This is a genomic window from Dyella monticola (genome assembly GCF_003363155.1).
In the GTDB taxonomy this organism is placed as follows: Bacteria; Pseudomonadota; Gammaproteobacteria; order Xanthomonadales; family Rhodanobacteraceae; genus Dyella_B; species Dyella_B monticola.
Map to the genome: position 1 here is coordinate 112,543 of NZ_QRBE01000005.1, position 115,343 is coordinate 227,885.

Consider the following 115,343-nt stretch of genomic DNA (forward strand, 5'->3'; position numbering starts at 1 on the left):
CTGGCGGCCGAAGCGCTGCCCGACGGCAAGAACTATTACCGCCAGCAGATCCGCGAATACACCACGCTCGATCTTGATCCAGACACCATCCACCAGCTTGGTTTGCAGCAAGTGGCGAAGATCCATGCCCAGATGCTCGATGTCATGCATCAGACGGGCTTCAAGGGTAGCTTTGCCGATTTTCTGCATTTCCTGCGCACCGACCCGCAGTTCTACGCCAAGACTCCGCAGGAGCTGCTCGATAAAACCGCCTGGGTAGCCAAGGAAGTGGACGGCCAGCTCGCGCGCTTCTTTGGCCACTTGCCGCGCAAGCGTTTCACCATCGAGCCGGTGCCGGCGGATATCGCGCCGTACTACACCTCCGGCCGCGGCGGTCCGGACGTCTATTTGGTGAATACCTTTGATTTGCCGTCGCGCCCGCTCTTCAACATGCCGGCGCTGACCCTGCATGAATCCTATCCAGGACACGCGCTGCAATTGGAACTGGCCGAAGAACAGCATAACCAGCCGGCGTTCCGCCGCAACAGCTACATCTCCGCATACGGTGAAGGCTGGGCGCTGTATTCGGAATACCTGGGCAACGAAATGGGCATCTATCAGACGCCCTATCAGCGCTTCGGGTTTTTGACGTACCAGATGTGGCGCGCCTGTCGCCTGGTGGTCGACACCGGCATCCATCATCTGGGCTGGACCCGCCAGCAGGCAATCGATTACATGACCGAGAACACCGCGCTGTCGGACCGTGAAATCGCCAATGAGGTGGATCGTTACATCAGCTGGCCGGGGCAGGCGCTGTCCTACGAGCTGGGCTATTTGAAGATCGTCGAGCTACGCCAGAAAGCCCAGCAAGCGCTCGGGCCGAAGTTTGATTTACGGGCCTTCCATGACACCGTGCTGGCGATCGGTTCGGTGCCATTGCCGGTGCTGGCGCAGCGGATCGATCGATTTATTGCCGAAGGCGGCCCGGAGCCGGATTACGGGCCCGGAAGCGCCGCGCCATAACGCTTAGCCCGTCGCCTGTTGAACGCCGGGGCGCCGGGGAATGGGCGATTGGCAAAAACTTCACCTATGAAGTAATATACCCATGAACTTTATTGGGAGAGTCAGCCATGACAGCCCATGCCCTGCACCGGCCAGCACCCGCCGACGCGCTGAGCGGCCCCGCCCTGCGCGCGTTCTTCAACCTGGCCGAACGCTGGGGTTTGCGCATCGCCGAACAGCGCACATTGCTCGGCGATCCGCCGGAATCCACGTTCTACAAATGGAAGCGCCATCAGGACGGTGCACTGGGGCGCGATACGCTGGAGCGCATCAGTTATCTGCTTGGCATCTACAAGGCGTTGCAGATTCTGTTCCCGAACCCCGACCAGGCCGACGCGTGGTTGCACAAACCCAATCAGTCGCCGCTGTTCGGCGGCCAATCGGCGCTGGATCGCATGCTGTCGGGCAACGTGAGCGATCTGTACGTCGTACGGCAATATCTGGACGCACAGCGCGGTTGGAACTGACGCGCCTGTCGCAGTCGGCGAGAGCCTGCTCCTGCATCATTCATGTCGAACACGGAAGAAGAATGCAGCGGTGATGTGCCGCCGACTACGCCATGCCTATCGACACGCCTCCTCTTCGACGCATCCGCTGGACCCATGCTTATCGCATCGTACCGAGTCGCTTTCCGCCGGCCGGTCTGTTCGATCGCATTGCCGACCCGGCCGATCTGGACGCGATATTCGCGATCGAAGCACTGACCAATCCGCGTCTGCGCGAAGAAGCCGATGCGTTGCATCGGGTCCCGAACGACCGTCGCATCAGCGGCCCCGGCTCCACGCCGGTGATGGCGGCCTTCACGCATCTCAATCCGGAAGGCAGCCGCTTTTCCGACGGCACCTGGGGCGTGTTTTACGCGGCGCGCCATGTAATCACGGCGGTGGAAGAAACCGTGTATCACCGCCAGCGTTTTCTTGCGGCAACCTCCGAGCCGGCGTGCGATGTGGAAATGCGCTGCTATCGCACCAGCGTCGACTGCAAATTGCACGATATCCGTGGCGGCTGGGCCCACGCGCACGATCCGGACAGCTATAGCGACAGCGTCAAACTCGCTCGCACGCTGCGCGAGGAAGGCTCCAGCGGCATCGTCTATGACAGCGTGCGCCATCGCGGTGGCGAATGCCTGGCCGCGTTTTATCCGGATGTCGTTGCGCCCTGCGTGCAGGCGCAACATCTGATTTATCGCTGGGACGGGCAGCGCATCGCGCAGGTGCTGGAAGTCAGTGAGTTGAAGCGACACTGATGCACCCGTGACACGCACGCGGGGATTATGATCGTCGCCTGCCGCAACGACCGCCACGGAGCGTCATGAAAATCCTTTTATCGCTGCTGCTTGCCCTCACTGCATGGGTTGCATATGCGGGTGAGTCGCCCCATTCGTACTGGGAACCGGCCATCGCCGCGTTCGAGGCCGCCGATCGCACCAATCCGCCGCCGCCGCACGCGGTGCTGTTCATTGGCAGTTCGTCGATTGAGCATTGGAAATCGGTGGCGGCGGATTTCCCGGACGTGCAGGTGATCAATCGCGGTTTTGGTGGTTCGGTGCTGAGCGATTCCACCTATTTCGCCGATCGCATCATCAAGCCGTACCATCCGCGCGCCATTGTTTTGTATGCCGGCGACAACGACATTTACGACGGCCACTCGGCGCAGCAGCTGCGCGATGATTTCGCGGCGTTCGTGCACAAGGTGCGCACGTTCGATCCCGGTGTGGCGATCGCCTTCGTTTCGATCAAGCCCAGTATGGCGCGCAAAAACCTGTTGCCGCAGATCAGGCAGGCGAACGAACGCGTGCGTGCCTATGCCGCCACGCAAACGAATGTGACCTACATCGACGTGTTCACGCCGATGCTCGGGGCCGATGGCCAGCCGCAGTGGAAGTGGTTCGTCGCGGACGGGCTGCACATGAATCGCACCGGTTACGCGCTATGGATCAACCTGCTCAAACCATGGGTGGATACGCACGGGCGACGCGTGCCACGCTGAACTATCAAAAAGACACTCATGAAGCCAGGTGCCCAGCATTTGCGTGACCTCGCACGACTGCGCCGTGTTCGCGACCGCATCGATCGCGAGTACGCGCAGCCGCTGGACGTCGAAGCCCTTGCGCGTGGCGTGAACATGTCGGCGGGACACCTCAGCCGCCAGTTCCGGCTCGCCTATGGCGAATCGCCCTACGCCTACCTGATGACCCGGCGCATCGAGCGCGCGATGGCCTTGCTGCGCTGTGGTGAACTCAGCGTCACCGACGTGTGTTTCACGGTCGGCTGCGCGTCGCTGGGTACCTTCACCACGCGTTTCACCGAACTGGTAGGCATGTCGCCGGGCGTCTATCGGCGCACGGAAGCGCTTGCGGCCGAGGGCATCCCATCGTGTGTCGCCAAGCAGATCACCCGACCGATCAGGAATCGAGAAGCGCCGGCCGACGAGCCGCAACTAGACTGATCGAACACTCTCAACGGGACTGTTCCATGGACATCAGCATTCACTCCACTTTTCTGCCGCACACCGACCCGGATGCAGCCCTCGCCTTCTATCGCGAGATTCTCGGGTTCGAGGTTCGCAACGACGTGGCGTATGGCGGCATGCGCTGGATTACGGTCGGCCCTGCCAACCAGCCTGGCATGTCCATCGTGCTGCATCCGCCGGGCGTCAATCCCGGCCTCACCGATGACGAGCGCCGCACCATCGCCGAAATGATGGCCAAGGGCACCTACGCCATGATCATCCTGGCCACCAAGGATCTTGACGGTACGTTCGAACGCATTCAGGCCAGCGGCGCGGAAGTGGTGCAGGAACCGACCATGCAGCCGTATGGCATTCGCGATTGCGCGTTTCGCGATCCCGCCGGCAACCACATCCGCATCAACGAAGTGAGTTGATGCGGTCGATGGCGATCCCGCGGATCAGGTGTCCGCGTTGGTCGCAAACCCTTCGCGCGTGCCGCGATGGAACACGCGATCGCTGTCCAGCACGTCGGCGGCCGCATGCCCGGTCGATGGCTTGAGCCTGGCGTAGATCGGCGTGAAATCCGGACGCGTGGCGTCGAAGAGCTGTTCGAAGCTGTCGATCACGAAATACGTCTGCTGGTAGGTATCGATGCGATAGCGCGTGTCCATCACGCGCTCCAGGCCAAAGCCGATGCGGTTGGGCGCGGCTGAATCCAGGCAATAGATGGATTCGCCCTTGGAGCTGACAATGCCCGCGCCATAGATGCGCATGCCTTCACTGGTATGGATCAGGCCGAATTCCACCGTGTACCAGTACAGGCGCGTGAGGTTCATCAGCGCGTCGGGGCCGATGCCGAAGGCCTTCATGCCGCCGCGGCCGTAGGCTTGCATGTAGTCGGCGAAGATCGGATTGAGCAGCAGCGGCACATGGCCAAACAGGTCGTGGAACAGGTCCGGCTCGCTGAGGTAATCGAGTTGTTCCGGCTTGCGGATCCACCAGCTCACCGGAAAGCGGCGATGGGCCAGGTGATCGAAGAACACCTCGTCGGGCAGCAGGCCTTCCACCGCTACCAGTTCCCAGCCGGTGGTCTTGCCCAACACCTTGTTCAGGTCGGCAAATTTCGGGATGCCGCCATCGCCCAGGCCGAAACGCTCCACGCCTTCGAGGAATTCCCGGCAGGCACGACCAGGCAGCAGTTCGCGCTGGCGCTTGTAGAGGGTGTCCCATACCTCGTGGTCGGTGCGGCTGTAGTCCGTCCATGGCTGCTCCACTACGCCAGTGGCGTAGACCGGCACATAGCCACGGTCGGTCTGCTGGTGTTCGACGCGGCGGGGGGTCGTTTCCATGGGGGCTCCGTGGTGTGTAAGGACAAACACCTACTTGGTGTAAGCAAAATCATAGACTCGCCAAGGCACAAAATGATTGCTTTATTGTTGACTTTGGGGTCATAACTGCAATATTTGGTCGTATATAGGCTCATCTCGTGGTAAATCGTGCAATGACCGAGCTCGATCGCACCGACCTTCGCATCCTTGCTGTCCTACAAGCCGAAGGGCGGATCACCAATACCGAACTGGCCGAACGGGTGAACCTGTCCCCTTCCGCCTGCCTGCGCCGGCTGCAGCGGCTGGAGAGCGAGGGCGTGCTTGCCGGCTACAGCGCGCAGGTGGACCCGGAGGCGGTGGGCCTCGGACTGCAGGCGTTCGTGCGTGTGCAGCTGACCCGGCACGAGAGCGATGTGATCGAGCGTTTCGTGGAACGGGTGAACGGCTGGGACGAGGTGGTCGCCTGCTATGCCCTCACCGGCGACATGGACTACCTGATGCATGTCTACGTGGCCGACCTGCAGCATTTTTCGCGCTTCCTGCTGGACCGACTGCTGAACGCCTCGGGCGTGGCCGACGTCAACTCCAGCTTCGTGCTGCGCACGGTAAAACGTTCCGCCGCCCTGCCGCTCAGCCAACTCGAACGATGACACCAACGACTGCCGACACACGGTCATTAACGTTAAACTAATGGGCTGATGAGTATCGACGCCGTTTCCACCCCTGAACGTAATGCACCGCGCCCACTGCGCTATCTGTGGCGCGTGCCGCTGCTGTTGGTGCACGTGGTGCTGGGCATCCTGCTGTGCGGATGCATCCTCACCTGGAACCGCAAAGCGGTGATGAAGGACGGCCGTGAGCCGTTCACCCATCGCATGATCCGCCTGTGGTCCACCGGGCTGATGCGCATTTTCGGGCTGCGCTCCGTGCGTGTCGGACAGCCCTTGCAGGATGCGGTGCTGTTCGTGGCCAATCACACCTCCTGGATCGACATCGAACTGCTGCACAGCCAGCGCGCTGCCTGCTTCGTGGCCAAGGCGGAGATTGCCAGCTGGCCGCTGGTCGGTTGGCTGGCGGCGAGCGGCGGCACGATCTTTCACCGGCGCGGCAGCAACCATTCGCTCGCCGCGGTGATGCAGGTGATGGTCGATCGCATGCGCAGCGGTCGCTCGGTGGCGGTATTTCCCGAAGGCGGCACCGGCCACAACGGTGTGCTGAAAGTGTTTCATGCGCGCATCTTCCAGGCCGCGCTCGATGCCCAGGTGCCGGTGCAGCCAGTGGCCTTGCGCTTTGTTCGCGATGGCCGCAGGCAGATCGACGCCGGCTTCCGCGAGAACGAAAGCTTCATGCAGAACGTCCTGCGCATGCTCGGTGGTCCGGCCATGGATGCCGAGGTGCATTTCCTGGAACCGGTAGCGGCCAGCCCCGAGGGCCGGCGCCGCATGGCCGATCTATCGCGCGAACGCATCGCCGCCGCGCTCGAGGATCGTCCAGCATGACCTTGCCGCAAGGACGCGACTTTCATCCGCCCTGGCCGCTGACCAGCGGGCACATTCAAACCATGCTGTCCTCCAGTGGCGTGCGGCGCCAGTTCTTGCCGCGGCGTGCCTATCGCGTGCTGGACAGTGCGCAGACGGTCATGGTGGATGGTGGCGAAGGCATTCGCCTCAGCGGTTCGTTCACCGCGCAAAACGTGCAGCCTGCCGCGCGCGGCCTGGCGGTCTTGTTCCACGGGTGGGAAGGCAGCGTCGATTCCACCTACGTGCTGCAAACCGGCAGCCGTCTGCTCGAAGACGGATGGGACATTTTCCGCCTCAACTTTCGCGATCACGGTGAAAGCTACGGGCTCAACGAATCGCTGTTCCACTCCTGCCGGATTGATGAAGTGGTGCATGCGCTGGGCGACATCGCACGGCGTTGGCCTTCGCCTACCATGGCGCTGGCGGGATTTTCGTTGGGCGGCAATTTCGCCTTGCGCGCAGCGATGCAGGCGCCGACGCATGGCATTCCGTTGAAGTATGTGCTGGCGGTATGCCCGATCATCGATCCCAGCGAAGGCCTTTTTTCGCTGGAAGAATCCGCGCCTTGGTTTTACCAGGCGTACTTCATGAACAAGTGGCGGCGTTCCTTGCGCGCCAAGCAGAAAGCGTTCCCGGAAATCCAGTATTTCGAGCTGCAGGAGCTCAAGCAGAATCTGCGCGGCCTGACCGAAGCGCTGGTCCTGCGCCATACCGATTTCGGCTCGCTGGAAGCGTATTTGGACGGCTATTCCGTAGCGGGCAATGCGCTGCACGCCATGCAGATTCCAGCCACCATTCTCACCGCACGCGATGATCCGGTGATTCCGGTCACCGCGTTTGAAAGGCTTCAAGTACCCAGCAATGTGGAGCTGGATATCGCTACCTACGGCGGCCACTGCGGCTTCATCCGCGGCTGGGACATGACCAGCTTCTGCGACGAATACATCGCGGCACGCTTCAATGCGATCGCTGCAGGGAAGTCTCCGTATCCCTAGGGCGTGACTTTGTGCACGGTGACTTCCTGCAGTCGGAGCGCGTAGCAGCGTGGGCATAAGCTCCGCGCGCATCTCCAACACTGCCGCCGGGAGTCGTCATGAAACGTCGCACCGCCATTTTGCCCGTCTTGTTGTCACTGACCATGTCCGCGACATGCCTCGCTGCCAATCCACCACAGGATGGCGATGTGGTGAAAGCGGGTGGTCACCCAGGCTGCGAACATGTCGACGCAAAAGCGTGTGTCGAGCAGGCCGTCGCGGCTATGGGCGGCAGGTCACGGCTCGAAGGCATCCACGGCCTTTACTACGACGCCGTCGGACATGCCGTGCTGGCGGAGCAGTCGTATCGGCAGCAGCCCTTCATCACCTCCTACGAACGTGACAAGGTCACCATCGATTTCGACAAGCAGCGATCGGTGAGTGACGAGCAGCTCACCTGGCCGGAATCCGATCCGCATACCGAGAGCGTCGAACTCACCCTGATCGCGACGCCTCAGGGTGCCGTATTTCATGGCAAGCACGGCGATATACCGGTTTCGCTGGCCGATCGGGATGCGACCGGCGACATGCTGGCGCTAGGACCGGAGCGTTTGCTGCTCAACGCGGCGGCGGCCGGCGACCTGCATTACGCCCCATCGCAATGGCTGCGCGCCACGCCGCACAGCGTGGTTGAGTTCACCTGGCAGGGCACGCCCGTGCGCGTGCTGCTCAATGCCTACAATCATCTGCCGGATGCGCTGGAGCGCACGAGTGTCTTCAATGACTTCTGGTTCGCCTGGGGCGACGTCGAGCAACGCATCTATTTCGACAACTGGCATCTGGTGCAGGGCGTGCTCTTTCCCACCAACCGCATCGACCAGCGCAATGGGCTGTGGTTTGCCTCTACCCAATTACTCAATCCCGTATTCAATGTCGGCGTGGACGACAAGGCGTTCACGATGGATCCCGCCGTGGTTGCCAAGAGTGCGCAGGCCAAGGGTTGGAACCGCGTGTTCAGCGACCGGCAGCGCGTGCAGCTGGCGCCGGGCATCGAGCTCTATCAGAACGCGTGGAACACCACGCTGATCAAGCAGGACGATGGCGTGCTGGTGCTGGAGGCGCCGATCTCGCCCGGTTACGTGAAAGGCATCCTCGCCAAGGTGCACAGCGAATATCCGGGCGTACCGGTCAAAGCCGTGCTCAGTACCTCCGATTCGTGGCCGCATATCGCCGGCGTCAGGCAGGCCGTCGCCGAGGGCGTGCCGGTCTATGTGCTCGATCTCAATCGACCGCTGCTCGATCGCCTGGTGCATGCGCCGCACAGCCTGCAACCGGACGATCTACAAATTCATCCCATGCCGGCGCATTGGATGACTGTGGGTGATCGCCTGGTGCTGGGCCAAGGTGCCAATCAAGTAGTGCTCTATCCCTTGCGTGGCGCTTCGACCGAACGCCAGTACATGGTGTACTTCCCACAGCAAAAACTGCTGTACGCCAGCGATACGCTGGCGCTGAACCCCGATCACACCCTGTACGACCCGGAACTGATGTACGAAGTGGCGCAAGCCGTGGCGCGCGAACATCTTCAGGTGGATACGGTTTATGCCATGCACGAAGGGCCCACGCCATGGACCACGGTCCAGCAACAGCTTGCCAAGGCGGTGTCGATGGCCAGTCCCAAAGCCGCAGGCTGACGATGGAACATCTGTCACGATCGGATCATTGCCCGCACGTTACAGTCGTGCAGGACAGGCGCCGACTTGCGTCGACGCAGCCCTGCCCCAAACTGTGAGGCTTTCATGGCATCACGGAGATCTCCATGCAGCTACGCAGCGACAACTTCCAGCACGGCACACCCATTCCTCCAGACCTCGCGTTCGGCAAGCCGGGTCATCCGGTGGCGCTGTCGGAAAACCTAAGTCCGCATCTGGCATGGAAGGGGGCGCCGGACGGCACGCGGTCGTTCGTGCTCACCTGCATCGACACCGATGTGCCCAGCAAGCCCGACGACGTCAACAAGGAAGGCCGCCTGGTGCCCGCCGATTTGCCACGCGTGGAATTCGTGCATTGGCTGATGGCGAACATTCCCTCCGAGTGCGGTGAACTGGCCGAAGGCGCGTGCAGCGAAGAGATCACGCCGCGAGGAAAAAAGCAGCCCTACGGACCGCCCGGTAGCGTGCAAGGTGTCAACTCCTACACCGATTGGTTCAGTGGCGACGTGCAGATGGATGGCACCTACCTGGGTTATGACGGTCCGTGTCCGCCGTGGAACGATTCGCTGGTGCATCACTACCATTTCCGCGTCTACGCGCTGGATGCGCCACGCTTGCCGCTGGATCAGGGTTTTTCGCTGGAAGAACTGCGCGCCGCGATGGCCGGGCACGTGCTTGCGCAGGCGGAGCTCACCGGCACATACAGTCTCAACCCCAGCGTGCCGGCCTGAGACCGAACGGTTCCCTCCCCTGCGTGCAGAGGAGGGCTAGGGTGGGGTGACGCGAGCTGCGCTCGCGTTTGCTCCCAGTTCGGTAAAGTGATTGAACATTAGGGAGTCATCACGCGAGGTTGCTTCACCCCACCCCAGCCCTCCCCTACTGCACGTAGGGGAGGAGGCGAAACCTCTAGATCGAAATTCAAGGCAAATCCAGCCTTCTGCACCGAACGCACAGCAGCAATCTTCACGCCAACACAGCACGCTCTATGGCACATGGAATCAAGGGCTGCGACAGGATGCCCGTCGATTCCCGAGGAGCGCCGCCATGCTGCACTACGCCCTGGTCTTCCTGGTCATCGCCGTCATCGCCGCCCTGCTCGGTTTTACCGGCGTTGCCGGTACCGCCGCGTGGATTGCGAAAGTGTTGTTCGTGCTGTTTCTGATCCTTGCCGTGATCGCGTTTTTCCGGCGGACTGGCTGAATGGCACGACTCTTTCGTTCAGCCAGTGACACGGCAAACCGCTAGAGTGAACCTCTCAAGCCAATGGAGAACGTCATGAACAAAGAAGTCCAGGCGCACGACAACAACCTGCACGAGAACCGCGTGCATGAGCGCATCGACCAAGGTGCCGAACGCATCAAGCAGGCAACCTCTGACGCCGTGGCCAGCAGCAAGGACAAATTCGATCGCGCGGCCGACCGCGTCGAAGAGCGCGTGCACAGCGCCACCGACAAGGCCGCGCACGCCGCCAATCGTGCCAGCGACAAAGTCAACGAAGCCGCCGAGCGCAGCCGTGCCGCGTACGACCAGGCGCGGGATCGCGCCGACGAATGGCTGGAGGAAGTGCGCGAATATGTGCGTGAAAAACCCGTCCAGGCAGTGGCCATTGCGCTCGGCGCCGGATGGCTGCTTGGTCGTATCCTTCGTCGCTGAGTTTGAGCATAGGCACGGAGGCGGGCAATGCACGATTCCGTGCACGAAAACGAACCATCGGCAGAGCAGCCGGCGCCAACCGGTCAAGCGCCCACGAGCGGGCTGCTGGATGATCTGACGCGCCTGGCGCGCGCGGTGCGCGACCTGTTCGGTGCGCAGTTGCACCTGCTGGCCGCCGAGCTAGGGCTGGCGCGCAGCGCCGTTTCCTGGCTGCTGGCTGCCGCCCTGGCCGCCACCATCGCAGGCGTGGGTCTGGGTCTTACGCTGCTGGGCCTAATCGGTTTGCTGCTGGCCAAATGGCTCGGCTCCTGGATCCTCGCCTTCGTGGTGCTCGCGGTACTGGAAGTCGTATGGCTGCTGGGAGCGATCGTGTTGTTCCGTCGCTGCATGCATTGGATGAGCTTGCCGGGTACGCGCCAGGAGTGGCGTGCGATCATGCAGGACACGTTGCACCGCGCCGAGCACGACATCCACACAGACGAGGGGGAAGTCTGATATGAGCCTATTCAAGCAGTTGGAGAAAGTGCGCCACGCGCGTGAACGCGTGGCCCGGCATCGCGGCGAAATGGCCGCACCGGCCGCGGCGCTGCTGGAGCGCGGCTATCGCCATCCGCTCACCACCGTAGGCGCGGCCGCCGGCGCCGGGCTTGTGCTCGGCAGTCTTGGGGTCAGCCCGTTGCGCGTGCCGGGATTGGTTTCGACAGTGGGTGCGGGGCTTGCGGAAATCGTGGCGCACGGCACGCGCCTCATCGCTGAAATGGGCATGGACGGCGGCTACGACGGCAGCGACAGCGACGCGCCATGACCGCCGTCGAACCCACGGCGTTGCCGGCGGTGACATCGACAGATAGCCCGGTGCACGGTACACCCATGCCACCGCCGGCAAGCCTGACGCATGAGATGAAAGCCACCACCCGCGGCGTCAACCGCCTGCGCGGCCATCTGCGCAGCATCCGCATGTCGTTCACCGCGTTGCTGGTGCTCGCGCTGCTCTACACCGTCACCCTCGTTAAAGGTCTGATCATTCCGTTGGTGCTGGCGGCGTTCATCGGCTTGGCGCTCAATCCCATCGTGGCGCGCGGCACGCGTCATCACATACCGCGCTGGCTTGGCGCGAGTGTGCTGATGCTCACGCTGATGGCAGGCATCGGCACCGGTATCAGCATGCTCACGCAGCCCGCCTTGGGGTGGCTGCACAGTGCGCCATCGCAGATTCGCAGTTTCATTCCCAAGCTCGAACACATCACGCGGCCGCTCGAAGCCGCCGGCCGTGCAACGCAAACCTTGGTCAACGGTCATCCCGCGCGGCCGGATGCGGCACAAAATGCCGGCGATGTCGCGATCAGCGTGTGGGATGTACTGGCCAACGCGCCGAAGGTGCTGGCGGCAGTGCTCACCGTGGTGCTGCTGGTGTACTTCTTCCTCGTATACGGCGACCTGATCTTGCGCCGGCTGGTGGAGATCGCGCCTAACTTTGGCTACAAGCGCCACGCCGTCAGCATTGTGCGGGGCATCCAGACCGAAGTGTCGCGCTACATCCTCACCACCGTGGTCATCAACGTATCGTTGGGCGTCATTACGGCCGGCATGCTTTATCTGTTGCACATGCCCGATCCGGTGCTGTGGGGCGCGGTGGCGATGACCGCCAATTTCATCCCTTATGTCGGTGCCATCGTTACCACGGCCACGCTGCTGTTCGTCGGCTTGATTCACTACGACGCATTGGGGAACGCCTTGTTGCCCGCGTTCTGTTTCACCTGCCTGACGGCGTTCGAAGGCAACCTGATCACGCCGATGATTCTGGGGCGTCGCATGCGCGTCAGTCCGATCGCCATTCTCATCTGGCTGCTGATCTGGGGCTGGCTGTGGGGCGTGCCGGGCGCGTTGCTGGCCGTACCCATGCTCACCAGCGCGAAGCTGATTGCAGAGCGTGTACGTGGGTGGGAGTGGTTTGCGCGGATGGTGCAGCGCTGATCGACTTCGCCCCGTCATTCCTCGCCCTTCAGAGCCGAGCACATCCATGTGCTCTTCCCGCGTACCGGCGCAGGCCGGAATGCAGTTTCAAGATGTCGTGCGAAGCACTCAAGGCTGACGTTTGAGCAAGATAGAAGACTAGAGTGCTTGCGCCACCTGCGAGCAATGACTGTCGCCGCAGGCTTGCCACCCGCCGCCAAGCGCCTTGTACAACGCCACCGCGCGTGTATCGATCGCACTCTCCGACTGCGCCAGCGCATCTTCCGCCGATAATTGCACGCGTTCGGCATCCAGCAATTCCAGATAGCCGGTCGCACCCTCCTGGTAACGCACGCGCGCCAGATCGGCGGCGCGCCGGCTCTCCTGCGCTTGCGCGATCAACTGCTCGATGCGCGCGTGTTCGGCGTTGTAATTGACCACCGCGTTATCCACGTCTTCCATCGCCAGCAGCACGGTTCGCTGGTAATTGGCCTGCGCTGCATCGGCGCGCGCCTGGCTGGCATGCAGGTTCGAACGCACGCGTTCAACGTTCAAGCCGTTCCAGGTAATGTTCGGCATGAACGACCACGCGCGCGATGCCAGGCCGCCGAAATCGTTGCTGCGGCCGGCCAGGAAACCCACGAAACCGCCGAGCGTGATGTGCGGGAAAAAGTCCGCCTTGGCTACGCCGATACGCGCGGTAGCCGCCGCGTACTCGCGTTCGGCGATGCGCACGTCAGGCCGGCGCGACAACGCATCGCCGGCATCGCCGATCGGCAGCGCTGTGGCCATCGGCTTGAACGTGGCCGGTGAAACATCGACATCCAGCTCACCCGGCCGCTCGCCCAACAACACCGCCAGGCGATAGGTGTATCCGCGAACCTGCGCATCCAGCACCGGCAACTGCGCTTTCGCCGCGCTGAGCTGTGCGCTGGCGCTGGCCACGTCCTGTTCGGAGGCGGTGCCGATCTGTGCCCTGGCGCTGATCAACTTCAGCGTGTCGGTTTGATTGGCAATGTTGCGTTGGGCAATCGCGAGTCGCTGCTGGGTGCCGCGCAATTCAAAATAATTGCGCGCCACCTCCGCAAACAAGCTCACCTGCGCATCGCGCAAGGAAGCCTCGCTCGCATCCGCATCCGCGCGCGCCGCTTCCACGGAGCGGCGGACGCCGCCGAAGACATCGACTTCCCACGACGCATCGAAGCCGGCCTGATAAGTATCGATCGGAATACGCTGCGTCGTGAAACCAGGCTGTTGTTCGACGGCGCGGCTATAGGAAGCACCGGCACCGACGGTGGGAATCTGGTCCGACCTCGCCGTGCCCAACAGCGCGCGCGATTCGGCCAGGCGTGCCTGTGCGATCGTCAAATCGAGGCTGCCCCTGGCTGCGCGCTCGATCAGCGCATCGAGCGCGGGATCATTGAACTGCTTCCACCATGCGGCCTGGAACTGTGTATTGCTTTCCCATTGCGCGTCGATGCCCTGCACGTTCGCCGGTGGTGTGTGAGGCGTCTGGTAATCCGGCCCCACGCTGGCACATCCGGCCAGCGCGAGTGCGGCAAACAAAGCGGTATTACGGAGAAAACGTACCATCTCAATGGCCCTCCAGAGCGGGCAAGTTGGATGCGTGCTGCTTCTTGCGCGCGTCGCGGCGTTCCACCACGGCGCGGATCAGCACGTAGAACAGCGGGGTATAGATCAAGCCGAAGATGGTCACGCCCAACATGCCGGAGAACACCGCCACGCCCATGGCGTGACGCATTTCCGCGCCGGCGCCGTGCGAGGTCACCAGCGGCACCACACCCATGATGAAGGCGATTGATGTCATCAAGATCGGGCGCAAACGCAGCCTTGCCGCTTCCAGCACCGCGTCGTGGCGAGACATGCCTTCATGCTGGCGCTCGCGCGCGAACTCCACGATCAGGATCGCGTTCTTGCACGCCAGCCCCACCAGGACGATCAAGCCGATCTGCGTGAAGATGTTGTCGTCACCACCGGACAGCCACACACCGGCAATCGCAGACAGCAACACCATCGGCACGATCAGGATCACCGCCAAAGGCAGCGACCAGCTTTCGTACAGCGAAGACAACACCAGGAACACCAGCAGCACACACAACGGGAACACCAGCACGGCGGTGTTGCCGGCGAGAATCTGCTGATAGGTGAGATCGGTCCATTCGTAGCTCATGCCATTGGGCAGATTTTCCTGCGCCAGCTTTTCCATCGCCGCCTGGGCCTGCCCGGAGCTGAAGCCTGGTGCAGGGCCGCCGTTGATTTCGGCCGTGATGTAACCGTTGTAATGCTGCACGCGTTCCAATCCAGCCGTGCGCTGCACGGTTACGAACGAACCCAGCGGCACCATGTCGCCATTGGCACTGCGCGTCTTCAGCTGAAGGATGTTTTGCGGCTCGTGACGAAATGCAGGCTCGGCCGAAACGTTCACCTGATAGACGCGGCCAAAACGATTGAAGTCGTTCACGTACAGCGAGCCCAGGTAGGCTTGCAAGGTTTCGTCGACGTCGCTCAGATCCACGCCTTCGGCTTTGGCTTTTTCGCGGTCCACATTCGCATCGATCTGCGGCACGCTTACCTGATAACTGGAAAACAAGCCGGCCAACGCAGGCACTTTTTGACTCTGCGCGATCAGGTTTTGCGTCTGCTTGTACAGCTCATCGAAACCGAGCTGCCCACGATCCTCGACCTGAATGCGGAAACCACCGATGGTGCCCAGGCCTTGTACGGGCGGCGGCGGGAACGTGGCGATGTACGCGTCCTGGATGGTGGCGAACTTCTGGTTCAAGGCGGCGGCAATCGCGCCGGCGGAGAGCGACGGATCGCGACGCTCATCGAACGGCTTCAGCGTCTCGAACACGATGCCCGCGTTGGTGGCATTGGTGAAGCCATTGATCGACAGGCCCGGGAACGCTACCGCGCTTTGCACACCCGGTTGCTTCAAGGCCATTTCGGACATGCGACGGATCACGTCTTCCGTGCGGTCCAGCGACGAGGCATCCGGCAACTGCGCGAACGACACCAGGTACTGCTTGTCCTGCTGCGGCACAAAGCCCATCGGTACGTGTGAGAACCCCAGCCATGCCATGCCGATCAAGCCGGCATACACCACCAGCGCCGCCGAGCCCTTGCCGACAATGCGCTTCACGCCGCCGACATAACGATCCGCACTGCGATGGAAGAAGCGGTTGAACGGGCGGAAGAACCAGCCCAACGCCTTGTCCATCAGCAGCGACAGGCGATCTTTCGGCGCGTCATGCCCTTTCAGCAACACGGCGGCCAGCGCGGGGCTGAGGCTTAGCGAGTTGAAGGCCGAGATCACCGTGGAAATCGCGATCGTCAGCGCGAACTGGCGATAGAACTGGCCGGTCAGGCCGCTGATGAATGCGGTCGGTATGAACACCGCGCACAACACCAACGCGGTCGCGATGATGGGGCCGGTGACTTCGTTCATTGCACGCCGTGTTGCTTCTTTTGGCGCGTAGCCGAGCTCGATATTGCGCTCGACGTTTTCAACGACCACGATCGCGTCGTCCACCACGATGCCGATCGCCAATACCAAACCGAACAGCGACAGCGCATTGAGCGAAAAGCCGACCAGATACATGATCGCGAACGTGCCGATCAGCGAGACCGGCACGGCCACCAACGGGATGATCGATGCGCGCCAGGTCTGCAGGAACAGGATCACCACCAGCACGACCAGGATGATCGCCTCGATCAAGGTATGCGCGACGGCTTCGATCGAGCCGCGCACGAACACGGTCGGGTCGTAGACGATGTGGTATTCGATGCCCTGCGGGAATTCCTTCTTCAGCTCCTCCATCGTCGCGCGCACTTCGTCGGAGATCTGAATCGCATTCGCCCCGGGACGCGCGAAGATCGGAATCGCCACCGCCGGCTGGTTATCCAGCAAGCTGCGTAACGCGTACTGGTTCGAACCGAGCTCGATGCGAGCGACATCGCGCAGATGCACCACGCTGCCATCCGGATCGGTGCGCACGATGATGTTGCCGAATTCGTCCGTGGTGCTCAGCCGTCCTTGCGTGTGGACGTTGAGCTGAAAGTCGGTGTTGCCCGGTACCGGCGGCGCATTCAGCGCGCCGGCGGCCACCGCGACGTTCTGCTCCTGGATCGCATGCACGACATCGCCGGTGGTGAGTTTGCGTTGCGCGAGCTTGTCCGGGTTGAGCCAGACACGCATGCTGTATTCGCCGGCACCGAACAACTGCACATCGCCTACACCATCCAGGCGCGCAAGGATGTCCTTGATGTGCAGGCGCGCGTAGTTGGACAGATACAGCATGTCGTAACGCTTATCCGGCGAAGTAAGGTGCACGACCATGGTGAGGTCGGGCGAGCTTTTCTGCGTGGTGACACCCAGGCGCTGCACTTCTTCGGGCAACCTCGGCAACGCCTGCGACACGCGGTTTTGCACTTCCACCTGGGCGTTGTTGAGATCGGTGCCCAATGCAAAGGTCACGGTGAGCGTCAGCTGTCCGTCGCTGGTCGATTGCGAGGACGAATACAGCATGCCTTCCACGCCGTTGATTTGTTCTTCCAGTGGCGTGGCGACGGTTTCGCCGATTACTTCCGGGCTGGCGCCCGGATAGGTGGCGTGCACCACCACGGTGGGCGGCACCACTTCGGGGTATTCGCTGATCGGCAGCTTGAACACCGCGATGCTGCCGGCGATCACGAAGATCAGCGAAAGCACCGCGGCCATGATCGGCCGGTCGACGAAAAACTGTGCGATGTTTTTCATGTCATTTCTCGAATACGTTTCCAATTGCTGCTCCCTCCCCTACGTGCAGTAGGGGAGGGTTGGGGTGAGGCCATCTGGCGATGAACGCAAGCCGTACGGCGCCCCGGCCCGGCCCTGCCAGGCAGGGCCGGGAGCCACTTTCAACCCTGCGAATGCTTCTGCGCGTTCGGTGCATCGGTCTGCGCTGTCCGCGCATCACTGCCATCCGGATTCGTCGCAGCCGCATCGACCAGCGCCTTCTCCTGCGCATCGAGGCGGGAATCCATCGCGACCTGTTGCGGATTCACTTCCACGCCTGGACGCACATGTTGCAGACCATTGATCACCACTACATCGCCCGCACTCAGACCGTCATCGATCACGCGCATGCCATGGAACAGCGGACCGGGTTCCACTTTGCGGTACTGCACCTTGTGTTGGGCATCGACCACGTACACGAACTGATTGCTCAAGTCCGTGCCCAGCGCGCGATCATCGATCAACACGCGCGGGTGCGGCTGACCGCTTTGCAGTCGCACGTGCGCATACAAGCCGGGTGTCAGCAAGCCGTCTTCATCGTCGAACACGGCGCGCAGACGCATCGTGCCGGAGGTGGCACGTACCTGGTTGTCGACGAAATCGACGCGCCCGGTGTGCGGATAGCCCTGCTCATCGGTCAGACCCATGGCCACTTCGATACGCGGTGCGTGGCCGTTCTGGACCGCACTGCGGCGCAGGCGAGCCAGCTTCAGCCAGGTTTGCTCATCCACATCGAAATACATGTAGACCGGATCGACCGACACCACGCTGGTGAGCACGTCCGCGCTCGATACCAAGTTGCCCGACTGGATATGCGCATTGCTAACGCGGCCATCGATCGGTGCGCGCACTTGCGTCCAGTCCAGATTGAGCTTGGCCGTGGCCAGTGCCGCCGTGGAGGCTTCCAGCGTTGCCTTGGCACTTTGCTCGGCGGTGTTCTGGCTATCGGCGTCTTCCTGCGAAATCGCGTGCTGGGCGAGCAGGCGGCGTGCGCGATCCGCATTGGCCTGGGCCAGCGCAAGCTGCGCTTTCGCTTGCGCGACGTTGGCTGTCAGCCGGTCGACTTCCGCCTGGAACGGCCGCGGATCGATCACGAACAACACATCGCCCTTGTGCACTTGCGTGCCTTCTTTAAATTGCACGGCGTTCACATAGCCGCTTACGCGCGGACGCACGTCGACGGCATCGACGGCCTGCAACTGTCCGGTGAAGTCGGCGCTGTCGCTGATCGGACGCACCATGACCGAAGCCACGGTCACCTCCGGCGCACCACCTTGCGCACCGGCTGACTGGGCATGGGCACCGCCCTGGCGACCCAGCAGCGCCCAACTGCCAGCAATGGCTGCTATGACCAGGCCGGCCAGGATTGCTTTCTTCAACATCACTCGCTCCCGTTTTTGTCAGATGCCGGAAAGGCGCCTTCCTGCGCTTTCCAAGGCGTCGAGCCGCGCGGATGCCCGGGCTCGGATATGGCGAAATCAGGTACCTAAGTGGCCTAACTTCGCGACAGACCATCCCGGTCTGTCCTGACAGGGCAATCAACGCGCCATGTCAGACTTCTCTTGCCGCAATGCAGCAGAATTTGCGACGGAACGAATAATGGGTATACCGTACAGTTTAGAAAATCCGGTTCTTGCGCAAGCCACTCGTGACCCCAAATCACGAATGACCGCATAATGATCAGCAGAACGTATTCTGGATGGTGCTATGGAAGATTTTTCCGCTATTTCCGCCTTCGTCCGGGTGGTGGACGCAAAAAGCTTTGCCTCTGCTGCCGCGCAGCTAGGCATGACCCCTTCCGGGGTCAGCCGGGCCGTCTCCCGGCTGGAGGAGCGCCTCGGCGTGCGCCTGCTGTTCCGCTCCACCCGGGCCCTGCGTCTAACCGACGATGGCGCCTCGTTCTATACACGTTGCAGGGAGATCCTGGCCGATCTGGCCGAAGCGACGGAATCCCTGGGCTATGCGCACCGCAAGCCGCAGGGCAAGCTGCGGGTGGGTATGTCGGCCTCGGTGGGGCGCGCCGCCATCGTGCCGCAGCTGTCCGAATTCGAGCGCCGCTACCCCGACATCCGGCTCGAGCTGATGATGTGCGATTACCCCTACGACTTGAACGAGGAAGGCGTGGACTGCGCCATCCGCATGGGCGAGCTGGAGGATTCCAGCCTGATCGCCCGCAAGATCGGCTATCTGCGCAACGTGCTGCTGGCCTCGCCGGACTATCTGGAACGCCACGGCGCGCCGACCAGCGTCGAGGATCTGAAGAACCATCGCTGCATCAACTACGTCTACGCCAACGGCAAGCCGCGGCTATGGCTGTTCGATACGCCAACCGGCCAGCTCGAGCTGGATGTGAATGCGCATTTGCTGATCAACGATGGTGAATCGGTGATCCAGGCGGCGATGGCGGGGCTGGGCATCATCCAGGCGCCGCATGTGCTGGCGGCGTGTGCCCTGGACATGGGCAGGCTTGAACCTATCCTCCCCAACACCGTATCCACGGGCAAAAATGTGTGGATCGTTTATCCGCAGAAGAAGCATTTGTCGGCGCGCGTGCAGGCCTTCATCGAATGGTCGCGTGAGTTGTTCGAGCGTCCGTTCGAGTCGATGTGCCCGGTGGCGCCGGTAGTGGAAGCGCTCAGGCCGCCGTTGCCGCCGGTGGTGAAGGAGAAACTGGTGCGTGCGCAATAGCCATGATGCAAGGCCAAACCTCACCGTCGCCCCGGCGAACGCCGGGGCCTAGTGACTTGGATATCTGCACGTCGCTGGGCCCCAGCATCCGCGCCGGGGAGGATAGACGAACGGGGTCAGGCCCCAGCCGGAATCAACAACAACAGCGCAGCGCCCAGCGCAATGCGATACACCGCAAACCACGTAAACCGATGCGTGCGGATGTAGCCCAACAACCACTTCACCGCCACGAATGCCACCACCAGCGACACCAGGAAGCCGATGATCAGCGCGCTCCAGTCTTCGTGAGCGGCACCGCCGCCCTTGAGCACTTTCAATAGCTCATAACCGGTCGCTGCATACATGGTGGGAATGCCTACCAAAAACGAAAACTCCGTAGCAGCTGGACGATTGCTGGTGCCTGCGAGCATTGCGGTAAAGATCGTCGCTCCCGAACGCGATGTACCTGGAAACACCCCGGCAACGATCTGTGCGATGCCCACCAGGATCGCCACGCGCCAGGTCACTTCACGGCGATCCACCTGTCGGGCGGCAATCGCTTCGGCACCGAGTATCCAAAAACCGCCGATCAACAACGCCCATGCAATCGGCGTCACCGTCTCAGGCAGCTTGAACCCATAGTGCGTCACCACCACCCCGAGCACACACGTGATCGCAAACGCAACCGACAGCTTGAACAGATACGTGCGGTTGGCCGGTTCTTGCCATTGCGTGAGCAACTCCCAGATGCGCTTCCGATAGATCAGCGTGATGGCCAGGATCGCACCGGCCTGGATGCCCACGTTGAACAGATCGGACCGATCGCCCAGTCCAAAGCGCTCGGCGATCAGCAGATGTCCGGTGCTGGAGATCGGCAGGAATTCGGTGATGCCTTCGATGATGCCCAGCAGGACGACATGGATGAAATCGTGCACGCGCAAGAACTCCTTTTGGGATGCAAGGCGGGCGTTTGGCCGACGCCCAGACGGTATAGCCTAAGGCTTTGCGCTTGCTTAGCCGATCGGACAGCAGCTCAATTTCATACGCACTAAATTGGTGCAAATACATCCCCAATTTCGTGCAAAAGAGCCCGCGCAATGCGCGGGTTTTTATGTAATCATTTGAAGCTTAAACTGTTTTGCAGTTGGTACGGTGCTTGCCTAAGAAGCACGCGCGACCCCTTCTACACATCATCGAGGTTTTACATGTCCGCCAAGAAAGTGCTCGACCTGATCAAGGAAAAAGAGGTCGAGTTCGTCGACCTGCGTTTCGCCGACATGCTCGGCAAGCACCACCACGTCACCTTCCCGGCGCATGCCATCGACGAGTCGACCTTCGAAGACGGCAAGATGTTCGACGGCTCCTCGATCTCCGGCTGGAAGGGCATCAATGAATCGGACATGGTGCTGCTGCCCGACGCGGACACGGCTTACCTCGATCCGTTCAGCGCCCACACCCAGCTCGTCCTGCACTGCGATGTGCTCGAACCGAGCACCATGCAGGCCTACGGCCGTGATCCGCGCTCCATCGCCAAGCGCGCCGAGGCGTATCTGAAGTCCACCGGCCTGGCTGACACAGCGTACTTCGGTCCGGAGCCGGAATTCTTCATCTTCGATTCCGTGCGCTGGCAGAACGACATGGGCCGCGTGTTCTATGAAATCGAATCGCAGGAAGCGGCGTGGAGCTCGCGCTTCAAGTACGACGAAGGCAACAGTGGCCATCGTCCGGGTGTGAAGGGTGGTTACTTTCCGGTGAGCCCGGTGGATTCGCTGGGCGATCTGCGAGCGGACATGTGCAAGGTGCTCGAATCGCTCGGCCAGGTGGTCGAAGTGCATCACCACGAAGTGGCCAATGCCGGTCAGTGCGAAATCGGCGTCAAGTTCAACACGCTGGTGACGAAGGCCGATGAACTGATGACGCTCAAGTACGTCATCAAGAACGTGGCGCATCAGAACGGCAAGACCGTGACCTTCATGCCCAAGCCGATCGTCGGCGACAACGGCAGCGGCATGCATGTGCACCAGTCGCTGAGCAAGGACGGCAAGAACCTGTTCTCCGGCGATCTTTACGGCGGCCTCTCACAGCTCGCGCTGTGGTACATCGGCGGCATCTTCAAGCACGCCAAGGCCATCAACGCGTTCGCCAACTCCACCACCAACAGCTACAAGCGTCTGGTGCCGGGCTTCGAAGCGCCGGTGATGCTGGCCTACTCCGCGCGCAACCGTTCGGCGAGCTGCCGCATTCCGTTCGTGTCCAACCCGAAGGGTCGTCGCATCGAACTGCGTTTCCCCGACCCGATCCAGTCCGGCTACCTCACCTTTACTGCGCTGATGATGGCGGGCCTGGACGGCATCTTGAACAAGATTGACCCGGGTGCGCCGGCCGACAAGGATCTCTACGATCTGCCGCCGGAAGAAGAGAAGAACATCCCGCAGGTGTGCTCCAGCCTCGACGCGGCGTTGGAAGCGCTGGATAAGGACCGTGAGTTCCTCAAGGCCGGCGGCGTGTTCACCGATGACTTCATCGATGCTTACATCGAACTGAAGATGCAGGAAGTGACGCGCTATCGCGCCAGCACGCATCCGCTGGAATTCCAGATGTACTACGCGATCTGATCGCGACTGCAGTTGATGCAAAAACAACGGGCGCTTCGGCGCCCGTTGTCGTTTTCGACCATGGCCATGAACGCCGCGGCCTGCCGTTGCCTGTGTCCCCGCTTATAGCTGACAGGGTTATTGGACTATATGCATAAGGATTCGAGGCTTAGCTTCGCCACGCATCTTCCCTGCAGAAATATCGATAACTACCTGATTTTCAGAGTGGTCCTATGTACCACCCGGCGTCCGATTGCTAACCTTATTCGCTCGAAATCTTGCGAGCGGCCGTGTGGATACGTGCTGCTTGGCGTATAGATCGAGCGATCGTCACCCAAGGCATTCCTAAACGCGATTCAGTTGAACTGAGGCGCGTTATCGGGCCGTGCCTCGAAATCCTGAGACTTCAACCAACCTCCGCGAGAAATCGGCGGGCTGCTTAGTCGTCGCCCGATCCACGGAAAACCCGAGCAATCACCTTTCGCGAACCTGTGCTTCGAGAACAAAGATGATCACCATGTATGCAGTGATATGGATGATGCTCGACCTGTTATGGATGATGGCAGGCGCATGGTTTGCCTACGTCTGCGCAAGTGGTCCGTCGGCGCCATGGCAGGAGTGGGAAACGATGTTGGTCGGCGCGGGCAGCCCGTTGCTGCTGGCTGCGTTTGCGATGACCGGCGTATACGCGCGCAAGCGCCGCAAGAAGTCGGACGGCGTCACCCACCGCATCGTGCCGCTATCCATTCTCGCGTGGGTGATTGCCAGTCGCGCGACCGTGTCGATGAAGATGCATCATCCGCATGTGTTTGCATGGCTGGACCTGTGGCTGGTGGCGACGACGATCCTGACGGTGGTCTCGCGCTTGATCTTGGGCAAGTGGATGGATCGCATCGGCCATGACCGTTCACGTCCGCAACGCGTCGTGATTGCCGGCGACGCGGCATATCTCTCCACATGGTTGCAGACCGGTCGGGTCAAACCTGATGAATATGCGGTGGTGGCTGCCCTCGCGGCGGATGCAACCTCGCCGTTGAACGCGAATATTCCTGTGCTGGGCGATTTCGAAAATCTGGTCGCCAAGGCCAAGAATCACGATTTCGACGAGCTATGGCTGGCGCTTCCCATGTCCCGGCAAACGGAAATCAGCCGTTATGTGATGGCGTTGCAGCATCACTTCATCAATATCCGCCTGTTCGCGGACGCGCAAAACATTCCCTTGTTCAATCCCGCTGCGACCACCTTTGCAGGCACCGCTTTTATCGATCTGGTGACTTCATCATCGGACCAGAAAGACGCGTGGTCCAAGTCGCTGTTCGACCGACTGTTTGCCCTGATGGTTCTGCTGGCGCTGCTGCCAATGCTCGCCCTGATCGCAATTCTGATCAAAGGGAGTTCGCGCGGGCCGGTATTCTTCCGGCAGCGACGCAAAGGCGTGGATGGAAGAGAGTTCACCATTCTCAAATTCCGGTCGATGTATGTGCATCGGGAGAAGCCAGGCCAGCTGACTCAAGCCAGCAAGAATGACCATCGTGTCACGTCGATTGGCCGCCTTCTGCGCAAGACCAGCCTGGATGAATTACCGCAATTCATCAACGTGCTGTTCGGACAGATGTCGGTGGTCGGTCCACGCCCGCATGCGGTCGAGCACGATGACTTGTACATGCGGCTCATCGACGGCTACATGTACCGCTACCGGATCAAGCCGGGGATCACCGGCTGGGCGCAGATCAACGGAGCACGAGGCGAAACCGCAAAGGTGGAGCTGATGGCGCGTCGCGTCGCACTGGACCTTTTCTATATCCAACATTGGTCGTTCTGGTTGGACGTAAAGATCGTCGTGATGACGATCTTCAAAGGCTTCGTCGCCAAGAACGCGCATTAAAAGCAGAAGTCATTTATGAATGTTCTACCCCTTACATGTCTGAAGCAGTCGGGACGCCGGTGGATGGCCCTGGCCGGAACGCTATGGCTTGGCGGCTGCGCGATCGCGCCCGGCATGCATGCGCCCTCGACGCATGAGGCACCGTCGATCACGCTGATCACGCCTGCGTTGATCGCGGCGCAGGAGCCGAAAGAGGATCCGCAGATTGCAGCACTGCTGTCTACCTTCTCGGTCACAAACGGGGAATATCGAATTGGGCCCGCGGATATTCTGGCCATCGGCGTGGTGCAACATCCCGAATTGGTACCACCGGACGCGCCGCCTGCGCGCGATGGAACGGATCAGCCGTTTGGCTTCGTGGTCGATGCGACCGGTTATTTGAATTATCCGTATGTGGGTGGTGTAGAAGCCGCGGGCAAGACGGTCGAGCAGGTGCGCGCAGAACTTACCCGACGGTTAGTGCAATACATTCGCGAGCCGCAAGTCGCGGTTCGCGTAATCGGCTTTCGAAGCAAGCGCGTCTATGTGGATGGGGCGGTGCGTCTGGCCGGCAGTCAGGACATCACCGATGTACCAATGACGCTCGCCCTGGCGCTGGCCCGTTCCGGTGGTATTGCGACCAGTAGCGATGCGAGCAAGATCACCATTACGCGCGGCGGACATGTTTATCCCGTCGATCTTCACGCGCTGGTTCGCGTGGGACATGGCGCCGAAGGTATTCATCTGCGCGACGGCGATCGCGTACACGTCGCCGAATCGGCCGACAATCCCGTTTTCGTCGCGGGTGAAGTGGGTCAAGCGCATGCAGTGCCGATGCATGATGGGGCTTTGACCCTGGGTGACGCGCTGGCCCTATCGGGTTCGGTTAGCCAGATCGGCAGCAATCCGCGCGGCATCTACGTGGTGCGTGTGCAAGACATTCATGCCGCGCCGCAGGTGTATCGCCTGGATGCGTCGTCGCCAACCGGGCTTGCCCTGGCCGGACGCTTTCAACTGCAGGCACGCGACCTCGTTTATGTGCAAACAGCCGGCCTGATGCGCTGGAACCGCATCACGAGCCTGCTGCTATCGAGCACGCTTTCGACCTACAACCTGCAGCGCGCGGCGAGCGGCCAATGATCCGCGGCATCCTCTTCCTCTGCGTTGGCAACCTATGTCGCAGTCCGATGGCTGAAGGGCTTTTGCGCCAATGCATGCCGGAGCTCAACATAGCTTCGGCGGGTTTGCAGGCAAAAGTGGGCATGCCACCCGAACCGCATGCGGTGGACGTGATGCACGCACACGGCGTGGATATCAGCCGCCACCGCTCGCGCCCGCTAAACCGTTCGATGCTTTCCACCTATGACATGGTGCTGGTCATGGACAACCGGCTCAAGCATGAGGTGCTGTCCCGCTATCCCCACCTGCGCGGCAGAGTGCACGTCCTCGCAGAAGACGGCATCGCCGATCCTTATCAACAGTCCTACGACGTTTTCGTCGACTGCTATACCCGCATAGCTACGGCCGTCAACGCGTGGCAGCCCCGATTGCGTGCACTAGCCGGGGCATTCGCAAGAGACGTTTCATGATGACGAAAAGCCTGACCGCGGCAGCGCGCGAAACCACGCGTGACACGATTGACCTGGTCGCCGTGCTCGACATGCTGTGGCGATCCTGGACATTGATCGCCAAGACCGCCGGGGCGGTCTTCGCCATGGGCCTGCTGTATGCGTGGCTCGGCACACCTGTGTATGAATCGCGCCTGTTGGTGCAGATCCAGAGCAACAGCGATAGCAACGCTACGCAATTGCTGGGAAGCCTGTCGGCCTTCCTGGGTGTGAAATCCAGCGACGAGGCCGAAATGCAGATTTTGGGTTCGCGCAGGGTCATTGGCGCAGCGGTAGAAACGACGCGTTACTACATTCAGGCCGAGCCCGCACGTTTTCCGCTGCTCGGCCGGTGGATCGCTGACGGGCAAACCACGCTTTCGAGGCCCGGTCTGTTCGGCCTGGGCGGTTACGCGTGGGGTAACGAATCGATCGACATCGTGCAGTTTGATACGCCTCGGGTTTTCGAGGGCGACAAGTTCACCTTGATTGCACTTGGCGGCGGTCGCTACAGCGTGAGCTCGTCGGACATGGCCAAGGCGTACACCGGACAGATCGGTGCATTGGCGCACATTCAGACCGATGCAGGGAACGTGTTGCTCAATGTCAGCGCCATCCACGCCAATCCCGGAACGCGCTTCAAGCTTTATCGCTATTCGCGCCAGCAGACGATTTCCGATCTGCAGCAGCGCCTGGTCATCGTCGACAAAGCCAAAGATGCCGGTGTCATCTCCGTGGCGTTGCAAAGTGCTCACCCGCAACGCGCGGCCGCTCTAGTCAAAGCTCTCGGTGCGGCCTACGTCAGCCAGGGCGGCGAGCAAAAAGCACAAGAAGCCGAGCAGTCGCTGGCATTTCTCGAGCAGCAACTGCCGGACATGAAACAAAATCTGCGCAACGCAGAAGATGCCCTGCTCGCTTATCGCAACAGGCATGGAGCCATCGATCTGGGCGAGGAAGCCAAGCTCAGCATGGGCCAGGTCATTGCTCTGCAAACGCGAATCAGCCTGCTCCAACAAGAACGGCAGGCCAAGCTGCAACAGCTCACGCCCAAGCATCCGGAGGTCATTTCCCTCGACCTGCAGATCGCTACCCTGCAAAAACAGGTTGATAGAGTCGACGCACGCATCAGGCAGCTGCCTGATGCCGAGCAGGATGTAGTCCGGCTTGCGCGTGACGTAAAAGTCAATAGTGACTTATACGTCGCCATGCTCAATAGCATGCAGCAGCTACGCCTCGTGCGCGCAGGCAACGTCGCCAGCGTGCGTGTCGTCGATGACGCCGAGCTGCCTGAGCAATCCATCTGGCCGAAGCCGGCCATCGTCATCGGCGGCGCGCTGGTGCTGGGCATCCTACTGGGCCTTTGCATCGCGCTGGCGCGTAGCCTCTGGCGCGGCTCGGTCACCGATCCGCACGACATCGAGCAGCGCCTCGATGTGCCCGTCCACGCAACCATTCCGCACAGCAAAAGTCAGGCCCGCAACGATCGGCTCGGCTGGAGACGCTTGCCTGGCGGCAAGACGAACCGTTTGCCGATGACGATTACGCATCCGCATGAGCCCGCGGTGGAAGGCTTGCGTGGATTGAATATCGCCTTGCAATTGCGGGGTCTGGAGGCACGTAACGGTATCGTGCTGATCACCAGTGCAACGCAGGACGTCGGCAAATCGTTCGTCGCCGCCAATCTGGCCGTATTGTTGGCGAAAGCGGGCAAGCGCGTGCTGTTGATTGACGGCGACCTGCGCAAAGGCAGCATGCATCGCACCTTCAATGTGGAAGACGCCAACGGCCTTACCGCGGTATTGCGTGGGCAGGCAAGCTTGGCCGAGGCCGTGCAATCAACCAGCGTGGCCGGACTATCGCTACTGACCACGGGTGTCAAAGTTTCCGATTCCGCAGAGCTCCTGCAGAGCGCTGGCTTGAAAAAATGTCTGCACGATGCGGCGGCCGGTTACGACATCGTGCTAATCGATACCGCGCCGCTGCTACCGGTGGCCGATACCCTGTGGCTCGTGCAGCAGGCGGGCTCGATCTATGTCGTCGCGCGTTATGGGGTTACCAGCGAAGGTGAATTGATCGAGGCGACCTCGCGGCTGGCGCGTGTCGGCGTCGAGTGTGATGGCCTGGTGCTCAATGGCGTGCGGTCCAGTCTGCAAGGTGGGCGCTATGGCCAGTATGGCGGTGGCAGTTACGGCACCGTGGAAACCGCATAACGCCATGTCCAGTATTGCGCCAGCACATGTATCACCTTCACCACTGCGTGTTGCGATCGTCGTAGAAGCCGCAGGCGGCGGCGTTGCCATGCACCTGGCGGACCTGATCACTGGATTACGTGTTTGCGCAAATGTGCAAATCCACTTGATCGCACCGCTGGGCGAACGCTTCGACAGCGGCATTCTGTCGGACGCACTTGCCCATTGTGCTTCGTTTCACCGTCTACCGTTTCGTCGCGCAGTCGGCTCGCATGATCTGCCGTCGGTACTGGCGTTGCGCCGATTGCTGTATCGACTCCAGCCCCACGTGGTGCACAGCCACAGCTCCAAAGCGGGCGCGCTTGCCCGGCTATGCCGCGGACCATGGAAGCAGGTCTATACCCCACACGCGGTGTATACGCTCAATCCGGCGCTGTCCGGAGCGAAGCGCCGCTTTTACGGCGGCGTCGAGCGCGTGCTCGGCAATGCACGTTCGGACGCAGTGATCGCGGTATCCCGCGACGAAGCAAAGCATCTTGTCGAGCTTGGCATCGCGCCTAAACGCGTCCGCACGGTCGTCAATGGCGTCACGAAACCGAATCTGCTATCGCGTCAAACGGCGCGCGCCGTACTGGGTGCCGCAGAGCACGCATTCATCGTGGGCTTCGTCGGCCGTTTCGATGCGCAAAAAGGCGTCGACCGATTGGTGCGCATCGCGCGTGAACTATCCAGGCGTTATGGCGACAACGTACAGGTGGTCGCGATGGGCTCAGGCAACTTTGATCAGGCCGCAGGCGCAGAGGCGCAGAATCTGCCGGAAAACCTGCATATCGTCGGCCGCGTCGAGAATGCTCGCCGCTACTTCTCGGCCTTTGACGTATTTGCATTGCCAAGTCGTTACGAAGGCTTTCCATACGTCTGCATCGAGGCGCTCGCAGCGCACATACCGATCGTGGCGACGCAAGTTGCCGGCGTGTCCGAGTTGGTCGAGGGCCACCGTGTCGGCCTGACCGTCGCCAACCACGATGATCCGGCGGCATTCACCCAGGCCATCGCACAGCTCGTCGAGCAGCCGACGCTGTACCAAACCATGCGTGCGCACTGTGCCAGCGCTTTCGATCACTTCTCCGCCGACACAATGATTGACCGCACACTCGCCATCTACGTTGACCTGCTTGCTGAGCGTGCAGCATGAGCCAGGCCATCCATGTTGCGTTATTGCACGCCTATAGCTCGCGCAATTCGGGCGATGGCCTGCTCGTGGACCTGTCTGTCGAGCTGTTGCGCGATGCGTTCGGCCCGGCGACGCGAGTCTCGATCATCGCGGCCGATCCGGCGTCGTTTCCGAATCACCCCGATGTGCATCCGGCGCCGGTGCTTGCCGCCGCGGGCATGCCACGCATCGCTGCCGCGGCTGCCGCCGTATGGCCGGTGTCGCTCAACCCCGCAGTGAAGTCCATGCGCAATCTGCTGCGGCACGTGGACCTGATCGTGGGCGTCGGTGGCGGATACTTGCGTGCACGCACCGCAGTCGAAGCCCTCAAGCTGGAAGCCGGTCACTTGCTGCAGATGCGCGTCGCGCGCGCGGCACGCAAGCCGACGGTCTATCTGCCGCAAAGCATCGGACCGACCGCGCATTGCCCGCTGCTGGCGCGACAGCTACGCGCACGGTTGGCGTCGTTCGATGCCGTCTTTGTGCGCGATGGGCGCTCTGCCGACTTTCTGGCCGGCAATGGAAATACGCGGCGTGCACCGGATCTGGCCGTGCTGGAATGTGCGCGTCGTGAGGGCATGCTCCCTGAGCGTAACCGTGTCATCCATAGTGTGCCCCAGCATATTGCGCTGGTGCTGCGCAGGCCTCCGGCGTGGAGCGGCACGCAACGCCTGCGCTATCACGCATCGACGCTTGCGCTTATCGAGCGCTTGCACCGCGTGTGCCGGCTGACGTTTGCGCTGCAGAGTAGCGGCCGTGGCAATGACGATGGGGCTTATTACCGAACGCTCGGTATCGAGGCATCGCAGAGCTTGAAATCCGTGCTCGCCAACGACACGCCCGATGCCGTGGTATCCGTGCGTTTGCATGGCGCGCTCGAGTCGATCCTGCAGGGTGTGCCTGCCTATCATCTGAGCTATGAGCGCAAAGGATTCGGCGCTTATGCAGACCTCGGCGTCAGCGACTGGGTGGCCAATGCGGCGGACTTCGATGCCGACAAGGTCGCCGACACGTTGATGATGCCGGGCGCGTTCAGACGGTTTTGGAACGCCGCCGATGAGCGCCTCTCACACCTGGGAGACCAGCGCGCGCAGATGGTGTCGGCTTTGCGTGCCGCAGTCGATGCACCGGTGCGACGATGAATGCGATAGGGCTGAGGCTCGCCCTTCGCGTGGGTGCACTCGCGTTGAAATTCGCGCTGACGATGATCATTGCTCGCACGCTCGGCTTCGATGCCGTGGCCGCTTATGGATTCGCGGTGGCGGCATCGGTGGTGGCCTCCAAGGTGCTTGGCCTCGGTTTCAGTACCGAACTCAATCGCCAATTGTCCGATGACACACCCGCCGACGCGATCCGCACCGCAAAGCGGCTGTTTGCGCTGTATGGCACTGTTTACGCGTTGCTGTGCCTGCTGATGGCTGCCTCGGGGCTGGTATCGGGGCCATGGCGCGTCTCCGCATTACCTACCACGCCACTGTGGCTGATTGCACTGGTCGCTTGCGCTGAGCATGCGGCACTGGAGGTCAACAGCTACGTCTACGCGCTGCATCGGACGCACGCTGCCACGTGGCTTTTGTTTGTCCGTACCGGTGCGTGGGCAGGCGTGGCGATCGCCGCACTCATGTTGCATGCCATCGGATCCATCGAAGCGTTGTTCGCCATCTGGCTCGTCACCAATGTGGGGGTTGTTGTGGCCGGATGGACGCTCATGAATCGTGTTGCGCGCGGCCTTCCCCCCTCGCGTGCCAGAGTGATCGCGCCTGCCGGACTGGCCAAGGTGTGGGTAGATGGCGTGCCGTTCTTTGTCGCATTGCTGCTCCTTTCGATACTGCAATATCTGGAGCGCTTTGTTGCGGCGGGTGTCCTCACGGCGAACGAACTTGGCCGTTACGTGTTCGTCTGGTCGATCGCCAATGCCATTCAGACGGTCGCGGCAGCAACGGTCGTCTTCGCTGCCGGGCCGCGCCTGGTGCGCGCTGCAGCCGGAAGCGACGATGCATTCCGACGCGAACTGCTGCATGCCGCAGCGGCCTCGCTGCTGCTCAGCGGCGCAGCGGCCATCGGCCTTTTTGCGCTGCGTGTACCGATCTTCCAGCTTGCGCACGGAGGCGGCGGTGCATGGCAGACAAACGAACTCTCACTGCTAGGGCTGTCGTTTGTGTTGCGTGCACTCACCGACGTGCTGTGGGCGGCCGCGGTGGCGCAGCGCAAAGGACGGCCGGTGGCGATCTCGATGGCACTGCTGGCACTGATCTGCCTGCCCGTGTCGATCATGCTGGTCCGCAGCTTGGACGGATTGGGTGCGGCATGCGCTCACCTCGTCGCAAGTGTCGCGGTGGCCGTCACCATGGTATGGATCATCGCATCACGAGCCTCGCCGGCCTTGCGCCTGCCACGGGGAGCCGCCGATGCTGCGTAAGTTGATGGTGAGTGGACCGCTGCTCAGCCGCGGCCTGTGCGATGCGATCGCGGCGATGATGGCTCTGCTGTATTTGGCCATCTATGCAAACGCGCGCGCGCTGCTTCCCGATTTCATCTTCCGTGATGCCGACAAGATCCAGACGCAGATCGGCGGTGGCAGCGCCTATAGCGGCACGTCGTTCGATGTTGCCGGGCGTTTCTACGCTGCGCTCGGCACCACGGGCACGAATGCATTCGTGGCGACGCTGGGCGTGCTGTTCATTTGGGCCACACTGCGCCAGACCCGTCATGCCGGTGCGTTGTTCGCCAACCTGGCGTTGATAGTGCCGTGCCTGTTCTTCAATCTGTTCGTAGCCAGCAAGGATACCCTCGTCGTTCTGATGACGCTGGTGCTATGGCTGGTGGCGCGCCGTTACGGAACGGTGCGTACGTTCGTCGTAGCGGTCGCGCTCTACCTGGGGTACGCCGCGATGATTCGCAGCTACTTCATACTGATCGCGATCAGTGCTTGCTGTGCATGGTGGTTCCGTCGCGCAACGCTGCCGCGGCGGATCATCGCATCCCTGTTGCTGATGGTCGCGCTCGCCCTCTTACCCGATACGGTCTACTACGCGCTACAGCATCCGCGTGACGCCGCCGTCGACTATTTGATGTACGGGTCGCCGTTCGGTGCGCGTACCAGTTTCCATAATCCGTTTGCGCCGGACTCATTGCTGCACTTCGTTGGCAACTACCTGTATTCGGTACCCCGGCTCAACCTGCCGGTGCTGTTCTCGCCGGATACAAAAGGGATAGCGATGCAGTGTTTTATTGCGCTCATGCTGGCCCCTGCGTGGGCACCTCTACCGCGCGCGTCGATACCTATGTCGGCGCTGCCCGGCCGAGAAGTTCTTGCCTGCATCGTACTCGGACAGGTGGCGATATCGATGCTATTTGAGCCGGACTTAGGCAGCTATACGCGACATCTATCCAGCTTGTCCCTGTTCGCTGCCGCCCTATGGGCGCAACGTGTCGTGCGCACTCACCCACCGGGGGCTGCGGTGGACGAGCGAGACGCACGTGCATCACGCAGCGCACGTTCGATGACGTCGAAAGCGGGTTTGGCCGTACGGTCCGCGCGCAGGAGACCGTAATGGCGCTGGGCGGTATCGGAGGCATCGGGTGTATCGGCCCACTCGTAAATGGAGATCAGCGAAGCCGATTGTGCGTCAACGCTTTGCATCAACATCGCCACGCGTTTGGCCTGTCTGTCGGCACCGTTCAAGCCAGCCGATGTCGCGCCGTCTTCGGTAATCGCAATCGGCAGACCGTAGCGCTTGCGCAGGGCCTGCGACGCTGCGCGAATCTGATCGGCCGTCATGCCGTAGGCGTGATACGAAATGGCGTCAAGGCAACGGGGAAGTTGCCCGGCAAGTGGCTGCAGCAGACGTCCGGCGGCCGATCCGCCCAGCGGCACCCGCGCGAAGGCAAAGCCCAGCACCGGCACGGAGGGTTTTCGCACGGCCAAGCGTTCGCACGCCGCATGCATGAAGGGGGCGAACGTTTCCTCGACGTCGCCCGTGGGCCAGTATTTGGACTGGTCCGGTTCGTTCCACAATTCGATGGCCAGCAGCTGCGATCCGTACTGGCGATCAAGCTGTGCGACCAAACCGGCCATGTCATCGCCCGCCTGGGCAAGCGTAGCCGCACGCGCGGCGCGAGACACGGCGCGGGGCGCAAGCGATCCAAGCGAACGCACGGTCAGCAGCACCGGCAATCCCGCCGCATGCGCAGCAGTGATCGCCTGGTCAAGCGCGCGGCGGTAATCGGCGCGGCCCATGCGGTCGGTCCACACACCCATGCGCACGAATGCAAACCCTGCGTTATGGATCTTCCGCGCATCGTTCGCGTTGAACGACTGCAGCTTCACCTGTACACCGACCAGCGGCGTCGCGCCTTCCTGCGACGCCAGCCAGTAAGCGCGATCGGCACCATACACAGGTGCGCACAGCAGCCACAGCGCGATCGCCAACGAGTGAACAATGTGATGACGCATGTGGTGATCAACCTTTTCAAGAGGTGGCTTCACGTCATCGCAGATACGGATCGATGCAAGACGAAGAGCGGTGAGTGTACGCCGCAACGCAGGCACACGGCCGGTGTAAGACGGATGCCGATAGCGAAGGAGCGCAGGTGAAGATTCTGGTTTGTGGCGGTGCGGGCTATATCGGCTCGCACATGGTGCGTTATTTGCTCGCGCATGGGCATCACGTGGTGGTCTTCGACAACCTGTCCACAGGTCACGCCCTGGCGGTGGGAAAGGCTCGGCTGGTAGTAGGTGATCTACGCGACCGGCAGGCCCTGCGGAGGCTGTACCTGCAGCGCTACGATGCGGTCATTCACTTTTGCGCGCACTCGATCGTTCCGCATTCCGTGGCCGATCCTTACGCCTATTACGAAAATAATGTTGCCGGCACATTGAGCCTGCTGCAGGCCATGCGCGAGGCGGGTGTCGCAAAAATGGTGTTTTCCTCCACGGCGGCCGTATTTGGCCATCCGTCGTCACCGCTGTTGGACGAGCACCATCCAACCGTCCCCATCAACCCGTATGGCGCCAGCAAGTTGATGGTCGAGGGGGTTCTCGCCGACGCTTCCCGCGCTTATGGGCTACGCTCGGTGGCGCTGCGCTATTTCAATGCCGCAGGCGCGGACCCTTCGGGCGACATTGGCGAATCCCATCAGCCGGAAACGCACTTGATTCCCAACATCCTGCGCGCGGGATTGGGGCAAGGCGGCAGGTTGAAAATTTTCGGCAACGATTACGACACGCGTGATGGCACCTGCGTGCGCGACTACATCCATGTCAACGATCTTGCTCGCGCGCACCTGAAGGCCGTCGAGTTTCTGCATGACCATGAAGGCGCCCATGTATTCAATCTCGGCAACGGCAAAGGCTTTACGGTGCGCGAAGTCATCGACGCAGCACGTGCCGTCACCGGCGTGAATATTCCCTATGAATACGCGCCGCGCCGGGCCGGCGATCCTGCTGTGCTGATCGCATCGAGCAACAAAGCCCGTGAGTTCCTAGACTGGGTTCCAGCCGTAACGGACATTGGCGACATCGTGGAGACGGCCTGGCGCTGGCATCGTGCGGCGAAATATTGAAGTTTGCATGGGTGACGCGTGTGCGTGGAATTTTAGTGTTTATTCGAACATCGAGCGCTGTGCGATAAGCGCGTGGAAACGATGACGACAACACACCTGCGTCGCAACGCATGGTCGAACGCAGCTTCGTGCACGACGGTTCCGTTCATTTGACATTGACGGCGTCGGCGATGGTGATGCTGTGTATGGCCAATACGCGGCCACCAGAATTGCGACCCGTCTGATTTCCTCTGTATCGATTCGTCCCTACCCTGGCGTGCGCTTTTATGACTCGCTGGTCCATACCTTGCTCGATTAAGACACGGCTGATTGTTTTTCAATGTGCGTTGCAAAGCGCCCGCGTGAAAGTCCTTTTTCGAATTCATCCAATAAGAATGAATGGATTTTCGTAATTAAGCATGTTGTTGTTATGAAGTCTTCCTTTCGCATGAAGCCCCTAAAAATCGGGTGGGCAAGTGTTTCGTTGCTTACCTTGATACGCGCCGGTCATGCCGGTGAATCTGCCGTTCCTGGCCAATTGGTGGTGCCTGGCGTTTCTTCGGGCGTCTTGCTCCAGCACTATCAGGGAGTGCTTGCGCCCGATGCGAATGCGCCCGTGGGTGCCCGTGGCGAGCATAAGCCCACGATGGCCCAGCGGGCCGAGCAAGGCAGGACGCTGCGCGTCATGGTCAAGCACTTTGTGTTGAGCGAGCCGCTGCCCGGGCCGGCAGCCGCGAAGGCACAGCAGATCTTTACGGCCTTCGAAGGGCGGCAGCTTGGTTCTGCGGACGTGGTGCGTGTGCGCAACCTGTTGAACGCGATGTTGTCGCGCGAGATGGATGCACTGACTTATGCCCGCTTGCCACAACAAGACATCAGCGACGGTATCGTCCATTTCGAGATCGAACGCGGGCGCATCGGCAGGCTCGAGCTCAACAACCGGTCGCGGGTATCCAATTCGGTCGTCAGCCACTACCTGCCCAGCAATGATGTTGGCGAACGACGCAATCTCGATGCGCTTGCGCAAATGAACCGCAGGTTGTCGGCCTTGCCGGGTATTGGGCAGGCGGCCGTTTCCCTCGCGCCTGGCGATGAGCCTGGGACGACCAATGTCACCGCGAACATCACGCCTGCGTCGCCCATTGAGGGTGTTTTGCTGGCCAATAACTCGGGTGCGCCAAGCTCGGGCGCCAATATGGTGGGTGCACAAGTGGCACTGAACAGTCCCCTAGGCATCGGCGACCGCCTGCAAAGCACGCTGTTCTATGCACCGCCTGGTGCACAAAACGCGGTGGGACAAGGTGGTCATACCTCGTTTGCCGCATTGTCCTACGACGCACCGGTTGGTTATCGAGGCACGCGTGGCGGCGTTCAGTACAACCGTGTCGACTACACACAAGGCGGCCCCGGCGACTTACGCGAACTATTCGACGGACACGGTAGTGCCGACGGTATACGCACCTACGTCAGTCATCCGCTGCTTGCGCGCGACGACGCTAATGTGACGATGGGTGCCAGCCTTGAGCACAAGAACCTGAAGGATTCCTTTTTTGGTGTGATGTCACGCCGCCGCTTGTGGACGGGAGGCGCCAGTGTTTCCGGTTTCAAAGCGGGACAGCTGGCGGCACGGCCGAACGTTGTCCGATTCGATGCTGAGCTGAAGGCTGGCCAAGTCCAAGTGCTCGATGTGGGCATCAATGATGATGCCGCCGGCGACCTGTCGCGGTCGTTGATCTCCAGGCGCTTCGCCAAGCTCAGCGTGGGCGGGGAATACCTTCAGCTGATCCGCCCCGGTTTGACCTTCTCGCTCAAGGGTAATGCGCAATTTTCGCTGCCCCGGCATCACCTCGATCCTTCTGAGCAGATGAGTTTGGGTGGAGCTCAAGGTGTGCGCGGCTATGACAGCGGCTTGTCGACCGTCGACCAGGGCGCGCTGATGTCGACCACGTTGACTCAGGCGTTGGAACCGATACCGGGCTTGTCAATGAGCGTGTTCTATGACCGTGGCAACGGTCAGATCAGCCGTTCGAATATCGCTGCGGGCGGATGCGGCTGCACGATTCCGGACAACCTGATGACTGTGCAAGCGGCCGGCGTGGGGCTGGACTACCACTATGGCAGCAAGTTCTCGGTAAGCGTGGTGTACGCCCGGCAAATAGGAGCCGTGCCTGAAAACCAGTATCAGCGTCGCCGTGCCCAAACCTGGGTAAACGCGAAGCTGGCATTTTGAGCATGTCAGCGGTTTTGCCGATGTCGTTTTTCTAAATACGTCATGCAGTCAAAGCCGCCCGACAAGCAGGTAAACCGCATGAAAGACCATCGCTGCGATGTCGCCCCAGCAACGACAGCGCGCATGGCGATTTTGTCGAGCTCAACAGCCCTACCGTTTTTTTCAAAGCAAGGAAGAAAGATGAACCATCGCAGCAGCATCGCCAGACACGCCGCACGCAATAAGGTATTGCTGCGCCTGAAACCGATGACGGCATTGATCATGTTGGCCACGGCCGGGCAAGCCGCGGCGGTGACTACCGGCAGCACGGCCGTCGGCCAAGCGACCATCACTCAAAACGGGACGATCACCACGATCAACCAGACGAGCGACCGCGCGATCATCAATTGGAACAACTTCGACACACGTGCCGGCGAAAGCGTCAACTTCATTCAACCGTCGATGACCTCGGCGACGCTGAACCGTGTGGTCTCCGGGGCCGCCACCCAGATCAACGGCAGCTTGACCGCCAATGGCCAGCTGTACGTGGTGAACCCGAACGGCATTGCGGTGGGCAAGAGCGGCAGCATCACCGCGACCGGCGTGGTGCTTTCGGGCGTGGACGTGTCCGACGCCGAGTTCATGATGGAAAAGAAACGCTACATCACGTTCAACGGAAACAGCGCGGCCACCGCTGCGGTAACCAATGCGGGTACGATCATGGCCGCGACGGGTGGCGTGACCTTCCTTGGCGGTCGGGTCGTGAACGAAGCGGGTGGTGTGGTCAACGCATACGGCGGTGACGTGTCGCTGCTCGCCGCCGGTCAGGGGATGCAGGAGCCATCGACGGGAGACTTCGTAGCGATGGCCGCGGGGCCAGCCAATGCATTGGCCGCTAATTACGGCGCGTTGACGAGCAGCGGCGGCGGCGTTTATCTCACCGCCGTCCCGTCGACCGCCACGGATGGCTACGCGATCTCCAATACGGGGACGATTGACGCCTACCGCGCGGTCATCTACTCGACAGCGGGTAGCGTTTGGCTAGCTGGCCAAGTGAAGGGACATTCCAACATCACCCTCTCCAGCGCTGGCGTGCTCAATGGGCAGGGCAGCACGCTGAGCTCGGACGGTTACATGACGATTTCTGCAAACAACAGTTTGGCGTTGGGGCAGGTCGATGCAGGCGTCTTGATGGTCAGCAGTGGTGGGCGCCTGACCCTAAACAATCCGCTCAACGTTGCCAGCGACATCGATGTAAGTACAAGCGACGCGCTGAAAGCCAATGGCGCCATCACTTCCACGTATGGCAATGTCACGCTGAGATCGGGTGTCCAGACAACGGTGGATTCGGTGAGCGCACGCGGTGCTGTCGTGCTGCAGAGCAACGGCGGCATCACGGTCAATGGGCCATTGGCCGGTGGTTCCATCGACGTGGGGGCGGCCACGAATGCGGTGCTGTTGGGCGACGTGGTCGCACAGGGTGCGGTGCGGTTGGGGAGCGGCAACAATTTGACCGTAGGCCAGCTGGGCGTGGGTGGCTCCGTGAGCGGTAAGACTGTTTCCCTGGGCGCCAACAATGCGATGAATGTCTGGGGCGGTGTCAACGCGACAGAGCGCGCGTACATCAGAAACTACGGCGACGATGGCACGGTATTCATCAATCAGGGCATTCACGCACCGTATTACGAGGTGACCAACAAGGGTCAAACCTACACGATGTGCGGGTGTTCGCTTGACTACACGCCTGTCTATGGCGCCGATGGATACGACCAGAACGGCTACAACCGCAGTGGCTTCAACAGCAGCGGTTATAACGCAGCGGGGCTGGACCGTTTCGGCCGTCCCAATCCCAATACCGACGTAACCCCAACCCCGACCGATAGCCGCCTTGGCACGGGCACGATCGCCAGTGGTGCCGGGACCATTACGCAGAATGGCGTGGATACAACGATCCGCCAGTCGTCCGACCGGATGATCGTGAACTGGGACAAATTCGGTATATCGCAAGGCGCATCGGTGACGATTGATCAGCCCAGCCGCCGATCGGCCATCTTGAATCGCGTGACGGGAACGGATACCACGCTGATCGACGGTTCATTGACCGCCAACGGCCAAGTATTCGTGATCAACCCCTACGGCGTCGTTGTTGGCGGAACGGGCGTGATCAACGGCAATGGCGTGGTGCTGTCGGCACTGAGCATCGGCGAGGATGACTTCAATGACGCCAACGGCCGTCATGACTTTGCCCTGCAAAACGATACGGGTCTCACCTCCGTGACCAATAATGGGACGATCAACGGCGGCGAAGCGGGCGTCCAGTTGTTGGGCCTGCGCGCATTCAACAACAGTACCGGCATCATCACCTCAAACGGTGGACAGATCGCCCTGGTTGCTGCGAATGCCGCCCATGTCAATACTGATGCCACGGGTGGCATGAGCACGACGGCGGATGCGCCTCGCGCTGTCGCGCTCGTCAGTAACGATGGCGTGCTTGCAAACAGCAACGGCTCCATCAGCCTTCAGGCGATGGGTGGACTTGGAGGCAATCGCATGCTCGTCAATACCGGAACGATAGAGGGCGGGGCGGTGGACATCCAGGGCTTGGGCAGCGGCGACGTGCGTGTAGATGGCGCGATTGCGGCCGATCGAGTTCACGTGCTTGGTAACTATCTTCAAGTGAATAGCCGCATCGCTGCCAACGATGTGGTCGATATCACGGGAGGCAGGACGCTTAGTGTGAATCGTGACATGATCGACACGCCGCAGCTTTACATCGACGGCAAGCTGTGGAACTAAACGACGTTTGCATTGGCGTCATCCGACAACGGGCGCCTCGGCGCCCGTTGTTGTTTGTGCACGCCACGCAAGCCATCTTCACATCCTTATGTGGGGGAAGGCGCGCTGTCTAAAGCGTCGCCGCTGCCGTCATCCATGCAATAGCTCTTGCCGCTTTACCCCGATAATCCCGATTTCATGGCAGGGTTGCTCCCTGCATCCACTAAAAAAAGGCGCAGCGAGCATGAGGACGGTTGTGAGCGGCAAGCGAATCGCACTAGGGCTCTTCATATCCATGGCGTGCGGCGCGCAAAGCCTTTTCGCGGCACCCTCGTCTGCGCAGGCAACCGAAGCACAGGCCGCGATACACCGCCCGTTCGACCAGCCCCAGCCACATGCCGGCCCTGGCCCCAGCGCGCAAACCATCAAGGCCTGGCAAGACCGCAAGTTCGGCATGTTCATCCACTTCGGCCTGTATTCCATTGCAGGCGGCATGTGGAGCGGCAAGCGTGTGGACAACGGCTACAGCGAGCAGATTCTCGCCAATGCACCGATTTCGCCCAAGGATTATGAAGCGCTCGCCAAGCAATTTGATCCCACGAAATTCGATCCCGATGCCATCGTGGCGCTGGCCAAGGCCGCGGGCATGAAATTCATCGTGATCACCGCCAAGCATCACGATGGATTCAATCTGTTCCACACCGCACAAACCCGTTACAACACGGTGGATGACACGCCTTATCATAAGGACATCGTCAAGGAACTGGCCGATGCCTGCGCGCGCGCGGGTCTCAAGTTCGGTGTGTATTACTCCACCATCGATTGGCACCACCCCGGCGGCAATACGTACATCGAAGGCAATAGCAATCCGATTACGTCCGCGCAGGAAGCGTTCAATGTCGCGCAGATCAAGGAGCTGTTGAGTCACTACGGCCCCATTTCGGAAATCTGGTTCGACATGGGCAAACCCACGCCCGCGCAAAGCGAGGATTTTGCACATACCGTGCACACCTTGCAGCCGCAAACGATGATCTCTGGCAGGGCATGGAATTACTACGGCGATTTCGCGGTGATGGGCGACAATGCCGAGCCGGATGTCGGCATGGAGTTGCCATGGCAAGCGCCGGCATCCATGTTCCCGGATACCTGGGGTTATCGTTCATGGCAAAGCAGAAGCGATCCGCAGGGCAAAATCCGCGAGAACATCACGCGTCTGGTCCGCGTGGTCAGCCAGGGCGGCAATTACATACTCAACATCGGGCCGGAAGGCGACGGTTCGGTCGTACCGTATGAAGCGCAGGTGTTGCGCGGTATCGGTGCGTGGTTGAAACGCAACGGCGAGGCGATCTACGGCACGCGCAAGCAACCCTTCGCGCCGGTGGATTTCGGCTACGCCACGGTTGGCGCGCATGCGATCTATTTATTCGTGACCAAGTTGCCGCCCGATCACCGCTTGCATGTACCCGGCCTGGCCGACACCGCATTCGGTCGCGCTTACCGCCTCGGTTCCCCCGCATCGACGGTGGATGTGCAGCGCGATGGCGAGGATATAACCGTTGCGGTGGACGGTTTAGCCAACTGGCCCACGGCCACCGCGCAGAACAGCGATAGCGACACCTTCATGCCGGTTGTCGTGCTGCCGCTGAAAGGCCCGTTGCACGTTCGTCCGCGCATGCTGGCCGCCCAAGCCGATGGCGCTTTTCATTTACAGCCCGCACAAGCCGAGCATTACCTCAACTACAACGGTGAAGGCTACGAAGCGCCGGCCACCCTCTACAAGCTCAGCTGGCAGCTCGACGCACGGGCGACGGATTATGTGCTCACCGTGCACTACACGCCCTCGTCCCAACCCGCGCAGCTGGATGTTTGGGTCGATGGCGTGCGCTATCCGTTGTCACTCGATGGTACGGGGCAGCCAGCCGCCAGCCAGGTAGTGCACATCCATCGCAACCGCAACGCGCACCCGTACGCCATGCAGCTGGAACTCACGCCTGCCGCGCCGTTCGTGCAGGGCACGCCGCTGCCGGTGACGGTGCAGTCGGTGGAGCTGTCACCGGCCCGATAGGGTTGCCCGTCAGTTTGTCCTAGGGCGTCGTGCCAGGGTCATAAGCTGACCATGCGGGTCGGCGCGCACTAGGCGCAACGTCACGCTTGGATCGATCTAAATCCCACCAGGCCGCGTGGCACAAACATTGCTCCCTGATCCTGTTTGGAGTCACGCGGTCAATCGCCCAGCGTCGCGTGCTTTGCCCATGAAGTGGTGTGCAGGGGAACGATGGAGCTGTCCGATCGCTGTTCCAACCCGGACGTGCCAAAAGCGCTGATCGCCATGCTGGCGCTCGGTCATTGCATGGCGTTCATCGATCGCAACCTGCCTGCGGTGGCTGCGCCGTTGCTGAAGGCGGACCTCGGTTTGACCGACACGCAACTTGGCGTGCTCGATGGTCCGGCCTTTGTGCTGCTGTATGTGGCCGGCATGCTGGCGACTTGGCCGCTGGCGCGTTCGCGTCATCGTTTTGCGGTGCTCGCCGGATGTGTCGCGGCCTGGGCGGCCGGAACAATCGTGTTCGCGTTCGGCCATTCGTTCATGGCCTTGGTGGGCGCGCGTGCATTGACGGGTCTGGGGCAAGCCGCGTATGTGCCGCTGGCACTGACGCTGATCGTGGAATGCGTGGCGACACGCTGGCGCGCGCGCTCCATCGCCATCTTCACGGCGGGGGCGGCCGTGGGCCGCAGTCTTTCCATGGTGTTGGGCGGCGCGACGCTGGCGCTATTGGCACGCTGGATGCCCGGCACCGGTTTCGCACATTGGCGCCTGCTGTGTGTCGTGATGGCCGCGCCGAATCTCGTGTTGATCGTCGCGCTGTTATGCCGTGCCGAGCCGGCGCGCGCCATGTTGCCCTCGGCCAGGGACGTGGCCCGGCAGATGCTGTTCACCTTTCGCGCACGGCCGGGTTTGATGTGCGCGTATCTGTGCGGTGCCGGCGCGAGCGTGCTGGTGGTGCAGACGGTGGGGGCATGGGCGCCTTCGGTACTGCATCGCGAACAAGGGCTTGCGCCTGCGACGGCTGCATGGGTGTTCGGTGCATCCTTGCTCGTGGCGGCGCCGATGGGTCACTTCATCGCCGGCATCCTCGTCGACAAGCGCAAACAGAACATGCCGCCGACGGTGATCATCGCGTACGCCTTGTTGCTGGTGATTCCGCTGCTTTATCTGATTCCTCGCGCGACGTCGGCCACGATGTCCTGCGGTTTGCTGGCACTGGCATCGCTGGTGGCCGACATTGCGGCGCTGGCCGCATTGGCCGGGTTGCCCTCGATGCTGCGGGCGTCGTTGCATGATGCGGGATTGCGCGTCTTCATGGCCTTTATCACCGTCACTGGCGTTGCGCTGGGGCCGTTCATGACGGGCGTGGTCAGCGATGGATTGGGCATGGGCGGCCACGGTTTGTCGCTCGCCTTGATCCGTGTATGCGTCGGCGCGGCGACCATCGGCATCGTGGCGGCACTCATTGCGCGTACGGGCTGGCGTCGCGCGGCCATGGAGGCTGCCGCGTGAGCGAGATCTTTAACTTCGACAGCGCTGCCTTCGATATGGACGACGCGTTCGCGCGCTATAGCGAGCTGTACGCGCGTGGCGCGGACGTCGTGCGCACCGGTGCGACGTTCTTCGCGCGCGTACGCAGCTGGAAACTGGATCGCACCATTTTGTTCGCACGCCAATTCGGCGGCGTGCGCCATATTCGCCAGCAGCGTGTCACCCAGGATGGTTTCGACCATTTCGTGCTGAGCCATGTGGTGGCCGGCGAACTGACCGTTTGCCTGGATGGCAAAACCCTCGTGATCACGCCTGGCGAAAGCGTGCTGCTCGACACCACCCAGCCGATGGAAACGGTGACCGACAGCGTGAACCTGATCACCGTAAGCGTGGCGCGCGACGCCATGCGCGCGGCAGTCGGCGATGTGCAGGATCTGCATGGTTACCTCGTCGGAGCGCGCGAGGGCGGCTTGCTCGGTGCGATGTTGCGCGCGCTGATCGAGCAGGTACCGCATCTGCCGATCGGCGCGCATGCGGCGATTACGCGCACCTTGATCGATCTCCTGTCGGTGGCCATCAAACCCTTCGGTTCGGGCGCGCGCTCGGAATTTCACCGGCTCGAGCATGTGCGCTACGAAACCGTGCGGCGGCTGGTGGAAGCCAATATCGGCGTGCCTGACTTTTGCATTCAAGACATCATCAATGCCACCGGCATCTCGCGCGCCGGCCTGTATCGCCTGTTTGATTTTTGCGGCGGCGTCGCGCGTTTCATTCAAATCTGCCGGCTGCAGCAGTTGCGCGATCGGTTGGACAACCGCCGGTTCGATAGCCTGTCGCTGGCTGAGCTGGCGCCCATGCTGGGGTTTTCCGACGAAAGCCATGCCAGCCGACTGTTCAAGCAGGCCTTCGGCATCGCCCCGGGTGCCTACCGTGCGGCCAGCATCCGGGGGGCGCAACATCCTGCGGTGGACCTGATGGCGCGCCGCTGGAACAGCAGCCTTACCGAGCTCCAGTAGCGCGCGCACCTTCCCGCTTCCTGTACGTGCGTTCCAAACGTGCGACGCACAGACATGTCCCTTTCCGGTTCATCCCCCTAGCATCAGCTAGCGAATAAAACTGCGATACGCATCACATAAATATACGGCACGACAAGGCGAGAGCCGATCGTGCCGAACCTACAGGGGATTGGATGGAACGCCGCTTTCACTTTATCTCGGGCCTGCCCAGGTCCGGGTCCACGCTGCTTTCGGCCATCCTGAGCCAGAACCCGCGCTTCCATGCGGGTATGAGCGGGCCGCTCGGCGGCGCCTTCAACACCCTGCTGGGCGACCTTAGCGGGCGCAACGAGTACTCGGTATTCATCACCGACGAACAGCGCAAGCGGATGCTCAAGGGTCTGTTCGACACCTACTACGGCCCCGAATACGACGCCCAGGTGGTGTTCGACACCAATCGCGCCTGGTGCACCCGTATGCACCATCTCAAGGAGTTGTTCCCGCAGAGCAAGGTCATCGCCTGCGTGCGGCATGTGTCGTGGATCATCGACAGCGTCGAGCAACTCGTCCGCAAGAACACCTTCCAGCCTTCGTCCATCTTCAATTACCAGCCCGGCGGCACGGTGTATTCGCGCGCCGAAGGGCTGGCCAATGGCGATGGCATGGTCGGCTATGCCTACAACGCCGTGAAAGAAGCCTTCTACGGCCACGACACCGCCAACCTGATGCTGCTGCGTTACGAGACGCTGACCAGCGATCCGGCACGCGCGATGGCCGCGGTGTACGACTTCATCGGCGAGCCTGCCTACACGCACGATTTCGACAACATCAGCTACCACGCCGATGAATTCGATCTGCGCGCCGGTACGCCGGGCTTGCACACCGTACGCAAAAAAATCGCCGTGCGCGAACGCACCAGTGTGCTGCCGCCGGATGTGTTCCGTCGTTTCGAAAACGACGCCTTCTGGCTCGATCCAACGCTCAACCCCCGCCAGGTGCGGGTGGTTTAAATGCTGCGCACGCGTGCAGCCGAACGCTTTTCAAAAACCTCGATCGCTGCGCGTGTATGCGCGGCGATCGTCTGAATACAACGCCATAAACCGACACATCGGACGTTAACAGGGGAATTGCCGTGAACCGCATCTATCGACTCGTTTTCAATCGCACGCTCGGCGTGATGCAAGTTGCATCGGAACTGGTTAACGCGCCTAAGGGCGGCGTGGGCGGTGGCGCGGAGGCGTCGTCGAAGCCGGCGCTGAAGTCGCGCCTGTTGGCGTTGGCGGTAACCGCAGCCCTGGTCGCGGTTGCCGCGCCCGCGCAGGCCCAATACTACATAGGGGCGAACGGCGGCACTGGCGGTAATGGCGTTGTTGGCTCGGCCAGTGGGGGAGCCGGTACCGTCTCCAGCGGCGCCTATGCCAATTCAGGCGGTACGGGCGGCGCCTATGGCGGCAGCGGCTCGTCCGGCTTGGGTGCCCACGGCAGCGGGGGTGCTGGTGGCGCAGCCAACATGCCCGGCGCGGGTGGCGCTGGCGCTACGGCGGCCACGCATGGTTACGGCGGCGGCGGTGGCGGCGGCGGCTCAATCGGGTCCGCGGGCGGCGGCGGCGGCGGTGGTGGTGCTGCCGGCTATGTCGCTACCGGAGGCATTTTCGTCAACACCGGCGGCGTCTGGGGCGGCAATGGGGGCAATGGGGGTAACGGTAACCCCGGGGCGTACGCGAGTAGCTCCGGCAATGGCGGCGGCGGTGGCGGCGGCGGTGCCGGTATTTACGCAACATCGGGAAGCACGATCATCGCTGGCGCCAGCACAGTCGTAGGCGGCGGCAACGGTGGCAATGGTGGTGGCGGCTACATTGCCCCGGCTGGCGGCGGGGGCGGTGCGGGCGTGGCCGGTTCCGGCTTCACGCTCACCATCAACGACGGCGGCAGGGTCTGGGGTGGTTACGGCGGCAACGGTGGCGGACAGCTGGGCGACGGCGGTATTGGGGGCGCGGGCGGCGCCGGTGGTGCTGGCGTGGTTGGCTCATCCGTGACCATCAACAACAACAGCGGGGCTATCTTCGGCGGGAACGGTACCAACGGCACCAGCGACACCTACGGCGGGTCGGGCGGTGCCGGCGCCGCGGCCGTCACGATGGTCAATTCATCGTTGACCAACCAAGGTTCCATCACGGGCGGCTATGGCGGTGCTGGCGGCAGCGGCCAAACCGGCGGCATCGCTGGGGCTGGCGGTGTCGGTGTAATGGCCACGGGTAACTCGACCATTATTAACGGTAGCGGCGGCTTCATCGCTGGCGGTAGGGGCGGCGAGGGTGGTGGCGCAAGCGGCTATCAATTGGGCACGCCCGTTGCCAGTGCGACGGGCGGTGCCGGCGGGGCCGGTGTAGCCGGTTCCGGCTTCACTTTGACCAATGAGGACACCATCTGGGGCGGCGACGGTGGGTCCGGTGCAGCAGGCATTGCCGGCTCCTCCGGAAGGGGTAGCAACTACAGCGGGTATGGCGGCGCAACCGGTGGCACTGGCGCTGCCGGTGGCGTAGGCGTCAGCGGCACCTCGATCACCATTGGCAATAGTGGTCTTGGCGGGATTCGCGGCGGCACTGGCGGTGATGGCGGCACGGGAGGGGCTGGTGGTAGCGGCGTCTATTCGAACTCCATCGCCGGTGCAGGCGGGGCGGGCGGCGCAGGTGGGGCTGGCGGCTCCGGCGGTGCCGGTATCAGCGGCTCAAACCTCTCGGTGACCAGTACCGCAGGCATTTATGGGGGTGATGGCGGCAATGGCGGCACGGGTGGTGTCGGAGCGTATGGGGCTTCGGCCAGCAATGCCCCCGTCGGCACCATCAACGGTGGCGCGGGCGGCTCCGGTGGTGCGGGTGGTGCGGGCGGCACCGGTGGCGCGGGCATCTATGGCACCAATGTCACGCTTACGAACTCGGATGTTACGAGGGGCGGTGGTGGTGGCGCCGGTGGTACCGGCGGCGCTGGCGGTATCGGAGGAAGTTCGGGCAGTAGCGGCAATCCGGTATCGGGCGCTGCTGCGGGCCAGGGTGGCGCTGGCGGTGCCGGCGGCATGGGCGGTGCGGGTATGGTTGGTAGTGGCTTCACCGTCACCAATAACAGCATGTTTTACGGCGGTACCGGCGGTAACGGCGGCAGAGGCGGGGACGGTGCAACCACAGGCAGCTCCTACCTGACGAACGGCCAGACCGGCGGGGCGGGTGGTGCAGGCGGGGCGGGTGGCGCAGGTGGCACGGGCGTGATCGCGTACGCATCGACATCGACCCTCAGCAACTACGGGCGCCTCGGTGGTGGCGAGGGTGGCAGCGGTGGCAACGGCGGCGCAGGTGGCGCGGGCGGCAGCGTTGCGAGCGGGCCCAATATTCCGTCCGGCGGCAATGGCGGTGTTGGTGGCGCGGGCGGTTATGGCGGTACAGGTGGCGCAGCAGTCGTAGCCCGCAGCGGCTTCACGCTTAATAACGGGGCCGGAGCGTTTATCACAGGCGGCCGCGGTGGCTTCGGTGGCTCCGGCGGTGCCGGTGGTGCGGCCGGCGCGTCTGCGGGCGGCGACGGTACATCGGGCCTCGGTGGCGCGGGTGGCACGGGCGGCATGGCCGTGACCGGCTTGGGCTTTGTGGTGGTCAATGCCGGCTCGATCTACGGTGGTAGCGGAGGTGATGGCGGTGGGCCGGGCGTGGGCGGTACGCCGGGCAATGGCGGTGCCGGCGGCGTCGCCATCAACGGCTCGGGTTTCACGCTCACCAACAGCGGCACCATCAGGGGTGGTGGTGGTGGTGGTGGTGGCTTCGATCCGTCGACTGTCACGTTAGGCGGGGCTGGGATGGGGGGAGTCGCCGTGGTATCGACCGGCGGCTCGACCATTACCAACAGCGGCACCATTAGCGGCGGTTACGATTTCAATGGGTTCCAGCAGGTCGATGCCATCGACTTCAGCGGTGGCGGAAACGTGCTGGTGCTGGAGGCGGGCTCGGTCATCAACGGCAACGTAATCAGCACCAGCGGCACCGGCACTGGCACCGGCGGTGACACCTTTGAGCTGGGTGGCAGCGCCAACGGCTCGCTCAACGCAAGCTTCGGCGAACAGGGCAGCGGTGCGCAGTTCAAAGGCTTTGCCACCTATGAAAAGACCGGCAGCAGCACGTGGACGCTGAGCGGTTCGTCCAATCTCAATGAAGTGTGGCAAGTCCAGGGTGGCGAGCTGGACCTGGTCGGCAGCAGCACGTTCAACGGCGGTTTCAGCGCGTCCTCGGGCACCACCCTGGGCGTGGCCAATGGCGTGTCAGTGACGGGTGCGGGCGGTACCAATGGTGGTTACGGCGCGAAATACGCCGCTGGCGGCACGGGTGGCGCGGGCAGCGCGGCGGTGAGCGGCGCTGGGTTCACTTTAAACAACCAAAGTCAGATCACGGGCGGCACCGCGGGTTCAGGTGGGGCCGGCGGATCGGGCGCCGCTGCGGGCCTCTATAACGCCGGTTCCGGCTACACGACGCTGCCGGCCGGCGGTGCTGGCGCGGTGGGCGGCATGGGTGGTGCGGGCGGTGCGGCCGTGAACGGCTCGGGCCTCACCCTCAGCAATACGGGCACCATCACGGGCGGCCTGGGCGGCGCGGGCGGTACCGGTGGCGAAGGTGGCTTCGGCGGAAAATACGGTGGTACGACACCGCCCGCATCGACGGGCCCCGCAAGCATCACGGCCGGCAACGGCGGTACGGGTGGCATCGGTGGGGCCGGCGGTCAGGGTGGCGTGGGTGTTTACGCCACCGGTTCCAGCGCGCTGGTCAATAGCGGTTCGATCATGGGCGGCAAGGGCGGCAAGGGTGGCGTCGGTGGTTACGGCGGCTATGGCGGCTGGGTGGCAGACCCCGCCAGCGGCACCATCGGCAACGGTGGTGCCGGCGGTGACGGCGGCACAGGCGGCGTCGGTGGCGCGGGTGGTGCGGCCGTCAGCGGTACGTCCTTCACGCTCACCAACAACAACGGGATCGCGGGTGGCAATGGCGGTGCGGGTGGCGCGGGCGGTAATGGAGCCGGTTTGTTTAACAATCTGCCCTTCCCGATTATCCCGAACGGCAACGGCGGCGCGGGCGGTAGTGGTGGTGCGGGCGGCGCCGGTGGCAACGGCGGCGCGGGCGTGACCGGCACCCATTTCATTTTGACGAACAACGACTACATCGCGGGCGGCAACGGCGGCAATGGCGGTTTCGGTGGTGTCGGCCATTCCGGCAGCTACGCAAACGGCAATGGTGGTAAGGGTGGTAATAACGGCAATGGTGGAGCGGGCGGCCAGGGCGGCAATGGCGTTGAGGGCAGCCAATTCACGCTGACCAACGCTGGCTATGTGCAAGGCGGCAACGGCGGTCGTGGCGGCTACGGTGGCTCCAACGCGGGCGAAGGTGGCGGGACACAGACCGGCGCTGGCGGCAACGGCGGCAATAGTGGCGCGGGTGGCGCTGGCGGCGCGGGTGGCGCGGCGGTCAGCGGGAACCATTTCGTCGTGGTGAATAGCGGCTACGTTTACGGTGGCCAGGGCGGCACCGGTGGTTTTGCCGGTTACGGCGGGGCGGGTGGCCGATCCAGTTCCGGCAATGGCGGCACCGGCGGCAACGGGGGTGCCGGCGGGCTGGGTGGTGCAGGTGGTGCTGGCGTCACCGGTACGTACTTCACGCTCACCAACACCGGCACCATTGCGGGCGGTGCCGGCGGCAACGGCGGCCTGGGCGGTGTTGGTGCGCAAGGTGGCTACAGCGCCAGCTTGATCGGAGGCAATACCGGCAGCCCGGGAGTAGGCGGTGCGGGCGGTGCGGGCGGCAACGGCGTGGAAGGTAGCGAATTTACCTTCACCAACACCGGAGCCGTCACAGGCGGTAACGGTGGCAACGGCGGCGACGGCTACGGCGCTTACGGCGGAGGGCGTTCCTCGACCGGCACAGGCGGCAACGGCGCCAACGGCACGGGTGGCGGTACCGGTGGGGCGGGCGGCGCGGCGGTGAGCGGCGGTAACGGCGCATCCATCATCAACGACTATCAGCTCGTGGGTGGCAATGGCGGCGCTGGCGGCAAGGGTGGGTATGGTGGCTATGGTGGCTACTCGACCCAAGGTGCGGGCGGCACGGGTGGTAACGGCGGCGTTGGCGGTGTTGGCGGTGTCGGTGGCGTGGGTGTTACGGGCAATGGATTCGCGCTCACCAATAACGACGCCATTGCCGGCGGCAGCGGCGGCACCGGTGGCAATGGCGGGGGCGGGAACGGTGCAGGCCGGGGCGCGAATGGCGTGTTTGGCGCCATCGGCAGCTCCAGCGCGGGCGGCAGCGGCGGTGCTGGCGGAGCCGGTGTCAGTGGCTCGGGCTTCGTTGCTGCCAATGCCGGCTCGATCATCGGCGGCGCAGGCGGAGATGGTGGCGAAGGTGGCCAGGCGAATTTCTCCGGCAGCGTCTCTGGCAATGGCGGTAACGGCGGCATGGGTGGCGCGGGCGTCAGCGGCGCCACCTTCAGCCTGACCAATACCGGCAGCATCACTGGCGGTAATGGCGGCGCAGCGGGAACGGCTGGCTACGCCGGCAACGGCAACACGGCCGGCGCGGCTGGCACCGGTGGTGCGGGCGGCGTGGGCGTGGTATCGACCGGCGGCAGCACCATCATCAATGCAGGCACGATTGCTGGCGGCACGAGCGCGACTGGCGTGCAGGCCGATGCGGTGGATCTGAGCGGCGGCGGCAATACGCTGGTGATCGAAGCCACCAGCAATGGCGTTGGCAAATTCATCGGTAATGTGGTCAGCACCAGCGGTACCACCAACGGCGGCGATACGTTCGCGCTCGGCGGCAGCACCAATGCCACCTTTGACCTGGGTCAGGTCGGCGCGATGGGTAGCGGCACCGCGATCCAGGGCTTCACGCAGTTCGCCAAGGCGGGCACGAGTACGTGGACGTTGAGCGGTGCCGGCAACGCCAGCCAGTCGTGGACGATCACCGACGGCACGCTGGCGGGCAACAGCACGAGCATCGTCGGCAACGTGACGTTCTCGGCGGTGAGCGGCGGCAGTCCCAACCTTACGTTTGATCAGACGGCTAACGGCAGCTTCAGTGGCGTGATCAGCGGCGATGGCGCGTTCACCAAGAGCGGTGCGGGCACGTTGATCCTCACCGGCGGCAATACATACACCGGCACCACCACCATCAGCGGCGGCATGCTGCAGGTGGGCAATGGCGGCACCAGCGGCGCGTTGAGTAACACCGTGGTGGATAACGCGGCGCTGGCATTTGATCGCAGCGATACGGTGGTTTACGCCGGTGCGATCAGCGGCAGCGGTAGCCTGGCGCTGACTGGCACCGGCAGTGTGATCCTGGATGGCGTCAACACCTACACCGGCGGTACGACGGTGGCGTCGGGCATGTTGGAAGTGGGCGACAGCGCGCACCCGGGTGCATCGCTGCAAGGCAATGTCACGGTAGATGCGGGCGGTATGCTGCGCGGTCACGGCACCATTGACGGCAATGTCATCAACGACGGCACTGTATGGCCAGGCGGTTCGGTGGGTGTGCTGACGATCAACGGCAACTACACGCAGAACGCAGGCGCGACGTTGCAGATCGACATGACGCCGACGCAGGCATCGGAGCTGGATGTGACCGGCAGCGCCACCCTGGCGGGTACGCTGGAGCTGATCTACGCACCGGGCACGTACACGCAAAGCAGCTACACGCTGGTGAGTGCGAAGTCGGTGACCGGACAGTTCACCAGCACCGTTGCGAACGGTGCCGCGCCCGCTAACGCACAAGTGAGTTATGGCGCCTCGCAGGCCGATCTCGTCTTCACGCCTGCGGGTTCCACCACGCCTTCGGCACGGGTCGCACCGAACGACGGAAGCGTCTACGGCAACCTGATGCGTGCGGACAACCTGGTCGGTCAGCAATCGCTGACCACCGTGCTGGGAGCTACGTTGCGTTCGACCGAAACCGCATGCAATGGCACGGATGCTGCGCATTCCAATACCCTGGCTTCGGCGTGCAACAGCGGCTTGTGGGTGCAATACAGCGGCAGCAGCAATTCGTTGTCTGGCACCAATGGTCTGAACAGCACCGTATTCGGGCTGCAGGGCGGTTGGGATCGGGCCGTGGCTGACACGGCACACGTCGGTGTGGAAGCGGGCTTCGATCGCATCAACGGTAACGATCGCGACGGCGGCAACGGCACGATCGACGATGTCCACGGCGGTTTGTATGCCTTTGCCAACACCGGTCAGGTGGTGGTGTCGGGCATGATCGACGAAACGCACAGCAGCTATCGCGTGTATCGCCAGACGGGTGTCGGCCGCAGCGTTGCGTCGCCCGACGGTGACACCACGGCGGCAGCATTGCAGGCGGCATGGCCGTTGACGGCGGCACAATGGCAGATCACACCGGCCGTAGGTGCGTTGTATCAACACCAGAGCTTGAACGCGTTCGGCGAGACGTTGGCGAGCACCAGTCCGTTGGCTTCAGCCTTCCCTGTGCAGGGCGCGCATAGCACGTACAACACCATGCAGCCGTATGCGATGGTGGCGTTCACGCATCCGTTCGTGGCACAGGGTGTGAGCTATGTGCCGCAATTCTCCGTGGGTTACCGTTATGACACGCGCAATGGCAACACCCCGGTTGTGCAAGAGACGGCCCAGGACGGCACCGTGTTCGGCATGCCCGGCGATACGCTGGGTCGTGGTACGGCCACGGTCGGCGCACGTATCACCGCGCAGGCGGGTGCGTCATGGAGCCTGTACCTGGACTACCAAGGGCAGTTCAGCGGTCGCCTCAATGACAACGCATTGAGCGTGGGCTTCACCAAGAAGTTCTAACGCATGAGCGTCACTGGACCCCGGCTTTCGCCGGGGCGACGCAAGCAGAGGGCACACGGATGTGCCCGACGTTCGCACCTACGGAATCGGTAGCGTCACCGGTGAAGCAGCACGCGGCATCACGCCGCGAGGCCGCGCTCCATGATCCATTCACCGTTGGCAGCCGTGCCGACGCGCACGAAACCCAACCCGGCAAGCAGCCGCTGCCCTGCACGCCGTTCGAGCTTGCGGTTCTCGACGGTGACGATCAGGCGCTGTGGCGCGCCGGGCTCCTGCGCGAGCGCGGTGAACCCTTCGATCATGTGCTCCATCATGCGGGTACCCAAGCCTCGCATGCGGCTGCTCGGGCGGATAAAAATACGCACAAACCCGTACGACTTGCCGTAATCGTCCATGCGGATGGCAACGGTGCAGACACCGGCGATGGCGTCACCCTCATGCAGCAGACACGCGGCCTCCCAGCTGCGGCGCCAGGCTTCGTCGGCGCTGGGCAGCACGCCTTCACGCATCCAAAGCGCGACCAGTTCCCGTCGCAGCGCCTGGGACATACCACCGAAAATCCATTGCACCTTCATCCGTCGGGTTGCGTGAGCCGGATGGTCGGTATCGATCATGAACCCCCCTCGCCTGCATGCATGCGCGCGGCGTCGTTCAAGCGTAGCATGCGCGACGTGGGTGCTTGCCGGACGCATAACAAACGCGCGGCTAAACTGAACGCACCAGGTGACGTTCTAGCCGCGCATCATGAGGTTGACCATGTACCGTCTCATCACCGTGCTTCTGTTCATTGCGGCACTGGTCGTCACCGTTTTGGGTTTCGGCCCGCTGTTCTTCGGTGCGCCGCTCATCGGTATCGTGTTGGTCGCCGCGGGTCTGGCGTGTGAAATCTGCGGCTGGCGACGCATCGTGCAGGTCCGGCGACGCACCGTGGCCAATGCACGGTAATTCCTGAACGCAGGCGCTTGGCCTGCAACACCGTTGTCATCCGGGCCGCTTAGGGTCTTAAGGATGATTAACGCATTCGATGCTGGCATGCGGTGCGTACGCATGCAGGCTTGCCCATGACGATCACACGGCGCGATTTTCTGCGCGGTGCCGGCGCGTGCGTCGGGATGTATGTGCTTGGCGACGCATGGCGCTCAGCCCATGCGGCGGCGATGCCCATGGCCATGCCGATGCGCACCACCGCAGCGATGCTGGCGGCGCCGAAGGTGCCGTTGATCAGCCCGACCTCGCTGGCGCGTTTCGTCGATCCACTGCCGATACCGTCGATTGCGCGCGCTGCCGGGCAACGTGCTCATCCGTCCCAACCCGAGCGTACGCTGCCCTACTACCGTTTGGACATGCGCGCCTGCACCGCGCGCCTGCATCGCGATATCCCGCCGACATCGCTGTGGGGATATGGCGGCCAGTTTCCGGGTCCGACGATCGAGGCGCGAAAGGGTGAACCACTGCTGGTGGAATGGGTGAATGCGTTGCCGCCGAAGCATTTTCTTCCCATCGATCACAGCATTCACGGCGCCGAGCGCGACAAGCCGGAGGTGCGCGCGATCACGCACGTGCACGGTGCGCGTGTTTCCGCCGATGCCGATGGATTTCCAGAGGATTGGTTCACGCCAGGGCATTCGGCGCTGTATCGCTACGGCAACGAACAGGATGCGGCCACGCTGTGGTATCACGATCACGCAATGGGCATCACGCGCCTGAACATCTATGCCGGTCTTGTAGGTACCTACATCGTGCGCGATGAAGAAGAAGCGGCGCTCGGCCTGCCTTCCGGCGATGCCGATATTCCGCTGATCTTGTGCGATCGGCTGGTGGCGCAGAACGGGCAGCTTTATTACCCGGTGTCGGATGATCCGTCCGCACCCTGGGTGATGCAGTGCGAAGGCAATCTGGTGCTGTGCAATGGCAAGATCTTTCCCTATCTGGAGGTGGAGCCGCGACGTTACCGTCTGCGCATGATCAACGTCGCGAACACACGCTTCTTCGATTTATCGCTGTCACACGATCTTCCGTTTCAGCAGGTGGCAAGCGATCAAGGCTTATTGGCCGCTCCGCTGCAGCGCGCGCGCATCGAGCTGTATCCGGCCGAGCGCGCGGACGTGGTGATCGATTTCTCCGCCGTTGCGGGAAAGTCGGTGCAACTGCGGCATGAAGCCGACGGCATCCTGGAATTTCGCGTGCGCGAACAAGGTCGACGCGATATGTCCTCCGTGCCGGCAACGCTGCGTTCGGTGCCGCGCATCGACCCAGTCAGTGCCGTACAAAATCGCATCCTCACGCTCAATGAAGTCGACGATGCCAACGGCAACGCCATGACGATGTTGCTCGATGGCAAGCGCTGGTCCGACCCGATCAGCGAAAGCCCTCGCCAAAACAGCATCGAAACCTGGAGTTTCGTCAACCTGACGGGCGATGCACATCCGATTCATCTGCACCTCGTGCGCTTCCAGATCGTCGATCGCCGGCCGTTCGACCTGTTCGCCTGGAACGCGCACCGCAAACTCGTGTTCACCGGTCCGGCGATCTCGCCTGAACCGCACGAGCTGGGTTGGAAAGACACCGTGCGCGCCGATCCGGGCATGGTCACGCGCATCGCGATGCGCTTCGAGGGCGAGCCCGGGCGCTACGTATGGCACTGCCACTTCCTCGAGCACGAGGACAACGAAATGATGCGTCCTTACCGCGTACTGCCGGCGCAATCCTAAGCATTGCGTCAAGGCGGCGTGCACGTGGTCACGTTTGTCGCAGCACTGTCATGCAGTCATGACGTGATGTCGCGCGCTTGCCAACGTCGCGTCATCTAAGCGGCGCAGACTTCTCGGCGGTTTGCGGGGGAAGTCTCTAACGCAAACCGTAATCAGGGGGATTACTCGATTGCAGGTATCGCAGCACGCCAGCAGGAGACACCAGATATGCCCACGACGTTTGGCAATGCCAAGTTGAAACCCTTTGTACTGTGCGCGCTCATCACCAGCCTGGTTGGGATGGCGAATGCGCAGACCACCACACCTCCCAATGATGCGGGCTTTCGCGCCAACGTGCCTGCCACCGCCACCACGCCCGTACATAGCCAACCTGGCGGCCTGGTTACCCTCTACAACCCCAATTCCGCGCAGGACGCGAGCAACCACACGCGCACGCCGATCAAGCATGTGATTCTGCTGATCGGTGAAAACCGCACCTTTGATCACGTGTTCGCCACCTACACCCCGCCGCACGGCCAAACGGTGGAGAACTTGCTTTCCGAAGGCATCGTAAAGGCAGACGGTACGCCGGGACCGAACGTGGCCAAGGCACAGCAGTGGCAAGCGGACCAGAGCGGCGATTATTCCAATTCGCCCACGCGCACCAGCGCGTATGCCAATCTGCCGCAGATGGACACCGGCGGCGCGCCGACTCAGCCGTATCTGGCATCGGCGGCGCAAGCCGAGGCGATCGAACCGGCACTCCCCAGCGCCGATTATGTCGAGCTGGCTGAAGGCGGCACGGGCCTGCCGAACGATGTGGTCGACACGCGTTTCCCGGCGACGCTGGGTAATGCGCCAGTCAACATGCATGCGTCGATCAGCTACAACGACTACGCCAACAGTCCCGTGCATCGCTTCTTCCAAATGTGGCAGCAGCTCGATTGCAAGGTTGCCAACGCCACCCGCAGCAACCCCAGCGGCTGTCGCGCCGACCTGTTCCCGTGGGTGGAAGTGACCATGGGTGCCGGTAACAACGGTGTCACGCAGCCGGCCAACTTCACCGATCAAAGCACGGGTGAAGGCTCCACCTCGATGCAGTTCCTCAACATGGCCCAAGGCGATGCGCCGTACTTCAAGCAGCTGGCCGAGCAGTATGCGTTGAGCGACAACTTCCATCAGTCGGTGATGGGTGGCACGGGTGCCAACCACATCATGCTCGGCTTCGGCGATGCGATTTACTATGCCGATGCCAATGGCAACCCCGCCGTACCGCCGACCAACCAGATCGAAAATCCGAACTCGCAGACCGGCACCAACAACTGGTGGGTACAGGATGGCTACAGCGGTGGTTCCTATGTGGAATGCGCCGACGATTCGCAGCCGGGCGTTGCGCCGGTGCGCAGCTATCTGAAGAGCCTGCCCTATCGCACTTTCCGCGGCACGGACTGCAAGCCGGGTGCGTACTATCTGGTGAACAACTACAACCCGGGTTATCTGGGTACCGGCGCGGCAGCGCCGCTGGGTGCGGATCAGTACACGATCCCGCCGACCAAGCAGCAGAACCTGGCCTTGTTGCTGACGCGCCATAACGTGAGCTGGAAGTACTACGGCGAAGGTTGGTCCAACGGCACGGAATCGGGTGAAGCGGGTACCTTCTGCAACATCTGCGATCCGTTCCTGTACTCCACGCAGATCATGACCAACCCGACCCTGCGCGCTAACAACCAGGACATCAACAACCTCTACAGCGACATCCAGAACGGCACGCTGCCGGCGGTATCCATCGCCAAACCGGATGGACTGCTGGACGGCCATCCGGCTTCGTCGAAGCTGGAGTTGTTCGAAGGGTATGTGCAGAAGATCGTTCAGATGGTGCAGGCCAATCCGACCTTGTGGAACAACACCGCCATCATGATCACCTTCGACGAAGGCGGCGGTTACTACGACTCCGGGTACGTGCAGCCGATCGACTTCTTCGGTGACGGCACGCGCATCCCGCTGCTGGTGGTTTCCAAGTATTCGACCGGCGGTCGCGTCGTGCACACGTACTACGATCATGTGTCGTTCGACAAATTCGTCGAAGCGAACTGGGGCATCGACCAGACGATCTCCGGGCGCAGCCGCGACAACCTGCCGAATCCGATCCAGTTCCAGAACAATCCCTATGTGCCGGTCAATGCACCTGCCATTGGCGACCTGATGGATATGTTCGACTTCCACCGTGGCTGGCAATCCGACAACGGTAGCGTTGCCGCAACACAACACTGAGTATCCTGATCGACATGCCCTGCCCGCTTGAGCGGGTGGGGCATGTTTTTTGTTTTGCCGAACCGGAACGACGTCACGATGAGCCTGTTAACCCGATCTGTCAGTCACTTGAGTCGCTGGTCCAATCCTGTCGCCGCGCTGATGTTGCTCGGCGCCGCCAGCGCCATCAGCCCGGCTACTCACGCCGATCCGGGTGATTTTCAGGCCATGCCGGGCTTGTGGAAGATCACGTTGCACACCCTCAAGCATGGCCGCGCAGACCCGGACGCCGTGAAGTGGAAATGCCTGTACGACGGCGGCGATCCCTGGACGACCTTTGTGGACGCGATGGCGCCTGACGCCAGTTGTCAACGCAGCGGCGAACATCGCACCAGCACCGCGCTTGCCTGGAGCGTGCATTGCGGCACTCACGCAGGTAACGGCCATATTGCCCTGGATTCGCCCGCGCACTACACCGGCAGCGTGAAACTGGACGGCCAGGACGTGCTGCAGATCGAGGGCAAGCGCTACGCCGCGTGCACCAGCCCGAGCGACTGACCTCCACCGCCCCTTCTTCACATTTTCACCACATTGACGGCCCCAAGTTAGCCTGCGATGGATCGTGGACGGCAGTCCGGGCCAGCTTCACACCGGACACGGTGCGTAGGCGCAATGCCTGCGCGAGGATGACCAAGCAAGGGGGAACAACTTATGCTTTTCGCCAAAGGCGGAATGGCCGGTGCCGTTGCGGCACTGGTGATGATGAGTGCTGTCGCAAACGCGGGGACTTTTCCGGATTACGGCTACCAGCCGCCCGCGTCGTACAAAGGACCGTTATTCCATTTGAGCCAGGATTATCCCAAGGCGCTGCCGCAAGGACCGTTGCCGGCATTCTTCGACCTGTTGCCTGCCAAGCACAGCAACAACTTCGAGCAGTGGCGGCCCTATATGGAAGCCGTCAAAAAATACTGTCTGGAAGGCAATGTCGAGAACGACTGGGATGTGCAGAAAAATCCCATCCGGCACTGGTATCACGCACCGTGGCAACACTACGGGCCACTCGGCCGAGAAGGCATCCACGGACTGACCAAGGAAGCGCAGATTCAAAAGCAGCAGCTTGCTCCAACGCAGTCGGCGACAGGGCAGACCTTCGCGGTGGGCATCTACAACGACATCGGCGGCTACACCTTTGGCGAGGTCTGGAAGGATCCGCAAAATCCCGATCCCAGCTACACCTCGCAGCCCAACAGCTTTCACAACGGTACGGTGGTCTGCAAAGCGTTGTTCGCCGATATCGACGTGAGCCAGGTGCCGTTCCTGGTTCAGCCGGTTTTGTGGAAGGCCTATGTGACCGACAGCTTTGCCTCGGCCAATCGCGAGATCAAAGAGGTTGCGCTGATCCAGATGGATTTTGCCGTGCGCGACACACGTATGCCCGGCACGGGCTGGATCTTCGGCACGTTCCAATACAACGGCAACATGACGCACAAGCCCAGCTGGGACAACCTGGTGCCGGTGGGCGTGATGTGGGGCAACGATCCGGAGAACACCGGCAACGACCACACCAATCCGAAACCCTCGATCACCAAGATCAATCCGACGATCCTTGAATCGGCCATCAATCCCAATACATCCGAATTGCCACCGACACACCTGGGATGGAATGGACGTCTAAACGGCCCGGTGGACAATCCCGTCAGCTCGTGCTTGAGCTGTCATATGACCGCTGAAAGCCCGCAGTTGGCACCGATGAACCCGACCTTCCAGGCGCCGGACAAGGTGCCGCCGGTAGGTTCCAAAGAATGGATGCGCTGGTTCCAGAACATCGATGCCGGCGTGCCGTTCAGCCCAGGCGCGCTCAGCACCGACTTCAGCCTGCAGCTTGCCGGTGGCATCGCCAACTTCTACGACTGGAAGTGCAATCAGGGTGGCGTCTTCGCCGATGGCCACAACGCCTGCGAGCAGGCACGAAATTTCCGCCTCAAGCTGATGAAGTCGGCGACGCCGCCGGCGAAGGTCTACAAGGTGGAACGCGATCCTGCATTGAACGAATTGCATTGATCCGTGCGAACGAACCGGGCCCGTTGCGCGGCCCGGTTCGTTCGCAATGCAACTACCGTTTGCACATGATCCGTGCAACACTCACCACTCGCCGAAGCACAGGGGGCGTGGACGTGCAGATCCTTACGCTGGAACACTTCGCCAGCCACATCAATGAAACTTTCACGGTTGATCTCGGAGCTGGCGATTCACCGTTCGTGTTGATCGAAGCGCGACCGCTTCCAGCCCCTGGATTTCAAAGCACAATGCGCGCGCCGTTTTCGCTGTTTTTCCATCATGCTTCGGCAATATTGTTTCCGCAGCGCATCTATCAGATGGAAAGTCCCGCGCTGGGGAGCTTCGGTATTTTTCTGGTACCGGTGGCGCGCAATCAGGACGGCTTCGTGTATCAGGCCGTATTCAACTGACTCGTCTGTTCGCGTGGCCAATGCATGGCGAAGTAAGGCGAAGAATGCGTAGTGACCTGAAAGCCGAGCCGTGCATAGAGCCGCTGCGCCGCGATGTTGCGTTCATCCACGTGCAGGTCGATACCCGTGGCCTGGTTGTCCCGCGCTACCAATTGTTGCGTCCACGCGAGTAAATCGCCACCGATGCCCTGTCCGCGCCAAGCGGGCAGCAAGGCGATGTCGATCACCAGATAGCTTGGTCGTTGGCGCAGCAGGTAATAACGCCCGATCGCCTCATCACCGCATTGCACGAGGTAGAAATCGGCCGCGGCATACGACGTCACGAAGTCACGATGCTGGAATGCGAACTGACTGTCGAGAAAGGCGTGCTGCAGATCGTCCGGCCAGCCGGTTTGCGCCAGCTCCTGTGCACGCAGGGTGCCATAGAGCTGACGCAGAAACGGCAAATCGGATGCTTCGGCATGTCGCAACCGGATGTCCGGCACGGCGAACGATGTCGCGCGTGCTGGCGCATCCGGTTGCCCCGAGGGAAATGCCGGAAGAGGAAAAGACGCACCCGGCATCATGAAAATGAGGGGAAAACGCCGTACAGAGCGATGCAGTAATTAAGCGCCAGGGCAGGTTGTCGGTTTTCGTGCGGCTGGTTCTGGCCGTTGGGGTTCAGCATCTGCGGACTGAAGGTGGTGTTGGGCTTGGTGCCTACGGCCGGAAAAGGAGAGGTACTGAAAGGTATGATCAATGCATTGCCCGACGAAGGTTTGTTGGTGCGCTTGCTGGTGTCGGGCTGGTTGTATTCGGTGAACCCATGGGTGTGCACGGGCATCTCGGTTGTCAGGAGCGTTAGGCTGTCTACGCCGAATGCCTCCCCGACGTCACGCTGTGACAAACCCGGTCCCTGCCCCTGACTGCATGCCGCTTGCGCTGCCAGATTGGGTAATTGGAACGTGCTGGTGCCGTTGCCGCCGTACAAGGTGCCAATGAGCGAGAAGAGCGCGGTGTTCTGCTGGATCGCCAGCGTCGCGCCATTGCACTGCGCCCACTGATAGGGCGCGAAATTAAAGCCGAAAACCTGAATTTCACCAATAAATGGTTGTGTCATGAGCGTGCTCCCGAACGTGCGATGTCATGGTGGATTGCATGCGCGATGCGGCATCAGCCCTGCGATGGATAAAAGCCTTGATACGCTATGCAGTAGGACACGGTCAGTGTCGGCATCGTGTTGTCATGAGGTTGACTGCCACCCTGCGCCGAAATGCTGGTGTTCGCCATTGTGAAGGAGCTCGAACCGGCCAGGTCCGTGGCATACATGGTGTCGGTCGTCGTAAGCGCGCCCGGCAGCACGGTAGGACCGGGCGTTTTGGTGCTGGCGTTGTTATTGGTGGCATTGGCGATATGCGTGTGCAGGGGCAACTGGTTGCTGTTCAACGTGACGCTCTCGGTACCGTCCAGCTGGCCTATTACGCGTGGCGAGAGTCCGATGCCGGTGCCCTGATGCAACGGTATGCGCCCGCGCAGGTCGGGCAAGCCGAACGTATTGACGCCGTCGCCGCCGTAGGTCGTACCGAGCAATTGGTACAGCACATCGTATTGCGAAATGGGCCGAAGGCTCCCGTCGCAGGCGAACCAGCCGTTGGGAACGCGTGGAAAGCTCAAGAGGCGAATTTCGCCCACATAACACTCACTCATGGCATTGCTCCTTGCAAAAAGGAATAGGGCACGACGGTCAAGAGCGCGACGGGAAGATGCCGGTAAGGGCGATATTGAAATTGATCGCCAAGAACGGCTGCATATTCGAATGCGGCGCCCCGGAACCGGTGTTTTGCACCTGCGTGTTCACGAGCGGAATCAGACTGTTATTGGGCGCGGCGTAGATCGACTCGCTCGACGGTGCGCCATAGATGGTGTTATTAGGGTCACGGATGGTGCCGGCTTGATTCGTGGCGTTCATCATGTGCTGATGGCTCGGCATCTGCGCCTGGGTGAGCGAGACGTTTTCCACGCCCAATACCTGTCCCTGGTTATAGGTAGTGCCCGCGCCGACGGGCGTTCGCCCGCGCAGGTCCGGTAACGCGAAACTATTTACGCCATTACCGCCGTAATACGTGCCCAGCAGCGAAAAAAGCGCAGTATTTTGCTGGATCGGCAGTAATTGGCCATTACAGAGTGCAAAACCACGCTGCGGAAAGCCAAAACCGGTGAGCATGATTTGCCCGAGGAAATAATTGGACATAGCGTTTTTCCCCTTAGGTCAGGTGTGAAGAACCACACGGAGCCGTATCTTTCCCTAACAGGCAAAGACCGACGGGTACTGCAGACGCGGATTTAATACCAACGGTGTTACAGTTAGGGCGCTATTACGCGCTTCAGCGTTTATCGCGCGGTGGGGACCCTTTTGTAAAGGTGCCGCAGGTAATTAGGGGATAGGGGGAAGGAACGTGCGTCCATGGCAGGCGGTGTTCGCTCGGCTGCATGCTGCAGTGCGAGAGAAGGGAAGTTGGCTGCGTATCGTATTGGTGCTGGGCATGCTTGCAGCTATGCCGGGCGTCGCGCGCGCCACGTGCACGACGGAGAGTTTCACGGCGGTTTCTGGCGCCACGTCTCCATTGAACGTAGGTCCCTGCACGGACGGCATTGGCATCGATGGCATCGTATCGGGCCCCTCTCACGGCACGCTCGATACCAGCGATCCGGTCGTTCTGGAGTACACGAACGACGGTAAAGGCGCGACCTCTGATTCATTCGTTTTTCTGGACGACAATAACAATCAGGTCACCGCCCTTATTACGATCGTCGCAGCGGCTTCCATTACGCTATCTCCCACCTCGGCGCCCAGTGGCACCCTAGGCCAGTCTTATTCGCTGCAATTCGCAGCCTCCGGTGGCGTTGGCTCCCCTTATACCTATGGGATTACGCAAGGCGTCTTGCCGGCGGGATTGAGCGATAATTCTAGCGGTCTCATTTCAGGTACGCCGACAGAAAGCGGCTCGTTTACGATTACCGAAACGGCCACCGATTCAGCGAACAACACCGGCTCCGTAACCGTCACGATTGTCATCGGCGGCAGCAGCATCGTTGTCACGCCGGCGAGTGGGAACTTGCCGAACGCCACCGCGTATCAGGCTTACAGCCAAACGATGAGCGCAAGCGGCGGCACCGCGCCCTATACGTACGCGCAGGTGCCCGGCACGGCACCGCCTGCCGGTATTTCGATCGGCAGCGGGGGCTCGATTTCCGGTACAGCCACCGCACTGGGCACGACCAATTTTTCAGTAAAGGTAACGGACAACACCGGTACGTCTACGCAAGTCAGTTACAGCTTGCAGGTGGTGGCGCCGACGATCACCGTGTCGCCCTCCAGCCTGCCAAGCGGGATTCAGAACAACGCCTACAGTGCACAGACCCTATTGGCGAGCGGGGGCAGCTCGCCGTATACCTTTGCCGTTGCTTCCGGCGCTTTGCCCAATGGCATGACTTTGTCGAGCGCAGGTCAATTGAGCGGAACGCCCACGGTAACGGGTAATTTCAACTTCACCGCGCAGGCGACTGATGCGCACGGGTTCACCGGCACACAAAACTACACCCTGGTGATCAATGCCCTGACCGTGCCGGGCGCACCGACCATCGGCACCGCCACGGCGGGCGATGCGCAGGCAACGGTGACTTTCACCGCGCCAGCCAATAATGGCGGCGCCACCATCACCGGCTATACCGTCACCAGCAGTCCCGGCGGCATTACGGGGACGTGTGCAGCCTCCCCGTGCACAGTGACAGGTCTTACCGATGGGACGGCTTATACCTTCACAGCGACGGCCACCAATTCGGTCGGCACGAGCGCGCCTTCTGCCGCGTCGAACAGTGTGACGCCGAAGGCTAATCAAACGATCACCTTCACTAACCCCAACACGCAGAATTTCGGCACGACGCCTACGCTGTCAGCCACCGCAAGTTCGGGTCTGGCCGTAACGTTCTCGTCGACGACGGCGCCCGTGTGCACGATTACCCCGGCGGGCCAGCTTACTTTCATTACCGCGGGCACCTGCGCCATCAATGCCGATCAGACCGGCAACGGCACGTACGCACCGGCGCCAACCGTGTCGCAATCGTTTGCCGTGGCGGCCGTGGTGCCCGGCGCGCCGACCATCGGCACGGCCACAGCGGGGACTACGCAAGCATCGGTAAGTTTCACGGCACCGGCATTTACCGGTGGCGTGTCCATCACCAGTTATACGGCCACTTCCAGTCCGGGCAATTTAACCGGCACTTGTGCATCGTCGCCTTGTGTGGTGACCGGCTTGACGAATGGCACGGCCTATACGTTCACCGTCACGGCGACCAATTCGGCCGGCACAGGTGCGCCTTCGGCCGCGTCCAATAGCGTGACGCCGGCGGCGCCGCAGACGATTACCTTCAACAACCCCGGTACGCAGAATTTTGGTACCACGCCCACGCTCACCGCTACGGCGAGTTCCGGTCTTGCCGTTAGCTTTAACTCGAGCACGGCCTCGGTGTGCACGATCACGAATGTGGGTGCTTTGACCACCGTCTCATCGGGTACCTGCACCATCAATGCGAACCAGGGGGGCGATAGCGCTTATCTGCCGGCGCCACAAGTGAGCCAATCGTTCACTGTCGCGGCCGTGGTGCCAGGCGCTCCAGTCATTGGCACCGCCACGGCAGGCGCTGCGCAGGCTTCGGTGAGTTTTGTCCCACCTGCATTCACCGGTGGTACGTCGATCACCAGCTACATCGCCACCAGCAGTCCTGGCGGTCTCACCGGCACCTGTGCATCCTCACCTTGCATCGTCACCGGCTTGACGAACGGTACGGCCTATACCTTCACCGTCACGGCGACAAATGCGGTAGGGACGGGTGCGCCCTCGGCCGCTTCCAACAGCGTGACGCCCAAGAGCAGCCAGACGATCACGTTCAACAATCCTGGTACGCAGAATTTCGGTACATCGCCGACGCTCACGGCGACAGCGAGTTCCGGCTTGCCCGTGACATTCGCATCGAGCACCGCCAGCGTATGCACGATCACCAACAACGGCATATTGACGACGGTGTCGCCCGGCTCCTGCACGATCAATGCAAACCAGGGGGGTAACGGTGCTTATTCAGCGGCACCGCAAGTCAGTCAAACTTTTGCCATAGGCGGGGTCGCGCCAGGCGCACCGACCATCGGCACGGCTACGGCAGGCGATACGCAAGCGACGGTGGCATTTACCCCGCCCACGTTCAATGGCGGCAATGCGATTACCGGCTACACCGCTACCAGCAATCCCGGCGGCATCACTGGCACGTGTGCGAATTCTCCATGCACGGTGACCGGATTGACCGATGGCACGGCCTATACCTTCACCGTCACGGCGACCAACGCGGCAGGTACAAGCGTGGCCTCGTCCGCTTCCAACAGCGTAACGCCGAAGGCCGCCGGTGCCATTACCCATTTCGCGGCCAATCCGGCGCAACCGATGTTCAAGCCCAGTGGTACGTTTACCGTATCGGCAACCGGCGATGGGTCGAGCAGTCCGGTGGTGTTTGCGATTGCATCGTCGTCGAACTCGGTGTGTTCGATCCAAGGCACCACGGTGACAACACTCTCCGCCGGCACGTGCAACGTCACCGCCAATCAAGCCGGCGATGCGAGCCACTTCGCCGCGCCGCAAGTGACGCTGGCGGTGACCATCACCAATCCGCCGCCGCCGGTGGTGACCAATGTCAGCGCGAACACCCACTACAACACGGCAACAGCCATCAATTTGAGTAGTGCGATCACCGGCATCGACGTAACGTCCGTAGCGATCGCGAAGATGCCTGCCCACGGTACGGCAACCATCTCGGGTGAAAGCATCACCTATACCCCCTCGCCTACCTTCTACGGTGGGACGGACAGCATCACCTATACGGCGACCAATCCGGGTGGCACGTCTTCGCCCGCCACCATCACGGTGACGGTCACATCTCTGGCAGTGCCAGTGGTTGAGGCGCACACGGTGACGACCACAGCAGGCACGGCGGTAGTGGTGCAGGCCGAAACGGGCGCAACCGGCCCGCAACCGTTCACCGGCGTCAGCGTGTCAGCACAGCCTGCGCACGGCAGTGCAACGGCAGGCGGCACTCAGATCACCTATACCCCCGCTGCAGGTTTCGTCGGCACCGATACGTTCACTTACGCCGTCAGCAATAACTTCGGCAGTTCACAGCCGGCGACCATCACGGTTACCGTCACTGCGGCAGGCAGTGCAAGCGGCCACACCAAGACGGTGCTGACCAAGCCGGGCACGCCGGTGTCGGTGGATCTGGCGAGCATCGTCCCGGGGTCGTATGTTTCCTCGACGCTGTTAGGGCTTTCGCCGGGCAACGCAGGCAACGTGTCGCTCGGCCAGCCCACGGAGCTGACGTTTACGTCTGCAGGAAACTTCCTTGGTCTGGTGCAGATCACCGCGGTACTCACGTCCTCGTCCGGTGCGCCGGTTACCGTGGACGTCCTTGTGCTGGTGACCAATCAACCTGATCCATCCAAGAACGCCGATGCGCTGGGCATCATCAATGCACAGACCACCGAAGCGGAAATGTTCGCGCAGAGTCAGCTCGATAATATCCGCGGTCGCCTGGAAAGCCTGCACGACGGCGGTGGCTCCCTCTTCAGCAACACTTTGTCGCTGAGCATGGATGGGCAGCCGATGCATGCATCCGGTCCAAACGCTACTACGCCGAATGCACCGTGGAACGGGAGCATCATGCGACCCGGCATAGGCGCCAGCGACGCCGTGAGCGATGGTACGGCGCAGCCGACGACGTCCAACGCCAGACAGACCACGCCACTGCAAGGACCTCAGGGATTGGGCATCTGGATCGGCGGCGCCGCGAACTTCGGCTCGTTCGACGCTTACCGTCAGGCGGCGGGTTTCGATTCGGACAACATGGCGATTACGACCGGCGTGGACCAGCGTCTGGGCGAGCGTGGCCTGGTCGGCCTGAGCGTCGGTTACAACCACGACAACACCGATATCGCCAACGATGGCACGCACAGTATTGCGCAGGGTTACAGCGCTGCCGTGTACGGCAGCTTCGAACCCTCCGCTCGCACGTATATCGACGGTGTGCTGGGCGGTGGCGGCCTGAATTTCAGCAGTCGCCGCTATGACGACGATACGGGCGACTACTTGCTAGGCCGACGCAACGGCGATCAGTGGTTCGCATCGCTGACCGGCGGTTACGAATACAAGTGGAACAATTGGTTGCTGTCGCCCTATGGTCGATTGGAATGGTCGATGGCACGGTTGAACAGTTTCTCCGAAACCGGTGACGTTACGGGTGCGCTGACCTATGGTGATGAGACTGTGCGCACTTCGCAGACCATCCTTGGTATACGCGCGAGCGGGCAGGTGCAGGAAAGCTTCGGCACGCTGGTTCCGCACATCCGCTTTGAATTCGGCCACGACTTCCAGGGCGCCAGCAGCACTACGTTGAGCTATGCATTCATTCCGTCGGCGGGATCATGGAATGTGCTGACCAATCCCTACAGCGCCAATGGCAACAGTCTGGAGCTGGGCTTTGGAACGGATCTCCAGTTGCAGCGCAATTGGTTGATCACCACCGAATACGACTACCTGGCGCAACCGCATTCGCATGACCAGATGATTCGTGTGGGCGTGAAGAAGAAGTTCTAGCGCAAAAGGTTGCTCCATCCATCGTCCCGGCGCTCGCCGGGACGATAGAGGCTCCATTTCAAGCCTCCACGTCATTGCCCACATGACGCTTTCCGAACAGAGCGCGTCTTTATTCGACTTCGATTGCCGGGGCTCGCTGCCCCATGCCACGCACCCGCCGTTTTTCTTCGCGGCGTGCCTTGCGCGCTACCTTGCGCACGCGACGGTCGTACTGCCACAGGTAAATGGCGGGCGTACTCAGCAAGGTCAGCAGCTGCGACACGAACAAACCGCCAAGAATGGCGATACCCAGCGGCTGGCGCATTTCCGAACCGATGCCGAAACCGACCGCCAGTGGCAGTGCCGCGCCCATCGCTACCAGGGTGGTCATGGTGATCGGACGGAAGCGAACCACGGCGGCTTCGCGGATGGCCTCGGGCGGTGCGAGGCCGCCTTCGCGTTCGGCGACGAGGGCGAAATCAACCATCAAAATGGCGTTCTTCTTCACGATGCCGATCAGCATCAACACGGCAATCACCGACATGGTGCTGAGCTGCGTATGCGTGATGAGCATGGCCAGAAACGCACCCATGCCCGCGGCCGGCAGGGTCGAGAGAATGGTCAGCGGGTGGATGAGGCTCTCATAAAGAATACCCAGCACGATATACATCGCCAGGATCACCGCGATGAACATGATGGCGGCATTGGTGGCCGCCTCCACCAACTGCTGATTGTCGCCGGTGTATTGCTTGACGACGCCAGGTGGCAGATGCGCGGCGAACATGGCCTGGTCGACCAGCTTGAGCCCCTCGGACTGCGTCACGCCATCGGCAAGGTTGTAGTTGATGGTGGCCGATTCGAGTTGATTGTAATGCTCGATATCGATCGGCTCGATGTGTGGGACGATATGCGCCATCGCCGACATCGGCACCATTTTGTTGTTGCTGTTGCGCACGTACATGTTCAACAAAGTGGCCGGGCTCAACGAATTGGCGTTAGTGGCGGTCAGCACGACCTGATACTGGTTGAGATTGGCATAGATGATGGACGCCGGTGTCTGGCCGAAGGCGTCAGCCAGCGCCTGATCGATCTGCCCGATACCCACTTGCAACCGCGCCGCCGCGTTGCGATCGATTTCCAGCCGCTGCTGTTTGCCGATGCTGTCGAAGCTGGTGCTCACGTCCTTGAACTGTTTCATCGTGCGCATCGTCTGCGCCAGTCTCAGGGTGGGATCCTGCAAGGATAGACCGGTGGTGCTGGTGAGCGAGAAATCGTATCGACCTTTTGCTTTGCTTTGGCCGCCACCGTTGAAGAAGCCAAGGCTGGTGACGGCCACATTCACGTCGGTCAGCTTCTTGTACTTGGCGGTGAGTCGCTTGATCACTGTATCGGCGCTGTCGCGCCGTTGGCCGGGGCCATCGCCACGCGGCTTGAGGTCGACGAAGAAGGAGGCTTCGTTGCCGACGGCACCGTTGGTGTTGTTGCCGCCCAAAAACGCACCGACGTCGAGTATGGCCGGATCGGCCAGCATGATCGCGCTTACCGCTTGCGTGCGCTTGGCGAGGAGGTCTGGCGAGATGTTCGGATCGGCCAGCATGTCCGCCTGCAGCATGCCGGTGTCGCCCTCCGGCATCAGCGTACCGCCGGCGGTTTTTACCACGGTCATCGCCAAGCCCACCGTCAGCACCAGCAGGATCAGTGGCTGCCAGCGCATGACACGGCGATGATGCATGGCCCAATCCAGCGCGCGCTCATAGATGCGCAGCATCCAGCGGTCCAGGCGTGCCACCGCCACTTCGAGCTTGCCAGGCGCGGGGCGCTCGTGCGTTTCCTGTATCAAGTAGCGGCCACACAGCGCGGGTGTCAGCGTCAACGAGACCACGGCGGAAATCACGATGGTGGCGATCAGCGTGACGGCAAACTCGCGCATCAGCACCACGATGGGGCTGTTACCAAACACCATGGGCGCGAACACGGCAATCAGTGACAACGTGATCGAGATCACCGTAAAGCCGATCTCGCGCACGCCGATCAGCGCGGCATCCAGTGGTTTCGCGCCCTGCTCCATGTGGCGGAAGATGTTCTCGATCACCACGATCGCATCGTCCACCACGAAGCCGATACACAGCACCAGTGCGATCAGCGAAAGCATGTTGAGCGTAAAACCAAGCGACCACATCAGCACAAACGCACCGGCCAGCGACAGCGGTACGCTGAACATGGCGATGATGGTGGGGCGCAACCGGCGCAAAAACACCAGCATCACCACCGCCACCATCAGGATGCTCAGCAGCAGCGCCACTTCCACTTCATGCAGCGCCGATTTGGTGGACAAGGTGAGATCGAAAATCGGCGTGACCTGCACATCTGCCGGCACCAGCGCCCGCAGCCTGGGCAAGGTCGCACGGATGGCTTGTACTACTTCCACCGAGTTTGCCTCGGGGCGTTTCATCACCTGCATGATGGCCGCGTGCTGGTTGTTGAACCACGCCGCCTGCGTGGAATCCTGTTGGCCGTTGGTGACGGTCGCGACATCCGAAAGGCGCACGGGAACGCCCTTCTGATCTGCGATGATGAGCGAGCGAAAATCGGCCGGTGTCTGCAGACCGTCATTGGCGGACACGGTCATCTGCGTCATGCCGTCGCTGAGAATACCCTGGGGCGATGCGACGTTGGCCGCGCGCAATGCATTGGCCACATCGTTGGCGGTCAGGCCCTTGGCCGTCAGCGCCGCATTGTTCAACGACACGCGCACGGCATGGGGTGAGCCACCGATCAATTGCGCCTGCGCGACGCCGGTGATCTGCGCGACGGCCGGGCGCATCAGGGTATCGGCCAGATCGTAAAGCTTGTCCTGCGGCATGCTGTCGGAGGTCATCGCGATCAGCAGTACCGGGATGTTCGAGGTATCGGCCTTGAAGTACTGCGGCGGAAACAGCGCCATCTCCTGCGGAAGATCCGGCGCGGCGGCGTTGATCGCCGCATCCACATCGCGCGCAGCCTGGTCGGAGGTGCGCGATGGATTGAAATGGAGCTGGATAAACATGCCGCCGCTGTTGGAATCGGAATTCATCCGATCGATGCCGGGTATACGCGCAAGCTGACGCTCAAGCGGTGCGGTGACGGTTGCCGCCACCGTTTGCGCGCTGGCACCAGGTAATAAGGCAGTCACTGCCACAGCAGGGAATTGAATCGACGGAAACGCAGCGATGCCCAGCAGCAGATAGGCACAAAAGCCCGCAAGCACCAGGCCGATCGCCATCAGTGACGTGGCGATGGGGCGGCGGATAATGGGCGCGAAAATATTCATGTCCGCGGTGATGCGTTCAAGGTCGGCACGCTGACGAGGGCGACGTACAAGCCGCGTGAACAGTCGCGATATAGAAGGGTCATCATGTCTACTTCATACGCCAGCATTTACGTGTGCAAATGTGCTTGAAGTCGGGCCGTGCCAGAAGGCAGGGGAAAGCCTTCGTGGCGCCTGTAGAGGTGAGTGAGGACGCTGCGCATCGACGACGCGAGGTACGTTCCCTCCCCTGCGCGCAGGGGAGGTTAGGGTGGGGTTGTGAGAGCTTGCGGTAATGCTGAGATGAGTGGTCAGGTTGCTCCACCCCACCGCCGCCCCCCTGCGAGGCAAGGGCGTAACACCTGCAGCCATTCAATCCGTTTGAGCAGCCGGCGTCTGCTGTCCCAACGCGCGCAGCCGACGCTTTTCCTCGCGCCGCGCCTTGCGCGCCGCCTTGCGCAATCCACGGTCATGCGACCACAGATAAATCGCAGGCGTGCTCAACAAGGTGAGCATTTGCGATACCAACAGGCCACCGACGATCGCGATGCCCAGGGGCTGGCGCATTTCCGAGCCGATGCCAAAGCCGACCGCCAGCGGCAGCGCTGCGCCCATCGCCACCAAGGTAGTCATGGTGATGGGACGAAAGCGCACCAACGCTGCCTCGCGAATCGCATCCGGTGCCGATAGCCCACGCTCGCGTTGCGCGACCAGCGCAAAATCCACCATCAAAATCGCGTTCTTCTTCACGATACCGATAAGCATGAGAATCGCGATGATCGCCATCAGCGAAAGCGGCGTATGCGTCACCAGCATGGCCAGGAACGCACCCATGCCCGCGGCCGGTAAGGTGGAAAGAATGGTCAACGGATGGCCCAGGCTTTCGTAAAGAATGCCCAACACGATGTACATGGCAACAATGGATGCAATCAGCAGAATGCCGCCGTTGGACTGCGCCTGCTGCAGTTGCTGGTTGGAGCCGGTGAAATCCAGGCGAATGCCGGCAGGAAGATGCACGGCCAATCCCGCCTGCTGCACCAGCTCGATGCCCTTGCTCTGTTGCACGTTGGGTTTGAGGTTGTAGTTGATCGTCGCCACCTGTTGTTGATCATGGTGGCGGATACTCATCGGGCTCATGTCCGGTGCAATCGTCGCAATCGCGGACAGCGGGATCATCTGGCCTTTGGTGTTGCGCACGTAAAGGTTGAGCAGCGCGTCCGCGCTCATGGTTTCGGCGCTGGATGAGGTCAGCACGACGCGATACTGGTTGATGTCTGAATAGATCACCGATACCTGATTCTGGCCGAACGAATTGAGCAGTACCGCATCGATGTCGCCGATGTTCACAAACAAGCGACCGGCCTTTTCGCGGTCGATGCGGATCTGCTGCTGCTTGCCGACCAGATCGAAATTGCTGCTGACGTCGGTGATGTCGGAAATGGTTCGCAGTTGGCGCACCATCTTCAGCGTGATCGGCTGCAGGTCCTCGCCACCGTTGTCATCGACGATCTGGAATTCGTACTGGCCGGCATTGTCGCCTGCGCCGCCACCGTTGAAGAACTGAAGCGGGTTGAAATACGCCTTCAGGCCGGGCAGCGGATCGAATTTCTTCTGCAGGCGTTCGATCACCTTCTTGATGCTTTCCTTGCGCTCGTTGGGTCCATCGCCCTTTGGCTTGAGGTCGGCGTACATCGAAGCAATGTTGCCTACTGCACCGCCGGAACCGTTATCGCCACCCAGAATGGTGAGCGTATCGAGCGTGGCCGGATCATCCTGCAGAATCTTGTTGGCCTTCACCACCATCGCAGCGAGCAGGGTGGGCGAGACATTGGCGTCCGCGCGCAACTCGACCCCGAGCTGGCCGGTATCCTGGTCTGGCATGAAGGTGCCGCCAGCGGTTTTCACGGTGGCCCAGCCCAGCACGATGGTGAGCAGCAGCAGCGTGATCGGTTGCCAGCGCATCAGGCGGCGGTGGTGCATGGCCCAATCCAGTGCGCGCTCGTAGTGACTGTGCAGCCAGCGGTCGAAGCGTATCAACCGTTGCTCCATGCGCGAAGGTGCCTTGGCCTTGACCGCCTCGGGTCGCAGGAAACGGCCGCATAGCGCCGGTGTGAGCGTGAGCGATACGATGGCCGAGATCACCACCGCCGCCGTCAGCGTCACCGAGAATTCGCGCAACAGCATGATCAGCATATTGTCGCCAAACAACAGCGGAGCGAACACCGCGATCAGCGACAGCGTGATGGAAATCACCGTGAAACCGATCTCGCGCACGCCACGCAAGGCCGCATCCAGGGGCGCCTCGCCGTGTTCCATATGGCGGAAGATGTTCTCGATCACCACGATCGCATCGTCCACCACGAAACCAATGCAAAGTACGAGCGCGACCAGCGAGAGGATGTTGAGCGTATAGCCCAGCGACCACATCACCACGAATGCGCCGGCCAACGAAAGCGGCACGCTGAGCGTGGCGATCAGCGTGGGGCGCAGCCGGCGCAGGAACACCAGCATCACCCCAGCAACCAGGCCGATGCTGATCAGCAGCGCCACTTCCACTTCATGCAGCGCCGACTTGGTGCTGCGGGTGAAATCGAAGATCGGCGTCATCTGCACATCGGCGGGTAGCAGGCTGCGCAATTGCGGCAGCTTGTCGCGCACCGCCTGCGCGGTGGCCACCGCATTGGCTTCTGGCCGCTTGTTGATCACCAGGCCCACGGCGGGCGTGCCGTTGAACCACGCGGCTTGATATTTATCCTGTTCGCCGCTGGTGACCTTCGCCACGTCGGACAGGTATACCGGCGCACCGTTGTGGGTGGAGACGACCAGATGCGCGAAATCCTCCGGCGTGTGCAGCGCATCGTTGGCGGTGACCGTCATCTGCGTCTGCCCGTTGGTGAGCATGCCTTGCGGCGAGGTGACGTTGGCGGCGACCAGCGCGTTGCGGATGTCGTTGGCGGTCAGGCCTTTGGCCGCCAGCGCGGAGTTGTTGATATCCACGCGTACCGCATGCGGGGTTCCGCCGAACACTTGCACGCGAGCCACGCCCGGAATCTGCGCAATGGCCGGGCTGAGCAAGGTGTCGGTGAGATCGTAGAGCTTGTCCGGTGGCAGGCTGGTGGAGGTCAGCGCGACGTGCAGCACGGGGATCTGCGAGGTGTCGAACTTGAAATACTGCGGAGGACTTGGCAGCGACGTTGGCAGATCGGGCGCGGCGGCGTTGATCGCGGTCTGCACGTCTTCGGCAAGCTTGTCGACGCTGCGGCCGAAATCGAAGCGCACCATGATGGTGGCGCTGCCCTCGTTGGCGTTGCCGTACATGTCCTGCACACCGGGAATACGGCCCAGGTGGCGTTCCAACGGCGCCAGCACGGTGCTTGCCATGGTCTGCGCACTGGCGCCTGGCTGTGCGACACTGACAAATACGCCTGGGAAATCCAGCGTAGGCAGTGCCGCCACGCCCAGCATCAGATAGGCGCAGAAGCCGGCGATGGTCAGGCCGATGGCCAGCAGCGACGTGCCGATCGGGCGACGGATAATCGGGGCAAAAATATTCATGGCATTACCTGCGCAACCGCGTCAGGCGAGCGCAAGCCACGTCCGCGCGCATCCAGCGCAAGCCGCGGCGCAAGCAAAAAGAAGGGCACATTCATGGGCACCTTTATGCCTTGGGGGCTAGGAACGCAAATGTGCCTGAAGTCCGGCCGTGCCGAAAGGCATGGCCGGGACTTTTTCTTTTCACTTAGGCGGAACCAACTGGATTTACGCCTGAACCATGCGGGATTCAGTTCCCTCCCCTGCTTGCAGGGGAGGGTTAGGGTGGGGTCACGCGAGCGAAGTTCGCGTAGCTGAACGTCACCGCGAGGTTACCCGGCCAATCCCGCTAAGGGCGTTCGCGCATCATTTCGGGCTGTAACGCAACGTCAGGTACCAGGTGCGGCCAAGCTGGTTGTAGTAGTAGGCCGTTTCATAATGGTGATCGAACACGTTCGCCAGCTTGGCCTCGACCTGCCAGCTCGGCGCGAAGCTGTAGCTGGCGCGCAGATCGGTGGTGGCGTAGCCGCCCATGCGGTACACGTTGGCGACATCGTCGTAGCGCTTGCCGGAGGCGAAGAACGTCGCCCCGATATTGAACTTGTCGAAACGGCGGTCGACATCGACGCGCGCCGTACGCTCGGCGCGACGCGGCAGAATGTCGCCGTTGTCCGGCCCGCCATCGTCGTTCTTCGGTTGCAGCAGCGTCAGATAGCTCTGCACGCGCCAGTCATCCACGTTGAAACCGAACTGCCCTTCGATGCCGCGAATGCGCGCGCGGCTGAGGTTCATCGGGATGAATTCGCTGTTGAGGGTAATCAGATTGGTGATGCTGGTCTGGTACGCATCCACACCCCAGTTCCAGTGACCGAGCTGCTGGTTGAGGCCGGCCTCGAAGCTGCGCGAGGTTTCCGGTTTCAGATCCGGATTGGACGTGGGTACACCGCCGAACGCAGGGAAATACAGATCATCGAAGGTCGGCGCGTGAAAAGCGCTGCCGTAGTTGACGAACAGCGTCGGCCCATTTTCGAAGTGATAGCCCCACGCGGCCGAACCGGTGTTGTGGTTACCGAACTGGTCGTTGTGATCATGGCGCGCCGCAAGCTGCACTTCGTTCTGGCCGAACGTGCCCTGGTATTGCGCGAAAGTGCCGGTATCGCCGCGTGTGGTTTCTTCGTACGCAGTGTCGCTGGTGATGTGTTCCTGCTCGTAGTCCACGCCGACGGTCAGCAGTTGATCCGTGCTGAGCGTGATGTCGTTCTGCCATGAGGCCTGGTTGCGGCGCGAATCGAAATAGCCCGTGCCCATGCGCGCGTCATACACACCGTAGTACGTGCCCTGGTAGAACGTGTTGTCGTCGTCGCGGCTCTGGCCCGCGCTGAGCGTGACTTTCCAGATCGACAGCGGCGTGAAGCTCAGGCGCGCGCCGGCGACATATTGATCTTCGATGGCGTAATCGCCGGAATAAGGGCTGCCGGCGTATTCCACGTTGCTCTTGCTGCGCAGCCAGTCGAAGGCCAGTTCGGTGCCATCGTCCCAGCGATAACCAACATTGGCGAAGCCGTTCCAGTTACGGTACGCATCGTTGCGCGGATCGTCCACGAAGCACGCCACACCCAGTTCGGCCGCGCCCATGCGGCAAGCAGGAATGCCGCCGGTGTATTCGCCGCCGAGGCTCGCGTTGTACCAGAGGTGCGAATCGCCGCCGGAAACGCCGGCTTGTCCGTTGACATAGCCATGGCTGCCGCCGGTGACGCTGACCGACGGCGAGATGCCGCCATTGGGCTGACCGTGCTTGGTGAAAATCTGGATCACGCCGCCGAGCGCATCCGAACCGTACAGGCTGGCGCGCGGGCCGCGCACGATTTCGATGCGATCGATCGCCTCCACCGGAATCTGCTCAAGCGCCGGCAGGCCGCTGCTGACCGAACCAATACGCACGCCGTCGATCAACACCAGCACATGCGTGGCATTGGTGCCGCGCAGAAACAGTGATGTCTGCTGCCCGATGCCGCCCGTCTGCGCGAGCGACACGCCTGGTAAACCCGTCAGGAGATCGGCGACCGACGTTGGCTGCAGCCGTTCGATATCTTCGCGCGTGATCACCGTGACCGACGACAACGCATCGTTGGCCGTAACGGCCGTGCGCGTGGCGGTCACGACCACCGGCTCAAGCGTGTTGTTGTTCTGATCAGACGTGGATTGCGCAAAGGCGGCCGGCGCGGCCAGCGACAGCAGCAAGGCCGCTGCGAGCGTGGATTTCTTCAACAGCATGGAGGTTCCCCTGCCACGCGTCCCCGCGCGGCTCAAGAATGAATCAGCCGGCACTGCAGCGAAGAAGGGGAACGGAATGCGGACAGTCAGCGCTGTCACACGACCTCCGTACCTCGCCCACCGCGAGTGCCAGAACCTGTTCCGGGCCGGTCTCCGGACTTGCGAGTGGCATGCTGCGGAGCATGCTGTCGAACGATGCCTTCCCATGCGGGGCACAGTGGCGTGTGATCGTTCGGAAATCTCGCTTACCGTTGCGGGGGCAGTGCCGGCCTTGCTGTGCGAACAGCGCACCGGCTTCCCGTTTCATCCCCTTGGGATCAACCGTGGGGACACCTGGAACGGGCGCAACTGTAGCGGGTGGCGCGGTTAGGGGCAATCTGGCCAAGGGTAAATAGGCCTGTAACCCAGCCCATCATCCGGCCTGTGCCAGCATGCCCTTGAGCGTTCTACCTCAAGGAGCCCTATGTTCATCCCCTCCAGCGACAGCAGAGCCCATGCAGGATACGTGAGTGCCGCTGACGAACAGGCCGATCTGTCACCCGCCGCGCCCAACCCTTTCACCGCACCCGGTCGTGGCAGCCAGCCGTTTGCCGTTTTCTCGGCGACAGCATTTCCAACCGGCGGCACGCAGAAGGGTTGGGGGGAGGCGGATTCGGCAACGCATGCGTACGTCAGTCCCGACGGTCGATCCAAGACGTGGACCACGATCGGTCAGGATCGCGCGCGCAAAAATCACCCCTTCATGCAGAAGGTCGTTCAGTTCAAATCATCATCCGGTCTGACCGTCGTCGATAAAACACGAACCCATTGGACGATCGCGACGTCCAAAGACGGTAAGACCAGGGACGTGCACTATCAGACGACGCTGGATGAAGCGGTCTATGACACGAACGGACGGGAATGCGCTCACCACAAGCGTTCGTTCAACGGTTCGTTCGAGACCGACCAACCGCTCCCGTTCGAGCCTCCTGCTACATGGCGCAGTGAAGAGAGCCGGTTCAACCATGACCGGGCCAGAGCACATCCGGATGTCCGACGAAGGATGGCTCAAGAAAGCCCAGATGAGCCGGTCTTATCCAGCGTAATCACTGAAGATGAGGCACCCGAAGGCATCGAAGACTCGAAAGCGACCCGTGAGCGCTGCGCCAATCGCACAAAGAAGGCCAAGCTTGCCAGGCTGTCGGCTCATCCGGCCGAGCGCAGAGCCGTCAAGAGGGCGCTGCGTAAAGGCATTGAAACCGCCACCGCCGCACTTGCACAGGTTGATCGCCATTGGGACGCCAAAACACTCGCGCATATGCGGGAGCTGTTCGGTGATGATGTACAGGGCGATGACGTAAGGGCCGACATAAAAGCAAAGCTGGCGAGCACCCTCGATGCCATGAAAAAAACCTGGGGCAACAAAGGGGCGAATATCTATCTCGATGGGTCGACGGCGCCTACGGAATACACCGCCTATGTCACACGGGAGAAATCCCGTTACACCGGTCAATTGGTGATGTCGAGCTATGTCTTAGAGAACCATCCAGGCCGTGTGACGCAATCGTTGATACACGAGCACGTCCATTTAGGATGCCATCTGCGCGATCAGTGGTACGTAAAAAGAGATGAGCATGGCGATTTTTATAGAAAGCCAAAAAGCTGCTCTACCCGTCCACTGCCACCCTTGCGCGCGCAATACGCCGTGAATAACACAGATTCCATTGCCCATGCGGCAACCGTGTTGGCGGCCAACAAAAACGGTGACCTTGAAGCCTAGTTGGCGCAGCAGGAGTCGCAGCTGCAACATGGAAAGGCCGGCATCGGTTCGGCCCAGCGTTCAATCGGTCTGCAATTCCGCGACGAAGTCGTAGATATCCCCGCGATACCACGAGGTGGTGAATTCCACTACGCGCCCGTCATCCAGGAAGCCGCGCCGCTCGATATGCAGCCCTGCGCTGCCGGTGGTCACATGCAGCAAACGCGCCTGTCGCGACGCCAGCAACACAGCGCGCAGGCGCTGCAATGCGCGCACGGGGCGGCAATTGTATTTTTCCAGCGCTTCGTACAGCGAATCGTGCACCTCGTGCGGATCGGGCAGCACGCTCGCCGGCACCACGCTGCGCTCGATCGCCAGCGGCTCGTCCTCGGCATAACGCACGCGGTGCAGGCGTGCCACCAGCGCGCCGGGCGAGAGGTTGAGCGCCATGGATTCTTCCGGCGTCACTTCGCCCACGCTGCGCTCGAAGAACTCCGAGCGCGGATGCAGGCCGCGGGCGCGCAGGTCCTCGGTGAAGCTGGTCAGGCGCGACATCGGCTTGACGATGCGCTCAGCCACGAAGGTGCCGGCACCGTGCCGCTGGGTCAGCAAGCCTTCCTCGACCAGGCCGGAAATAGCTTTGCGCACAGTCACGCGGGACAGACCCAAAGCCTGCGATAAATCGCGTTCGCTGGGCAACGTCTGGCCAGGCTCGATGTCGCGATGCTGGATCACGTTGCGAATAGCCCGCCGCAGCCGCAGGTAAGCCAGTGGCTGGTGGGTGGTGGTATCGCGGCTCAGGCGCCGGTATTCCTCGGCCAAGGCATTCTGCATAGATGCGAACCATACCAATGACAAACCACTGCCACAACTGCAGTTCTCCCACCGAGGCCGGCCTGCTTAGGAAAAATTTGCATACGTTTGCACTGCACAAGGGACTGGTATTGCCTGGTATAGCATTGGTACCATCGGAGTCCCCCGGCGGACGCGCTGCGCGGCCGCCCGCAAGCCAATAGAGGTGAGTTGTGACTGCACCCGCACTACCGGTCGATCTGTTTGACCTGGTGATTTTCGGCGGCACTGGCGATCTGGCCGTTCGCAAATTGCTTCCTGCCCTCTTCCACCGCTTTGCCGACGGGCAGATCCAGCCCGGCAGCCGCATCATCGGCGTGGCCCGCGAAGGCCTGGATGACGATGGTTACCGCGCGCAGGTCCGCGCCGCACTCAATGGCGCGGCCGACAAGCAGGGCGACAAGCTCAACGATTTCCTCAAGCGGGTGCATTACCGCCCGCTTGATGCGCGCAAGGACAACGGCTGGGACGATTTCGCCAAGCTGATGGGCGAATGTCCCGATCACGTGCGCGTGTTCTACCTGTCCACCTCGCCCGAGTTGTTTGTCGACATCTGCCAACGCCTGGGCGGCTATGGCCTCAACAAGGGCCAGTCGCGCGTGGTGCTGGAGAAGCCGATCGGCCACGACCTGGCCAGCGCCAACCGCATCAACGACGATGTGGGCCAGGTGTTTGCCGAATCGCAAACCTTCCGTATCGACCATTACCTCGGCAAGGAAACGGTGCAGAACCTCCTGGCGTTGCGTTTCGGCAACGCCCTGTTCGAGCCGCTGTGGAACGCCGGGCATATCGATCACGTGCAGATCACTGTGGCCGAAACGCTCGGCGTGGGTCGTCGCGGCCCGTATTACGACCACGCCGGCGCGCTGCGTGACATGGTGCAGAACCATATGCTGCAGCTTCTGTGCATGGTGGCGATGGAGCCGCCCGCTTCACTGTCGCCCGATGCCGTGCGCGACGAAAAGCTCAAGGTGCTGCACGCGCTCAAGCCCATCAACGAGACCAATGCCGCGCAGCTCACCGTGCGCGGCCAGTACCGCGCAGGCGCTGCCGAAGGGCAGAGCGTGCCGGGCTACATCGACGATCTGAATGCCGACGCCAAGTCGAAGGTGGAGAAATCCGGTACCGAAACCTTCGTCGCACTCAAGGCGGAAATCGCCAACTGGCGCTGGTCCGGCGTACCGTTCTACCTGCGCACCGGCAAGCGGCTGGCTGACCGCGTATCGGAAATCGTGGTGGCGTTCAAGCCGGTGCCGCATTCCATCTTCACCGCATCGGCCGGCCCGCTCGCGCAGAACCGCCTGGTCCTGCGCCTGCAGCCGGATGAAGGCGTGAAGCTGTGGCTCACCATCAAACACCCCGGCCCCGGTGGGCTGCGCCTGCGCCATGTGCCGCTGGATATGAGCTTTGCCGAAGCCTTCGGCGTGCAGCAGCCCGATGCGTACGAACGCCTGCTGCTCGACGTGGTGCGCGGCAACCCGACCTTGTTCATGCGCCGCGACGAAGTGGAAGCGGCATGGCGCTGGGCCGATCCGATCCTGGCCGCGTGGGCGGCAGGCGGCGAAGCGCCGCGTCCGTACACCTCCGGCACCTGGGGCCCGAGCGCTGCAGTGGCCTTGATCGAACGCGACGGCCGCACCTGGGACGAGGATTTCGAGCAGTGAACACGCACCACGCGCTGCATGCCTTCGATAACGGCCAAGCGCTAGCCACGGCCTTGTCGGCCAGCATCGCAGGCAAGCTGCGCGACGCGATCGCGGCGCGCGGCGAAGCCTTGATGGCGGTATCCGGCGGCAGCACACCCAAGCGCCTGTTCGAAGTGCTTTCGAATGAAACGCTGGACTGGCCGCGCGTCACCGTCACTCTGGTGGACGAACGCTGGGTGCCAGACACCGACGAACGCTCCAATGCGCGGCTGGTGGAGTCCTTGCTGCTGCAACGCAAAGCAGCCGACGCCGAATTCGTGCCGCTGTATACGGAAGCGGCCACGCCCGAAGCAGGCATCGGCGAAGTACGCACGCGCGTGGCTGCGTTGAAGCAGCCGTTCGACGTGATCGTGCTGGGCATGGGCCCGGACGGGCACACCGCTTCGTTCTTCCCGGGCGGCGATCGTCTGAGCGAGGCGCTCGATGCGTCCAACAGCGTGCTGGTGCTGCCGATGCGTGCGCCGGGTGCAGGCGAGCCGCGCATCACCTTCACCCTGCCGGTACTGCTGAAGGCGCGCGCGTTGTATCTGCATATTCAGGGCGATGACAAACGCGATGTGCTGGCGGCGGCGGAACAGCCCGGTAGCGCATTGCCGATTGCCAGCGTGTTGCGTGCGGATCGGCCGCTGGATATTTATTGGTGTCCGTAGGGCGATCGAATCTTGCGCCGTCGATGTAACCCGCATGGCCGTCATTCCCGCGAAAGCGGGAATCCAATGTTGCTCCAATGCAAAAAGCGGAGGTGGATTCCCGCTTTCGCGGGAATGACGGCCACGAAGCAGTTAGCCAGTGCCATGAAGCAGCAACGTCGAGCCATCTCGGCCGGAGTATGAAATGAGTTTGCACCCCGTCATCGCCGAAGTGACCGAGCGCTTGCGCGAACGCAGTCGCGATTCGCGTAGCGCGTATCTGGAGCGCATCAACAACGCCGTCATCGATGGCCCGCATCGCGAGCGGCTTTCCTGCGGCAATCTCGCCCATGGCTTCGCGGCCTGCACGACGCATGACAAGCAGGCCCTGCGCGAAGGCCATGCGCCCAATATCGCGATCGTCACCGCGTACAACGACATGCTCTCGGCCCATCAGCCGTACGAGCGCTATCCGGCCTTCATTCGCGAAGTCGCGCGACAGGCGGGCATCACCGCGCAAGTAGCCGGTGGCGTGCCGGCGATGTGCGATGGCGTTACGCAGGGACGCGCCGGCATGGAGCTGTCGCTGTTCTCGCGCGACCTGATCGCGATGACCACGGCCGTGGCGCTGTCGCATGACATGTTCGATGGCGCGCTGTACCTGGGCATCTGCGACAAGATCGTGCCGGGTCTGCTGATCGGCGCACTGAGTTTCGGCCACCTGCCCGGCATCTTCATCCCGAGCGGCCCGATGCCCAGCGGCATCAGCAACGAACAGAAATCCAAAGTCCGCCAGGCGTACACGGAAGGCAAGGCCAGCCGCGACGAATTGCTCGAAGCGGAAGCCGCCTCGTATCACTCGCCCGGCACCTGCACGTTCTACGGCACCGCCAACTCCAATCAGATGCTGATGGAGATCATGGGCCTGCATCTGCCGGGCGCCAGTTTCGTTGCGCCGGAAACGGCGCTGCGCGATGCGCTTACGGCGCACGCCGTGCGTCGCTGCGCACGGTTGGGCCGGGCGGGCGAGCATTTGCCGATCGGTCACATCGTGGACGAACGCGCCATCGTCAATGGCGTGGTTGGCCTGCATGCGACCGGTGGTTCGACCAATCATCTGCTGCATCTGGTGGCGATCGCACAGGCTGCCGGCATCGCTTTGCGCTGGGAAGATTTCGACGCACTGTCGTCCGTGGTGCCGTTGCTGGCGCGCGTGTATCCGAACGGCTATGCCGACGTGAATCACTTCCACGAAGCCGGCGGCATGGGCTTCCTGATCGATCAATTGTTGAGTGCAGGTTTGCTGCATGGCGATGCGCGCACCATCGCCGGTAGCGATCTTTCCGGCTACGCCACGGTGCCGGAGCTGGATGCGGCCGGCCAGCTCGTATGGAAGCCGGTGTCGAAGGAAAGCGGCAATCGCGGCGTCTTGCGTGCCATCGGCGAACCGTTCCGCGCCGACGGCGGCCTGCGCATGCTCAACGGCAATCTTGGCCGTTCGGTGATCAAGGTTTCTTCCGTGCCGGACGATCGTCTGATCATCGAAGCGCCGGCGGTGGTGTTCCATGATCAGGACGACATCAAGCGCGCGTTCGATCGTGGCGAGCTCAATCGCGATTTCATCGCCGTGGTGCGCTTCCAGGGCCCGCGTGCGATCGGCATGCCGGAACTGCACAAGCTCACGCCGACCTTGGCGGTGCTGCAGGACCGCGGTCATCGCATCGCACTGGTGACCGATGGCCGCATGTCCGGCGCCAGCGGCCGCGTGCCGGCAGCCATTCACGTGACGCCCGAAGCGGACGACGGCGGCCCGATTTCAAAAGTGCGCGACGGCGATGTGATTCGTCTGGATGCCGGGAAGGGAACGCTGGAAGTGTTGGTCGATGCTGCCGAATTCGCCGCGCGCGCGCCGGCGGTTGCGGATCTTTCGCGCCACCAGCACGGCATGGGACGCGAGCTGTTCGGCATGTTCCGTCGCAACGCGGTGGCGGCCGATCTGGGCGCCGGCGTGCTTTAAGCCACCGCACTTTCTTACCGTCATTCCCGCTTTGGCGGGTATGACGGCCCAACAAAGCAATCGGCATAGAACAACCGGAATGACCATGGATATCCAAACCAAGCAGCAACACGTCGAAACCACCATGCGCCTGGCGCCGGTCATTCCCGTCGTGATCATCGAAGACGCCAGGCACGCCGTGCCGATGGCGCGCGCGCTGGTGGCCGGCGGCATTCCGGCGATCGAGGTGACGTTGCGCACATCGGCGGCGCTCGATGCGATCCGCGCCATCGCACAAGAGGTGGAAGACGCGGTCGTCGGGGTCGGCACCGTGCTCACCGCGAAGGATTTGGAAGCGGCAGAAAAAGCCGGCGCGCGTTTCGCCGTATCGCCCGGTGTATCGCCCAAGCTGCTTGCGGCCGCCGACGACAGCGCCCTGCCCTTGCTTCCCGGCGTGGCGACCGCCAGCGAAGCGATGGCGCTGCTGGAACGTGGTTATCGTCATCTGAAATTCTTCCCCGCCGTTCCGGCCGGCGGCGTGAAACTGCTCGGGGCCTGGGCCAGCCCGTTGCCGCAAATCCGCTTCTGCCCCACCGGCGGTATCGCCGCCGCCACCGCCAAGGATTTCCTCTCGCTATCCAATGTGTTGTGCGTGGGCGGGTCCTGGCTGACGCCGAACGACATGCTGCAGTCGGGCGACTGGGCGGCCATCGAGCAACTGGCACGTGAAGCGGCCGCATTGCGCGGTTGACTGAACCGAGGCGGGTCATGCCACAGCGGCAGAGGGTGACTTCTGGCGTATGAAACTGCGTGTCTTTGGCGCCTAAGCTGGCGGTTCCGTCGCGCTGTCGCGTGGCACCGCCCAAGGATCGTTTTTCATGCGCAAGCTTCCGCTCGCTCTCGCCCTGGCCGCGCTCTTGCTCGGCACCGCACACGCGGCCGAAAAAAAAGACAAAGCCGCAGCGGATGAATCGAACCCGGCCGCGGCGCTGATACATCCGCAGGCATCGGCGAGCGAAGGCTCCGTATCGGTCGAAGGCAAGCGCATCGCCTACAAGGCGGTCGCCGGCACGATCGTGCTGCACGGCAAGGGCGACAAGGAAAACGAACCCACCGTCAGCATGTTCTACGTCGCCTATTTCAAGAAAGGCGAAGACGCGTCCAAGCGGCCGATCACCTTCGTCTACAACGGCGGCCCGGGCTCGGCCTCGGTATGGCTGCACATGGGCGCATTCGGGCCGCGCCGCGTGGTCACCAAAGATGATAGCCACACGCCGGCCGCGCCGTATCAGCTGGTGAACAACGACTACAGCCTGCTCGACGCCTCGGACCTGGTATTCATCGACGCCCCCGGTACCGGTTTCAGCCGCCTGATCGCCAACGATGCCGATCCTTCCAAGCGTGACGAACAGATGAAAGAACGCGCGAAGCAAATCTACGGCGTCGACGGCGACGGCCATGCCTTCGCGCAATTCATCACGCAGTTCCTGTCGCGCTACGGTCGCTGGAATTCGCCCAAGTATCTGTTCGGCGAAAGCTACGGCACCACGCGCTCGGCGGTGTTGGCTAACGATCTGGAAAACGAAGACAGCGTCGACCTCAATGGTGTGGTGCTGCTGTCGCAGATCCTCAATTTCGACACCAGCATTGATGGCTCCGACCAGAACCCCGGCGTGGACCTCCCTTACGAATTGGCGCTGCCCACCTACGCGGCCACCGCTTATTACCATCACAAGCTGCCGCAGTCGCCGGCCGACCTGCAGTCATTGCTGCAGGAGGTGGAACAGTTCGCGCTGGGCGATTATGCGCAAGCCCTGATGCAGGGCTCGCGCCTGGATGACGCCCACAAACAGGCCATTGCCGAAAAGCTGCATCAATACACCGGGCTTTCCGTGGCTTACTTGATGAAGGCCAATCTGCGCGTGACCGGCGGCATGTTCGAGCATGAACTCCTGGGCGACAGTGGTGATACCACCGGACGCCTGGATACGCGCTTCGCCGGCCCCTCGCTCGATCCGCTGAGCAAGGAGTCCGAATACGACCCGCAGTCGTCTGCGATCAGCTCGGCCTATATCGCTGCGTTCAACGACTACGTGCGTAAGGATCTCAAGTACGGTCAGGACCAGGTCTATCGCGAATTCGGCGACATCAAGGAATGGGATTCCAAACACAATGATCACGATGGCGCGGTGAACGTCATGCCGGATCTGGCCAAGGCGATGAAAACCAATCCGGACCTGAAAGTTCTCCTCAACGGCGGTTATTACGATCTCGCCACGCCGTTCTTTGCGGCCGATTACGAGATGCATCATTTGCCGGTGCAGCCGGAGCTGATGAACAACATCAGCTATGAATGGTATCCGTCCGGTCACATGGTGTACGCGCACGAAGCGTCGCTGAAGCTGTTGCACGATAACGTGGCGCGGTTCATCGAGCAGACGGATAACGTCAGCAAGCATTGAGGCGTTGGGACGTCCATGACTCCCGAGTGTCATTGAAGCTCCGGGAGTTCATATCTCCCGGAATGACGGTGAGGCAAGAAGGGTAGCATCGCGCTATGCTTCTTCCTCACGCAAGAGAAGCCCATGCGCGCCCTTATCGACCGCTACATCGACGCCTACAATCGCATCGACGTCGATGCCATGCTCGCCACCCTGCACAACGAAGTCGTCTTCGAAAACTACACGGCCGGCGTGCTCAGCGTTCGAACAGTGGGTATTCATGAGCTGCGTCATCTGGCGGAAAGCTCGCGACATCTTTTCTCCGCGCGCCACCAGGCCATCACCCGCTACAGCGAAGTCGCTGGCGTGGCGCATGCGCAGATTCATTTCCAGGGCACGTTTGCCGTCGATCTCCCGAACGGCATCCGCGCGGGCCAGAGCATGGCGCTGGATGGGCGCAGCGAATATCGCGAGCGTGATGGCTTGTTGATCTACGTCGCTGATTTCAGCGATTGATCAGGCGTCCGCATCGCCGGCCGATGTTTGGCTAAGCACCTCATATTCGCTTTGCACGAGCCCACTTGCGTAGTGGCGGGTCGCAACGTGCCTGAGTGCAATGTCATGAGGTAGTGCGCCGAACAAGGGAATCCCAGTGCCGATAAGCACCGGCACGCGGGTAACGACGAGTCGCTGGATAAGCCCTTCCCGCAAAAAGCCCTGGATCGTTATGCCGCCGTCGACGTAAATGTGTTCAAGGCTACGGTTTGCCAATGTGGCTGCGATGTCTTTCGGCGCACCACGGAGATGTTCCACGACGGCGTTGGCGGGTGGTGGTTGAAGCGCACGCGTGCTCAACACGAAGACAGGCTTGCTACCGTAGGGCCACGCATCAAAACCGAGCACCGTTTCATAAGTCTTGCGGCCGATGAGCAGGGCATCGACCGTCGCCATGAATTCCTCATAGCCGTGCGGCTCGCCGCCGCCGGGCGGCAGAAAATCCAGCGCACCGTCGCGCCGTGCCATAAAGCCATCGACGCTGACACCGACAAACACAGATGTTTTCATCGCCGTTCTCCTCCCAGCCGCCACGATCTATCGTTCGTAGGTCCTGATCTCAAGCAGATGCTTGTTCGGATCGAAGAAATACAGCGTCGGTGCGAGGCCTCTGGCACCCGATTCCTCGCCGGGCCCGCTATTCGACCCCACTGAATCAAAGGTCGGTCCATAGCCAATACCCGCTTCCTTGATGCGCGCGAATATCTGATCAAAAACCTCGCGCGACACGGCGTAGGCGTAATGCTCGGACCCGGGTGTGCCGCAGGGCACGAGTTGAAGTACCAACTCGTCGTTCACGCGAATGAGGGTAAATGGTCCATCCTTGCCCTGTGCGGCGAAGCCAAAAATCCTTGTGTAGAACGTCACACTGGCTTCCAGGTCGTTGACCTTCAAAATGATGTGATCGAGCTTGACCATGCTGCATTTCTCCTGATCGCTCCATCAAGGTTCCGAGCAGTCGACCGGGATTGAGCCGATCAACGATGCACGTACGTGACGTCGCTGGTGCCGTCCGGTTCCGGGCGCCGCAGCAGTGCGTTGTACCAGCGGCGCTGTTGTGCAAGATCGCCTTCGATCAACCACTGAGGTTTGTTGGCCACCAGGGCTGCCACCGGCACGCCGTCTTCATAAAGCACGCGGGTACCGGCAAGCGCGGGTAAACGATCGCCGGCGAGCACGGTGCCGACCAGGTTGAGCGGATCGCTACCGCTAAGCGTGACGCGGATCTGTTCGGGCGGCCGCAGGCGGATGCTGCGCAAATGCGCGATGGCTTCGGGCAGCGCGAATTGCTCACCGACCAAGCCCTCCACGAACCGGCCGCCGCGGATTTCACCGCGCGCTTCCAGGCGGTGATACACGCGCAGCAGTTCGCGCCAGGATGGGAGCCACGGTGCCTCGCGTTCGAGCAGTTTCCAGAAGACAACGCCGTAGCGCCGCAGCAAGGTGCGGGCGATGTGTTCGATGATGTCGTCGCGGTTGGCGCGGTCTTGCGCGCCCATCGCTTCAACGCGGCGACGCACCAATGACCAACGGCCCGCATCTTCGATTTCGCTCAAGGTATGCCTGCGCACGCGGCGATGGCGCTGCGAATCGCGCTTGGCGGCCGGCGTAAGTAACGCACGCAGGCCGGCAAAGCTGTCGGAGGTTACGCGCCCGGCAGAAACCAGTTCACCGAGCGCGTCTTCCAGTTCGGTGCGCAAAAGATGCGCGGCGTCGATCAGTTCATCGAAGAACAGAGCGCCGTGCGCGGTCAAGGTGTCAGCTACCGCTTGCGCGCGCGATGACAGCAGCGACTCCTGTTCCTGGTTGCCATCGGCCATGGACGTCCATATCGGCAATTGTCGACGCGGCAACAAGACAATCGGCGTCGCGCGCACCGGCCCACTGCTGCCGCCGCCGCTGCGCAGCCGGTTCCAACCGATGCGGCCGGCACGGCACAATTCGTCCAGCCAGCGGCTGCTGTAATCCTCCATGCGCGCGGCAAGCAGTTCGCTTTCCCAAGCGCCCGCCGCGGCTTCGTAGCCTTCGAGCTGGTGAAGCACGGCGTTGAGCGCGTCGGGGCTACTGAGCTTGGTGCCCGGCGTGGTGTGCTGCCATTCGAGCAGGAAGCGCATCAGGTCGCGGCGGCTCACTGGTTCGATTTCGCGACGTAGACGGCCGATGGTATAGCGATGAATGCGCGCGAGCAGATGACGTTCACACCATTCGGTATCGGTGGCGTCAGGCGTGAAGCGGCCCTGCATCACGTAGCCTTCCGACTGCAGGCGGATCAGGGCAAGGTCGATGTCGCTGGTGTCGACCTGCATCGACGTAGCCAGTGCGGCGACAGTGGTGGGGCCTAAGCCGGTGAGACGGCCGCGCGTCAGTTCGAGCAATGCATCTTCGCGCGTCCATGATTGTGCGGCGTATTCGGCGGGTGCGCTGATGGATGGATGTAGCGAGGCGTGATCGTGCACGGCCTGCCACATGGGAAGTTTTTCGGCGCAGATCCATACTCCACCGGAACCTTGCTCCCTCCCCTGCGTGCAGGGGAGGGTTGGGGTGGGGTTGTCCGCGCTTGCCGCAAGCTTGGGTGCTTCATCCAGCCCTCCACTACTGCACGCGGGCGAGGCAGCAAGTCGCGTGGCACGATGAGCGTTCGCGAGCTTTTGCAGCCCATCGAGCCAGCCGTCATTCGCCTGCGCTTCGCCGTCGGTGACAAAGCCAAGCACATTCAGCGCCTCATGCATTTCATCCGCGCTACGTACCTCAGGCCACGCTTCGCCACGTACGGCAGCGATGGCTTCCGGATCGAGTTTGGCCAGATCGTCCGTGTCTTCGATGCCGTTCCAATGACGCGTCTGCACGGCGCGCGTGCGGCGTTCTTCCAGCGGCGCGTCATCGAGAAACGCATAGGGTGCGGCGTTCAATACTTCGCTGGCGAGCGGGCTGGGTGCGGTCAGTTCGCGTGCTACGACGGTGATGGCGCCCGCTTCGACCTGCTTGAGCACATGCAGCAAACCGTCGACGTCCATCGCTTCGCGCAGGCAATCGTGCATGGTTTGATTGACCAGCGGATGATCGGGAATCTGCCGTTCGCCCACGATATTCTCCAGGCACGCCACCTGGTCGGGAAACACCGTGGCCAACAGGTCTTCGCTTTTCATGCGCTGCAAGGGCGCAGGCACTTTCTTGCCGCCGGCATGGCGCGGCAATGCCAGCGACGTGACCGCATTCCAGCGCCAGCGCACCGGAAACAGCGGCGCATCCAGCAGTGCCTGCACCAGCACGTGTTCGGCGGTATGGCTGTGCAGATAACGCGCCACTTCGATCAGCGGAAAACTGTGGCTGGTGGAGAGCGACAGCACGATCGCATTCTCGGTCGCCGCGGCCTGCAGCTCGAAGTTGAACTGCCGGCAGAAACGCTTGCGCAACGCCAAGCCCCACGCTTTGTTGATGCGGCTTCCCCACGGCGTGTGGATCACCAGTTGGGTACCGCCGGACTCGTCGAAGAAGCGCTCGAGCACCAGTGTGGATTGCGTGGGCATCACACCCAGCGCGGCCTTGGCTTTGGCCAGGTATTCCACGATCTGCTGAGCGGCCGACTCATTCAGCCCGAGTGTCTGACGCAGCCAGTCGAAAGCCGCCTGCACGCCTTCATCATCAATGCGCGCGGAAAGCTCTTCGCGCAGGCGCGACACGCCGACCGAAAGTTCATTACTGCGCCCCGGTGCTTCGCCGAGCCAGAATGGAATGCTCGGCGGCGCGCCTTGCGCATCTTCCACACGCACGCGATCGCGCTCCACGCGCAGAATGCGATAGCTGGTATTGCCGAGCTGGAAGATGTCGCCGGCCATGCTTTCGACCGCGAAATCTTCGTTGATGGTGCCGACGATGGTCGCTTGCGGCTCCAGCACGACCAGGTAATCGGCGGTGTCGGGAATGGTGCCGCCGGATGTGACGGCAGTCAGCCGCGCGCCGCGTCGTGCGCGCAACGCATGGTGCACGGCATCGCGATGGATATACGCCCCACGTGGGCCCCGTCGCGTGCTGAAGCCGTCGGCCAGCATGCGCACCACCGCGCTGAACGTGTCGCGCGGCAGGGTGCGATAGGGATACGCGCGGCGTATCAGGTCGAACAAGGCGTCTTCGTCCCACTCCGCGCAGGCCACTTCGGCCACGATCTGCTGGGCCAGCACATCGAGCGGTTGCGGTGGTTGTACCAGGATGTCCAGCTCACCGCGCCGGACGCAGTCGAGCATGGCCGCGCATTCGACCAGGTCGTCGCGGCTGGTGGGAAACAGGCGTGCTTTGGGCGTCCCGTTGACCGCGTGGCCGGAACGGCCGGCGCGCTGCAGGAATGCGGCGATGGAACGCGGCGAGGAGAGCTGGCACACCAGATCCACATCGCCGATATCGATACCCAGTTCCAGCGACGCGGTCGCCACGAGCACTTTCAAATCGCCGCGCTTCAGGCGTTGCTCGGCGTCCAGGCGATGTTCCTTGGCGAGGCTGCCGTGATGGGCGGCGACGACTTCCGGTCCCAGGCGTTCGGACAAATGCCGTGCCGCGCGCTCGGCCATGCGTCGCGTGTTGACGAACACCAGCGTGGTGCGATGGTGCTCGACCAGTTGCGCGAGCTGGTTGTAGACCAGCTCCCAGCTGTCGTTGGACATCACCGTTTCAAGTGGCACCGGTGGCACTTCGATGGCCAGGTCGCGCTCGCGCGTGTGGCCGATGTCGATGATGGTGCAGCGGGTCTCCCTCTCTCGTGCAGGAGGAGCATCGAAGTGAGGCGTCGTGCTTGTGAAAAGGTCTGGAATTATGGGCGCGGGTTCCTCAGTCGCGGCTAGCGGAGGCGGTCCTTCAACCGCGCGCTCTTCGCGCAGCGGCGACGGCGCCAAACCGCTCCCCTCGCCTACTAGAAATTTCGCAACATCCTCGATCGGCTTCTGCGTCGCCGACAAACCGATGCGTTGCAAGGGCCGCTGGCACAAAGCCTCCAAACGCTCCAACGTAAGCGCCAGATGCGCGCCGCGCTTGCTCGCCGCCACCGCGTGGATTTCATCCACGATCACGCTGCGCACGCTTTTCAACATCTCGCGCCCGGACAGCGAACCCATCAGCACGTACAACGATTCCGGCGTGGTGACCAGAATGTGCGGCGGCGCTTTGCGCATCAGGTTGCGTTCGGCTTGAGGCGTGTCGCCGGTGCGTACGGCGGTGCGGATCGGCGCATCGGGCAGTTGTTGTTTTTCCAGTTCGGCGCGAATGCCCTCCAGCGGCGCTTCGAGATTGATGTGGATGTCGTTGGACAGCGCCTTCAACGGCGAGACGTACACCACGCGTGTTTCATCAGGCAGGCGGCCGCCGCGCGCGACGCTCTCCTGCACCAGTTGGTCGATGGCGGCGAGGAACGCGGTAAGCGTCTTGCCCGATCCGGTCGGCGCTGCCACCAGCGTATGCCGCCCTGCCCTGATTTCAGGCCACGCGGCGGCCTGCGCGGCGGTGGGCGCGGGAAACGTGGCGTCGAACCACGCGGAAACGGCGGGATGGAAATCGTGCAAGGGCATGATGGATGGCCCGCTGCGATGCGGGTGCGGGAGATCGATCATACATAGGGCTGGTTGGCGGCGCGGCAATGGCGTCGTGCCCGATCCTCGGACGCAACCGTCTCATCCCGTGAGATCGGTAACGACCTCTCGCCGCCCGCTGCCGAAGTACCGCGCCGGCGGATGGCCAAAGCAGCGGCGGAACATCGCGATGAAAGCGCTGGTACTGGCATAGCCCAGGCCGTCCGCCACGGTGGCCACTGGCAGGCCATCGGCCAGTTGTTCCAGACCCTTGGTGAGGCGCGCCTGCTGCCGCCACTGCGCAAAGCTCAGCGCGGTTTCGGCGCGGAACAGGCGGCTGAGCGTTCGCGCGGACAGGCCGCCCCACGCTGCCCATTCCTCCAGGCTGCGGTTGTCGTGCGGCTGTTCCAGTACGGCGAGCGCGATGCGCAACAGGCGACGATCGATCGGCATCGGCAGGTGCAGGGGCTCGTGCGGCGCGTGGCACATTTCGTCCAGCAGCAGCGCCATCACCCGTTCCTGCCGCGTGTCCAGTTCGGCATTCCAGGTCCATGAACTGGCGCGGTGGACCAGCTCGCGCATCAACGCGTTGACACCGATGACGCACGGGCGATCGGGCAGGCCAGGGCTGGCGTCGGGATGAAGAAACACGCCCCAGCCGCTCAATGGACCGCTGATGGTGACTTTATGCTGCTGCCCGGGCGGCATCCATCCGGCGCGATGCGGCGGCAGCAGCCATGAACCGTGCGCGGTGTGCACGTGGACCAGGCCGCTTTCCACACAGAAAAACTGCCCGCGGGCATGGCTGTGCCAGTCGTACTGCTGGGTTTCGGGCTTGTACTCGCTGAAGGCTTCACCGTCGTCCCAGTAGGCAATGACGGGCGGCCCATCCAGCCGTTCGATCAGGTCGTAGAGCTCGAGCTTGGTCTGCTGCATGGCCGAATCTCGACATTTTTTGACCAAATAACGTTATCAGTTTAGCCCGGGCTTTGCCTAAGCTTTTACCTGCCCGACGACCCCGCCGGGTCTTTAGTCGCCGCTGCCGCCGCTCGCGGCTTTCCCCACCTCGATCCAGGGGCTGACCCGCCGCGCAGGTACACAGCGGCGCGCGCCATGTCGGTCACAGAGCGCCCCGATCGTCCGTCTTTATGAGCGATCCGCTGCACGAAGAAAGGAAACGGCCCATGTCCCCGCTTCAATTGATTTCCGTGAAGTCCGAAGTTTCCAGATCCCCGCTGGAAACCTTCGTTGCCTGCGCCCACCAGATGCTCGACCCGGCCACGCCCGAGGCCGTGCGGCGGGCGATGGAACCCCGCTTGCTGGCGCAACTGCCGGCGCTGCGGGCGCTGGGGGTGTTCGATCTGTTCGAACTACGCGATCCGGCCCTGCGTGCCTGGCTCGATGACGAACTGGCCGGCCTGGCCTCGGCGGCCCGGCAATAATTCATTTCTGTCCATTTGCTGAAACAATAGGTGCGTAACTTATATTTGCCTTGACAAATATACCGGAGGCAACAATAATTGGCCTCCATGAACACGACCGGTCCTCTTATCACCCCTATCAGCCAGGAAAGCCTTGGCGTGCTGATTGGCCTCGTCCGCGCGGAGCTGGTGCGCGGCGTTGAGGCGGAGATCACCGCCAAAGGCATGGATCTGCGCTTTACCCAGTTCCTGATCCTCAAGCGCCTGGCGATGCTCGGCCCGATGACGGCGACGGAACTGGCCCGCGCGGTGGAACTGGACGGTGGCGCCATGACGCGTCAGCTCGACCAGCTCGAGGGCAGGGGATTCCTGCGCCGCTTGCCGCATGAACAGGACCGGCGCGCGTTGCGCATCGAACTCACCGATTCCGGTAGCGCGCTTTGGCAGCAACTGACCGGTTGCAACGAGCGCGTGCTGGAAGCGGCGCAGCGTTCGCTGAACGACGCGGAGCGCGAGCATTTGCACGATTACTTAAGTCGTGTGCTGCACGCACTGCGCGACAAGAACAAGAGCGAGCGGCCTTAGGGAGAAGGTTGCTGTGATGGAGGCGCCGCAAGGCACTTCCGTCATCGTCCAGGTGAGGCATAGGCCTTATCTGGCAAGTCAGGAAAGCGCAAGGAACTGCTTCCCGGGCACTGCTTATTCACCATCAACGTCGAGATTGAATGCCATGCGTCTGCATATTGTTGCGGCTGCTGTCGGATTGACGCTTGCCCTCGCGGGTTGCGTAACCAGCGGCGGGCTGCATCCGAACGGCACGCTTACTGATCCTTCCTCGCTCAAAACCGAGCGCAGCCTGGCGGGCGTGCAGGTTTCCGATGCAGCCTGGCCGAAAGAGGACTGGTGGACGGCCCTGGGTGATCCGCAGCTCAGCGCGTTGATCGCCGAAGCGCTGCGCGACAATCCGGGCCTGGCCGAAGCCGATGCGCGTGCGCGTCAGGCACAAGCCGCCGCCGGTGCGGCCGACGCGTCGCGGCAGCCGACGTTCAACGTCGGCGCCAGCGTGGCCGAAGCGCGCATTCCCACGTCATTTCCCGCGCTGGGCAACGGTCACCTCGGCGCGGCCAAGTATGTCTATGGCAGCTTCAAGTGGGATCTGGACCTGTGGGGCGGCCATCGCGCGGCGTGGCAGGCGGCATTGGGTGAGCAGCGTGCGGCGGATGTCGACGCGCAGGCTGCACGCATCGAATTGTCCACCAACGTTGCGCGTGCCTACGTGCAGCTTGGCTATGCGTACACCGAGCAGGATGTCGCCCAGGCCGAATTGAAGCGCGCGAACGACGCGCGCGATCTCACACGCCAGCGCGTGGCGGCCGGCATCGACAACCAGATGCAGCTCAAGCAGAGCGATTCCGAAGTCGCCACGGCCGAAGGCGAAAAAGCACAAGCCGATCGCGCCGTCGACGCCGCGCGCATTGCGCTGGCGGTATTGCTCGGCAAAGGACCCGATCGCGGCCAGGACATCACGCGTCCGCAACTGTTGCCGCCAGCTGCATTGAGCGTACCCGGCAACGTGTCGGTGGAGCTGGTCGGCCATCGCGCGGACCTCGTTGCGGCGCGCTGGCGCGTGGAAGCGGCGAGCAAAGGCATCACGTCGGCCAAGGCCGAATTCCTGCCGGACGTGAACATCAGCGCGCTCGCCGGCCTGATCAATTTCGGCGGCGCCAACCTGCTCTCGCTGCAGAACCGCTTTTATGAAGCTGCACCGGCGATCAGCCTGCCGATTTTCGACGGCGGTCGTCGCCGCGCCAATTTGAACAGCAAGGATGCCGAGTACGACCTCGCCGTCGCGCAGTACAACAAGACCCTGGTGTCTGCCGTCGATGAAGTCGCCGATGACTATGACGCCATCGCTTCGCTGCAGCAGCAGGTCGCGGCGCAGCAACGCGCGCTGGATGCGGCGAACGATGCGTGGACCCTGGCCGAGCAGCGTTACAAGGCCGGCATCGGCAGCTATCTGGAAGCGCTCAGCGTGCGCCAGGAACTGCTGGCCGCCGAACAGCGCATGGCCGGGCTCCACGCGCAGCAATCGGATCTCAATGTGCAGCTGATCCAGGCACTCGGCGGCGGCTTCAGGCCGCAAGCCGACACCGAACAACTTTCCTCCAAATAATTTTTAGCGCTTCCTAAGGCAGACTCCCATGTCCAGTCCGAATCCCAACACCGCAGACACGCCGGTCGCGCAGGCACCGCCTACCAACAAGCGGCGCAGCATTCTGATGCGGTTGCTGCTGGTGATCCTCGTGCTTGCCGCCATCGCTTTCACGATCTGGTATTTCCTCGTGGGCCGTTGGTATGAAGGTACCGACGATGCGTACGTCAACGGCAATATCGTGCAGATCACGCCGCGCATCGCCGGCACCGCCACCAGCATCACCGCTGACGACGGCGATTTTGTGCAGCAAGGCCAGGTGATGGTGAAGCTCGACCGGTCCGACGCCGATGTCGAACTGCAGCGCGCGGCCGCCAACCTCGCCAACACCGTGCGCCGTGTGCGTGGTCTGTACAGCACGGTCTCCGGCGCGAAGGCGCAGGTGGCGGTGGAGAAGGTCGCGTTGCAAAGAGCGCAGGCCGATTACAACCGCCGTCGTGATCTGGCCAAGACCGGCGCGATTTCGGCGGAGGAATTGGCTCACGCACGCGATGCGCTCACCGCCGCGCAAAGCGCGCTTACGACGTCCCAGCAGCAATTGCAGACCAACCAGGTGCTGGTCGATGACACCGTGGTCGCCTCGCATCCGGACGTGAAAGCCGCCGCTGCACAGTACCGCGCTGCCTATCTGGACGATGTGCGCACGGTAATGGTGGCACCGGTGACCGGTTATGTCGCCAAGCGCACCGTGCAGGTGGGCCAGCGCGTGCAGCCGGGTGCCGCACTGATGGCCATCGTGCCGCTGCATCAAGTGTGGGTGGATGCGAACTTCAAGGAAACGCAGCTCACGCACATGCGCATCGGCCAGCCGGTGGAAATCACCTCCGACGTCTACGGCAGCTCGGTGAAATACAAGGGTCAGGTCGAGAGTCTTGGCGTGGGCACGGGTAGCGCGTTCTCGCTGCTGCCGGCGCAGAACGCCACCGGCAACTGGATCAAGATCGTGCAGCGCATCCCGGTGCGCGTGGTGTTCACCGATCCGTCGCAGCTGGACAAGAACCCGTTGCGCATCGGCATGTCGCTCGACACGGACGTGGATCTGCACAATCAGAACGGCCTGGCGCTGTCGCAACAGGCGCGCACCGAGCCGCGCTTCAGCACGGACGTCTATCACGACCAGCTGGGCAAGGCGAACGAACAGATCCAGGCCATCATCCACGCGAATATGGGTAAGTGATGCGACCGCTCCCTCCTCTACGAGCAGGAGGGGAGGGCGATGAAGCAACCACGCATCACCGATAGATCATCAGTTCGGGAAACACCATGAGCTCCCACTTCCGTCCACCCAACCTGGTCCTTGCGACGATTGGTTTGTCGCTGGCCACGTTTATGCAGGTGTTGGACACCACCATCGCCAACGTGTCGCTGCCGACCATCGCCGGCAACCTCGGCGTGAGCCAGGACCAGAGCACGTGGGTGATCACCTCCTTTGCGGTGAGCAATGCCATTGCGTTGCCGCTCACCGGATTCCTTACCCGCCGCTTCGGCGAGGTGAAGCTGTTCGTGTGGGCGACGCTTGCGTTCTCGCTCGCTTCGCTGTTGTGCGGTATCGCGCAGAGCATGAGCATGTTGATCGTGTTCCGTACCCTGCAAGGTGCGGTCGCAGGTCCCATGTATCCGATCACGCAAGCGCTGCTGATCTCGATCTATCCACCCGCCAAGCGAAGTATGGCGCTCGCCTTGCTGGCGATGGTGACGGTGGTGGCGCCGATTGCCGGTCCGATCCTCGGTGGTTGGATTACCGACAACTATTCGTGGCCGTGGATCTTTTTCATCAACGTGCCGATCGGCATTTTTGCCAGTACCGTGGTGGCCAATCAGCTGCGCCTGCGCGAAGTGGTGACGCAACGCCCGAAGATCGACTATGTGGGCTTGTTCACCCTGGTGGTCGGCATCGGAGCGCTGCAGGTGGTGCTCGACAAAGGCAATGACGAAGATTGGTTCAACTCCACCTTCATCGTCGTCACCGCGATCATTTCCGCGATCGCCATTGCGATCTTCCTGATCTGGGAACTGACCGACAAGGATCCAATCGTTGATCTGAAGCTGTTCCGACATCGCAATTTCCGCATGGGTACGATCGCGCTGGTGCTGGCGTACGCCGCATTCTTCGCGATCGGCCTGCTGGTGCCGCAATGGTTGCAGATCAACCTCGGCTACACCGCCACCTGGGCCGGTTTTGCGACCGCGCCACTGGGTGTGTTGCCCGTGATGCTGACCTTCATCGTAGGCAAGTACGCCACGCGCTTCGATCTGCGCTTGCTGACCAGCGGCGCGTTCGTGGTGATGGGCGCGACCTGTTTCCTGCGTGCGGACTTCTACATCGGCATCGACTTCGCACACGTTGCGCTGGTGCAGTTGCTGCAAGGCTTGGGCGTGGCGTTCTTCTTCATGCCGGTGACGACGATTTTGCTGTCGGACCTGCAGCCGCATGAAATCGCTGCAGGCGGCGGCGTGGCTACCTTTCTGCGTACGGTGGGTGCGAGTTTCTCCGCATCGCTTACCACCTTCCTGTGGCAGCGTCGCGGCGTGCTGCATCACTCGCAGCTCACCGAACAGATCACGCCGTACAACCCGATCGTGCAACAAGCCACAGCTCAGACCGGCGATTCGCAATCGGTGCTGGCAGTACTCAACGAGTCGATCACGGCACAAGGCTTGCAGATTTCCTTCAACGAAATCTTCTACGCCCTGGGCTGGATCTTCCTGTCGCTGATCGTGGTGATCTGGATGGCCAAGCCACCGTTCGCGGCGAAAGCCGGGGCAGGAGGGGGCGGGCATTGAGCTCCCTCCTACCTCGCTTTGCTAACTATTGGCTGATCTACCCGGACGCCAGCATTCACTATAGCTCTGCTGTTGTGCGCGCGATCCGCGATCACGGCAATCTTCACAGTAGGTTCCCCAACGCAGTCCATTCGCGGTAGTGGGTGCCTGTGATTCGGTGCTGACAAGCTGTCAGCGCTATCAGCGTGGCAAGTCCAAAGACTGTTGCGCACATCATCAGTCCCTGGCCTTGAAGTCCCTGACCTTGGCGTCGTGGACGGACATGTCGCAGACGTAGTGGTCCTGCCCGGAAGGTGTGCGCAGTCCAGGAGGCACGGTGGCTTTCCAATTGATGCGCACACCTTTAGGTAGATGGGCATCCGTGCCGTAAATGAATCCCGGAACCAACGGAATCTGATCCGTCAATGTCTTTCCTTCATCGCCCCATGTCATTGTCACAAACAAGGAGTCACTTGTGACGGACATCGTGTACCGCTTCGAACTCTCCACAGAGTCTGCGGTATGTTCATGGATATCGTATTGAAGCCAATGAAACGAACGGCCGCCGTCAGTTGAATAGGCAAGGTAGTTCCTGCATCCACGATCACCGCACAGACGGGGCGATGCCTTGGGAACAACCACATTCATGCCGGTCGGATCGTCGATGATGAGTTTCCCAACGAATCCGCTGACCCAAAAGCCGCCTTCACTGATCTCTGTGCGTATGCCCTGCTTGGTGTCGTTGTACCAGACTTGTCCATCACAACCGTCGTAGTTTTCCACTGTCATGAAGCGGCGGTCGTCGATGCGGTAGAAGACTTGCGGCGGTACGTCGTGTGTTACCCAGTGCAGTTCGGTCGCTTGGGGTTGTGACGGCTGTATCGCATCCTGCCCTTGCTCCTGCTGGCAGGCTGTCAGCGCTATCAGCGTCACAAGCCCCCAGGCCACCTTCCGTTTCAGTAAGTGCACTCCCTGCAGGTAGCCAGCCTGCACGGCCTTGCGCATCTCGTCACCCACCGTCTGCGGATCGATGCCATCGGGCACGGGCGGGATTGCCAGCGTACCCTCCACAAAATAGGGATCGGTAAAGTTCAACCAGTCCGCATCGCGGATCAGGCGCGCCCAGAAATCGGGTGAGTCGTACGCATCGCAGAAGCCGATGGGCAGGTCCCACGCCGCTACCTTGCGCATGAAGGGTTCGAACTGGGGCAGCGTGCTGTGATTGGTCGGCATCGGCTGGTAGTGCTCGATGCGCTTGAGCATTTCGGCTCGCGTCTCGAGTCGCTCTACTGGCATGCCGGTGGACGAGGGTACAAGGTCGGACGCGACCATTTTTTCCCGGTCGTGGATCGATTCGAGATAAGGAATGCTGGCGTCGAGGTATTTGCCTTCATTATCGCGCGCGCCAAGGTCGTCCTGATCACGACGGGCCTCGTCAAAATAGCGATCGACTGCTTGGTAAGCCATGGTGTCGTCGTCCTTCACTCGCGTGACTCTGCGCCGGTGAGACCCTGGCATGTCTTCTGCGGTAACCGGGTAAGGCACCTGCTCCGCGTTGATAGTCACCACTTGGTCGGGATGGGGCACGGCCCACAGCATCGGGTTGCCATGAGTGCCGTTCCAGAAGTCCGTGGCCTCGGCGTCCGGCTCGGGGTTAGCGATAGGCGGCAGCGTGCCGAACTTCTTCATACCCGGTGCGTCGCCGCACGCGGTGCCGCGTGCGAGCATGCGCTGCTTGACGGTGTCGCCCAGTTCGGCAATCAGATCGTTGCTGACGCCCTGCCAGCCGATGCTTTGCAGCGCGATCGAACCCATCACGCGATCGTGCGGATTGAAATAGACGTAGAGCCGGCCGTGATTGTCCCGCTCCTTGATGCCGTTGACGACGGCATCGGGGTGCCATAGCTCCTTCTGCAGCGTCGCGCCGACGTGAAGCTGCTCGCGGTCTTCTTCGGTGGGTATCTTTTTATCGCGCTGGATCCGGTTGGCCACATTGCGAAAGGTGTTGATGCGGGCGGATGTCGTGGGGCGCTCACTGCCGCACACCAGGGCGTCGGTTCGCTTGTCCTGGAGAGCAAAGGGGGAATTCATCACCACCAGCGCATCCGGTGCGCGGGTCTTGCACATCAGCGTGGCGGCCATCGCCACCATGGTGCCCTGGCTGTGCGCCATCACGGTGATCGTGTCCTGGGGATGGCGCTGGCGAATGCGGTCGATCAGGTTCGCCAGGCGCTGCGCCGCATGCGCATAGTATTGGCGGCCGGGTGCATCGTGCAGTTCGCGGTCCCATTCGGTGTTGAACCATTGCAGATTGACTGCGCCGAACACGCGGCAGTCGAAGCCTTTATCGCTCCAGAGTTGCTGAAGATTGTTGGTGCCGTTCTGGAACGGGCCGCCGCCCCAGTACCAGGGGCCTTTGCCTTGGCCGCGCGTGGTTTCCCACTGATCGTCGCCTTGGATGTTTCGAAGCGGTACCTTCCACCTGCGTTCCTCGCCGTCTTTCGGGCGATAGCCCCAGTAGAAGCGAATGACCGGTGAACGGCCATCGTTATCCTTGGTGAGCTGACGGGGGATTAACTTTTTCTGCGCTTTATCATTGTTGGTGTAACTATTTGGCTTCAGATCTTTACGCCCAAGTCGATCATTGAGCCCGTTACAAAGCGCTTGTTCCGCCGCTTCATACCACTCACCCTCCGAGTTCACCCCATGCACAAAAATAATGATCCCCGGCAAATGCGGCGGAACGCGACACTCGGCGCACACCTCGTAGCCCTCGGGCGTCTGGTACGACTCCCAGAAGGGCTGCCCAAGGTGATCGCGTTGCATGGGGACGACGCGCGTGGCCTGTTTGAGTGGATATCGATACGCATCGCCACTGTTGTCTGGATCATCTGAAGGGGTCTGGGTCACGTCGTTACTCATCCTTGGGCCCCTCTCCTCGTTGGCAATACAAGCTTCAATCCTTGCGCGACTTCGCTGGTGGTCAGCGATGTTTCGCACTCTCCTCGCCGGTGCGGCCTTCCACGACTTCGCCATCGGTGATGGCGCGCACGGCTTCGGTTTGGGAACTCGCCGTCAGATGCGTGCCGCTGTGGGCGCGGGGGTCATAGGTAACCGGGAAAATACCGTGCCGTTGCACATGGCGCTCGACGATGGCCATCAATAGATCGTCTTCGCTTGTGCTCGATGCGATGTGATCGTCTTGCGGAAGAAACGGAGGCCTGATGATCATGGCTGGTTCATTCCCAAGACAGCAGTGCGGGCGATTTGCTTGGATGGTTTTGACATCGTTTGTGCTCCCCCATGCGTTAGCGCGAGACCTTTCGCGCAAGCGGTAAAGCACATAACGAAAGCGCCTGCGAGTCATCCGGAGTCAACCGCGCGCAGGGTAGGGGTGGTCTTTATCTTTGTAGGTGGTCGGCAGATTTCCCTGACCGAAAACGACAACGGCCCCGATCGGGGCCGTTGTTTTATGCAGCGTTGACAGGCTTAGAACGCGAAGCCCACCACCGCCATCGTTTCGCCGCGGTTGGGTTCATGAATACCCGCATTGGAAATGTGGCGAATGCCCGCACTCCAATGATCGCCCTGATAACCCACCGTAGTGGTGAATTCATACGCGCTACTCAACGCCGCGGTGCGACCGGTGTGCAGGGTGGGTTGCTCGCTGATGAAGAGCTTGCGGTACCACGCGCCCGGGGCACCGTAATGGAAACGTACGCCACCGGCGATGAGGCCGATATCGTCGTGCGTGGTGTAGCGGTCGTTGCTGAAGCGGGCGATGTTGCGGCCGCTGATCCAACCGGCGGTGATGTCCGGCGCCCAGGTGAAATTGCTGCTGCCGATGGCGTGATCGTCGAAGATGACTTCGCCGAATGCGACTGGGGTGCTGTAGCTATCCATGTAGCTGACACCGCCTTGCAATTCGAAACGGGCCGCCAGGGCGGGCAGGGTGGGTAATGCGAACAACAACACGGCAGCCATGCCGCGTGTGAGGGGATGCATACGCATTCGAGTGACCTATGGGGATAGGGTTGCTGTTTGTGTACTTACAAGTTTACAAATGATTAAGGCCGCCTGCCACCCCATATTTGTTCCGTTTTCAGCAACTCAATGTTGCCCGCATGATGCTTAAGTGAAACGACAGCATGGCGTAAGCAAACGCCGATGCGCGTCCATTAGATAACGCGTCTATAGATTCGCTGTCTTGAACATTCCGACCCGCTGAAGCACGTTTGGTACCGGTGATACGGCCCAGGTCGCATGCAGGCCTAATGGGTGCAGCGCGCCTACTCCGTCGCCCGATCCTTGGATGCCAGGCACCGCGCGATAGTCAGAAACGCATGCACCATCGGATCGCTTGCGTCGTTGCGGTAGATCGCCCATACCGCTGTTGCCGCTTCCATGTGTGCCACCGGACGATAGACCACATTCTGCACCCGCATCCGTTGCACCGAACCCGGTAATACGGCGACGCCGAAACCGCCGGAAATCAAGCCGATGATGGTCGGCAACTCGCGCACCTGGTACAGAATGCGCGGGCTGAAACCGGCGCGCGTGCACAGCGCGATCACTTCATCGTAGAGGCGCACGCCCAGATGACGTTGATAGAAAATGAAATCCTCGTTCGCCAGTTCGCCGATATCGATCGGGCCTTCCTTGGAGGCCAGCGGATTGCTCGCATGCATCACCACGGTAAGCGAGTCCTTGAACAGCTCGATGGCGCTGATGCCATCCGGAAGTGCCTCCGGGCGGATCACGCCGACATCGATGAGGCCTTGCTCCAGCGCATCGATCTGCTGGGAGGTGGCCATCTCGTGGATCAGCAGGCGCACATCGGGCAGGCGTTCGCGAAATCGTGCGAGCACGCGCGGCACCACCACGGTGAAAGGGCCGGACGACATCAGGCCCAAATGCAATTCGCCTAATTCTCCACGTTGCGAACGGGCCACCGATTCGGCCGCGCGTTCGGCCTGCGTGAGAATGGCGCGTGCGCGCGGCAACAGCGCGCCACCCGCACCCGTCAAAGCAATACCACGGCCTTTTCGTTCGAACAACTTCGCACCCAGGCGCTGCTCCAGCGCATGAATCTGCTGGCTGAGCGGCGGCTGTGAAATGCCTAATCGTTCGGCCGCGCGGCCGAAATGTAACTCGTCGGCCACGGTGACGAAGTACCTCAGGTGCCGTAGTTCAAGGTAATCATTCGTCATGCGTATCAAGCCATTCGCGATGCTGTATCGATCTTAGCAAGTCGTACAACTACTCTTCACTTTTGCAGGCATCTTCCCCCAAAGATGTCGGCGCAGCACACGTTTCCATGTCATGGCGTGCCCCGCACGCACCGTTTGCCGTACCTGGCTTGCGCCATGGCGACGACCAGACGTTCAGCTAGCCTCTGGAGCTCATCCACATGCTGAGGATTGTACGGCTTGCGCTGGAGCGGCCTTATACCTTCGTCGTTCTCGCCCTGCTGATCCTGATCGTCGGGCCACTGGCCGCCCTGCGCACGCCCACGGATATCTTCCCGGACATCAAGATTCCGGTGATCGCGGTGGTGTGGCAATACACCGGGCTGCCACCGGATCAAATGGCCGGCCGTATCGATTCGCCGTTCGAGCGCGTGCTCACCACCACGGTGAACGATGTCGAGCATATCGAGGCCAAGTCGATCGCCGGCTACGGCATCATCAAGATCTTCTTCCAGCCCAACGTCAACATCGCCACCGCCAACGCGCAGGTGACCGCGGTGGCGCAGACGCTGCTCAAGCAATTGCCGCCGGGCATCACACCGCCGCTGATCCTCAATTACAACGCCTCGACCGTGCCGATTTTGCAGCTGGCGCTATCGGGCAAGGGATTGAGTGAGCAGAACCTGGGCGACCTGGGCCAAAACATCCTGCGCCCGCAGCTCGTGTCGGTGGCCGGTGCGGCCATTCCTTATCCCTATGGCGGCAAGACGCGCCAGGTGCAGATCGACGTGGATTCGGCCGCGCTGCAAGCGCGCGGCCTGTCCGCGCAGGACGTGGCCAATGCGCTGGCGGCGCAGAACCTGATCGTTCCTGTCGGCACGGAAAAGATCGGCAGGTTCGAATACACGTTGAACCTCAACAATTCGCCGTCCGATATCAGCGAACTGGGCAATCTGCCGATCAAGCAGGTCAACGGCACCACCATCTACATTCGCGACGTGGCGCATGTGCGCGACGGCGCGCCGCCGCAAACCAATATCGTGCATGTGGACGGCAACCGTTCGGTGTTGCTGACGATCCTGAAAAACGGTTCGGCGTCGACGCTGGCGATCGTGGCCGGTATCAAGCAGCGCCTGGCCGACAGCAAGGGTTTGCTGCCGGATAACCTCAAGGTGACGCCGATCGGCGATCAATCGCTGTTCGTGCGCGCGGCCATCAGCGGCGTGGCGCGCGAAGGCGTGATCGCGGCGGCGCTCACCAGCCTGATGATTCTGCTGTTCCTGGGCAGCTGGCGTTCCACCGTCATCATCGCCGTTTCGATTCCACTGGCCATTCTTGGCGCCATTGCGCTGCTTTCCGCTTTTGGCGAGACGCTCAACATCATGACGCTGGGTGGCCTGGCGCTCGCGGTGGGTATCCTGGTGGACGACGCCACGGTGACCATCGAGAACATCAACTGGCATCTGGAACACGGCAAGGATGTGGAAACCTCGATCATCGACGGCGCCAAGCAGATCGTAACGCCGGCCTTCGTGTCGCTGTTGTGTATCTGCATCGTGTTCGTGCCGATGTTCTTCTTGAATGGTGTGGCGCGCTTCCTGTTCGTGCCGATGGCCGAGTCGGTGATCTTTGCGATGGTGTGCTCGTTCATCCTCTCGCGCACTCTGGTGCCGACGATGGCGAACTATCTGTTGAAGCCGCACGCGCCGCACGTCGAGGCGCATGCTGCGCCACCGCCGTCGCGTAATCCGTTGGTGCGCTTCCAGCGTGGCTTCGAAGCGCGCTTCGAGCGCATTCGCGCCGTGTATCACGGCGTGCTGGATCTTGCGCTGACGCATCGCCGGCCGTTCGTCGTGGGCTTTCTCGCCTTCGTGCTGGTGTCGTTTCTGCTGGTGCCGTTCCTGGGCCGCAACTTTTTCCCCGACGTGGATGGCGGCCAGATTCTGATGCACGTGCGTGCGCAGGTCGGCACGCGTGTGGAAGACACGGCCAACCTGTTCAACGACATCGAGAACACCGTCCGCACCGTGATCCCGCCGAAAGAACTCGGCACTGTGGTGGACAACATCGGCTTGTCCGGCAGCGGCATCAACACCACGTACAACAATACCGGTCTGGTTGGCGAACAGGATGGCGACATCCAGATTGCGCTCAACGAAGGCCATCGACCCACCGCCGAATACGTGCGCAAGCTGCGCGAGCTGCTGCCGCGCAAATATCCGAGTGCGACGTTTTCGTTTCCGCCTGCCGATATCGTGAGCCAGATTCTGAATTTCGGCGCGCCGGCGCCGATCGATCTGCAGATTCGCGGGCCGAATCTCTCCGCCAACTTCGCCTATGCCAATACCTTGCTGGGGCAGATCAAGCGGGTTCCCGGCGTGGTCGATGCACGCATCCAGGAATCCCAAGCCAGCCCTGCTTTCGACGTCAATGTGGATCGCACGCAGGCGCAGCTGCTTGGCATTACCGAGCGCGATGTCACCAACAGCCTGGTGGTGAATCTGGCCGGTTCCAGCCAGGTGGCGCCGACGTTCTGGTTGAATCCGACCAATGGCGTGTCGTATCCGATCGTGATGCAGACGCCGCAGTACGCGCTCGACAGCCTCGCGCAGCTACGCAACCTGCCGGTCAACGGCAGCAACGGACAAGCGCAGGTGCTGGGCGGTCTGATAACGCTCAAGCGCACCACCACCAACGCCGTGGTCGATCAGTACGACATCCAGTCCGTGGTGCAGATCTATGCCGCCACGCAGGATCGCGATCTCGGCGCGGTGGCGGCCGACGTGCAGAAGCTGATCGACAACACGGCCAGCCAGCAACCGAAGGGTTCGCACGTGGTGCTGCTGGGTCAGGTGCAGACCATGAACAGCGCCTTCTCCGGCCTGCTGTTCGGCCTGCTTGGCGCGGTGGTGCTGATCTATCTGCTGATCGTGGTGAATTTCCAATCGTGGAGCGATCCGTTCGTGATCATCACCGCGTTGCCCGCGGCGCTGGCCGGCATCGTGTGGATACTGTTTGCCACGCATACACCGCTGTCGGTGCCTGCACTCACCGGCGCCATCATGTGCATGGGCGTGGCCACCGCCAACTCGATTCTGGTGGTGAGCTTCTGCCGCGAACGCCTCGCCGAGCACGGCAATGCGGCGCTCGCCGCGCTTGAAGGGGGCTTCACGCGTTTCCGTCCGGTTTGCATGACGGCGCTGGCGATGATCATCGGCATGGCGCCGATGGCGCTGGGCCTTGGCGAAGGCGGCGAACAGAATGCGCCGCTCGGCCGCGCGGTGATCGGCGGTTTGATTTTTGCTACCTGCGCGACGCTGCTATTCGTGCCAGTGGTGTTCAGCATCATTCATGGACGTCACGAGTCCAAAGCCGTTCGTGCCTCCGGAGAACCCAGCTATGTCGTCTGAAGCCATGCTTCACCCTTCGCAAAAACCGTCCAAGCGCGGTTTGCGCCTGACCGGCATCGCGATCGCCACCGTGCTGATTGCCATCGTCGTGATCGGCCTGGTCACGCGCTCGACGCAAGCCAGCAGCCTGAAAACCTGGACGCAGGAACAGGCCATTCCCACCGTCACCGTGGTCATGCCGGCGCCCGGCAAATCCGGGCCAGTGCTCGATCTTCCCGGTCAGCTGCAGGCCTTCATACGTGCGCCGATCTACGCGCAGGTGAGCGGTTATCTGAAAGCCTGGAACACCGACATCGGTACACCCGTGAAAGCAGGGCAATTGCTCGGCGAGATTTCCACGCCGGAGCTCGATCAACAGTTGCAACAGGCGCAAGCGGATCTGGCCAGCGCCAAGGCCAACGCGGACCTGGCCGGCGTTACCGCCAAGCGCTGGCAAGCCATGCTGGGCAGCGATTCGGTCGCGCAGCAGGATGTGGACCAGCGCACCGCCGACTACACCGCCAAGCTGGCGCAGATGAAAGCCGCGCAAGCCAACGTCGATCGCCTGCACGCCGCCAAGGCCTTCGCGCGCATCGTGGCGCCGTTCGATGGTGTGGTCACCGCGCGCGACACCGATGTGGGTGCGTTGATCAATGCCGGCGGTGGCACCGGGCCGGAGTTGTTCGTGGTGTCGGACATCCACAAACTGCGTGTGTACGTGCAGGTGCCACAGCGTTATGCGCCCTCGATCCGCCCCGGCAGCGTGGCGGTGCTTGCCGTACCGGAATACCCCGGACGGGAATTCCATGCCAAGGTGGTCGCGACGGCCGACGCAGTCAACACGGCGTCCGGTACGACCTTGGTGCAATTGCAGGTCGATAATACCGGCAACCAGCTCATGCCGGGCAGCTTCGCGCATGTGCGTTTCGCGCTGCCGGTGGACGCCACCGCGCTGCGCGTGCCGGCCAGTTCGCTGATTTTCGACAACGCCGGTCTGCGCGTGGCGACGGTTGGCGAGGACGACAAGATCGCCTTCAAAAAAGTGAGCATTCTTTCCGATTACGGCAAGACCGTGGAAATCGGTTCCGGCCTCAGTGCGGGGGATCGCGTCATCGACAGCCCGCCCGATGGCATCAAAGACGGCGATGCCGTGAAGATCGCAACCGACGACACGGTGGTCAAGCCTCATGAAAAAGCGTGAGTCCCTGCTGGCCCTCGCCGTGACGCTTGCGCTGAGCGGCTGCTCGCTGGCGCCAACCTATCATCCGCCAGCGACGCCGCAGGCGCAGGCGTATCGCGATGTGGGTCCATGGGTTGCCGCGCGGCCCTCCGACCAACAGGCGCGCGATGACTGGTGGCAGCTGTATGCCGATGCCGGACTGAATGATCTTGAGGCCAAGCTGCTCGCCAGCAATGCCGATCTGGCCGCCGCGCTGGCGCATTACCAGCAGGCGCAGGCCTTCGCGCGGGAGGCGCGTTCCGAATTGTTTCCGCAGATCGGCGCGGGTGCGACCGGCGTACGCCAGCGCGAATCGGACAACACGCCGCCGCTGCGCAACCCGACCGCGCCAGCCGATTACAACAGTTACACCGTGGGTGTGCAGGCCAGCTATGAAGTGGATCTGTGGGGCCGCGTGCGCAATACGGTTGAAGCCGGCCGCGACAACGCGCTGGCCGCCAAGGCCGACCTGGCTTCGGCCCAACTGAGCCTGCAGGCGCAGCTGGCCGACAGTTACATGCAGCTGCGTGGCCTGGATCAGCAGATTGCGCTGTTGCAAGAAACCATCCAGGCCTATGAAAAAGCGCTCAAGCTCACGCAGACCTTGCATGGCGGCGGCATCGTCTCCGGCCTCGACGTGTCGCGCGCGCAGACACAGCTTTCCGATGCGCGTTCGCAGTGGTCGCAGACCGTCGCGCAGCGCGCGCTGATGCAGGATGCGATTGCCGTACTGGTGGGCGAAAACGCCGCCACGTTCAGCTTGCCTGCGCAGATCGAACCGGTCGCCGTACCGGTGATTCCGCTCGACGTGCCATCGACCTTGTTGCAACGTCGCCCGGACGTGGCTGCCGCAGAGCGCCGCGTCGCCGCCGCCAATGCCGGCATTGGCGTGGCGCGCGCGGCGTGGTTCCCGTCGCTGACATTGAATGCGCAAGCCGGCTTCCAGAGCACGGGCTGGGCGAACCTGCTCACCGCGCCCGATCGAATCTGGGCGTTAGGCCCAACGCTTGCCCTGGATCTGTTCGATGGTGGATTTCGCAAGGCAACCATCGCCGCCGCCAAGGCGAAAACCGACGAAGCCGGCGCGACCTACCGCGGCGTCGTGCTCGGTGCGTTCCAGCAAGTGCAGGACAATCTCGCCTTGCTCGATCATCTGGGCGACGCGAGCGCCAATCAGAAGGATGCCGCAGACGCCGCGCAACACGCGCTGGATCTGTCGATGTCGCAATACAAGCATGGCGCGGTGAGCTATCTGGATGTGGTGCAGGCGCAAACCGTCGCGCTGCAGGAAAAACGCGGCTTGTTGCAACTGGACACGCAGCGCCTGAGCGCCAGCGTGCAGCTTGTGCGCGCCTTGGGTGGCGGCTGGTCGTCGCAGCAGCTTGCGCGCCGTTGATGCGCATGCCCAAATAGGCCCGATAGCCCAAGGACACGCGATGACGACCACGCCGCATACCGATGCAAGTATCACCAAAGACGGGGCCACCGACGCCACCACACCGCCAGGCAGCATGCATGGCCCACGGCATGGCGCGCTGGACATGGCCGAGATCGCCGAACACGACGAAGTGCAGCACGATGCCGCACTTCGCGATTCATCGTTGCGTGTGCCGCGTTGAACGATATCCGGCTTACAGTCTTAGCGGAACGAAGCGTCCATTTTTGGTTTCGTATCGGAGTGAGATAGGTACTCGCTTTTCGCACACTCAGGCATGAGATCTAATCTTGCTTTACCGTCATTCCGGCGAAGGCCGGAATTCGTGCTTCGCACTCGCGACGGATGCCGGCCTTCGCCGGAATGACGTCAAGGAACTCTCAATGGATGCGGGAAACAGCTCACGCCGAAATCGTTCTAGCGAGCGCTATTGCCCAGGCTCATATCCGCCTGCAGCATGATTTCGCGCCCGTAGATGTTGTAGTTCTGGTTGTTGAAATACGGATAGGTCACGTAACTGCCGTCCGTTGGCGGCATCCGGTTGGTGAGGTTGTTGACCAGCAGCGACAGCGAAAGACGGTGCGTCGGGCGATACGTCACACTGCCGTTGAGAGTGATCCACGGCGATACGCGCGCCGCGCCGACGGCGCCGATGCCGATATTGGTAGCCGTGTAGTTGGGCGAGGGGCCATAGCGATGCCCGTAGAGCGTGCTGGTCCACGTCTCGCCCGGGCTCGTCCAGGTGAGGCTGGCGCTCACGATGCTCTTGAACTCGGTGCTGTACACCGCGTTGGTAAGTTGATTGATCGGTTGCTGGCCGGGCGCGATCTGGTAGTCGTGCTCGAGCATGTCATTGTAATCGAGTTGCAGCTTCAGCGTGCCCGCATCGAACAGCGCATGCTGATAGCGCGCGCTTCCCATGATGGATTTGGCCGTCTCATTGGCGAGATTGGCGTAATAGGTGGTGATGCCCTCGATAGGGCCGGTGCCATGGGCGCGCTGCACCTGATCGATCGCCGCGGCACACGTCGCCGAGTCGGCCGGGAGCTGGCCCAGCAGACATTCCGCGTCATTGCGCAGCAGCAGGTTGACATCCTGCTGCACCACTTCGTCCTGTATGGCGATGCGCAGATAGTCCACGCTCAGATCCAGGCCTTCCACCGGCGACCACACCGTGCCGAGCGTCCAGCTCTGGGCTGATGTAGGTTGCAGTGTGGGATTGGCCAGCGTGGTCCCCTGCACGGTGTATTGATAGTTGGTGCCGCACACGGCGGCATGCGCCGTCGCGCATTGGTAGTAGTCGGTGACGATGGTGTAGTAATCGGTCGGTGCGAGGAAGATCGACGACAGATCAGGCACCTTGAACGATGTCGTGTAATTGCCGCGGATCAACCACGTATCGAACGGTCGATACTCGATGCCGGCTTTATAAGTGAATTTATGATTGTCACTGCCGTGCTCGAGCGCGTAATGATCGTAGCGGCCTGACAGATCGATCGTCAGCGCTTTCAACAACGGCAGATTCAGTTCGAACGCCGTTGCCGCATGCGAGCGCTCGCCACCGCCCCCTGCCGCGGCGTGTTCGAACACATCATCTTGCGTGAACACCGGACCGATCGGCTCATACCACGCTTCGCTGCCGCCTTCGATCAAGGCGGCCACGCCGGCGTCGCCGCCGGGCAGTGTAAACAACGATGCGTTGCTCAACGTGGCGCGCGCCTGATTGATCCAGGTGCTGCTGTTTTCGTCGACCTGCTGCGTGAAACTGGCGTACTGTGCGGGCGTGATGGCTTGAAAGAATGCGTTGTAGTTGGTGTTGTACGTCATGAAGCCCGAATGCGTATCCACGCCGAGCGATGGGCCAAACATGCCAGTGAAGAACGCATCGATTTTCGACGTAATCAGCAACGGTTCGGCGATATCCGTGCGATCGCCCGTGCGCATGTAATAGACATCCCAGTCCCAGCCTGAGTCGCCCCATTGACCGTTGGCACCGATGTCGGCCTGATAAAGCAGATCATCCTGCCGATACATCTGGCCGGCCAAACCGCCGGGCATTTCTTCGGGCGAAAAGTACCGCTCCGGATACAGAAACTCGCCGGTGGTTGCATCCTCGATGGCGCCCTGTGGAAGGTCATCGGGAAACCACGCGGTGACGCCAGGAAACCAGCGCTGTTGCTGCGAATTGACCATCGCATCGCCATAGAACCGCACGCTGTCTAGTTGGTAGGCGAGCTTCAGCATGCCGTCGTAACTTCGCTGCTGGTTGCTGAAGGTCATGTCGCCATCAATGGCGCGCGAACCGCAGTACTGGCCTGGCGGATTGGGCGAAGCGCTTGTCACCAGCATCGTGCTGCCGCCAAAAAGCTGCGTGGCGCAGCCATCCGGCGGCGTAAGATAACCCAGCGGCCGGCCGGTGAAGGTCGATGCATTGCCGAAGTTGAGAATGCCTGCCTGCACACTGGTTGCGGCGGCGACACCTACCCCCGAATCGCCCGCCGTCAGCGGGCGTTGATAGCCCCATATGGGCGAGGCGTTGTCGAATTCGACAGCGCCCAGGATGTGCCATGCGCCGATGTCGTGGCCGTAGACACCGCTGATGCGCTGGTTGGCGCCGCCGCCGTCCGAATAGCCGCCCGCGCGCGCAGATAGCTCTGCACCATCCATGTGCGACTTGGTAACGATGTTGATCACGCCACCAATCGCTTGCGAACCATAGATCGAAGAGGCGCCGCCGGGCATCACGTCGATGTGGTCGATCATCGCGATCGGAAAATTCGAAAGATTGGTGAAGTTCAGCGTGCCATTGTATAGCCGTCCAAAATTGGCGACGGGTTTGCCGTCGAGCAGAATCAGCGTGAATTCCGGGCTCAAGCCGAACAGACTCACCGCCTGCGCGCCTTGCGTGAAAGCGCCGGCAAGCTGCGGACCTTGCACGGAACCGGTGGCTAGTACGGAGTTCTCCAATACATCGGCGAGGTTGTTGAAGCCACGCGCGCGAATGTCTTCGGCGGTGATGGTCGTGGTGGGTGTGGCCGTCTGGATGTCCGCATTGCCGATCAGCGAGCCGCTGACGTTGACGGTGGTGAGCGTCCGGGGTTGCTCGGTAATGATCGGTACGAATGCGTGACGCACAGGGTGTGAAGCAGGCGATGCTTCCAGCACGAACGTGCTTGCGTTGATGGCTTTCCAGGTCAGCCCCGTGCCGGCAAGCACGTGCTTCAAGGCGTCCACGGGTGTGAAGCGCCCGGATACTCCGTGGGTGATCTTGTCGTCGATCAGATCCGGCGCGTAGACAAGCTGGAGATCGCCTTGCACGGCCAGCGCATCCAGCGCATGGCTCAAGCTGCCCGCCATGACGGCATAGGTACGGGAGGCGACGATCGTTTCGGCCAGCGCGGGGCGCGGCGTCAAGGCAGCGCCGGTGCCAAGCAGGGTCAGGCCGAGCGGGCAGGCGAACGTCGTGGCATGGCAAAGCAGGGATGCGGGCCATCCCCTCTCGCCCAGGATGCGCGGCAGGCGAACCCGCAGCATCCATCCTTGCCAGCTTGCGCGCATGCCGACCCTCTGCCTCCCCGACCCGCTTTCCCCCAAAACAAGCCTACATTTCGCCAACTTCGCGAAAGGTTCGATCATAGGGCAAGCTGGATCATGGATGATGCCGGGTACACACGGCATCCCTTCTTGCTTGCGCGTCGGCCCGCTTGCCCGCTGCCCGGATGAGGGTGTTCGCACCTGCACATCCGGTGCATGGGCGGCATGCTCGCCCGGACGATGTGAACGTTTCGGATGGATCAACGGTCGCGACGCAGCACGATCCGCGTCGCGCTGATGCGCGTCGCCTGGATGGCCCATCCTTGCTGCAGCAGTTGCAGGAACGTCTGCTGATCGTTGGTGCGGAAGATGCCGCTGACGTGAAGCTCATTGAGCGACGCGTCGCCGATCTCAAGCTTCGCTGTGCTGTAGCGATTCATCTCGGCCACGAGTTTGGGTAGATCCCAGTCGTGCACGAACAGCTTGCCCTGCGTCCAGCCTCGCGCCTGCTCCGTATCGAGCGCATGCACGGGCGTGATATCGCCATGATCGTCGTACGCGAGGCCTTGGCCGCCGACCAGCGAAGCGCTTTGCAGCGAACCGGCGGGCGACTGTGTGGCAATGGCGAGCTTGCCCTTCAGCAGTGCCACATCGGTGGAACCGTCATCGAGGCGCACCTGGAATTGCGTGCCGACGGCCGTCACCGTACCGTTGCCGGCATGCACCACAAACGGCCACGCATGGTTGCCTTGCACGCTGAATTGCGCTCGCCCATGCAGAAGATCGACGCGACGCGTGCGCGCGCTGTAGCGCACGACCACTTGCGTATTCGTATCCAGCAAGATGGACGAGCCATCGGAGAGCACCACGGTGCGCTCTTGGCCGGCAGGGGTGGCGTAAGCCGTGCCGACCGGATCCGATGGCGTCGATAGCCAGTGCGGCAGGGCGACCACGGCAACAACAATCGCCAGCCCTGCCGCAAGCGTGGGGAACAACCAGCGTCGCGGCACGCCGCGACCCGGTTCCTGCCGCAATGCGCGATAGGCCGCCGCCAGCACGGCCGGGTCTTTGACGGCCTGTTCGCT

The 115,343-nt window shown here is 62.0% G+C and carries 82 protein-coding genes and 1 riboswitch (2 of these 83 only partly in view); of the genes, 57 read left to right on the plus strand and 25 right to left on the minus strand.

The features are described 5' to 3' along the window. From DWU98_RS10490 to DWU98_RS10515, 6 genes are all read left to right on the plus strand, one after another. Positions 1 to 1,002, plus strand: the 3' portion of a protein-coding gene (locus DWU98_RS10490) for a DUF885 domain-containing protein (protein WP_115495510.1). It extends 738 nt beyond the left edge of the window; only the last 1,002 of its 1,740 coding nucleotides appear in the window; its start codon lies off the left edge, out of view; it ends in the stop codon at positions 1,000 to 1,002. Positions 1,003 to 1,109: 107 nt separating this feature from the next. Further along, the gene (locus DWU98_RS10495) at positions 1,110 to 1,508 is read left to right on the plus strand and encodes an MbcA/ParS/Xre antitoxin family protein (RefSeq protein WP_115495511.1); all 399 of its coding nucleotides are present in this window, start codon (positions 1,110 to 1,112) and stop codon (positions 1,506 to 1,508) included. Positions 1,509 to 1,600: 92 nt separating this feature from the next. Beyond that, complete coding sequence (locus tag DWU98_RS10500) at positions 1,601 to 2,287, plus strand: RES family NAD+ phosphorylase (protein WP_115495512.1); 687 nt, start codon at positions 1,601 to 1,603, stop codon at positions 2,285 to 2,287. Between the two features lie 65 nt (positions 2,288 to 2,352). Then, a complete protein-coding gene (locus DWU98_RS10505) occupies positions 2,353 to 3,030 on the plus strand; it encodes an SGNH/GDSL hydrolase family protein (protein ID WP_115495513.1) in 678 nt (225 codons plus the stop codon). A gap of 18 nt (positions 3,031 to 3,048) precedes the next feature. Continuing rightward, positions 3,049 to 3,489 (plus strand): helix-turn-helix transcriptional regulator, encoded by a 441-nt coding sequence (locus DWU98_RS10510; RefSeq protein ID WP_115495514.1) that lies wholly within the window; start codon positions 3,049 to 3,051, stop codon positions 3,487 to 3,489. Positions 3,490 to 3,515: 26 nt separating this feature from the next. Further along, entirely contained in the window at positions 3,516 to 3,926 is a 411-nt protein-coding gene (locus DWU98_RS10515; RefSeq protein ID WP_115495515.1) for a VOC family protein, read from the plus strand. Between the two features lie 24 nt (positions 3,927 to 3,950). Here DWU98_RS10515 and phhA read toward each other — a convergent pair whose 3' ends face one another. After that, entirely contained in the window at positions 3,951 to 4,841 is an 891-nt protein-coding gene (gene phhA, locus DWU98_RS10520) for a phenylalanine 4-monooxygenase (protein ID WP_115495516.1), read from the minus strand. A 152-nt stretch (positions 4,842 to 4,993) separates the two neighbouring features. Here phhA and DWU98_RS10525 point away from each other — a divergent pair, with 152 nt between their 5' ends. The 10 genes from DWU98_RS10525 (at position 4,994) to DWU98_RS10570 (ending at position 12,653) form a co-directional block, all read left to right on the plus strand. After that, entirely contained in the window at positions 4,994 to 5,470 is a 477-nt protein-coding gene (locus DWU98_RS10525; protein WP_115495517.1) for an Lrp/AsnC family transcriptional regulator, read from the plus strand. A gap of 48 nt (positions 5,471 to 5,518) precedes the next feature. Beyond that, positions 5,519 to 6,319, plus strand: coding sequence for a lysophospholipid acyltransferase family protein (locus tag DWU98_RS10530; protein WP_115495518.1), 801 nt, complete (start codon positions 5,519 to 5,521; stop codon positions 6,317 to 6,319). Then, positions 6,316 to 7,335 (plus strand): YheT family hydrolase, encoded by a 1,020-nt coding sequence (locus tag DWU98_RS10535; RefSeq protein WP_115495519.1) that lies wholly within the window; start codon positions 6,316 to 6,318, stop codon positions 7,333 to 7,335. The genes DWU98_RS10530 and DWU98_RS10535 overlap by 4 nt, the downstream gene beginning before the upstream one ends. A 98-nt stretch (positions 7,336 to 7,433) precedes the next feature. Further along, positions 7,434 to 9,008 carry an MBL fold metallo-hydrolase gene (locus tag DWU98_RS10540; RefSeq protein WP_115495520.1) on the plus strand — a complete coding sequence of 525 codons (1,575 nt, stop codon included), beginning with the start codon at positions 7,434 to 7,436 and terminating at the stop codon, positions 9,006 to 9,008. Positions 9,009 to 9,133: 125 nt separating this feature from the next. Further along, entirely contained in the window at positions 9,134 to 9,757 is a 624-nt protein-coding gene (locus tag DWU98_RS10545) for a YbhB/YbcL family Raf kinase inhibitor-like protein (protein WP_115495521.1), read from the plus strand. 313 nt (positions 9,758 to 10,070) lie between these two features. Continuing rightward, positions 10,071 to 10,226, plus strand: a complete 156-nt coding sequence (locus DWU98_RS10550; RefSeq protein WP_115495522.1) for a DUF1328 domain-containing protein — start codon at positions 10,071 to 10,073, stop codon at positions 10,224 to 10,226. Positions 10,227 to 10,301: 75 nt separating this feature from the next. Further along, positions 10,302 to 10,679: an ElaB/YgaM/YqjD family protein gene (locus DWU98_RS10555; RefSeq protein WP_115495619.1), complete on the plus strand. Its 378-nt coding sequence runs from the start codon at positions 10,302 to 10,304 to the stop codon at positions 10,677 to 10,679. Between the two features lie 27 nt (positions 10,680 to 10,706). Then, positions 10,707 to 11,174, plus strand: coding sequence for an ABC transporter ATP-binding protein (locus DWU98_RS10560; protein ID WP_230474794.1), 468 nt, complete (start codon positions 10,707 to 10,709; stop codon positions 11,172 to 11,174). Between the two features lies 1 nt (position 11,175). After that, entirely contained in the window at positions 11,176 to 11,484 is a 309-nt protein-coding gene (locus DWU98_RS10565) for a hypothetical protein (protein ID WP_115495523.1), read from the plus strand. Beyond that, positions 11,481 to 12,653: an AI-2E family transporter gene (locus tag DWU98_RS10570; protein WP_115495524.1), complete on the plus strand. Its 1,173-nt coding sequence runs from the start codon at positions 11,481 to 11,483 to the stop codon at positions 12,651 to 12,653. Before DWU98_RS10565 ends, DWU98_RS10570 begins: the two co-directional genes overlap by 4 nt. A 138-nt stretch (positions 12,654 to 12,791) precedes the next feature. Here DWU98_RS10570 and DWU98_RS10575 read toward each other — a convergent pair whose 3' ends face one another. From DWU98_RS10575 to DWU98_RS10585, 3 genes are all read right to left on the minus strand, one after another. Continuing rightward, complete coding sequence (locus DWU98_RS10575; protein WP_115495525.1) at positions 12,792 to 14,225, minus strand: efflux transporter outer membrane subunit; 1,434 nt, start codon at positions 14,223 to 14,225, stop codon at positions 12,792 to 12,794. Between the two features lies 1 nt (position 14,226). After that, the gene (locus DWU98_RS10580; RefSeq protein WP_115495526.1) at positions 14,227 to 17,412 is read right to left on the minus strand and encodes an efflux RND transporter permease subunit; all 3,186 of its coding nucleotides are present in this window, start codon (positions 17,410 to 17,412) and stop codon (positions 14,227 to 14,229) included. A gap of 140 nt (positions 17,413 to 17,552) precedes the next feature. Next, positions 17,553 to 18,812, minus strand: a complete 1,260-nt coding sequence (locus DWU98_RS10585) for an efflux RND transporter periplasmic adaptor subunit (RefSeq protein ID WP_115495527.1) — start codon at positions 18,810 to 18,812, stop codon at positions 17,553 to 17,555. 325 nt (positions 18,813 to 19,137) lie between these two features. Here DWU98_RS10585 and DWU98_RS10590 point away from each other — a divergent pair, with 325 nt between their 5' ends. Then, positions 19,138 to 20,118 carry a LysR family transcriptional regulator gene (locus DWU98_RS10590; protein ID WP_115495528.1) on the plus strand — a complete coding sequence of 327 codons (981 nt, stop codon included), beginning with the start codon at positions 19,138 to 19,140 and terminating at the stop codon, positions 20,116 to 20,118. A 116-nt stretch (positions 20,119 to 20,234) separates the two neighbouring features. On the opposite strand, the gene DWU98_RS10595 is transcribed toward DWU98_RS10590, so the two are convergent. Beyond that, positions 20,235 to 21,032: an undecaprenyl-diphosphate phosphatase gene (locus DWU98_RS10595; protein WP_115495621.1), complete on the minus strand. Its 798-nt coding sequence runs from the start codon at positions 21,030 to 21,032 to the stop codon at positions 20,235 to 20,237. A gap of 270 nt (positions 21,033 to 21,302) precedes the next feature. Between DWU98_RS10595 and glnA the strand changes: the two genes are divergently transcribed. The 9 genes from glnA to DWU98_RS10640 all read left to right on the plus strand — a co-directional run bounded on the left by glnA (position 21,303) and on the right by DWU98_RS10640 (position 33,118). Next, positions 21,303 to 22,712: a type I glutamate--ammonia ligase gene (gene glnA, locus DWU98_RS10600; RefSeq protein WP_115495529.1), complete on the plus strand. Its 1,410-nt coding sequence runs from the start codon at positions 21,303 to 21,305 to the stop codon at positions 22,710 to 22,712. Positions 22,713 to 23,199: 487 nt separating this feature from the next. Next, a complete protein-coding gene (locus tag DWU98_RS10605) occupies positions 23,200 to 24,576 on the plus strand; it encodes an undecaprenyl-phosphate glucose phosphotransferase (RefSeq protein ID WP_115495530.1) in 1,377 nt (458 codons plus the stop codon). A gap of 15 nt (positions 24,577 to 24,591) precedes the next feature. Further along, positions 24,592 to 25,695, plus strand: a complete 1,104-nt coding sequence (locus DWU98_RS10610) for a polysaccharide biosynthesis/export family protein (protein WP_115495531.1) — start codon at positions 24,592 to 24,594, stop codon at positions 25,693 to 25,695. Then, positions 25,692 to 26,144: an arsenate reductase/protein-tyrosine-phosphatase family protein gene (locus DWU98_RS10615; RefSeq protein ID WP_115495532.1), complete on the plus strand. Its 453-nt coding sequence runs from the start codon at positions 25,692 to 25,694 to the stop codon at positions 26,142 to 26,144. The genes DWU98_RS10610 and DWU98_RS10615 overlap by 4 nt, the downstream gene beginning before the upstream one ends. Continuing rightward, positions 26,141 to 28,372, plus strand: a complete 2,232-nt coding sequence (locus tag DWU98_RS10620; protein ID WP_115495533.1) for a polysaccharide biosynthesis tyrosine autokinase — start codon at positions 26,141 to 26,143, stop codon at positions 28,370 to 28,372. Before DWU98_RS10615 ends, DWU98_RS10620 begins: the two co-directional genes overlap by 4 nt. 4 nt (positions 28,373 to 28,376) lie before the next feature. Next, complete coding sequence (locus tag DWU98_RS10625) at positions 28,377 to 29,546, plus strand: glycosyltransferase (protein ID WP_230474795.1); 1,170 nt, start codon at positions 28,377 to 28,379, stop codon at positions 29,544 to 29,546. Continuing rightward, a complete protein-coding gene (locus DWU98_RS10630; RefSeq protein WP_115495535.1) occupies positions 29,543 to 30,706 on the plus strand; it encodes a polysaccharide pyruvyl transferase family protein in 1,164 nt (387 codons plus the stop codon). Before DWU98_RS10625 ends, DWU98_RS10630 begins: the two co-directional genes overlap by 4 nt. Beyond that, positions 30,703 to 31,983 (plus strand): lipopolysaccharide biosynthesis protein, encoded by a 1,281-nt coding sequence (locus DWU98_RS10635; RefSeq protein WP_115495536.1) that lies wholly within the window; start codon positions 30,703 to 30,705, stop codon positions 31,981 to 31,983. The genes DWU98_RS10630 and DWU98_RS10635 overlap by 4 nt, the downstream gene beginning before the upstream one ends. Beyond that, positions 31,973 to 33,118 (plus strand): hypothetical protein, encoded by a 1,146-nt coding sequence (locus tag DWU98_RS10640; RefSeq protein ID WP_230474796.1) that lies wholly within the window; start codon positions 31,973 to 31,975, stop codon positions 33,116 to 33,118. Before DWU98_RS10635 ends, DWU98_RS10640 begins: the two co-directional genes overlap by 11 nt. Here DWU98_RS10640 and DWU98_RS10645 read toward each other — a convergent pair. Next, positions 33,007 to 34,020: a cellulase family glycosylhydrolase gene (locus DWU98_RS10645; protein WP_115495537.1), complete on the minus strand. Its 1,014-nt coding sequence runs from the start codon at positions 34,018 to 34,020 to the stop codon at positions 33,007 to 33,009. The two genes, DWU98_RS10640 and DWU98_RS10645, sit on opposite strands and share 112 nt — an antisense overlap. A gap of 137 nt (positions 34,021 to 34,157) precedes the next feature. Between DWU98_RS10645 and galE the strand changes: the two genes are divergently transcribed. The 8 genes from galE to DWU98_RS22425 all read left to right on the plus strand — a co-directional run bounded on the left by galE (position 34,158) and on the right by DWU98_RS22425 (position 53,476). Next, positions 34,158 to 35,129 carry a UDP-glucose 4-epimerase GalE gene (gene galE, locus DWU98_RS10650; protein ID WP_115495622.1) on the plus strand — a complete coding sequence of 324 codons (972 nt, stop codon included), beginning with the start codon at positions 34,158 to 34,160 and terminating at the stop codon, positions 35,127 to 35,129. A 427-nt stretch (positions 35,130 to 35,556) separates the two neighbouring features. Further along, on the plus strand, positions 35,557 to 37,338 hold the full coding sequence (locus tag DWU98_RS10655) for a ShlB/FhaC/HecB family hemolysin secretion/activation protein (RefSeq protein ID WP_147293294.1): 1,782 nt from the start codon (positions 35,557 to 35,559) through the stop codon (positions 37,336 to 37,338). A 180-nt stretch (positions 37,339 to 37,518) separates the two neighbouring features. Then, positions 37,519 to 40,113 carry a two-partner secretion domain-containing protein gene (locus DWU98_RS10660; protein ID WP_158545031.1) on the plus strand — a complete coding sequence of 865 codons (2,595 nt, stop codon included), beginning with the start codon at positions 37,519 to 37,521 and terminating at the stop codon, positions 40,111 to 40,113. Positions 40,114 to 40,336: 223 nt separating this feature from the next. Further along, the gene (locus DWU98_RS10665) at positions 40,337 to 42,157 is read left to right on the plus strand and encodes an alpha-L-fucosidase (protein WP_230474797.1); all 1,821 of its coding nucleotides are present in this window, start codon (positions 40,337 to 40,339) and stop codon (positions 42,155 to 42,157) included. 210 nt (positions 42,158 to 42,367) lie between these two features. Further along, a complete protein-coding gene (locus DWU98_RS10670; RefSeq protein ID WP_115495541.1) occupies positions 42,368 to 43,651 on the plus strand; it encodes an MFS transporter in 1,284 nt (427 codons plus the stop codon). Further along, complete coding sequence (locus tag DWU98_RS10675) at positions 43,648 to 44,646, plus strand: AraC-like ligand-binding domain-containing protein (protein ID WP_158545032.1); 999 nt, start codon at positions 43,648 to 43,650, stop codon at positions 44,644 to 44,646. The genes DWU98_RS10670 and DWU98_RS10675 overlap by 4 nt, the downstream gene beginning before the upstream one ends. 173 nt (positions 44,647 to 44,819) lie before the next feature. Next, positions 44,820 to 45,635, plus strand: coding sequence for a sulfotransferase family protein (locus tag DWU98_RS10680; RefSeq protein ID WP_115495543.1), 816 nt, complete (start codon positions 44,820 to 44,822; stop codon positions 45,633 to 45,635). A 122-nt stretch (positions 45,636 to 45,757) separates the two neighbouring features. After that, the gene (locus DWU98_RS22425) at positions 45,758 to 53,476 is read left to right on the plus strand and encodes an ESPR-type extended signal peptide-containing protein (RefSeq protein ID WP_158545033.1); all 7,719 of its coding nucleotides are present in this window, start codon (positions 45,758 to 45,760) and stop codon (positions 53,474 to 53,476) included. A gap of 119 nt (positions 53,477 to 53,595) precedes the next feature. On the opposite strand, the gene DWU98_RS10710 is transcribed toward DWU98_RS22425, so the two are convergent. Continuing rightward, positions 53,596 to 54,024: a GNAT family N-acetyltransferase gene (locus tag DWU98_RS10710; protein WP_158545034.1), complete on the minus strand. Its 429-nt coding sequence runs from the start codon at positions 54,022 to 54,024 to the stop codon at positions 53,596 to 53,598. Between the two features lie 208 nt (positions 54,025 to 54,232). Here DWU98_RS10710 and DWU98_RS10715 point away from each other — a divergent pair, with 208 nt between their 5' ends. The 6 genes from DWU98_RS10715 to DWU98_RS10740 all read left to right on the plus strand — a co-directional run bounded on the left by DWU98_RS10715 (position 54,233) and on the right by DWU98_RS10740 (position 60,884). Next, positions 54,233 to 54,421: a glycosyl transferase family 39 gene (locus tag DWU98_RS10715; protein WP_115495545.1), complete on the plus strand. Its 189-nt coding sequence runs from the start codon at positions 54,233 to 54,235 to the stop codon at positions 54,419 to 54,421. A 116-nt stretch (positions 54,422 to 54,537) separates the two neighbouring features. After that, complete coding sequence (locus DWU98_RS10720) at positions 54,538 to 56,187, plus strand: multicopper oxidase family protein (RefSeq protein ID WP_115495546.1); 1,650 nt, start codon at positions 54,538 to 54,540, stop codon at positions 56,185 to 56,187. Between the two features lie 207 nt (positions 56,188 to 56,394). Beyond that, on the plus strand, positions 56,395 to 58,437 hold the full coding sequence (locus DWU98_RS10725; RefSeq protein ID WP_115495547.1) for an alkaline phosphatase family protein: 2,043 nt from the start codon (positions 56,395 to 56,397) through the stop codon (positions 58,435 to 58,437). 78 nt (positions 58,438 to 58,515) lie between these two features. Continuing rightward, positions 58,516 to 58,974, plus strand: coding sequence for a hypothetical protein (locus tag DWU98_RS10730; protein WP_147293295.1), 459 nt, complete (start codon positions 58,516 to 58,518; stop codon positions 58,972 to 58,974). A gap of 153 nt (positions 58,975 to 59,127) precedes the next feature. Continuing rightward, positions 59,128 to 60,477, plus strand: coding sequence for a hypothetical protein (locus DWU98_RS10735; protein ID WP_115495549.1), 1,350 nt, complete (start codon positions 59,128 to 59,130; stop codon positions 60,475 to 60,477). A gap of 113 nt (positions 60,478 to 60,590) precedes the next feature. Continuing rightward, the gene (locus DWU98_RS10740) at positions 60,591 to 60,884 is read left to right on the plus strand and encodes a DUF6916 family protein (RefSeq protein WP_115495623.1); all 294 of its coding nucleotides are present in this window, start codon (positions 60,591 to 60,593) and stop codon (positions 60,882 to 60,884) included. On the opposite strand, the gene DWU98_RS10745 is transcribed toward DWU98_RS10740, so the two are convergent. From DWU98_RS10745 to DWU98_RS10760, 4 genes are read right to left on the minus strand one after another with little or no spacing between them, the layout of a single operon-like run. After that, entirely contained in the window at positions 60,866 to 61,450 is a 585-nt protein-coding gene (locus DWU98_RS10745) for a GNAT family N-acetyltransferase (protein ID WP_329955401.1), read from the minus strand. The two genes, DWU98_RS10740 and DWU98_RS10745, sit on opposite strands and share 19 nt — an antisense overlap. Beyond that, complete coding sequence (locus DWU98_RS10750; RefSeq protein ID WP_115495550.1) at positions 61,447 to 61,983, minus strand: phage tail protein; 537 nt, start codon at positions 61,981 to 61,983, stop codon at positions 61,447 to 61,449. The genes DWU98_RS10745 and DWU98_RS10750 overlap by 4 nt, the downstream gene beginning before the upstream one ends. A 53-nt stretch (positions 61,984 to 62,036) precedes the next feature. Beyond that, entirely contained in the window at positions 62,037 to 62,570 is a 534-nt protein-coding gene (locus DWU98_RS10755; protein WP_115495551.1) for a phage tail protein, read from the minus strand. Between the two features lie 37 nt (positions 62,571 to 62,607). Continuing rightward, the gene (locus DWU98_RS10760; protein WP_115495552.1) at positions 62,608 to 63,114 is read right to left on the minus strand and encodes a phage tail protein; all 507 of its coding nucleotides are present in this window, start codon (positions 63,112 to 63,114) and stop codon (positions 62,608 to 62,610) included. 205 nt (positions 63,115 to 63,319) lie between these two features. Here DWU98_RS10760 and DWU98_RS10765 point away from each other — a divergent pair, with 205 nt between their 5' ends. Continuing rightward, complete coding sequence (locus DWU98_RS10765) at positions 63,320 to 68,557, plus strand: autotransporter domain-containing protein (RefSeq protein WP_147293296.1); 5,238 nt, start codon at positions 63,320 to 63,322, stop codon at positions 68,555 to 68,557. Between the two features lie 109 nt (positions 68,558 to 68,666). Here the strand turns inward: DWU98_RS10765 and DWU98_RS10770 are convergent, their stop codons facing one another. From DWU98_RS10770 to DWU98_RS10780, 3 genes are all read right to left on the minus strand, one after another. Beyond that, positions 68,667 to 71,846, minus strand: coding sequence for an efflux RND transporter permease subunit (locus DWU98_RS10770; protein WP_115495554.1), 3,180 nt, complete (start codon positions 71,844 to 71,846; stop codon positions 68,667 to 68,669). 348 nt (positions 71,847 to 72,194) lie between these two features. Continuing rightward, positions 72,195 to 75,377, minus strand: a complete 3,183-nt coding sequence (locus tag DWU98_RS10775; RefSeq protein WP_115495555.1) for an efflux RND transporter permease subunit — start codon at positions 75,375 to 75,377, stop codon at positions 72,195 to 72,197. 342 nt (positions 75,378 to 75,719) lie between these two features. Then, on the minus strand, positions 75,720 to 77,627 hold the full coding sequence (locus DWU98_RS10780) for a TonB-dependent receptor domain-containing protein (protein WP_230474799.1): 1,908 nt from the start codon (positions 77,625 to 77,627) through the stop codon (positions 75,720 to 75,722). Positions 77,628 to 77,754: 127 nt separating this feature from the next. Next, positions 77,755 to 77,979, minus strand: a riboswitch (cobalamin riboswitch). Positions 77,980 to 78,090: 111 nt separating this feature from the next. On the opposite strand from DWU98_RS10780, the gene DWU98_RS10785 reads away from it, so the two are divergent. Continuing rightward, positions 78,091 to 79,386: a hypothetical protein gene (locus tag DWU98_RS10785; RefSeq protein ID WP_115495556.1), complete on the plus strand. Its 1,296-nt coding sequence runs from the start codon at positions 78,091 to 78,093 to the stop codon at positions 79,384 to 79,386. Between the two features lie 60 nt (positions 79,387 to 79,446). Here DWU98_RS10785 and DWU98_RS10790 read toward each other — a convergent pair whose 3' ends face one another. Further along, positions 79,447 to 80,199 (minus strand): GntR family transcriptional regulator, encoded by a 753-nt coding sequence (locus DWU98_RS10790; protein ID WP_115495557.1) that lies wholly within the window; start codon positions 80,197 to 80,199, stop codon positions 79,447 to 79,449. A 191-nt stretch (positions 80,200 to 80,390) separates the two neighbouring features. Here DWU98_RS10790 and zwf point away from each other — a divergent pair, with 191 nt between their 5' ends. From zwf to DWU98_RS10820, 6 genes are all read left to right on the plus strand, one after another. Continuing rightward, on the plus strand, positions 80,391 to 81,881 hold the full coding sequence (gene zwf, locus DWU98_RS10795) for a glucose-6-phosphate dehydrogenase (RefSeq protein ID WP_115495558.1): 1,491 nt from the start codon (positions 80,391 to 80,393) through the stop codon (positions 81,879 to 81,881). Then, positions 81,878 to 82,573, plus strand: coding sequence for a 6-phosphogluconolactonase (gene pgl / locus DWU98_RS10800; RefSeq protein ID WP_115495559.1), 696 nt, complete (start codon positions 81,878 to 81,880; stop codon positions 82,571 to 82,573). The genes zwf and pgl overlap by 4 nt, the downstream gene beginning before the upstream one ends. Positions 82,574 to 82,757: 184 nt before the next feature. After that, positions 82,758 to 84,569: a phosphogluconate dehydratase gene (gene edd / locus DWU98_RS10805; protein ID WP_115495560.1), complete on the plus strand. Its 1,812-nt coding sequence runs from the start codon at positions 82,758 to 82,760 to the stop codon at positions 84,567 to 84,569. Between the two features lie 79 nt (positions 84,570 to 84,648). Beyond that, positions 84,649 to 85,299 carry a bifunctional 4-hydroxy-2-oxoglutarate aldolase/2-dehydro-3-deoxy-phosphogluconate aldolase gene (locus tag DWU98_RS10810; RefSeq protein ID WP_115495561.1) on the plus strand — a complete coding sequence of 217 codons (651 nt, stop codon included), beginning with the start codon at positions 84,649 to 84,651 and terminating at the stop codon, positions 85,297 to 85,299. 127 nt (positions 85,300 to 85,426) lie between these two features. After that, complete coding sequence (locus DWU98_RS10815; protein WP_115495562.1) at positions 85,427 to 87,010, plus strand: S10 family peptidase; 1,584 nt, start codon at positions 85,427 to 85,429, stop codon at positions 87,008 to 87,010. A gap of 123 nt (positions 87,011 to 87,133) precedes the next feature. Continuing rightward, positions 87,134 to 87,505, plus strand: coding sequence for a nuclear transport factor 2 family protein (locus tag DWU98_RS10820; protein WP_115495563.1), 372 nt, complete (start codon positions 87,134 to 87,136; stop codon positions 87,503 to 87,505). On the opposite strand, the gene DWU98_RS10825 is transcribed toward DWU98_RS10820, so the two are convergent. The 4 genes from DWU98_RS10825 to DWU98_RS10840 form a co-directional block, all read right to left on the minus strand. Next, a complete protein-coding gene (locus DWU98_RS10825) occupies positions 87,506 to 88,054 on the minus strand; it encodes a dihydrofolate reductase family protein (protein WP_115495564.1) in 549 nt (182 codons plus the stop codon). 27 nt (positions 88,055 to 88,081) lie between these two features. Next, positions 88,082 to 88,462 carry a VOC family protein gene (locus DWU98_RS10830; protein ID WP_115495565.1) on the minus strand — a complete coding sequence of 127 codons (381 nt, stop codon included), beginning with the start codon at positions 88,460 to 88,462 and terminating at the stop codon, positions 88,082 to 88,084. A 59-nt stretch (positions 88,463 to 88,521) separates the two neighbouring features. Then, complete coding sequence (locus tag DWU98_RS10835; protein WP_115495626.1) at positions 88,522 to 93,096, minus strand: DEAD/DEAH box helicase; 4,575 nt, start codon at positions 93,094 to 93,096, stop codon at positions 88,522 to 88,524. A gap of 102 nt (positions 93,097 to 93,198) precedes the next feature. Continuing rightward, on the minus strand, positions 93,199 to 94,032 hold the full coding sequence (locus tag DWU98_RS10840) for an AraC family transcriptional regulator (protein WP_115495566.1): 834 nt from the start codon (positions 94,030 to 94,032) through the stop codon (positions 93,199 to 93,201). A 248-nt stretch (positions 94,033 to 94,280) separates the two neighbouring features. Between DWU98_RS10840 and DWU98_RS10845 the strand changes: the two genes are divergently transcribed. The 5 genes from DWU98_RS10845 (at position 94,281) to DWU98_RS10865 (ending at position 99,513) form a co-directional block, all read left to right on the plus strand. Further along, complete coding sequence (locus DWU98_RS10845; protein WP_115495627.1) at positions 94,281 to 94,538, plus strand: hypothetical protein; 258 nt, start codon at positions 94,281 to 94,283, stop codon at positions 94,536 to 94,538. Positions 94,539 to 94,625: 87 nt separating this feature from the next. Further along, complete coding sequence (locus DWU98_RS10850; protein ID WP_115495567.1) at positions 94,626 to 95,102, plus strand: MarR family winged helix-turn-helix transcriptional regulator; 477 nt, start codon at positions 94,626 to 94,628, stop codon at positions 95,100 to 95,102. Positions 95,103 to 95,247: 145 nt separating this feature from the next. Continuing rightward, positions 95,248 to 96,690 (plus strand): efflux transporter outer membrane subunit, encoded by a 1,443-nt coding sequence (locus DWU98_RS10855; RefSeq protein WP_115495568.1) that lies wholly within the window; start codon positions 95,248 to 95,250, stop codon positions 96,688 to 96,690. 28 nt (positions 96,691 to 96,718) lie between these two features. Then, entirely contained in the window at positions 96,719 to 97,906 is a 1,188-nt protein-coding gene (locus DWU98_RS10860) for an HlyD/EmrA/EmrK family protein (protein ID WP_115495569.1), read from the plus strand. An 86-nt stretch (positions 97,907 to 97,992) separates the two neighbouring features. Beyond that, entirely contained in the window at positions 97,993 to 99,513 is a 1,521-nt protein-coding gene (locus DWU98_RS10865; protein ID WP_115495570.1) for a DHA2 family efflux MFS transporter permease subunit, read from the plus strand. Between the two features lie 216 nt (positions 99,514 to 99,729). On the opposite strand, the gene DWU98_RS10870 is transcribed toward DWU98_RS10865, so the two are convergent. The 4 genes from DWU98_RS10870 to DWU98_RS10885 all read right to left on the minus strand — a co-directional run bounded on the left by DWU98_RS10870 (position 99,730) and on the right by DWU98_RS10885 (position 104,702). Continuing rightward, complete coding sequence (locus tag DWU98_RS10870; protein WP_230474800.1) at positions 99,730 to 102,318, minus strand: T6SS effector phospholipase Tle3 domain-containing protein; 2,589 nt, start codon at positions 102,316 to 102,318, stop codon at positions 99,730 to 99,732. 157 nt (positions 102,319 to 102,475) lie between these two features. After that, positions 102,476 to 102,724: a hypothetical protein gene (locus DWU98_RS10875; protein WP_115495572.1), complete on the minus strand. Its 249-nt coding sequence runs from the start codon at positions 102,722 to 102,724 to the stop codon at positions 102,476 to 102,478. A gap of 257 nt (positions 102,725 to 102,981) precedes the next feature. Continuing rightward, the gene (locus tag DWU98_RS10880; RefSeq protein WP_230474801.1) at positions 102,982 to 103,503 is read right to left on the minus strand and encodes an acyloxyacyl hydrolase; all 522 of its coding nucleotides are present in this window, start codon (positions 103,501 to 103,503) and stop codon (positions 102,982 to 102,984) included. Between the two features lie 278 nt (positions 103,504 to 103,781). Next, positions 103,782 to 104,702: a LysR substrate-binding domain-containing protein gene (locus DWU98_RS10885; RefSeq protein ID WP_115495573.1), complete on the minus strand. Its 921-nt coding sequence runs from the start codon at positions 104,700 to 104,702 to the stop codon at positions 103,782 to 103,784. A 200-nt stretch (positions 104,703 to 104,902) separates the two neighbouring features. Between DWU98_RS10885 and DWU98_RS10890 the strand changes: the two genes are divergently transcribed. The 4 genes from DWU98_RS10890 to DWU98_RS10905 are packed head-to-tail and all read left to right on the plus strand — an operon-like array spanning position 104,903 to position 110,908. Continuing rightward, positions 104,903 to 108,091 carry an efflux RND transporter permease subunit gene (locus DWU98_RS10890; protein ID WP_115495574.1) on the plus strand — a complete coding sequence of 1,063 codons (3,189 nt, stop codon included), beginning with the start codon at positions 104,903 to 104,905 and terminating at the stop codon, positions 108,089 to 108,091. Beyond that, on the plus strand, positions 108,081 to 109,271 hold the full coding sequence (locus DWU98_RS10895; protein WP_115495575.1) for an efflux RND transporter periplasmic adaptor subunit: 1,191 nt from the start codon (positions 108,081 to 108,083) through the stop codon (positions 109,269 to 109,271). The genes DWU98_RS10890 and DWU98_RS10895 overlap by 11 nt, the downstream gene beginning before the upstream one ends. Continuing rightward, positions 109,258 to 110,685 (plus strand): efflux transporter outer membrane subunit, encoded by a 1,428-nt coding sequence (locus DWU98_RS10900; protein WP_115495576.1) that lies wholly within the window; start codon positions 109,258 to 109,260, stop codon positions 110,683 to 110,685. The genes DWU98_RS10895 and DWU98_RS10900 overlap by 14 nt, the downstream gene beginning before the upstream one ends. A 40-nt stretch (positions 110,686 to 110,725) precedes the next feature. Beyond that, the gene (locus DWU98_RS10905; RefSeq protein ID WP_115495577.1) at positions 110,726 to 110,908 is read left to right on the plus strand and encodes a hypothetical protein; all 183 of its coding nucleotides are present in this window, start codon (positions 110,726 to 110,728) and stop codon (positions 110,906 to 110,908) included. A 233-nt stretch (positions 110,909 to 111,141) separates the two neighbouring features. Here the strand turns inward: DWU98_RS10905 and DWU98_RS10910 are convergent, their stop codons facing one another. Next, positions 111,142 to 114,282, minus strand: a complete 3,141-nt coding sequence (locus DWU98_RS10910) for a TonB-dependent receptor (RefSeq protein ID WP_158545035.1) — start codon at positions 114,280 to 114,282, stop codon at positions 111,142 to 111,144. Positions 114,283 to 114,518: 236 nt separating this feature from the next. Beyond that, positions 114,519 to 115,343: the 3' portion of a FecR family protein gene (locus DWU98_RS10915; RefSeq protein ID WP_158545036.1), read on the minus strand. It continues 153 nt past the right edge of the window; the window shows 825 of its 978 coding nt (coding positions 154-978); its start codon lies off the right edge, out of view; the stop codon is at positions 114,519 to 114,521.

Bases quoted from the DNA above. Each gene is read 5' to 3' on its own strand.
- DWU98_RS10660 (WP_158545031.1), top strand. From the start codon at position 37,519: ATGAACCATCGCAGCAGCATCGCCAGACACGCCGCACGCAATAAGGTA.
- DWU98_RS10815 (WP_115495562.1), top strand. From the start codon at position 85,427: ATGCGCAAGCTTCCGCTCGCTCTCGCCCTGGCCGCGCTCTTGCTCGGC.
- DWU98_RS10665 (WP_230474797.1), top strand. From the start codon at position 40,337: ATGAGGACGGTTGTGAGCGGCAAGCGAATCGCACTAGGGCTCTTCATA.
- DWU98_RS10860 (WP_115495569.1), top strand. From the start codon at position 96,719: ATGTCCAGTCCGAATCCCAACACCGCAGACACGCCGGTCGCGCAGGCA.
- DWU98_RS10745 (WP_329955401.1), bottom strand. From the start codon at position 61,450: ATGATGCCGGGTGCGTCTTTTCCTCTTCCGGCATTTCCCTCGGGGCAA.
- DWU98_RS10615 (WP_115495532.1), top strand. From the start codon at position 25,692: ATGATCCGCGGCATCCTCTTCCTCTGCGTTGGCAACCTATGTCGCAGT.
- DWU98_RS10710 (WP_158545034.1), bottom strand. From the start codon at position 54,024: ATGTCCCAGGCGCTGCGACGGGAACTGGTCGCGCTTTGGATGCGTGAA.
- DWU98_RS10510 (WP_115495514.1), top strand. From the start codon at position 3,049: ATGAAGCCAGGTGCCCAGCATTTGCGTGACCTCGCACGACTGCGCCGT.
- DWU98_RS10525 (WP_115495517.1), top strand. From the start codon at position 4,994: ATGACCGAGCTCGATCGCACCGACCTTCGCATCCTTGCTGTCCTACAA.
- DWU98_RS10820 (WP_115495563.1), top strand. From the start codon at position 87,134: ATGCGCGCCCTTATCGACCGCTACATCGACGCCTACAATCGCATCGAC.
- DWU98_RS10645 (WP_115495537.1), bottom strand. From the start codon at position 34,020: ATGCGTCATCACATTGTTCACTCGTTGGCGATCGCGCTGTGGCTGCTG.
- DWU98_RS10780 (WP_230474799.1), bottom strand. From the start codon at position 77,627: ATGCTGTTGAAGAAATCCACGCTCGCAGCGGCCTTGCTGCTGTCGCTG.
- DWU98_RS10790 (WP_115495557.1), bottom strand. From the start codon at position 80,199: ATGCAGAATGCCTTGGCCGAGGAATACCGGCGCCTGAGCCGCGATACC.
- DWU98_RS10875 (WP_115495572.1), bottom strand. From the start codon at position 102,724: ATGATCATCAGGCCTCCGTTTCTTCCGCAAGACGATCACATCGCATCG.
- DWU98_RS10635 (WP_115495536.1), top strand. From the start codon at position 30,703: ATGAATGCGATAGGGCTGAGGCTCGCCCTTCGCGTGGGTGCACTCGCG.
- DWU98_RS10655 (WP_147293294.1), top strand. From the start codon at position 35,557: ATGAAGCCCCTAAAAATCGGGTGGGCAAGTGTTTCGTTGCTTACCTTG.
- DWU98_RS10550 (WP_115495522.1), top strand. From the start codon at position 10,071: ATGCTGCACTACGCCCTGGTCTTCCTGGTCATCGCCGTCATCGCCGCC.
- DWU98_RS10775 (WP_115495555.1), bottom strand. From the start codon at position 75,377: ATGAATATTTTTGCCCCGATTATCCGTCGCCCGATCGGCACGTCGCTG.
- DWU98_RS10625 (WP_230474795.1), top strand. From the start codon at position 28,377: ATGTCCAGTATTGCGCCAGCACATGTATCACCTTCACCACTGCGTGTT.
- DWU98_RS10810 (WP_115495561.1), top strand. From the start codon at position 84,649: ATGACCATGGATATCCAAACCAAGCAGCAACACGTCGAAACCACCATG.
- DWU98_RS10515 (WP_115495515.1), top strand. From the start codon at position 3,516: ATGGACATCAGCATTCACTCCACTTTTCTGCCGCACACCGACCCGGAT.
- DWU98_RS10565 (WP_115495523.1), top strand. From the start codon at position 11,176: ATGAGCCTATTCAAGCAGTTGGAGAAAGTGCGCCACGCGCGTGAACGC.
- DWU98_RS10770 (WP_115495554.1), bottom strand. From the start codon at position 71,846: ATGAATATTTTCGCGCCCATTATCCGCCGCCCCATCGCCACGTCACTG.
- DWU98_RS10560 (WP_230474794.1), top strand. From the start codon at position 10,707: ATGCACGATTCCGTGCACGAAAACGAACCATCGGCAGAGCAGCCGGCG.
- DWU98_RS10910 (WP_158545035.1), bottom strand. From the start codon at position 114,282: ATGCGCGCAAGCTGGCAAGGATGGATGCTGCGGGTTCGCCTGCCGCGC.
- DWU98_RS10640 (WP_230474796.1), top strand. From the start codon at position 31,973: ATGCTGCGTAAGTTGATGGTGAGTGGACCGCTGCTCAGCCGCGGCCTG.
- DWU98_RS10870 (WP_230474800.1), bottom strand. From the start codon at position 102,318: ATGCAACGCGATCACCTTGGGCAGCCCTTCTGGGAGTCGTACCAGACG.
- DWU98_RS10880 (WP_230474801.1), bottom strand. From the start codon at position 103,503: ATGCGTATGCATCCCCTCACACGCGGCATGGCTGCCGTGTTGTTGTTC.
- DWU98_RS10730 (WP_147293295.1), top strand. From the start codon at position 58,516: ATGAGCCTGTTAACCCGATCTGTCAGTCACTTGAGTCGCTGGTCCAAT.
- DWU98_RS10610 (WP_115495531.1), top strand. From the start codon at position 24,592: ATGAATGTTCTACCCCTTACATGTCTGAAGCAGTCGGGACGCCGGTGG.
- DWU98_RS10575 (WP_115495525.1), bottom strand. From the start codon at position 14,225: ATGGTACGTTTTCTCCGTAATACCGCTTTGTTTGCCGCACTCGCGCTG.
- DWU98_RS10725 (WP_115495547.1), top strand. From the start codon at position 56,395: ATGCCCACGACGTTTGGCAATGCCAAGTTGAAACCCTTTGTACTGTGC.
- DWU98_RS10620 (WP_115495533.1), top strand. From the start codon at position 26,141: ATGATGACGAAAAGCCTGACCGCGGCAGCGCGCGAAACCACGCGTGAC.
- edd (WP_115495560.1), top strand. From the start codon at position 82,758: ATGAGTTTGCACCCCGTCATCGCCGAAGTGACCGAGCGCTTGCGCGAA.
- DWU98_RS10895 (WP_115495575.1), top strand. From the start codon at position 108,081: ATGTCGTCTGAAGCCATGCTTCACCCTTCGCAAAAACCGTCCAAGCGC.
- DWU98_RS10530 (WP_115495518.1), top strand. From the start codon at position 5,519: ATGAGTATCGACGCCGTTTCCACCCCTGAACGTAATGCACCGCGCCCA.
- DWU98_RS10755 (WP_115495551.1), bottom strand. From the start codon at position 62,570: ATGAGTGAGTGTTATGTGGGCGAAATTCGCCTCTTGAGCTTTCCACGC.
- DWU98_RS10605 (WP_115495530.1), top strand. From the start codon at position 23,200: ATGATCACCATGTATGCAGTGATATGGATGATGCTCGACCTGTTATGG.
- glnA (WP_115495529.1), top strand. From the start codon at position 21,303: ATGTCCGCCAAGAAAGTGCTCGACCTGATCAAGGAAAAAGAGGTCGAG.
- DWU98_RS10555 (WP_115495619.1), top strand. From the start codon at position 10,302: ATGAACAAAGAAGTCCAGGCGCACGACAACAACCTGCACGAGAACCGC.
- DWU98_RS10630 (WP_115495535.1), top strand. From the start codon at position 29,543: ATGAGCCAGGCCATCCATGTTGCGTTATTGCACGCCTATAGCTCGCGC.
- DWU98_RS10845 (WP_115495627.1), top strand. From the start codon at position 94,281: ATGTCCCCGCTTCAATTGATTTCCGTGAAGTCCGAAGTTTCCAGATCC.
- DWU98_RS10505 (WP_115495513.1), top strand. From the start codon at position 2,353: ATGAAAATCCTTTTATCGCTGCTGCTTGCCCTCACTGCATGGGTTGCA.
- DWU98_RS10670 (WP_115495541.1), top strand. From the start codon at position 42,368: ATGGAGCTGTCCGATCGCTGTTCCAACCCGGACGTGCCAAAAGCGCTG.
- DWU98_RS10830 (WP_115495565.1), bottom strand. From the start codon at position 88,462: ATGGTCAAGCTCGATCACATCATTTTGAAGGTCAACGACCTGGAAGCC.
- DWU98_RS10590 (WP_115495528.1), top strand. From the start codon at position 19,138: ATGGAAGATTTTTCCGCTATTTCCGCCTTCGTCCGGGTGGTGGACGCA.
- DWU98_RS10715 (WP_115495545.1), top strand. From the start codon at position 54,233: ATGTACCGTCTCATCACCGTGCTTCTGTTCATTGCGGCACTGGTCGTC.
- DWU98_RS10535 (WP_115495519.1), top strand. From the start codon at position 6,316: ATGACCTTGCCGCAAGGACGCGACTTTCATCCGCCCTGGCCGCTGACC.
- phhA (WP_115495516.1), bottom strand. From the start codon at position 4,841: ATGGAAACGACCCCCCGCCGCGTCGAACACCAGCAGACCGACCGTGGC.
- DWU98_RS10495 (WP_115495511.1), top strand. From the start codon at position 1,110: ATGACAGCCCATGCCCTGCACCGGCCAGCACCCGCCGACGCGCTGAGC.
- DWU98_RS10570 (WP_115495524.1), top strand. From the start codon at position 11,481: ATGACCGCCGTCGAACCCACGGCGTTGCCGGCGGTGACATCGACAGAT.
- DWU98_RS10905 (WP_115495577.1), top strand. From the start codon at position 110,726: ATGACGACCACGCCGCATACCGATGCAAGTATCACCAAAGACGGGGCC.
- DWU98_RS10785 (WP_115495556.1), top strand. From the start codon at position 78,091: ATGTTCATCCCCTCCAGCGACAGCAGAGCCCATGCAGGATACGTGAGT.
- DWU98_RS10720 (WP_115495546.1), top strand. From the start codon at position 54,538: ATGACGATCACACGGCGCGATTTTCTGCGCGGTGCCGGCGCGTGCGTC.
- DWU98_RS10885 (WP_115495573.1), bottom strand. From the start codon at position 104,702: ATGACGAATGATTACCTTGAACTACGGCACCTGAGGTACTTCGTCACC.
- DWU98_RS10835 (WP_115495626.1), bottom strand. From the start codon at position 93,096: ATGCCCTTGCACGATTTCCATCCCGCCGTTTCCGCGTGGTTCGACGCC.
- DWU98_RS10545 (WP_115495521.1), top strand. From the start codon at position 9,134: ATGCAGCTACGCAGCGACAACTTCCAGCACGGCACACCCATTCCTCCA.
- DWU98_RS10735 (WP_115495549.1), top strand. From the start codon at position 59,128: ATGCTTTTCGCCAAAGGCGGAATGGCCGGTGCCGTTGCGGCACTGGTG.
- DWU98_RS10750 (WP_115495550.1), bottom strand. From the start codon at position 61,983: ATGACACAACCATTTATTGGTGAAATTCAGGTTTTCGGCTTTAATTTC.
- DWU98_RS10825 (WP_115495564.1), bottom strand. From the start codon at position 88,054: ATGAAAACATCTGTGTTTGTCGGTGTCAGCGTCGATGGCTTTATGGCA.
- DWU98_RS10680 (WP_115495543.1), top strand. From the start codon at position 44,820: ATGGAACGCCGCTTTCACTTTATCTCGGGCCTGCCCAGGTCCGGGTCC.
- DWU98_RS10580 (WP_115495526.1), bottom strand. From the start codon at position 17,412: ATGAAAAACATCGCACAGTTTTTCGTCGACCGGCCGATCATGGCCGCG.
- DWU98_RS10890 (WP_115495574.1), top strand. From the start codon at position 104,903: ATGCTGAGGATTGTACGGCTTGCGCTGGAGCGGCCTTATACCTTCGTC.
- DWU98_RS10900 (WP_115495576.1), top strand. From the start codon at position 109,258: ATGAAAAAGCGTGAGTCCCTGCTGGCCCTCGCCGTGACGCTTGCGCTG.
- DWU98_RS10840 (WP_115495566.1), bottom strand. From the start codon at position 94,032: ATGCAGCAGACCAAGCTCGAGCTCTACGACCTGATCGAACGGCTGGAT.
- DWU98_RS10760 (WP_115495552.1), bottom strand. From the start codon at position 63,114: ATGTCCAATTATTTCCTCGGGCAAATCATGCTCACCGGTTTTGGCTTT.
- DWU98_RS10855 (WP_115495568.1), top strand. From the start codon at position 95,248: ATGCGTCTGCATATTGTTGCGGCTGCTGTCGGATTGACGCTTGCCCTC.
- DWU98_RS10500 (WP_115495512.1), top strand. From the start codon at position 1,601: ATGCCTATCGACACGCCTCCTCTTCGACGCATCCGCTGGACCCATGCT.
- DWU98_RS10585 (WP_115495527.1), bottom strand. From the start codon at position 18,812: ATGTTGAAGAAAGCAATCCTGGCCGGCCTGGTCATAGCAGCCATTGCT.
- DWU98_RS10865 (WP_115495570.1), top strand. From the start codon at position 97,993: ATGAGCTCCCACTTCCGTCCACCCAACCTGGTCCTTGCGACGATTGGT.
- DWU98_RS10850 (WP_115495567.1), top strand. From the start codon at position 94,626: ATGAACACGACCGGTCCTCTTATCACCCCTATCAGCCAGGAAAGCCTT.
- DWU98_RS10540 (WP_115495520.1), top strand. From the start codon at position 7,434: ATGAAACGTCGCACCGCCATTTTGCCCGTCTTGTTGTCACTGACCATG.